83 protein-coding genes, 1 tRNA gene and 1 pseudogene (1 of these 85 running past the window's edge) are annotated in these 88,759 nt (G+C 66.5%); 38 read left to right on the forward strand and 47 right to left on the reverse strand.

Annotated elements, in window-relative coordinates; translation table 11 throughout:
- On the forward strand, window positions 1–1,105 hold the 3' portion of the coding sequence (gene ilvD, locus AB1I47_RS02110) for a dihydroxy-acid dehydratase (RefSeq protein ID WP_354682128.1). It extends 569 nt beyond the left edge of the window; 1,105 of the gene's 1,674 nt are visible here — the last part of the coding sequence; its start codon lies beyond the left edge, outside the window; it ends in the stop codon at window positions 1,103–1,105.
- A gap of 156 nt (window positions 1,106–1,261) precedes the next feature.
- Here the strand turns inward: ilvD and AB1I47_RS02115 are convergent, their stop codons facing one another.
- From AB1I47_RS02115 to AB1I47_RS02125, 3 genes are read right to left on the reverse strand one after another with little or no spacing between them, the layout of a single operon-like run.
- A complete protein-coding gene (locus AB1I47_RS02115; RefSeq protein WP_354682129.1) occupies window positions 1,262–1,744 on the reverse strand; it encodes a hypothetical protein in 483 nt (160 codons plus the stop codon).
- Window positions 1,741–2,175 carry a DNA polymerase III subunit chi gene (locus AB1I47_RS02120; RefSeq protein WP_354682130.1) on the reverse strand — a complete coding sequence of 145 codons (435 nt, stop codon included), beginning with the start codon at window positions 2,173–2,175 and terminating at the stop codon, window positions 1,741–1,743. Before AB1I47_RS02120 ends, AB1I47_RS02115 begins: the two co-directional genes overlap by 4 nt.
- Window positions 2,176–2,206: 31 nt before the next feature.
- A complete protein-coding gene (locus AB1I47_RS02125) occupies window positions 2,207–3,781 on the reverse strand; it encodes a leucyl aminopeptidase (protein WP_354682131.1) in 1,575 nt (524 codons plus the stop codon).
- Window positions 3,782–3,959: 178 nt separating this feature from the next.
- On the opposite strand from AB1I47_RS02125, the gene lptF reads away from it, so the two are divergent.
- The 3 genes from lptF to AB1I47_RS02140 are packed head-to-tail and all read left to right on the forward strand — an operon-like array spanning window position 3,960 to window position 6,662.
- Window positions 3,960–5,087: an LPS export ABC transporter permease LptF gene (lptF, locus tag AB1I47_RS02130; RefSeq protein WP_354682132.1), complete on the forward strand. Its 1,128-nt coding sequence runs from the start codon at window positions 3,960–3,962 to the stop codon at window positions 5,085–5,087.
- A complete protein-coding gene (lptG, locus tag AB1I47_RS02135; RefSeq protein WP_354682133.1) occupies window positions 5,084–6,250 on the forward strand; it encodes an LPS export ABC transporter permease LptG in 1,167 nt (388 codons plus the stop codon). The genes lptF and lptG overlap by 4 nt, the downstream gene beginning before the upstream one ends.
- A 13-nt stretch (window positions 6,251–6,263) precedes the next feature.
- Complete coding sequence (locus AB1I47_RS02140; protein WP_354682134.1) at window positions 6,264–6,662, forward strand: sirohydrochlorin chelatase; 399 nt, start codon at window positions 6,264–6,266, stop codon at window positions 6,660–6,662.
- A gap of 92 nt (window positions 6,663–6,754) precedes the next feature.
- Here AB1I47_RS02140 and cobA read toward each other — a convergent pair whose 3' ends face one another.
- The 7 genes from cobA to AB1I47_RS02175 are packed head-to-tail and all read right to left on the reverse strand — an operon-like array spanning window position 6,755 to window position 13,789.
- Window positions 6,755–7,558: a uroporphyrinogen-III C-methyltransferase gene (cobA, locus tag AB1I47_RS02145; protein WP_354682206.1), complete on the reverse strand. Its 804-nt coding sequence runs from the start codon at window positions 7,556–7,558 to the stop codon at window positions 6,755–6,757.
- A gap of 27 nt (window positions 7,559–7,585) precedes the next feature.
- On the reverse strand, window positions 7,586–8,890 hold the full coding sequence (locus AB1I47_RS02150; RefSeq protein ID WP_354682135.1) for a sulfate adenylyltransferase subunit 1: 1,305 nt from the start codon (window positions 8,888–8,890) through the stop codon (window positions 7,586–7,588).
- A 25-nt stretch (window positions 8,891–8,915) separates the two neighbouring features.
- Window positions 8,916–9,881 carry a sulfate adenylyltransferase subunit CysD gene (gene cysD, locus AB1I47_RS02155; protein WP_354682136.1) on the reverse strand — a complete coding sequence of 322 codons (966 nt, stop codon included), beginning with the start codon at window positions 9,879–9,881 and terminating at the stop codon, window positions 8,916–8,918.
- A gap of 13 nt (window positions 9,882–9,894) precedes the next feature.
- The gene (locus AB1I47_RS02160) at window positions 9,895–10,707 is read right to left on the reverse strand and encodes a phosphoadenylyl-sulfate reductase (RefSeq protein WP_354682137.1); all 813 of its coding nucleotides are present in this window, start codon (window positions 10,705–10,707) and stop codon (window positions 9,895–9,897) included.
- Window positions 10,704–11,288, reverse strand: coding sequence for a DUF934 domain-containing protein (locus AB1I47_RS02165; protein WP_354682138.1), 585 nt, complete (start codon window positions 11,286–11,288; stop codon window positions 10,704–10,706). Before AB1I47_RS02165 ends, AB1I47_RS02160 begins: the two co-directional genes overlap by 4 nt.
- 16 nt (window positions 11,289–11,304) lie before the next feature.
- The gene (locus tag AB1I47_RS02170; protein WP_354682139.1) at window positions 11,305–12,987 is read right to left on the reverse strand and encodes a nitrite/sulfite reductase; all 1,683 of its coding nucleotides are present in this window, start codon (window positions 12,985–12,987) and stop codon (window positions 11,305–11,307) included.
- Window positions 12,988–13,015: 28 nt separating this feature from the next.
- The gene (locus AB1I47_RS02175) at window positions 13,016–13,789 is read right to left on the reverse strand and encodes a sulfite exporter TauE/SafE family protein (RefSeq protein WP_354682140.1); all 774 of its coding nucleotides are present in this window, start codon (window positions 13,787–13,789) and stop codon (window positions 13,016–13,018) included.
- A gap of 166 nt (window positions 13,790–13,955) precedes the next feature.
- On the opposite strand from AB1I47_RS02175, the gene AB1I47_RS02180 reads away from it, so the two are divergent.
- The 4 genes from AB1I47_RS02180 to AB1I47_RS02195 all read left to right on the forward strand — a co-directional run bounded on the left by AB1I47_RS02180 (window position 13,956) and on the right by AB1I47_RS02195 (window position 18,301).
- Complete coding sequence (locus AB1I47_RS02180; RefSeq protein WP_354682141.1) at window positions 13,956–14,897, forward strand: CysB family HTH-type transcriptional regulator; 942 nt, start codon at window positions 13,956–13,958, stop codon at window positions 14,895–14,897.
- Window positions 14,898–14,989: 92 nt separating this feature from the next.
- A complete protein-coding gene (locus tag AB1I47_RS02185) occupies window positions 14,990–16,150 on the forward strand; it encodes a class I SAM-dependent methyltransferase (RefSeq protein ID WP_354682207.1) in 1,161 nt (386 codons plus the stop codon).
- Between the two features lie 75 nt (window positions 16,151–16,225).
- A complete protein-coding gene (locus tag AB1I47_RS02190; protein WP_354682142.1) occupies window positions 16,226–17,392 on the forward strand; it encodes an ABC transporter substrate-binding protein in 1,167 nt (388 codons plus the stop codon).
- Window positions 17,393–17,425: 33 nt separating this feature from the next.
- On the forward strand, window positions 17,426–18,301 hold the full coding sequence (locus AB1I47_RS02195) for an NAD(P)-dependent oxidoreductase (RefSeq protein ID WP_354682143.1): 876 nt from the start codon (window positions 17,426–17,428) through the stop codon (window positions 18,299–18,301).
- 9 nt (window positions 18,302–18,310) lie between these two features.
- On the opposite strand, the gene AB1I47_RS02200 is transcribed toward AB1I47_RS02195, so the two are convergent.
- Window positions 18,311–19,231, reverse strand: coding sequence for an alpha/beta hydrolase (locus AB1I47_RS02200; protein ID WP_354682144.1), 921 nt, complete (start codon window positions 19,229–19,231; stop codon window positions 18,311–18,313).
- Between the two features lie 117 nt (window positions 19,232–19,348).
- Here AB1I47_RS02200 and AB1I47_RS02205 point away from each other — a divergent pair, with 117 nt between their 5' ends.
- From AB1I47_RS02205 to AB1I47_RS02235, 7 genes are all read left to right on the forward strand, one after another.
- Window positions 19,349–19,714 carry an HNH endonuclease family protein gene (locus AB1I47_RS02205; protein ID WP_354682145.1) on the forward strand — a complete coding sequence of 122 codons (366 nt, stop codon included), beginning with the start codon at window positions 19,349–19,351 and terminating at the stop codon, window positions 19,712–19,714.
- 85 nt (window positions 19,715–19,799) lie between these two features.
- A tRNA-Leu gene (locus AB1I47_RS02210) sits at window positions 19,800–19,884 on the forward strand.
- Window positions 19,885–20,090: 206 nt separating this feature from the next.
- Window positions 20,091–20,834, forward strand: coding sequence for a metalloprotease LoiP (gene loiP / locus AB1I47_RS02215; protein ID WP_354682146.1), 744 nt, complete (start codon window positions 20,091–20,093; stop codon window positions 20,832–20,834).
- 638 nt (window positions 20,835–21,472) lie between these two features.
- Window positions 21,473–22,399 (forward strand): YncE family protein, encoded by a 927-nt coding sequence (locus AB1I47_RS02220; RefSeq protein WP_354682147.1) that lies wholly within the window; start codon window positions 21,473–21,475, stop codon window positions 22,397–22,399.
- Between the two features lie 38 nt (window positions 22,400–22,437).
- On the forward strand, window positions 22,438–23,292 hold the full coding sequence (locus tag AB1I47_RS02225) for a cytochrome b561 domain-containing protein (RefSeq protein ID WP_354682148.1): 855 nt from the start codon (window positions 22,438–22,440) through the stop codon (window positions 23,290–23,292).
- Window positions 23,293–23,294: 2 nt separating this feature from the next.
- On the forward strand, window positions 23,295–24,668 hold the full coding sequence (locus tag AB1I47_RS02230; RefSeq protein ID WP_354682149.1) for a GntT/GntP/DsdX family permease: 1,374 nt from the start codon (window positions 23,295–23,297) through the stop codon (window positions 24,666–24,668).
- Between the two features lie 40 nt (window positions 24,669–24,708).
- On the forward strand, window positions 24,709–25,617 hold the full coding sequence (locus AB1I47_RS02235) for an SMP-30/gluconolactonase/LRE family protein (RefSeq protein WP_354682150.1): 909 nt from the start codon (window positions 24,709–24,711) through the stop codon (window positions 25,615–25,617).
- A 23-nt stretch (window positions 25,618–25,640) separates the two neighbouring features.
- On the opposite strand, the gene hutG is transcribed toward AB1I47_RS02235, so the two are convergent.
- From hutG to AB1I47_RS02290, 11 genes are all read right to left on the reverse strand, one after another.
- Window positions 25,641–26,456, reverse strand: coding sequence for an N-formylglutamate deformylase (hutG, locus tag AB1I47_RS02240; RefSeq protein ID WP_354682151.1), 816 nt, complete (start codon window positions 26,454–26,456; stop codon window positions 25,641–25,643).
- 33 nt (window positions 26,457–26,489) lie between these two features.
- A complete protein-coding gene (locus AB1I47_RS02245; RefSeq protein WP_354682152.1) occupies window positions 26,490–27,896 on the reverse strand; it encodes a formimidoylglutamate deiminase in 1,407 nt (468 codons plus the stop codon).
- A complete protein-coding gene (gene hutI, locus AB1I47_RS02250) occupies window positions 27,893–29,149 on the reverse strand; it encodes an imidazolonepropionase (RefSeq protein ID WP_354682153.1) in 1,257 nt (418 codons plus the stop codon). Before hutI ends, AB1I47_RS02245 begins: the two co-directional genes overlap by 4 nt.
- Window positions 29,146–29,751, reverse strand: a complete 606-nt coding sequence (locus AB1I47_RS02255; RefSeq protein WP_354682154.1) for a HutD/Ves family protein — start codon at window positions 29,749–29,751, stop codon at window positions 29,146–29,148. The genes hutI and AB1I47_RS02255 overlap by 4 nt, the downstream gene beginning before the upstream one ends.
- The gene (gene hutU / locus AB1I47_RS02260) at window positions 29,748–31,448 is read right to left on the reverse strand and encodes a urocanate hydratase (protein ID WP_354682155.1); all 1,701 of its coding nucleotides are present in this window, start codon (window positions 31,446–31,448) and stop codon (window positions 29,748–29,750) included. The genes AB1I47_RS02255 and hutU overlap by 4 nt, the downstream gene beginning before the upstream one ends.
- A 143-nt stretch (window positions 31,449–31,591) precedes the next feature.
- Entirely contained in the window at window positions 31,592–33,175 is a 1,584-nt protein-coding gene (gene hutH, locus AB1I47_RS02265) for a histidine ammonia-lyase (protein ID WP_354682156.1), read from the reverse strand.
- A gap of 63 nt (window positions 33,176–33,238) precedes the next feature.
- Complete coding sequence (gene hutC, locus AB1I47_RS02270) at window positions 33,239–34,003, reverse strand: histidine utilization repressor (RefSeq protein WP_354682157.1); 765 nt, start codon at window positions 34,001–34,003, stop codon at window positions 33,239–33,241.
- A 6-nt stretch (window positions 34,004–34,009) separates the two neighbouring features.
- Window positions 34,010–34,789, reverse strand: coding sequence for an ABC transporter ATP-binding protein (locus tag AB1I47_RS02275; protein ID WP_354682158.1), 780 nt, complete (start codon window positions 34,787–34,789; stop codon window positions 34,010–34,012).
- Complete coding sequence (locus tag AB1I47_RS02280; protein WP_354682159.1) at window positions 34,786–35,649, reverse strand: ABC transporter permease; 864 nt, start codon at window positions 35,647–35,649, stop codon at window positions 34,786–34,788. The genes AB1I47_RS02275 and AB1I47_RS02280 overlap by 4 nt, the downstream gene beginning before the upstream one ends.
- Before the next feature lie 27 nt (window positions 35,650–35,676).
- Window positions 35,677–36,618: an ABC transporter substrate-binding protein gene (locus AB1I47_RS02285; RefSeq protein WP_354682208.1), complete on the reverse strand. Its 942-nt coding sequence runs from the start codon at window positions 36,616–36,618 to the stop codon at window positions 35,677–35,679.
- 360 nt (window positions 36,619–36,978) lie between these two features.
- On the reverse strand, window positions 36,979–37,977 hold the full coding sequence (locus AB1I47_RS02290; protein ID WP_354682160.1) for an NAD-dependent epimerase/dehydratase family protein: 999 nt from the start codon (window positions 37,975–37,977) through the stop codon (window positions 36,979–36,981).
- A gap of 9 nt (window positions 37,978–37,986) precedes the next feature.
- Here AB1I47_RS02290 and AB1I47_RS02295 point away from each other — a divergent pair, with 9 nt between their 5' ends.
- Window positions 37,987–39,051, forward strand: a complete 1,065-nt coding sequence (locus AB1I47_RS02295; RefSeq protein WP_354682161.1) for a CDP-6-deoxy-delta-3,4-glucoseen reductase — start codon at window positions 37,987–37,989, stop codon at window positions 39,049–39,051.
- Window positions 39,052–39,349: 298 nt separating this feature from the next.
- Window positions 39,350–40,537, forward strand: a complete 1,188-nt coding sequence (locus tag AB1I47_RS02300; protein WP_354682162.1) for an acetylornithine transaminase — start codon at window positions 39,350–39,352, stop codon at window positions 40,535–40,537.
- Window positions 40,538–40,805: 268 nt separating this feature from the next.
- On the opposite strand, the gene AB1I47_RS02305 is transcribed toward AB1I47_RS02300, so the two are convergent.
- The 7 genes from AB1I47_RS02305 to AB1I47_RS02335 form a co-directional block, all read right to left on the reverse strand.
- Window positions 40,806–41,522: an ABC transporter ATP-binding protein gene (locus AB1I47_RS02305; RefSeq protein WP_354682163.1), complete on the reverse strand. Its 717-nt coding sequence runs from the start codon at window positions 41,520–41,522 to the stop codon at window positions 40,806–40,808.
- 17 nt (window positions 41,523–41,539) lie between these two features.
- Window positions 41,540–42,316 (reverse strand): ABC transporter ATP-binding protein, encoded by a 777-nt coding sequence (locus AB1I47_RS02310; RefSeq protein ID WP_354682164.1) that lies wholly within the window; start codon window positions 42,314–42,316, stop codon window positions 41,540–41,542.
- 13 nt (window positions 42,317–42,329) lie between these two features.
- Complete coding sequence (locus tag AB1I47_RS02315; protein WP_354682165.1) at window positions 42,330–43,487, reverse strand: ABC transporter permease subunit; 1,158 nt, start codon at window positions 43,485–43,487, stop codon at window positions 42,330–42,332.
- Between the two features lie 13 nt (window positions 43,488–43,500).
- Window positions 43,501–44,436, reverse strand: a complete 936-nt coding sequence (locus AB1I47_RS02320; RefSeq protein WP_354682166.1) for a branched-chain amino acid ABC transporter permease — start codon at window positions 44,434–44,436, stop codon at window positions 43,501–43,503.
- 214 nt (window positions 44,437–44,650) lie between these two features.
- A complete protein-coding gene (locus AB1I47_RS02325; protein WP_354682167.1) occupies window positions 44,651–45,847 on the reverse strand; it encodes a branched-chain amino acid ABC transporter substrate-binding protein in 1,197 nt (398 codons plus the stop codon).
- A 598-nt stretch (window positions 45,848–46,445) separates the two neighbouring features.
- Complete coding sequence (gene ispH / locus AB1I47_RS02330) at window positions 46,446–47,411, reverse strand: 4-hydroxy-3-methylbut-2-enyl diphosphate reductase (protein WP_354682168.1); 966 nt, start codon at window positions 47,409–47,411, stop codon at window positions 46,446–46,448.
- Window positions 47,412–47,421: 10 nt separating this feature from the next.
- Window positions 47,422–47,910: an FKBP-type peptidyl-prolyl cis-trans isomerase gene (locus AB1I47_RS02335; RefSeq protein ID WP_354682169.1), complete on the reverse strand. Its 489-nt coding sequence runs from the start codon at window positions 47,908–47,910 to the stop codon at window positions 47,422–47,424.
- 103 nt (window positions 47,911–48,013) lie between these two features.
- Here AB1I47_RS02335 and radC point away from each other — a divergent pair.
- From radC to nadB, 4 genes and pseudogenes are all read left to right on the forward strand, one after another.
- Window positions 48,014–48,698: pseudogene (gene radC / locus AB1I47_RS02340) on the forward strand (RadC family protein).
- A gap of 179 nt (window positions 48,699–48,877) precedes the next feature.
- A complete protein-coding gene (gene rpmB, locus AB1I47_RS02345) occupies window positions 48,878–49,111 on the forward strand; it encodes a 50S ribosomal protein L28 (protein ID WP_006575661.1) in 234 nt (77 codons plus the stop codon).
- Between the two features lie 13 nt (window positions 49,112–49,124).
- Window positions 49,125–49,295: a 50S ribosomal protein L33 gene (gene rpmG, locus AB1I47_RS02350; RefSeq protein WP_010814980.1), complete on the forward strand. Its 171-nt coding sequence runs from the start codon at window positions 49,125–49,127 to the stop codon at window positions 49,293–49,295.
- A 212-nt stretch (window positions 49,296–49,507) separates the two neighbouring features.
- On the forward strand, window positions 49,508–51,100 hold the full coding sequence (gene nadB / locus AB1I47_RS02355; protein ID WP_354682170.1) for an L-aspartate oxidase: 1,593 nt from the start codon (window positions 49,508–49,510) through the stop codon (window positions 51,098–51,100).
- Between the two features lie 78 nt (window positions 51,101–51,178).
- Here nadB and nadC read toward each other — a convergent pair whose 3' ends face one another.
- From nadC to purN, 6 genes are all read right to left on the reverse strand, one after another.
- Window positions 51,179–52,042: a carboxylating nicotinate-nucleotide diphosphorylase gene (gene nadC, locus AB1I47_RS02360; RefSeq protein WP_354682171.1), complete on the reverse strand. Its 864-nt coding sequence runs from the start codon at window positions 52,040–52,042 to the stop codon at window positions 51,179–51,181.
- A complete protein-coding gene (gene nadA, locus AB1I47_RS02365) occupies window positions 52,039–53,193 on the reverse strand; it encodes a quinolinate synthase NadA (protein ID WP_354682172.1) in 1,155 nt (384 codons plus the stop codon). The genes nadC and nadA overlap by 4 nt, the downstream gene beginning before the upstream one ends.
- Window positions 53,194–53,318: 125 nt before the next feature.
- A complete protein-coding gene (locus AB1I47_RS02370; protein WP_354682173.1) occupies window positions 53,319–54,509 on the reverse strand; it encodes a DesA family fatty acid desaturase in 1,191 nt (396 codons plus the stop codon).
- Between the two features lie 398 nt (window positions 54,510–54,907).
- A complete protein-coding gene (locus tag AB1I47_RS02375; RefSeq protein WP_354682174.1) occupies window positions 54,908–56,311 on the reverse strand; it encodes a mechanosensitive ion channel family protein in 1,404 nt (467 codons plus the stop codon).
- A gap of 62 nt (window positions 56,312–56,373) precedes the next feature.
- Entirely contained in the window at window positions 56,374–57,780 is a 1,407-nt protein-coding gene (locus AB1I47_RS02380; RefSeq protein ID WP_354682175.1) for an RsmB/NOP family class I SAM-dependent RNA methyltransferase, read from the reverse strand.
- Entirely contained in the window at window positions 57,777–58,445 is a 669-nt protein-coding gene (purN, locus tag AB1I47_RS02385; protein WP_354682176.1) for a phosphoribosylglycinamide formyltransferase, read from the reverse strand. Before purN ends, AB1I47_RS02380 begins: the two co-directional genes overlap by 4 nt.
- Window positions 58,446–58,702: 257 nt before the next feature.
- Here purN and AB1I47_RS02390 point away from each other — a divergent pair, with 257 nt between their 5' ends.
- Window positions 58,703–59,362 carry a response regulator transcription factor gene (locus AB1I47_RS02390; RefSeq protein ID WP_354682177.1) on the forward strand — a complete coding sequence of 220 codons (660 nt, stop codon included), beginning with the start codon at window positions 58,703–58,705 and terminating at the stop codon, window positions 59,360–59,362.
- Between the two features lie 67 nt (window positions 59,363–59,429).
- On the opposite strand, the gene AB1I47_RS02395 is transcribed toward AB1I47_RS02390, so the two are convergent.
- Window positions 59,430–61,244, reverse strand: a complete 1,815-nt coding sequence (locus AB1I47_RS02395; protein WP_354682178.1) for an ATP-binding response regulator — start codon at window positions 61,242–61,244, stop codon at window positions 59,430–59,432.
- Window positions 61,245–61,521: 277 nt separating this feature from the next.
- On the opposite strand from AB1I47_RS02395, the gene AB1I47_RS02400 reads away from it, so the two are divergent.
- The 5 genes from AB1I47_RS02400 to dut all read left to right on the forward strand — a co-directional run bounded on the left by AB1I47_RS02400 (window position 61,522) and on the right by dut (window position 67,891).
- The gene (locus tag AB1I47_RS02400) at window positions 61,522–62,517 is read left to right on the forward strand and encodes a bifunctional riboflavin kinase/FAD synthetase (protein ID WP_354682179.1); all 996 of its coding nucleotides are present in this window, start codon (window positions 61,522–61,524) and stop codon (window positions 62,515–62,517) included.
- 127 nt (window positions 62,518–62,644) lie between these two features.
- Entirely contained in the window at window positions 62,645–65,524 is a 2,880-nt protein-coding gene (ileS, locus tag AB1I47_RS02405; protein ID WP_354682180.1) for an isoleucine--tRNA ligase, read from the forward strand.
- Window positions 65,524–66,054, forward strand: coding sequence for a signal peptidase II (gene lspA / locus AB1I47_RS02410; protein ID WP_354682181.1), 531 nt, complete (start codon window positions 65,524–65,526; stop codon window positions 66,052–66,054). Before ileS ends, lspA begins: the two co-directional genes overlap by 1 nt.
- Before the next feature lie 104 nt (window positions 66,055–66,158).
- Entirely contained in the window at window positions 66,159–67,361 is a 1,203-nt protein-coding gene (coaBC, locus tag AB1I47_RS02415) for a bifunctional phosphopantothenoylcysteine decarboxylase/phosphopantothenate--cysteine ligase CoaBC (protein ID WP_354682182.1), read from the forward strand.
- Window positions 67,362–67,390: 29 nt separating this feature from the next.
- Window positions 67,391–67,891: a dUTP diphosphatase gene (dut, locus tag AB1I47_RS02420; RefSeq protein WP_354682183.1), complete on the forward strand. Its 501-nt coding sequence runs from the start codon at window positions 67,391–67,393 to the stop codon at window positions 67,889–67,891.
- 80 nt (window positions 67,892–67,971) lie between these two features.
- On the opposite strand, the gene AB1I47_RS02425 is transcribed toward dut, so the two are convergent.
- The 4 genes from AB1I47_RS02425 to clpS form a co-directional block, all read right to left on the reverse strand.
- Entirely contained in the window at window positions 67,972–68,820 is an 849-nt protein-coding gene (locus AB1I47_RS02425) for a VOC family protein (RefSeq protein ID WP_354682184.1), read from the reverse strand.
- A gap of 46 nt (window positions 68,821–68,866) precedes the next feature.
- Window positions 68,867–69,874 carry a tripartite tricarboxylate transporter substrate binding protein gene (locus AB1I47_RS02430; RefSeq protein WP_354682185.1) on the reverse strand — a complete coding sequence of 336 codons (1,008 nt, stop codon included), beginning with the start codon at window positions 69,872–69,874 and terminating at the stop codon, window positions 68,867–68,869.
- A gap of 152 nt (window positions 69,875–70,026) precedes the next feature.
- Entirely contained in the window at window positions 70,027–72,321 is a 2,295-nt protein-coding gene (clpA, locus tag AB1I47_RS02435) for an ATP-dependent Clp protease ATP-binding subunit ClpA (RefSeq protein WP_012353756.1), read from the reverse strand.
- Window positions 72,318–72,644 (reverse strand): ATP-dependent Clp protease adapter ClpS, encoded by a 327-nt coding sequence (gene clpS, locus AB1I47_RS02440; RefSeq protein WP_010814998.1) that lies wholly within the window; start codon window positions 72,642–72,644, stop codon window positions 72,318–72,320. The genes clpA and clpS overlap by 4 nt, the downstream gene beginning before the upstream one ends.
- 515 nt (window positions 72,645–73,159) lie before the next feature.
- On the opposite strand from clpS, the gene AB1I47_RS02445 reads away from it, so the two are divergent.
- Window positions 73,160–73,366 (forward strand): cold-shock protein, encoded by a 207-nt coding sequence (locus AB1I47_RS02445; RefSeq protein ID WP_010814999.1) that lies wholly within the window; start codon window positions 73,160–73,162, stop codon window positions 73,364–73,366.
- 214 nt (window positions 73,367–73,580) lie between these two features.
- On the opposite strand, the gene AB1I47_RS02450 is transcribed toward AB1I47_RS02445, so the two are convergent.
- Together AB1I47_RS02450 and icd are read right to left on the reverse strand one after the other, a co-directional pair.
- Window positions 73,581–74,042, reverse strand: a complete 462-nt coding sequence (locus AB1I47_RS02450) for a VOC family protein (protein ID WP_354682186.1) — start codon at window positions 74,040–74,042, stop codon at window positions 73,581–73,583.
- Window positions 74,043–74,189: 147 nt separating this feature from the next.
- Complete coding sequence (gene icd / locus AB1I47_RS02455; RefSeq protein WP_354682187.1) at window positions 74,190–75,440, reverse strand: NADP-dependent isocitrate dehydrogenase; 1,251 nt, start codon at window positions 75,438–75,440, stop codon at window positions 74,190–74,192.
- A gap of 268 nt (window positions 75,441–75,708) precedes the next feature.
- Between icd and AB1I47_RS02460 the strand changes: the two genes are divergently transcribed.
- The 3 genes from AB1I47_RS02460 (at window position 75,709) to AB1I47_RS02470 (ending at window position 77,326) form a co-directional block, all read left to right on the forward strand.
- Entirely contained in the window at window positions 75,709–76,383 is a 675-nt protein-coding gene (locus AB1I47_RS02460; protein ID WP_354682188.1) for a pseudouridine synthase, read from the forward strand.
- 105 nt (window positions 76,384–76,488) lie between these two features.
- Window positions 76,489–76,680, forward strand: coding sequence for a hypothetical protein (locus tag AB1I47_RS02465; RefSeq protein WP_354682189.1), 192 nt, complete (start codon window positions 76,489–76,491; stop codon window positions 76,678–76,680).
- Between the two features lie 181 nt (window positions 76,681–76,861).
- Window positions 76,862–77,326 carry a DUF192 domain-containing protein gene (locus AB1I47_RS02470; protein WP_354682190.1) on the forward strand — a complete coding sequence of 155 codons (465 nt, stop codon included), beginning with the start codon at window positions 76,862–76,864 and terminating at the stop codon, window positions 77,324–77,326.
- A 39-nt stretch (window positions 77,327–77,365) separates the two neighbouring features.
- On the opposite strand, the gene AB1I47_RS02475 is transcribed toward AB1I47_RS02470, so the two are convergent.
- Window positions 77,366–77,851 (reverse strand): YajQ family cyclic di-GMP-binding protein, encoded by a 486-nt coding sequence (locus tag AB1I47_RS02475; protein ID WP_354682191.1) that lies wholly within the window; start codon window positions 77,849–77,851, stop codon window positions 77,366–77,368.
- Between the two features lie 138 nt (window positions 77,852–77,989).
- On the opposite strand from AB1I47_RS02475, the gene murB reads away from it, so the two are divergent.
- On the forward strand, window positions 77,990–79,000 hold the full coding sequence (gene murB / locus AB1I47_RS02480) for a UDP-N-acetylmuramate dehydrogenase (RefSeq protein WP_354682192.1): 1,011 nt from the start codon (window positions 77,990–77,992) through the stop codon (window positions 78,998–79,000).
- A 39-nt stretch (window positions 79,001–79,039) separates the two neighbouring features.
- Here murB and ppnP read toward each other — a convergent pair whose 3' ends face one another.
- Window positions 79,040–79,351 (reverse strand): pyrimidine/purine nucleoside phosphorylase, encoded by a 312-nt coding sequence (ppnP, locus tag AB1I47_RS02485; RefSeq protein ID WP_354682193.1) that lies wholly within the window; start codon window positions 79,349–79,351, stop codon window positions 79,040–79,042.
- A 79-nt stretch (window positions 79,352–79,430) separates the two neighbouring features.
- On the reverse strand, window positions 79,431–80,354 hold the full coding sequence (gene argF / locus AB1I47_RS02490; protein ID WP_354682194.1) for an ornithine carbamoyltransferase: 924 nt from the start codon (window positions 80,352–80,354) through the stop codon (window positions 79,431–79,433).
- Window positions 80,355–80,784: 430 nt separating this feature from the next.
- Here argF and AB1I47_RS02495 point away from each other — a divergent pair, with 430 nt between their 5' ends.
- Window positions 80,785–81,084, forward strand: coding sequence for a DUF3579 domain-containing protein (locus AB1I47_RS02495; RefSeq protein ID WP_354682195.1), 300 nt, complete (start codon window positions 80,785–80,787; stop codon window positions 81,082–81,084).
- A 114-nt stretch (window positions 81,085–81,198) separates the two neighbouring features.
- Here the strand turns inward: AB1I47_RS02495 and rpsT are convergent, their stop codons facing one another.
- Entirely contained in the window at window positions 81,199–81,465 is a 267-nt protein-coding gene (gene rpsT / locus AB1I47_RS02500) for a 30S ribosomal protein S20 (RefSeq protein ID WP_006579059.1), read from the reverse strand.
- Window positions 81,466–81,856: 391 nt separating this feature from the next.
- Between rpsT and murJ the strand changes: the two genes are divergently transcribed.
- Both murJ and AB1I47_RS02510 read left to right on the forward strand, forming a co-directional pair.
- Entirely contained in the window at window positions 81,857–83,407 is a 1,551-nt protein-coding gene (gene murJ / locus AB1I47_RS02505) for a murein biosynthesis integral membrane protein MurJ (RefSeq protein ID WP_354682196.1), read from the forward strand.
- Between the two features lie 67 nt (window positions 83,408–83,474).
- Complete coding sequence (locus AB1I47_RS02510; RefSeq protein WP_354682197.1) at window positions 83,475–84,323, forward strand: SirB1 family protein; 849 nt, start codon at window positions 83,475–83,477, stop codon at window positions 84,321–84,323.
- Between the two features lie 27 nt (window positions 84,324–84,350).
- Here the strand turns inward: AB1I47_RS02510 and AB1I47_RS02515 are convergent, their stop codons facing one another.
- A complete protein-coding gene (locus tag AB1I47_RS02515; RefSeq protein ID WP_354682209.1) occupies window positions 84,351–85,004 on the reverse strand; it encodes a VTT domain-containing protein in 654 nt (217 codons plus the stop codon).
- A 161-nt stretch (window positions 85,005–85,165) separates the two neighbouring features.
- Between AB1I47_RS02515 and mutL the strand changes: the two genes are divergently transcribed.
- The 3 genes from mutL (at window position 85,166) to AB1I47_RS02530 (ending at window position 88,699) form a co-directional block, all read left to right on the forward strand.
- Complete coding sequence (mutL, locus tag AB1I47_RS02520; protein WP_354682198.1) at window positions 85,166–87,142, forward strand: DNA mismatch repair endonuclease MutL; 1,977 nt, start codon at window positions 85,166–85,168, stop codon at window positions 87,140–87,142.
- Between the two features lie 23 nt (window positions 87,143–87,165).
- Window positions 87,166–88,131, forward strand: coding sequence for a tRNA (adenosine(37)-N6)-dimethylallyltransferase MiaA (gene miaA, locus AB1I47_RS02525; protein WP_354682199.1), 966 nt, complete (start codon window positions 87,166–87,168; stop codon window positions 88,129–88,131).
- Between the two features lie 67 nt (window positions 88,132–88,198).
- Complete coding sequence (locus AB1I47_RS02530; protein ID WP_354682200.1) at window positions 88,199–88,699, forward strand: GNAT family N-acetyltransferase; 501 nt, start codon at window positions 88,199–88,201, stop codon at window positions 88,697–88,699.
- Window positions 88,700–88,759: the final 60 nt, after the last annotated feature.

Genomic DNA, 88,759 nt, shown 5'->3' on the forward strand with positions numbered 1-88,759 from the left:
GTCGACCGGCTCGTGCGGCGGCATGTACACCGCCAACACCATGAGCTCGTCGTTCGAGGCGCTGGGCATGTCGCTGCTGTACTCGTCGACCATGGCCAACCCGGACCAGGAAAAGGTCGACAGCGCCGCCGAATCGGCACGCGTGCTGGTCGAGGCGATCAAGAAGGACATCAAGCCGCGCGACATCATCACGCGCAAGTCGATCGAGAACGCCGTGGCGCTGATCATGGCCACCGGCGGCTCGACCAACGCCGTGCTGCACTACCTGGCCATCGCCCATGCCGCCGAAGTGGAATGGACCATTGATGACTTCGAGCGCATCCGCCGCAAGGTGCCGGTGATCTGCAACCTGAAGCCGTCGGGCCAGTACGTGGCGACCGACCTGCACAAGGCCGGCGGCATCCCGCAGGTCATGAAGATCCTGCTCAAGGCCGGCATGCTGCACGGCGACTGCCTGACCATCACCGGCCGCACGCTGGCTGAAGAGCTGGAAAACGTGCCCGACACCCCGCGTGCCGACCAGGACGTGATCCTGCCGATCGAGAAGGCGCTCTACGCCGAAGGGCACCTGGCCATCCTGAAGGGCAACCTGGCCGAAGAGGGCGCGGTCGCCAAGATCACCGGCCTGAAGAACCCGGTCATCACCGGTCCGGCACGCGTGTTCGAAGACGAGCAGAGCGCGATGGAAGCGATCCTGGCCGACAAGATCAACGCCGGCGACATCCTGGTGCTGCGCTACCTCGGCCCCAAGGGCGGCCCCGGCATGCCGGAAATGCTGGCCCCGACCTCGGCCATCATCGGCAAGGGACTGGGCGAGTCGGTCGGCTTTATCACCGACGGGCGCTTCTCGGGCGGTACCTGGGGCATGGTGGTCGGCCACGTGGCGCCGGAAGCGTATGTGGGCGGCACGATCGCGCTGGTGCAGGAAGGCGATTCGATCACCATCGATGCGCACAAGCTGCTGCTGCAGTTGAATGTTTCCGACGAAGAGCTGGCCAAGCGCCGCGCCGAGTGGAAGCAGCCGGCGCCGCGTTATACGCGTGGCGTGCTGGCCAAGTTCTCGAAGCTGGCGTCGACGGCGAGCAAGGGTGCGGTGACGGACTGAGTCTGGTTCGCTTGATGTGAAAAAGCCTGCGATCTCTCGCAGGCTTTTTTATTTGCTGAGTGCGCATGCAGTACCGACACCCCTGGCAAACGCTCCCCTCTCCCGCAAGCGGGAGAGGGGAGCAAACCGGTGGTGAGAGAATTTCATCAGCAAGCCTCAATCCTTCCCCGGCGTCCTCTCAATCTCCTCCAGCGTCGCATCCAGCCATTCCACCAACCGTGCCTCCAGCGACTGCGTCAGCTCGCTGGCAAGCTGCGCCGTCAGCGGCGCCAGCCGCGACTGCAGCGTGGCTTCGGTGTGGGCTGCCACCACCTGCGGCCATTCGGTGCGGAAGCGCATCATCACGCGGCTCAGCAACTCCGTGCGCACCGCGCGCAGGTCGTCCTCGCCCGGCTCGTCTGGCTGTTGTTCCGGCACCAGCGCTTCGTCCAGCGCGGCATCGCCGGTATCGCCGACCTGCATCACAAGCCCGGAATCGCCCATGCCAAACGTATCGATCACGCCATCGTCAACGGCGGCGCCTGCGTGAGCTGGGGCCGCGGCGTCGGCATCCGGCAGCTCCACAACCTCTGTCAGCAGCGGAATGCTGTCATTGGGCCCTGGCCGCGGGATCACCCGCGAAGTGGTGCGTTCGCTCATGCGGCATCTCCCTTGGGCTGGCCGATATCGTGGTGCGTCAGCGGATAGCCGCGTTCGCGGTAGAAGCGGTAGCGCTGGCGGCCGGCCTCGCGCGCGGCATCGCCGGCGCCCACCACCTCGATCAGGCGTTCGAAGCTGGCAAACTGCGCCGGGGGCTCATCCGCCAGGTTGATCAGCAACTGGTGGTGCGGCACGCCTTCGGTGGTGGCCGCCAGCAGGATCGGCGTGACCGCCGCATTGGGGCTCTCGAGCCCGCAATGCGGCAGGAAGTCCAGCGCCGAGAACGTCCACAGGCGCGCGTCCAGGTCCGCGAGCTGCGCCGGCGCACCGTGGATCACCACCTTCTGCCCGGCGCCGTGGGCCTTGCGGACCAGCCGGCAGACATAGCCGAGCACATCCGGCACGTTGCTGTGGAAGTCGATGCGCGTCATGGACTGTTCAATGCTCGTTTGCCCGCCGCGATCAGGCCGCGCGGTCCATCAGGAACTGCGTCAGCATCGGCACCGGACGGCCGGTGGCGCCCTTGGCCGAGCCGCTCTTCCACGCGGTGCCGGCGATGTCCAGGTGCGCCCAGTCGTACTTCTCGGTAAAGCGCGACAGGAAGCAGGCCGCGGTGACGCTGCCCGCCGGGCGGCCGCCGATATTGCCCATGTCGGCGAAGTTGGACTTGAGCTGGTCCTGGTACTCGTCGTCCAGCGGCATGCGCCAGGCGGTGTCCATGGCGCGGCGGCCAGCCTGCAGCAGGTCGTCGGCAAGCGTGTCGGAGCGCGAGTAGAGGCCGCTGTTGACATGGCCGAGCGCGATGATGCAGGCGCCGGTCAGCGTGGCGACATCGATCACCGCCGCGGGCTTGAAGCGCTCGACATAGGTCAGCGCGTCGCACAGGATCAGGCGGCCTTCGGCATCGGTGTTCAGGATCTCGATGGTCTGTCCGGACATGCTGGTGACGACATCGCCCGGCTTGGTGGCGATGCCGCTGGGCATGTTTTCGCAGGTCGGCACCACGGCAATCACGTTGAGCTTCAGCCCCATCTCGGCCACGGCCTGGATGGTGCCCAGCACCGACGCGGCGCCGCACATGTCGTACTTCATCTCGTCCATGCCCTCGCCCGGCTTCAGCGAGATGCCGCCGGTATCGAAGGTGATGCCCTTGCCCACCAGCACCACAGGCGCCTGCTTGGCAGCGGCGCCGTCATAGCGCACCACGATGAACTGCGGCGGCTCTTCGCTGCCCTTGGTCACGGCCAGGAAGGCGCCCATGTTCAGCGCCTCGATCTGCTTGCGGCCCAGCACTTCCACCTTGAGCTTGTGGCGTTTGGCGATGCTGCGCGCGGTGTTGGCCAGGTAGGTCGGGGTGCAGATATTGGACGGCAGGTTGCCCAGGTCGCGCGTCAGCTCCATGCCGTTGGCGATGGCGGTGCCGCGCACCGCGGCCTGCGTGGCGGCACGGGCATCGTTGCTGTCGACGGCGATCACAACCTTGCGCAGCGAGGACTTCTCGGTGCCGTTGGGCTTGCCGTTGGCACCACCGGCGGCATTGCTGGCCGCATGGGCATGGGCATTGGCGCGCTTCAGGCCGGGGTGGCGCTCCAGCAGGCGGTAGCCCGCCTCGCGTACCAGCATGATGGTGGTGATCACCGCCCAGGCGGCGTCACGCGGCTGCGGCGCCTGCTGCGTCAGGCACCACAGCGCCGAGGCGGCACGCGTCGACGACAAGGCACGCACGGCGGTGCGCACCGCATCGGCAAACGCCTTGTCGCTGAACTCGGCTTCCTTGCCGAGTCCCACAAGCAGCACACGGGCTGCGCCCACGCCAGAGACCTCGTGCAGCATCAGGTGCGTGCCGCGCTTGCCTTCGAAGTCGCCCTGCTTGATCAACCGCTGCACCAAACCCTTCGTCGCCACATCCAGCGCCTTGGCTACGCCGGCAAGGTTCTGGCCTTCGAACAGGCCGACCACGAGGCAGTCGGTTTTCGTCGCCAGGAAACCATTTTGGCCGGCTTTGCTCCAATCCAGGGCTTTTGTGCTAAATTCCATCGCGCTTCCTTCCAGGGGCTCGTTAGACACGAAAGCCTCCATTATCCGCGATTTTCACCCGCGACCTGCCGCCGCTGATCCGCCCCGCTGACAGCCCGCTGTCTTGTCAGCTGTTCTTCCAGGCACATCTTGCACGGCACATCGCCCGCGCCGGCCGGCAGCCCGGAACCGAACCCGCATGATCCTTCAACAAGCCCTGCGACGAGAGCTCGCCTACACCGCCGGGGCGGTGTTCCTGGTGATGCTGACCTTCATGCTCACGTCGCTCGTGATCCGCATCCTGGGAATGGCCGCCAGCGGCAAGGCCAGCCCCAACGACGTGCTGATGCTGATCGGCCTGGCCACCATCGGCTATCTGTCGATCCTGCTGTCGGCCACGCTCTTCATCTCCACCCTGATCGTGCTCACGCGCTGGTACAAGGATTCGGAGATGGTGGTGTGGTTCTCGGCCGGCATCTCGCTGCGCGACCTGGTCAAGCCGGTGCTGCAATTTGCGGCGCCCTTCATCGTGCTGGCGCTGCTGCTGGGCATGTTCGCCTGGCCGTGGGCCAACCAGCAGAGCGCGCTGTTCCGCGACCGCTTCGAGCAGCGCGGCGTGATCTCGATGATCGCCGCCGGGCGCTTTATCGAGCCCGCCAAGGCCAACTACGTGCTGTTCATCGAGGGCATCGACGCCGACATGAAGCATGCGCGCAATGTCTTCGTCGCCAATTCCGAGGCCAGCAAGATCGGCGTGGCGCTGGCCCATCAGGGCAAGTTCGAGACCATGCCCAATGGCGACCGGCTGGTGGTGATGGAGAACGGCCGCCGCTATTCCGGCACGCCCGGCCAGATCGACTACCGCATCGTCGAGTTCGAGCGCTACGCGGTCAAGGTGGACAACAAGCCGCCCGAGTCCGAAGCCAAGCTGCCGCCCAAGAGCCGCGACACCATCGAGCTGATACGCAACCCCACGCGCGAGAACCTGGGAGAGCTGATCTGGCGCATCTCGCTGCCGATCCTCGCCTTCAACTTCGTGATGATCGCCATCCCGCTGGCCTACGTTAACCCGCGCCTGGGCCGCTACACGCCGCTGGTGTTCGCGGTGCTGATCTACCTGACCTACAGCAACCTGGTCAACCTGACGCAGTCGTGGGTCCGTAATGGCTCGATCCCGTTCTGGCTGGCGTGGTGGCCGATCCACCTGGTGGTGCTCCTGGGGGCACTGCTGCTGTTCCGCTACCGCCAGAACCGCAGCCTGGGCGGGTGGCGCGCCGTGTTCGGCCTGAAGCGGCGCAACGGCGTGAGCGCGGGAGGCGAGGCATGAGGATCCTGCGCGTCTACGAACGCTACTTTGGCCGGCTGGTCTATAGCGTGTTCGCCTTCATCCTGTTCGCGGTGCTGTCGCTGTTCGTGTTCTTCGACATGCTCAACGAGCTGGAGAACGTCAACAGCCAGTACACCTCGCTGATCGCGCTGTTCCACGTGCTGCTGCAGGCGCCCACGCGGGTGTACGAGGTGCTGCCGATCGCGGTGCTGATCAGCGCGATCTACGTGTTCTCGCAGCTGGCCAGCCAGTCCGAGTACACGATCTTCCGCGTCGCCGGCCTGAACACGCGCCAGGCGCTGTTCTCGCTGTTCAAGCTGGCGGTGCCGCTGGCGCTGGTGACCTTTATCTTCGGCGAGTTCATCGGCCCGCGCGCCGAGCAGTACGCGCAGAAGGTCAAGCTGGAAGCGATCGGCGCGACGGTGTCGTCGGGCTTCCGCTCGGGCGTCTGGGTCAAGGACCGCGACAAGGATGCCACCGATGGCGGCGAGATCACCCGCTTCGTCAATGTGGCGGGGCTGCGTCCGGACCAGACCATCACCGGCGTCACGATCTATGAGTTCGATCCCCAGTACCGGCTGCGCGTGATCCGCGTGGCGCAGGAAGGACGCTACCAGGGCGGCCAGTCGTGGGAGCTGCAGGGTGTCAGCGAAACGCGCTTCACCGAGCTGGCCAGGCCCGCGCCAGCCGCCACGGGCCCCGCGCGCGACGCGCTGGCGCCGGACTTCCGCGCCGAGCAGGTGAAGTTTCCGCGCGTGACCATGCATTCCGAACTGACGCCGCAGATCCTGTCCGTGCTGCTGGTGACGCCGGAGCGGATGTCGACGCTGGACCTGTTCCGCTATATCCGCCACCTGCGCGACAACAAGCAGGACACGCAGCGCTATGAGATCGCGTTCTGGAAGAAGGTCATCTACCCGCTGACGCTGTTCGTGATGGTGGCGCTGGCGCTGCCCTTCGCCTACCTGCACGCGCGTGCCGGCGCGGTCGGTGTCAAGGTGTTCGGCGGCATTATGCTGGGCCTGTCGTTCCACTTGTCGAACACGCTGTTCTCGCACGTCGGCCTGTTGCATACATGGCCGCCGATCATCTCGGCGCTGTTGCCCGGAACGCTCTACCTGATGGTGGCGCTGACGGCGCTGCGCTGGGTCGATCGTCACTGACGGGCGTGTTGCCATGACAACGACCGCCCAGGCCCTGGTACTGTTCGCGCACGGCGCGCGCGATGCGCGGTGGCGCGAGCCGTTCGACCGGTTGCAGCAGAAGCTGGCAAGCGCCCTGCCCCGCTGCGACGTGCGGCTGGCCTTCCTGGAGCTGATGTCGCCCGACCTGCCGGCAACGCTGGCAGACCTCGCCACGCGCGGCGTGGCCGAGGTCACCGTGGTGCCGGTGTTCTTCGGCCAGGGCGGCCACCTGCGGCGCGACCTGCCGGCGCTGCTCGACCAATGCCGGCAAACCCATCGCGGACTGCGCATCCACTGCGCCACGGCGGTGGGGGAAGCCGATGCGGTGCTGGACGCGATCGCGGCCTATTGCATCGCCTCGCTGCAAGGTGCCGCTGCCGGCCCGGCTTGATCCAGCCCCGTCCGGCCACGCTCCAATGACAAAGGCCCTGTCACGGCGAGATGCCGTCACAGGGCCTTTTTGTTTCTGGCGCCGGAGCCGAATCAGGCAGCGCGCGGCGTGCGGACCGTGGTGGTCTCCCCAGCCTCGTCGCGCGGCGTTTCCGTCGCGCGTGCGGCCAGTGCCGCGCCGATCATCAGCAGGCTCGGCTGCACCGGATCGATCCAGGCGGCAGCCTCGCCCGCCGCCATCTGGCCGAGGGTGAATTCACGGCTGCGCTGCCGCGGCGTGGTGGCGGCTTCGACCACCCATGCCGGCGTCGACGCGGGCTTGCCGTGCGCGATCAGTTGCGCGGCGATCGAGGCGGCTTGGTCGCGGCCCATGTAGTAGACCAGCGTATCGGCCTTGACCGCGGCCTCGATATCGGCCGAGCCTTCACCGTCAGCGGCCTTGGCCTGCGTGGCAAACGCCACGCTGCGCGACACGCCGCGCTTGGTCAGCGGCTTGCCGATCGCCGAGGCAGCCGCCAGCGCGGCGGTGATGCCCGGCACCACTTCATACTCGATGCCGGCGGCTTCCAGCGCCTGCAGTTCCTCGTCGGCGCGGCCAAACAGCATCGGGTCGCCGCCCTTGAGGCGCACCACGCGCTCGTACTTGCTGGCCAGGTCGACGATCTGCCGGTTGATGAACAACTGTGCGGTGGAGCGCTGGCCGCAGCGCTTGCCGACTTCGACCAGTTCCGCCTGCGGACACCAGGCCAGCATCTCCGGCGACACCAGTGCATCGTGCAGCACCACCTGGGCTTCGCCCAAAAGCCGTGCACCACGCACCGTAATGAGGTCTGCCGCACCGGGGCCTGCCCCGATCAGGTACACCTTGCCGTAAGTCTTCTGCGCCTGCTTGTCCATCTCTTGCCCCATCCTGTTCGTTACCGATCAGGAGAACGCACGGATCATGCCTGCGGCCACCGTGTGGTTGGTCGCTTCGTCGATCAGCACGAAAGCCCCCGTTGCCGGGTTGTCGCCGTAGGCATCGCACATGATCGGCTTCTGCAGCGAGATCTGCACCGAACCGATATCGTTCAGGCGGATGTCGTGGCGGCCGGTCTCTTGCGACAGCGTATGCACGTCCAGCACGCGGTCCACCGCCGACACGCGCGCGAACACGCTGGCCGTGGTGTGCTTGAGCACGTACTTGCGCGCCGGGTTCAGCGACTCGTCGTCGAACCAGCACAGGTCGGCCTGCAGCTTCTTGGCCGGCGCGGTGGCGGCATCGGCGGCGACGAACATATCACCGCGTGATACATCGACGTCCTCGGCCAGGCGCACGGTAACGGTGTCGCCGACGTTGGCCGATTCGGCAGCGCCGTTGGGCGTCAGCACCTCAGCCACTACCGCGTCGCGGTTGGCGGGCAGCACGCGCAGCTTCTGGCCCACGCGCACGGTGCCGGCTTCGATGCGGCCGGCATAGCCGCGGAAGTCGTCCGACTGCGAACCGTCCTGGCGGATCACCAGCTGCACCGGGAAGCGCAGCGCGGCGTCATCCTCGGGCGCGGCTTCTTCCACCGGCAGTTCTTCCAGCAGCGGCAGCAGCGGCTCGCCCTGGTACCACGGCATGGCATCGCTTTCATGCACGATGTTGTCGCCGCGCAGCGCGGAGACCGGCACGTAGCGCACGTCCTTCAGGCCCAGTTGCGCGGCCAGTTCGGTGTAGGCGGTGCGGATCTCGTTGAAGCGCTGCTCGCTGTAGTCGACCAGGTCCATCTTGTTGACGGCGACGATCACGTGCTGGATCTCCAGCAGCTTCAGGATCGCCGAATGGCGCTTGGTCTGCGCCAGCAGCTCGGCACGGCCGTTGGTAACGGTGACGCGCGTGGCATCGACCAGCACGATGGCCGCGTGCGCCGTCGACGCGCCGGTGACCATGTTGCGGGTGTACTGCTCGTGGCCCGGCGTATCCGCGATGATGAACTTGCGGCGCGCGGTCGAGAAGTAGCGGTAGGCCACGTCGATGGTGATGCCCTGCTCGCGCTCGGCTTCCAGGCCGTCGGTCAGCAGCGAGAAGTCGATCTGCTCGCCGGCGGTGCGCTTGTTCTTGGCGTTGGCCAGCGCGGTCAGTTGGTCGGACAGCACGGCCTTGCTGTCGTACAGCAGGCGGCCGATCAGCGTGCTCTTGCCGTCGTCGACGGAGCCGGCGGTGATGAAGCGCAGCAGGCCTTGATGGTTAGATTCGTGAGTCATGTTGAATTCCTTTGCTGCGTCCGGATCAGAAGTAGCCTTCTTTCTTCCGACGTTCCATCGAGGCTTCGCTGGTCTGGTCGTCCATGCGGGTCGCGCCGCGCTCGGTGATCTCGGTCACCGCGGTCTCGGCGATGATCGCTTCCGGCGAATCGGCGGTGCTGGCCACCGGGCAGGTGCAGCTGATATCGCCCACGGTACGGAAGCGCACCGACAGCACTTCGCTGACGTCGCCGTCCTGCTTGGGCGTGATCGGCGTGACCGGCACCAGCAGGCCGTTCTTGCGCACGACCTCGCGCTGGTGCGAATAGTAGATCGGCGGCAGCGCCAGCTTCTCGCGGGCGATGTACTGCCACACGTCCAGCTCGGTCCAGTTGGAGATCGGGAACACGCGCATCTGCTCGCCCTGCGCCATGCGGGCGTTGTACAGGCTCCACAGCTCGGGGCGCTGGGCCTTCGGATCCCACTGGCCGAACTCGTCGCGGAACGAGAAGATGCGCTCCTTGGCGCGGGCCTTCTCTTCGTCGCGGCGGGCGCCGCCCATCAGCGCGTCGAACTGGTGCGCCTCGATGGTTTCCAGCAGCGTCACGGCCTGCGCCGCGTTGCGCGAATCGGTTTCCTTGCGCAGGCGCACGGTGCCGCGCTTGATCGAGTCTTCCACATGGCCCACCACCAGGCGCGCGCCCAGTTCCGCCACGCGCTGGTCGCGGAATTCGATCACTTCCGGATAGTTGTGGCCGGTGTCGATATGCACCAGCGGGAACGGCAGCTCGATCTTGCGGTCGCCCAGGCGGAAAGCCTTCAGCGCCAGGTGCAGCATCACGATCGAGTCCTTGCCGCCGGAGAACAGCAGCGCCGGGTTGCGGCACTCGGCCACTACCTCGCGGATGATGTAGATCGACTCGGCTTCGAGCCGGTCGAGATGGTCGTTCTGCACCTGCAACAGGTGCGCCACGCTGCTGGTGGCTTCTGCGATGTCGTTCATGATGCCCATTTCTGTACCGGCCTCAATGCTTGATGTTCTGTTCGTGGAGCCCGCACTCTTTCGAGTCCTTGCTCTCCCACCACCAACGTCCCGCGCGGACATCCTCGCCCGCGCGCACGGCACGCGTACACGGCTCGCAGCCGATGCTGGGATAGCCCTTGGCGTGCAGGTCGTTGACCGGCACGTTGTGGCGTTTCAGGTAGGCCCACACCTCCGGCTCGCTCCAGTCCGCCAGCGGGTTGAACTTGGGGATGCCGCGGGCTTCGTCCAGTTCCTCGAACGGCAGCTCGGCGCGCGTCACGGCCTGCTCGCGGCGCTGGCCGGTCAGCCAGGCGTCGGCGTGCGACAGCGCGCGGTTGAGCGGCTCGACCTTGCGGATGCCGCAGCATTCCTTGCGCAGGTCGACGCTGTCGTAGAAGGCGTTCAGGCCGTGCTTCTTCAGGTAGTTGTCGACCGCGTCGGCGTCCGGCGTGTACTGCTCGATGCTGTAGCCGTAGTGCGACTGCACCTTGTCCAGCACTGCCAGCGTCTCGGCGTGCAGGCGCCCGGTCTGCAGCGTGAAGACACGGATGCCAGCGCGCACGGCGGGGGTACCGCGCAGGATGGCATCGGTCAGCACCATGTCCTCGGCCGCCAGGCTCGAGGCAAAACGCGCGCGAAAGAAGCGCGAGGCGATGCCGGCCAGGCGCTCGGCCAGCTCGCGTTCCTTCAGCGCCAGCGCCTCGATGCTGCCGGTGTATTCGGGCGCCACCCACAGCGCGGGCGGACGCAGTCCCGACACCGCGCCGGCGCCGGTGTCTGCCACCACCGCGATATCGCTCAGCACCGTGCTCATGCCGTTGCCTTCGACTGCACGGGAGCGCCTTCGGTGCGCGCGCGGCGGAACAGCGGCAGCGGCTCGTCGACCGAAGCCTGGTAGGTCACGGTGAATTCGGTGAAGCCCTTGATGGCGTCATCGATGTTCTTGTCGGCGCGCACCGCGAAGGCGTCGAAGCCGCAGCGCTTCATGAAGTTGAGCTGGTCGCGCAGCACGTCGCCGATGGCGCGCAGCTGGCCGTTCCAGTTGTAGCGGGTGCGCAGCAGGTACGCGGTCGAGAAGCCGCGGCCGTCGCGGAACACCGGGAAGTCCACCGCCACCAGCGAGACGCGGTCGAAGTACTGGGCCACGTCGCCCGGCTCGTCTTCCGGAGCCAGCCACACGCCGGTGCGGGCCACGTCGCGGCCGGCCAGCAGCGCTTCGTTGGCCAGCCACACCGACAGCGGGAACAGCACGGCGTCCTGGCTCTGCGCGGCGGCAGCGATCTGGTCGTCGGTCAGCGGTTGTTCGGCGGTGCCGCGCAGCACGGTCCAGTTATCTTCGACGATGACCGGGACGACATTGGCGCCGTCGCGTTGCAGTTGAATAATCTTTGCCATGTTCAGTCTCCGGTCCTCAGGCTTCAGCGCGCTCGCGCGGCTGCTTGTCGGCATAAACGCGCTCCTTGAACGGGGCGATGCCGATGCGGGACAGGGTTTCGATAAAGCGTTCGTCCTCGATGCGGTTGGCAACGAAGGTGTCGATGATGCGGGTCACCACCTCGGGCATTTCCTCGGCGCTGAACGACGGACCAATCACCTTGCCCAGCGCGGTCTTGTTGCCCTGGGCGCCGCCCAGCGTGACCTGGTACCACTCCGAACCGTCCTTGTCGACGCCCAGCACGCCGATGTTGCCGACGTGGTGGTGGCCGCAGGCGTTGATGCAGCCCGAGATGTTCAGCGAGATCTCGCCCAGGTCATAGACGTAGTCCAGGTCGTCGAAGCGCTCCTGGATCGCCTGCGCGATGGGGATCGACTTGGCGTTGGCCAGCGAGCAGAAGTCGCCGCCCGGGCAGGCGATGATGTCGGTCAGCAGGCCGATGTTCGGCGTGGCCAGGCCGGCCTTCTTGGCCAGTTGCCACAGCTCGTACAGGTCCTGCTTCTTCACGTCCGGCAGCACCAGGTTCTGCTCGTGCGCCACGCGCAGCTCGCCGAAGCCGAAACGGTCGGCCAGGTCGGCCACGGTTTCGATCTGCGCGTCGGTCGCGTCGCCCGGGGGCGAGGCCACGCCCGGCTTGGTCGACAGCGTCACCGCGGCGTAGCCGGGCACCTTGTGGCCGTGCACGCTGCGGCTGACCCAGCGCGCGAAGGCCTTGTCTTCCAGCAGGTGCTTCTCGTACGAGGCGTCGGTATCGGCCAGCTTTTCATAGGCCGGCGGCGCGAAGTACTGCGCCACGCGGTCGAATTCTTCCTGCGTCAGCGTGGCCGGGCCGTCCTTGCTGTGCTGCCATTCTTCCTCGACTTCCTGCGCGAACTTCTCCACGCCGATCGCCTTCACCAGGATCTTGATGCGGGCCTTGTACTTGTTGTCGCGGCGGCCATAGCGGTTGTACACGCGGATCGCCGACTCGACGTAGGTCAGCATGTGCTGCCACGGCAGGTCTTCCTTGATCACCGAGCCCAGGATCGGGGTGCGGCCCAGGCCACCGCCGGCCAGCACGCGCAGGCGCACTTCGCCGTCGGCGTTCTTGTAGGCGTAGATGCCGATATCGTGCATCTGCACCACGGCGCGGTCGTCGGCGGAAGCCGAGATGGCGATCTTGAGCTTGCGCGGCAGGAACGCGAATTCCGGCTGGAACGTGCTCCACTGGCGCAGCAGCTCGGCCAGCACGCGCGGGTCCACCGACTCGTCCGGCGCGACGCCGGCGAAGTGGTCGGTGGTGATGTTGCGCACGCAGTTGCCCGAGGTCTGGATGGCGTGCATCTCGACGCTGGCCAGCTCGGCCAGCACGTCGGGCACGCGCTCCAGCTCCATCCAGTTGTACTGGATGTTCTGGCGCGTGGAGAAGTGGCCATAGCCGCGGTCGTACTCGCGCGCGATATGGCCCAGCTTGCGCATCTGCTTCGACGACAGCAGGCCGTACGGGATCGCCACGCGCAGCATGTAGGCATGGCGCTGCATGTACAGGCCGTTCTGCAGCCGCAGCGGCAGGAACTCTTCCTCGGTCAGCTCGCCGGACAGGCGGCGGCGCACCTGGTCACGGAACTGGGCGACGCGCTCGGCAACGATGCGCTGGTCATATTGGTCGTACTGATACATGGCGGGGTCCGTTCAGTATTCGTTGAATTCAGGAGACGAGCTTGATGGCGACGAGCGTCAGCGTGGTCGCCAGCGCGGCGCGCACCAGCCGTTCGGGCAGCGCCCGCGACAGTTGCGCGCCCAGCCAGATGCCGGGGATCGAGCCCACCAGCAGCGCCAGCAGCAAATTCCAGTCGACCGTGCCGAGCCACACATGGCCCAGCCCGGCAATTGCTGTCAGCGGGACGGCGTAGGCGATATCGGTGCCGGCGACTTCGGCCGGCTTCATATGGGGATACAGCAGCAGGATCAGCGTGGCGCCCACGGCGCCGGCGCCGATCGAGGAAACGGTTACCAGCACGCCGATCACGGCGCCCACAACGATGGTGGCCACCACCTGGTTGCGGCCATGGAGCTGGAAGCGCGGATTGCGTTCCAGCCATGCCAGCATCTGCTTGCGGAACAGCAGCGACAATACGGTCAGCAGCACCGATACGCCGATGGTCATGCGGATCGCGTGCAGCCACTGGGCGTTGAGCTCGCCTGCGCTCTTGAGCACCAGGATCGAGGCCACCGCCGCCGGCAGGCTGCCGATGCACAGGCGCCGCACCACCTGCCACTGCACATGGCCATGGGCGCGGTGCGCGATGGTGCCGAAACCCTTGGTGATGGCCGCGAAGGCCAGGTCGGTGCCGACCGCGGTCGCTGGCGAGAAGCCGAACAGCAGTGTCAGCAGCGGCGTCATCAACGAGCCTCCACCCACCCCGGTCAGACCGACGAGGACGCCTACGAACAGACCGGAAACGGTATAGGCAACAGACATGGGGGACTCGGTGGGGCCAGGCCCTGGAGGTCTCGCGTCACAAAGTGGCGGCTGCGCGAGGACGCACTGAGGGCTGGCCATTCATTAACAAAGTTCGAGAATCGTAATAAACTGGCCTCATACCTCAAACTAATAAGAAGTTGTTTGTTTATACGAACCTAGATATATGAACCTGCACCAGTTCCGCTTCGTGCGCGAAGCCGTCCGGCAGAACTACAACCTGACCGAGGCTGCCAAGGCGCTCTATACGTCACAGCCTGGCGTATCCAAGGCCATCATCGAGCTGGAGGAAGAGCTGGGTGTCGACATCTTCACGCGGCATGGCAAGCGCATCCGCAGCCTGACCGAGCCGGGGCGGCGCATCCTCAACTCGGTTGAGAAGATCCTGCAGGAGGTGGAAAGCCTGAAGCGCGTCGGCATGGACTATGCTGCACAGGACCAGGGCAACTTCACCATCGCCACGACGCATACCCAGGCCCGTTACGCCCTGCCCCGGGTCATCGGCGAGTTCACCAAGCGTTACCCCAAGGTGCGGCTGTCGATCCAGCAGGGCAATCCGGCGCAGATCTCCGACATGCTGCTGCATGACCAGGCCGATATCGGAATCGCCACGGAAGGCATCACCAACGACAAGAACCTGGTGTCATTGCCCGGCTACCAATGGACGCATATGGTGATTACGCCACCCGAGCATCCGCTGCTGGACAAGAAGCACCTGGCGCTGGAAGACCTGATGGGCTACCCGCTGATCACCTACGATCCGAACTTTGCCGGGCGGCCCAAGATCGACAAGGCCTTCGAGCTGCGCCACCTGAAGCCGGATATCGTGCTGGAGGCCATCGACGCGGACGTGATCAAGACGTATGTGGAGATCGGGCTGGGCGTGGGCATTGTTGCCGGCGTGGCCTATGATGCCGAGCGCGACCGCAACCTGCGCGGGATTCCGGCCGGACACCTGTTCGGCAGCAATGTGACGCACCTGGCGGTCAAGCAGGGCGCCTACCTGCGCAGCTTTGTCTACACCTTCATCGAGCTGTTCTCGCCGACGCTGAACCGCAAGCTGGTCGAGCAGGCCATGTCCGGCGAGCACGAAGCCTACGAACTCTGAGCGCGGCAACCCGCCGCCCTCTCCTCTCTATATAAGAAGCAGACCACCATGCATTCCCTGTCCCTCACCCCCTGCCGGCCGGAGTCCCTGTGATCACCGCGAGCGAACTGCCCCGCCTCCACTGGACCGAAGACGGCGTCGAGCACAGCGCCGCATGGCGCTCCGAAGCCGGCAACCCGCCGCCCCGACGCGTGGTGATCGCCGACGACACCACCAGCGCCGACACCGCCTACCGGCTGGCCTGCGAAGGCACCGCGCTGCTGTGGCGCGGCGACTTCCAGAACGCGCGCCAGTTGCTGCAGGCAATGGCCCGCCGCACCGAGCGCAAGCCCAAGAAGGCCAGCCGCCCGGGCCAGAAGGCCAAGGCGGCGGCCCCGCACTCCCCGACCGAGGCCTTCCACCTGCACCGGCTGGCGCAGTCGCAGCGCGCCCGTACGCTGGGCATGCTGCTGCTGCCCTTCGAGGCCGACCACAGCGTGCCGCTGCGCCGCGCGCCTGACGTGCGCGAGGCTTGCGAACAGGTCTACGGCCCGGCCAACGAGCCCTATGTGGCGTCGATGCGCGAGCTGCTCGGCATGATCGGCGCCTATGAATGGCGCAGGAAGGGGGTGGAGATCCCGGCACTGGAAGACCGCATCCACCCCTGGTATGGCGTGTTCTCGCCGGTGCGCGGCGAGTATGTCGACCTGGTCGCGGCCGAGCCGCTGCCCGCGAAGACGCTGGCCTTCGATATCGGCACCGGTACCGGCGTGCTGGCCGCGGTGCTGGCCCGGCGCGGCGTCAAGCGCGTCGTTGCGACCGACCAGGACCCGCGTGCGCTGGCCTGCGCGCGCGAGAACATCGACCGGCTCGGCTATGCCGGGCAGGTCGAGATCGTGCAGGCCGACCTGTTCCCCGAAGGCCGCGCGCCGCTGGTGGTGTGCAACCCGCCGTGGGTGCCGGCCCGGCCCAGCTCGCCGGTCGAACGCGCCGTCTACGACCCGGAGAGCGCCATGCTGCGCGGTTTCCTGCAAGGGCTGGCGGCCCACCTGGAGCCGGGCGGTGAGGGCTGGCTGCTGCTGTCGGACCTGGCCGAGCACCTGGGCCTGCGCCCGCGCGAAGAGCTGATGGGCTGGATCGAGGCGGCCGGGCTGAAGGTGCTGGGCCACTCCGATATCCGGCCGCGCCACCCGCGCGCGAGCGACGCCATCGACCCGCTGCATGCGGCGCGTTCGGCCGAGGTGACCACGCTCTGGCGCTTAGGCGCGCGCTGACCCGCCCCGGGGGCGTGCCCCTCGGGCAGAGTTCGGCTATCCTTTCCCGTCACATATAAGAACGGAGGAGACAAGATGCCGAGACTGCCCCTGCGCCGCCTGCTGCTGGCCACCGCCCTGCTCTTCACCAGCGCCGCCGCGCTGGCCGACATCCGCGTCGGCATCGACGTGTCCACCACCGGCCCGGCGGCGTCGATCGGCATCCCTTCCAAGAACACCGTGCTGATGTGGCCGCAGACGCTGGGCGGCCAGAAGGCGCATTACGTGATCCTGGACGACGGGTCCGATCCCGCCGCCGCGGTGCGCAACGTGCGCAAGCTGATCTCCGAAGAGAAGGTCGACGTGATCGTCGGCCCCAATATCACGCCCACCGCCATCGCCGCGCTCGACGCCGTGGCCGAGGGCGAGACGCCGATGGTGGCGCTGGCCGCCTCGGCCTCCATCGTCGAGCCGCAAAGCGACACGAAACGCCGCTGGGCGTTCAAGATGCCGCAGAACGACTCGCACATGGCGACCGTGCTGACCGAGTACATGAGCAATCATGGCGTCAAGACTGTCGGCTTTATCGGCTTTGCCGATGCCTATGGCGAAAGCTGGTGGCGCGAGTTCTCGAAGCTGGCCGAGGTGCGCAAGATCAGGGTCGTCGCCAGCGAACGCTTCTCGCGCAACGACACCTCGGTGACCGGCCAGGTGCTCAAGCTGATGGCCGCCAACCCCGACGCCATCCTGATCGCCGGCGCCGGCACGCCGTCGGTGCTGCCGCAGAAGACGCTGGGCGAGCGCGGCTACAAGGGCAAGGTCTACCAGACCCACGGCATCGCCACCTGGGACTTCCTGCGCATGGGCGGCAAGGACGTGGAAGGCACGCTGTTCCCGACCGGCCCGGTGGTGGTCGCGCGCCAGCTGCCCGAGAGCCACCCGGTGCGCAAGGTGGCGCTCGACTTCGTCAACCGCTATGAAGCCAAGTATGGCGCTAACAGCGTGACGCAGTTCGCCGGCGACGCCTGGGGCGCGTGGATGCTGCTCGACGATGCCGCGCGCCGCGCGCTGAAGAGCGGCGCCCGGCCCGGCACGCGCGAATTCCGCGCCGCCATGCGCGATGCGCTGGAAACCACCACCAATCTCACCATCCCCAACGGCGTGATGAACATGAACCCGAAGGACCACCAGGGCTTCGACCAGCGTTCGCGCGTAATGGGGGTGATCCGCAACGGCAAGTTCGCCTATGCGGGTGACAAGTAGCCCTGTGCATCAAGCCTGAAAGGAAGCATTCGCATGACCACCACCCCTACCACCGTAGCCTTTATCGGCCTGGGCGCCATGGGCTCGCACATGGTCCGCCACCTGCTGGCCGCCGGCCATACCGTGCGCGCCTTCGTACGCCGCCCGGAGGCGGCCGAGGCCGCGCGCGCCATGGGTGCGGAACCGTTCTTCACGCCCGCCGAAGCCGCGCGCGGCGCCAGCGTCGTCTTCACCAACGTGACCTCTTCCGAAGATGTGCGGGAAGTGCTGCTCGGCGAGCAGGGCGTGATCCACGGCGCCGCCCCCGGCACCATCTGCGTCGACCACAGCACCATCTCGCCGATCGTCACGCGCGAGATCGCCGCGGCGCTGGCCGCGCGCGGCATCGAGGCGCTGGACTGCCCGGTTTCCGGCGGCACCATGGGCGCCGAGGCAGCCACGCTGACCATCATGGTCGGCGGCAAGCCCGAGATGCTGGAACGCGTGCGTCCGCTACTGCAACGGCTGGGCAAGACCATCACGCATATCGGCGACAACGGCGCCGGCCAGGTCGCCAAGCTGTGCAACCAGATCGCCCAGGTGGTCAATATCGAAGGCATCGCCGAGGCCATGCGCTTTGCCGCCGCGCAGAACGTCGATACCGGCCGCGTGTTCGAGGCCATGGCGACCGGCATGGCGGGCAGCCGCATGCTCGACCTGATGGGCCCCAAGATGGTGGCGCACGACTTCGCCGCCGGCATCGAGGCGCGGCTGCACGACAAGGACTTCGGGCTGGCGCGCGAGATCGCCGAGGAAATCGGCCTGCAGCTACCCGCGATGCAGGCCACCTCGGCGCAGCTGCGCACGCTGATGGCCAGAGGCTGGGGCAAGGACGATACGTCGTCGCTGCTGCGGGTGCTCGAGGACTGATCCTCTGCGCTAGCGGCCCATCAGGCGCAGCACCGCGCGCGTGAGCGGGCTGTCCGCCTCGCTGAAGCCATCCAGCACATTGAAGTGGTGGCACCCCCGCAGCACGATATCGCTCGCCGCCGGGTGCGCCACGTTGGCCGGCCATGCCGCGCGCATCAGCGCATGCTGGCGATGGTACTCGGCGGCTTCCAGCTCGCCCACCGCCAGCGCCAGCGGCGCACCGCCGGCCGGCGGCATGAAGGCCGGCGACAGCCGTGCGACATCCTCTTCCGACAGTTGCAGGTCGCACTGCAGGAAGGCCGCGCGCCGCAGCGGCTCCATGTCGTACAGCCCGCTGACCGAGAGCCCGCCCTTGACCAGGTCGACGGGCAAGTCATCGCCAAGCTGCGGCCAGCGCGCCGCCATCAGCATCGCCACCAGGTGGCCGCCAACGGAATGGCCCGCGGCAAAAATCCGTTCGGGATCATGCCCGAGCTGGTCGGCCTCGCGGTACAGCCAGGCGATGCTGTCCAGCACCTGGCGCACGATCTCCGGCACCGTCACCTTGGGCACCAGCGAATAGTTCACCACCGCCACCGACACGCCCAGCGCCGGCAGCACGCTGGCGACAAAGCTGTGGTCGCGCTTGTCCAGCGCCCGGAAATAGCCGCCATGGACAAACACCAGCAGCGGCGGCAACGCGCCGTTGGATCGCTGCGCCGGAAAGTAGTCCAGCGTCTCGTCCTGCGGATACCGCGCGTCCGCGCCGGCATAGCTCAGGTCGGCGAGAAAGCTGCCACGTTCTCGCACCTCGGCGGACCACTGCGCCCAGCGCGCCATATGCGCCGGGTTGTCCGGCACGTTGGCGCGGTTGTTATATTCTCGGTCGTAGAATGCAGGATCCTGCGAGGGAAGGCTGGCAAGGCTCGCCAGCGAAGCTTGGTCGGTCATGGCGTTGGGTGCGTTGCGGTAGCGGAAAGGCCGGCGCCGATCGCATGACGTGCGCCGTGCCGGCGATGCTAACCGGATTTGCGCGCCGCCGGCCATCCGTGCCACTACCGTTTTTTTATGGTCGTCAAACGCAACCTGCGCTCCGGCCGGGCCAGCCAGCTCGGCCCGCCGCCGCCCTCCCCGGACAGTCCGGCCGCCACGCGCTGCCCTTTATGCGGCCGTGAACTGGTGCCGGGCCCCAGCACCGACCTGCACCACCCCGTCCCGCGCAGCCACGGCGGCCGCGAGGTCGTGCCGATGCACCGCGTCTGCCACCAGAAGATCCACTCCGTCTTCACCGAGGCGGAGCTTGCCACCACCTTCCATGACTGGCACGCGTTGCGCCACCACCCCGCCATGGCCGAATTCATCCGCTGGATCGCCCGCAAGCCGCCCGAGTACTACGACCGCAACCGTTCCACCCGCGCCCGGCGCGGGCGCTGAATCAACCGGACGCCGGTTGTGGGGCGGGTGGATTTGCGGCATAATCCCCGGCTCAGCACGGCATCGGTTCCGATGCCGGACACCTGCCCGGGTGGTGAAACAGGTAGACGCAGGGGACTCAAAATCCCCCGCCGCAAGGCGTGTCGGTTCGAGTCCGACCCCGGGCACCAAGTACCCTTCCAAAGCATTCCGCCAATCCCCGCAACGCAAGGTCTGCGGGGCTTCACTGCGTCGCATCCGGAATTACCGGCGATTTGCGCAGCGCATCAAATGCGTTGCCCGGCACTTCCATGCGCTTCTGTCGGACGGCGTCCACTGGCACACCCTCCCCCCGCTTCCTATCCTATGGCATTGCCCATTCTCCCCGGAGCGAACCATGAAGCGACTTACCCTCTCCGCCCTCGCCTGCGCCACCCTGCTCGCCGGTTGCGCCGGCGCCAACGTGGAAAACCTGACCCAGGCCGGCGGCAGCCTCTTTACCGCCGCGACCTTGTCCGACTCCAACGTCAAGACACTGTCCGACCAGTCGTGCGCGGAAATGGACAAGAAGAACACCATCGCCCCGCCAGACAGCCCCTACGCCAGGCGCCTCACCACCGTGATGAGCGGGCTCGGCAATACCGGATTGCCGCTCGATGCCAAGGTCTACGTGACCAAGGACATCAATGCCTGGGCGATGGCCAATGGTTGCGTGCGGGTCTACAGCGGACTGATGGATTTCCTGAGCGACGATGAAGTGCGCGGCGTGGTCGGTCACGAGATCGGCCACGTGGCGCTGGGGCATACCAAGGCGGCGATGCAGGTGGCCTACTCCGCGGCGGCGGCGCGTGGGCTGTTGGGGTCGACGGGCATTGCTTCGCTGACGGCACTGTCGTCGTCGCAGATCGGCGATCTGGCCGAAAAGTTCGTCAATGCGCAGTTCTCGCAGCGCCAGGAGACCGCGGCAGACGACTATTCGTTTGACCTGCTGACGAAGAACGGGGCCAACCGGCAGGCGCTGGCGACGGCGTTCCGCAAGATGTCGACGCTCGATGGCGGACAGTCGAGCATGCTGAGTTCGCACCCCGGTTCGCAGGAGCGCGCCAAACATATCGAGGACCGCCTCGCCAGGCAGCGCTGAGCTGCGGGCTGCCGCTCGCGTCTCACCGTCCATCTCCTTAGGCATGCCGCATCGGGCCTGTGCGCCGATGCGGCAATCGCCTGCCAGCACACCTTCCCTTCTGGCTCATACGCCGAAAATTGGAAAAATCCTATTGGCACGTCAGCACAATCCAAAATCGTACTCACTCACGACTGGATAAATGCTGGAGCGATAACCAGAGGTAAATCCGATATTCAATCAATTGATTAGAATTACTTCTTTTCGATTGTTATAGTTCCTTCCGCTTGCTGCTCCACGGCCTTAGCCTTGCAGCGAACACAAGCCGCAGTCATATCCCGAGGCGCCGTCAATACCGCGCCCGCTAAGATCACCGCTCAGCGGATGGAGACTTTCGACAATGCATCACGTCGTCCTGCAATTCTCAGCCGTTTCCGCATCAGGTTTTCTGCTGCCAGCCGCGACCGGCGGCCAGCGGCTCCCTTCTCGCTGACACCGTAACGGCCGTCCCGCCATTCGCACCGGAACGGCCTGTCCTATCCGCTTCGCTCGCTGTTCCCTTGAGTAAGCCGCTGCGCTACCCAAAACGCGGCCTGACTGGGAATGGAGTGAAGCCGCCCCCCGCTTCATCCATCCGTCCGTCAAACAGGAATATCCGCGTGAGCCAGGAAATCCTCTTGCTGGTGCAGAAATGCGCCCACACGTTCAGCTTTTATGACATCGATACCGGCGAAGCATTAAGCCATATCCGATTGCCGGAATTTCCCCATGAATTCGTCGTCGATTCCCGCCAGCGCTATGCCTATGTCGGCCACTATGGGGTCGAGTCGTCATCGCACAAGGGCGAAGGCGGCTGCTCGGTGTGCGTGATCGACCTGCAGAAGCGCGAGCACGTGCGGACCCTGGATATCTGGCCGTACTACCGCCCGCACGGCCTGGCCATCGACGCGCTGGACCGCCTCTACGTACTCAGCGAGGCAGGTTCCACACTGCTGATGTTCGATGAGCCTGACCGGAAGGACGTGCCGGACCGGGCGATTCCCTCCGGCGGATACAAGAGCCATCTGCTCGCGCTGAGCCGCGACGGTTCCACAGCCTTTGTGCTCAATCTGCTGAGCAATACGGTCACCCGCCTGCAGCCGCATGACCCCACCATCGCCGCCGTGCCGATACAGCCGGGCCGCCGGCCGGAGGGCAACTGCCTGAGCCGCGATGAGCGCACCCTCTATGTCACCACCCGGGGAGACGACGCCGTCGTCGCCATCGACACCACCACGCTGCGGGTAACGGCGCGCGCGCGCACCGGCTGCGATCCGACGCGCGTCTACCGCGATCGCCAGGATCGCCTGTACGTGACCAACTATGGCGAGCAGTCGTTGTCGATATTCGACCCGGCACTGCGGGAGATTGGCCAGATCGCGCTGGACAGCACGCCCATCGCCATGAGCCTGCACCCGACACGCGACCTCGCCTTCGTCTCTCTGACGGACCAGCGCATGGGCGTGCTCAACCTGCAGACCCGGCGCTTCGAGCGGTATTTCGACACCTTGCTCGAGCCAGATGTTTCCCAGGTGTTGGTGGTGTGAGTGCGCCGCACGTCAGTAAAAACACAAGGAGATACGACATGCCGCCTGCGCTTCCCGCAGCCATCCGCTGGATATTGCCGGGCGGGCTGTCGCTCTGCCTGGGCATTCTGGCGGCGCTCATTCTGCCAGGCCGGCCCGGCGAATGGCTGAGCCTTCCCTTGTCCGGCACCGTAGGGCACCAACTCGTGCCCTGGATTGCCTGGCATGGCCGTTTGATGGTGCTCAGTTGGGGGCTGTTGCTGCCGCTCGGCATTGTGATTGCCCGCTTCTTCAAGGTGCTGCCCGGGCAAGCGTGGCCTGCGGTTCTCGATCGCAAGACCTGGTGGCGTGCGCATTTGTGGCTGCAAGGCGGCGGCGTGGCGGTCATGTCGGCAGGCGTGCTGCTGATCCTTGGCCACAGTGGCATGCCGGGCCAGCTTGCGCGCTGGCACCACCTCGCCGGCTGGACACTGGTGAGCGGCGCTGCGCTGCAAGTGCTAGGCGGACTGTTGCGCGGCAGCAAGGGCGGACCCACCGGCGTCTGCATGCGAGGCGACCACTATGACATGAGCGCACGCCGCGTCGTCTTCGAGTGGCTGCACAAGTGCATCGGCTGGACCTCGCTGCCGGTCGCCGTGGCAACCATCGGCGCTGGCCTTGTGCTGGCCGATGCGCCGCGCTGGATGCCGCTGCTGCTGGGCGCCTGGTGGCTGATGCTCGCGGCGCTGGCGCTGGCATTGCAGCGCGCAGGCTTGTGCATCGACACCTACCAGGCGATCTGGGGCCCCGATTCCAGGCATCCGGGCAATCAACGGCGACCCATCGGCTGGGGCATCACCCGCCCTCTCTCGCCGCCTGCTTCCCCACCGGGCGTGCACCGTCCGCTGGCATGGCCGACTGAAAACAAGGAATAGACGTGGCAATACTGATAATCGGCGGCGCGGCAGCGATCCTGCTGTTGCTCGCCTTGATCCTGATGGGAAAGCTGCATCCCTTCCTGGCACTGATCCTGGTTGCCACGGGCGTCGCCGTCGTGGCCGGCGTTCCGGTGAGCCAGCTTGCCGATGCGGTGGAGGGCGGCCTGGGCAAGACGCTGGGCCATGTCGCGGTGATCATCGCCTTCGGCGCGATGATCGGACGCATGATTGAACTGTCCGGCGGCGCGCAGGTGCTCGCCAACCGGCTGATCGAACGCTTCGGCGACAAGCGGGTGCCGCTGGCGATGGCTTGCACGGCGTTCGGCGTGGGCATTCCGGTGTTCTTTGAAGTCGGCGTAATGATGCTGATGCCGCTGGCCTACAGCCTGACGCGCACCCGCGGCATCCCGCTCGTGGTGATCGGCCTGCCGGTGTGCGCGGTGCTGCTGGTGGTGCATGCGCTGCTGCCGCCTCATCCCGGCATGGTGGCAGTGGCCGGCGAACTTGGGATCGAGATCGGCCGCCTGTTGCTGATCGGCCTGCCGGTGGCGCTGATTACCGGCCTGGTGACTTTCCTGGCGGCCAGGCGCCTGACCACGCGCTCCTATCACATGGCCGCCGATATCGCCGCCGAAATCGGCCACGGCACAGCCACCACCGGGCACGGCCATGCGGCACCGGCCAGCCTCGGCAGCGGCGCGCCGCCAAGCGCCCGTCTGGTGGCCTGCCTGATCGCGCTGCCCATCGCGCTGATCCTGGCAGGTACGCTGGCGCAGCTGCTGCTGCCGGCCGGCTTCTTTGGGCGATCGACGCTGATGTTTCTCGGCATCCCCTATGTCGCGCTTCTGCTCGGCCTGCTGCTATGTGCGTATCTGCTCGGCATCCGCCGCGGCGCGCCGCTGGCTACGGTGTCGGAGGTGGCAGGCGCGGCGATTCCGGGCGTATCGGTGGTGATCCTCATCACCGGCGCCGGCGGAGCCTTCGCCAAGATCCTGGTGTCGACCGGAATCGGCCCTGCGCTGGCGACGTCGCTGCAGTCTTCCGGACTGCCGCTTGCCGTCCTCGCCTTCCTGCTGGCAATGATGCTGCGCGCGGCACAGGGCCCCACCACGGTGGCGCTGATGACCACTGCCGGCATCATTTCCCCGCTGGTCACGCAAGCCTCGCTCAGCCCCAACCATCTGGCGCTGCTCGGGCTGGCGATGGGAGCCGGTGGCATGGCGCTCTCGCACGTCAACGATGCGGGTTTCTGGATCGTGACACGGATGCTCGGCCTGAGCGTCGGCGACGGACTAAGGAGCTGGACGGTGCTGACAACGTTGGCTGGTATCACGGCCCTTGGCCTGGTCCTGTCGTTGTGGCAGTTCGTGTGAAAGCCGATGGCGTGACATTGCGACAGGACGGGAAATGACCATGGCAGCAATCCAGATATTCGACGAGCGCGCACGCGACCTGCCGTTGGCGGGTGCGCGGCTCGAGCGGCTGGCAAACGGAGCGGTGTGGAGCGAGGGGCCGGTCTGGCTGCCGGACGAAGGCGCGCTGCTGTGGAGCGACATCCCCAACGACCGCATCCTGCGCTGGAGCCCGGCGGATGGCATGTCGGTCTGGCGCACGGGCGTGGAATTCACCAACGGCCACACGCTGGAGGCGGATGGCTCGCTGCTGCATTGCTCGCACGGACACCGGGCAATCGTGCGCACACGCCGCAGCGGTGCCCGCCAGGGGGAAGACGAACTGGTCGTCAGCCACTATCAGGGGCGGCGCCTGAATTCGCCGAACGATATCGTCGTCAAGCGCGATGGCACGTTGTGGTTCACCGATCCGCCGTATGGCATCCTCTCGGACCGCGAAGGCCACCAGGCCGATCCCGAACTGCGGCACAACTATGTGTTCCGCTACGATCCCGCCGCCGGTACGCTGGAGATCGCCAGCGACTTTATCGACGAGCCGAACGGCCTGGCCTTCTCCCCCGACGAGAGCCTCCTCTACGTATCCGATACGTCAGCGGCGTTGCGCGACGATGGCCATCACCATATCGTCGCGTTCGACGTCGTGGCCGGGCGGGTGCTGGCCAATCCCCGCATCTTCGCCGTGATCGAGCCCGGACTGCCGGACGGGTTCCGCGTGGACCGGCGCGGCTGGCTCTTTACCAGCAGCGCCAGTGGCGTGCAGGTGTTTCATCCGGATGGGACCAGGCTGGCGTTCATTCCGGTGCCGGAGAAAGTGGGCAACCTCACCTTCGGCGGCGCCGGCGGCAACGAACTGTTCATCGCCGCCAGCACGTCGCTCTACCGACTGCGGCTGGGCCAGCGTGTCGCCTGAGCTTCAGCGACGAGCACGTGGGCTCAGCGCGACTCGACAAACTCCAGCACCGTCGCCAGCATGCCGCGCAGCGCCGGCTGCACTGCCGAAGCACGCGCCTCGTCATAGGCGAACGGATACACCTCGCTCATATACGCGCACTGCGACAGTTCGAGCTGCACCGCATGCACGCCGTCCTGCGGGCGGCCGTACTGGCGCGTGATATAGCCGCCCTTGAAGCGGCCGTTCAGCACCGCGGTATGGCCGGGCACCGCGCTGGCCTGCTCCAGCAGCTGGTTGGCCAGCGTGGCATCGCAACTCTCGCCGTTGGCGGTGCCGAGGTTGAAGTCGGGCAGCCTGCCTTCGAAGAAGCGCGGCAGCACCGAGCGGATCGAATGCGCGTCCCACAGCGCGATGGTGCCGTGCTCGGCTTTCAGCCGGGCCAGTTCCGCCGCCAGCGCTTCATGGTACGGGCGCCAGATCGCGTCGCGGCGCGCGGCGATTTCCGCGTCGTCGGGGCCGTTGCCGCCGTCGGCGTACACCGGCGTCTTGTCGAAGGTATCGACCGGGCACAGGCCGGTGGTGTCCTGGCCGGGATACAGGTTGGCGTTGTCGGGCGGGCGGTTCAGGTCGACCACATAGCGCGAGTGCGTGGCCGCCAGCACCGACGCGCCGATCTCGCGCGCAAAGTCGTACAGGCGTTCCAGGTGCCAGTCGGTGTCGGGCACGGTGCGGGCCTCGGCGGTCAGCCGTTGCGAGACGCAGGCCGGCAGGTGCGTGCCGACGTGCGGCATCGACACCAGCAGCGGGCGCGTGCCGCGATGCAGGGTGAAAGCGGGGGTATCGGTGGAGAAGGACATTGTCTTTGCGATGCGATGGGCGTGAGCCCGGTTTCAGTCGGCCATCAGGCTGGCGCGGGCCGCAATGAAAAGCCGGCCGGCATCGGCCTGCAGCGGATGCGTGCCATGCTGCACGCGGCTGCAGCCGGCGGTGCGGACATCCGCCAGTGTCTCATGACCGTGGTTGGCGAATACATGGTTGGCAAGCGCCTGCGCGCCATCGAGCCCCGCCAGTGCGGGATGCGCGCCGTCGAGCACGACGAAGTCCGCCTGCTGTCCCGCTGTTATTCCGCCGATGGCACGGCCGCTGGCGCGGGCGCCGCCTGCAACGGCTTCCAGGTACAGGCGGTCTGCCACCTGCGCATGGGTGTCGGAGGCCAGCACGTTGCGCCGCTGCAGCCCCAGCCGCTGGCCATACTCGAACAGGCGCAGTTCCTCGGCCACGCTGACGCTGGCATGGCTGTCGGAGCCGATGCCCCACACGCCGTGCTGCGCCAGGTAAGGCGCGGCCTCGAACACGCCGTCGCCCAGGTTGGCTTCAGTCGTCGGGCAGATGCCGGCGACCGCCCCGCTGTGCGCCAGGCGCCGGCGCTCGTCCCAGTCCATATGGGTGGCGTGCACCAGGCACCAGCGTGCGTCGACGTCGACATGGTCGAACAACCACGTGACCGGGCGCGTGCCGGACCAGGCGATGCAGTCGTCGACCTCGCGCTGCTGTTCGGCGATATGGATATGGATGGGCGCCTGCGGGTCGAGCGCGTTCAGTCCCGCCAGCGCATGCGCGAGGCTGTCTTCCGGCACCGCGCGCAGCGAATGCGGGGCAAGGCCCAGCCGTGCACCGGCATGCGCGCACGCCGGTCCCAGCCGCTCCAGCAAGTGCAGCATTGCGTCGGTGTCGTGCAGGAAGCGGCGCTGCTCGGCGAGCGGCGGCGTGCCGCCGAAGCCGGCGGTCTGGTACAGCACCGGCAGCAGCGTGATGCCGATGCCGGTGCGCTGCGCGGCGCGCAGCAGCCGCAGCGACATCTCGGCGGCATCGGCATAGGGCTTGCCGTCGGCATCGTGGTGCACGTAGTGGAACTCGCACACGCTGGTGTAGCCGGCGCGCAGCATCTCGATATAGAGCTGCGTGGCGATGGCCTCGAGCGTGTCGGGCGACAGCCGCTGCGCGAAGCGGTACATCAGCGTGCGCCAGCTCCAGAAGGAGTCGGCGCCGGCGGGATCGTCGCCCTGCGGACGGCTGCGGTATTCGGTGAGGCCGGCAAAGCCGCGCTGGAAGGCGTGCGAGTGCAGGTTGGGCATGCCGGGCAGCACCGGGCCCACTGCGCGTGGCACGCCGGCAGCTGGCGTGGCGTCAGGCTGTACGGTGGTGAAGCGGCCCTGTTCGTCCCATGCGAGCAGGACTTCGCGCGACCAGCCAGACGGCAGCAGTGCGAAAGGTGCGAGGAGTTGTGTACCGCTCATGCCGATGCGCCTCCGTGCGGGTGATAAACGCGGCCCTGCCGCACTACCGTCGCCACGGGGTTGCGCCCGAACCAGTAGGCGAGTTCAGCCGGCGAATCGATGCGCCACAGCGCGAAGTCGGCAACGCGTCCGGCCGCGAGCCTGCCGTGCCGGTCGGCGGCGCCCAGTGCGCGTGCCGCGTGCATGGTCACGCCGGCCAGTGCTTCAGGCACTGTCAGCCGGAACAGCGTGCAGGCCATATTCATCATCAGCAGCAGCGAAGTCACCGGCGAGGTGCCCGGATTGTGGTCGGTCGAGATCGCCATCGGCACGCCGTACCGGCGCAACAGCGCTAGCGGCGGCAGGTTGGTGTCGCGCAGGAAATAGTAGGCGCCCGGCAGCAGCACGGCCACGGTGCCGGCCTCGGCCATCGCCGCGACGCCGGCTTCATCGAGATGTTCGAGATGGTCGGCGGACAACGCGCGATGGCGCGCGGCCAGCGCGGCGCCGCCGAGGTTGCTCAGTTGCTCCGCATGCAGCTTGACGCGCAGCCCATGCCGTGCGGCGGCCTCGAAGACGCGTTCGGTCTGGGCAATCGAGAAGCCGATCGACTCGCAGAAGGCATCGACGGCATCGACCAGCCCTTCTTCGGCCAGCGCGGGCAGCATGGTGTTGCAGACCAGGTCGATGTAGTCGTCGGCACGGCCCGCGTATTCCGGCGGCAACGCATGCGCGCCGAGGAAGGTGGTGTGGACCGAGACGCCGAACTGCTCGCCCAGCCGCCGCGCCACGCGCAACTGCTTGCGTTCGGCTTCAAGGCTGAGGCCGTAGCCCGACTTGATCTCGATCGCGGTCACGCCCTCGGCCAGCAGCGGCTGCAGCCGCGCGGCGGCCTGCGCGAACAGCGTGTCTTCGTCGGCGGCGCGGGTGGCGCGCACGGTAGAGACGATGCCGCCGCCGGCACGTGCGATCTCTTCATAGCCGGCGCCGGCCAGCCGCATCGCGAATTCGTCGGCGCGCTGGCCGCCGTAGACCAGGTGCGTGTGGCAGTCGACCAGGCCCGGGGTGATCCATGCACCGTTGGCGTCGTGACGCGGCAAGCCGCGGTACGCCTGCGGCATGTCGGCGGCGGCGCCGAGCCAGGCGATACGTCCCTGCTCGACGACAAGCGCGGCATCGCGGATTGCCTGCGCCGGATCGGCATCGGGCAGCAGGTGGCAGTTGTGCCAGACGCCGTCCGCGCCGGCGGCGGACGATACAGATGGCAGCGTCATTGGCCTGGCTCCGTTTCAAGGGTGACGTAAAGACAGAGCGCGCCGTCGCCCACAACAGGTTCAAACCATTGCGTCGATGCGGTCGGCGCGGCGCCATACAGCGCGCCCTCGCCTGCCTGCAGCGACATGGCCGCGTCCTGCGCCTGCCATGCGCCACTGACGGCGAACACGCAGACGGTATGGTCGCCGGTGCTGACGGCAAACCGCTGCCGGAACGCATCGACACGCGCGCGGCACTGGCCACGGCGCGTCATTACATTGAAGTCGCGCGTGGCGCCATCGAGCAGCGCGGCCTGCAGGCCTGTGTCGCCAGAGAAGGCGAACGGCTCGCCGGGCTGCGCGAGCCGGTGGCTGAAGCTGCCGTCATCGGCGGCCAGCGTCACGCCGGCGCCCTCCAGCAGCACGATCTGGCGATCGATGCCGGGGAACGGCGAGAACGGCCCGTCCGCCTCGATATCGGCCACGCTCAGCCGCCACACAAAGTCATCCATGCCGGCGCCGAGCGGCCACACCGCGATCTCGCGCGTGTTGCCGCCGCCGTTCTTCCAGCGTGTCGGGGCGATCTCATCCAGCGCGAAGCGCTGCGGCAGGTTGGCACTCATACGCTCTTTACCATTGGCAGGTTCAGGCCCTTCTCGTGCGCGCATTCGATGGCGAGTGCATAGCCCGCATCCGCATGGCGCATCACGCCGGTGGCCGGGTCGTTCCATAGCACGCGCTCGATACGCTTGGCGGCGGCGTCAGTGCCATCGCACACGATCACCACGCCCGCGTGTTGCGAGAAACCCATGCCCACGCCGCCGCCGTGATGCAGGCTGACCCAGGTGGCACCGCCCGCCGTGTTCAGCAGCGCGTTGAGCAGCGGCCAGTCGGACACCGCATCCGAGCCGTCGCGCATGGCCTCGGTTTCGCGATTGGGTGAAGCCACCGAACCGCAGTCCAGGTGGTCGCGGCCGATCACCACCGGCGCCTTCAGTTCGCCGGACCTGACCATCTCGTTGAACGCCAGCCCTGCACGGTGGCGCTCGTCCAGCCCCACCCAGCAGATGCGCGCCGGCAGGCCCTGGAAGGCGATGCGGTCATGCGCCATGTCGAGCCAGCGGTGCAGGGGCTTGTCCTCGGGGAACAGCTCCTTCATCTTGGCGTCGGTCTTGTAGATGTCCTCCGGATCGCCCGACAGCGCCACCCAGCGGAACGGGCCCTTGCCGCGGCAGAACAGCGGACGGATATAGGCCGGCACGAAACCCGGGAAATCGAAGGCATTTTTGACGCCCTCGTCGAACGCAACCTGGCGGATATTGTTGCCATAGTCGACCGTCGGCACGCCCATCTTCTGGAAGTCGAGCATGGCCTGCACGTGCCTGACGATCGACGGACGCGCGGCGGCTTCGACCGACTTGGGATCTTGCGTGCGCGCCTGCTCCCATTGCCCGACGGTCCATCCCAGCGGCAGGTAGCCGTTGACCAGGTCGTGCGCCGAGGTCTGGTCGGTGACGATGTCCGGGCGCATGCCGCCGGCCTGCGCGCGCCGCGCCAGTTCCGGCACGATCTCGGCGGCATTGCCGAGCAGGCCGACCGAGATCGCCTGCTTCTTCTGCGTGGCTTCCGCGATCATCGCCAGCGCTTCGTCGAGCGTGGTGGCCTTCTTGTCGAGGTAGCGCGTACGCAGGCGGAAGTCGATGCGCGACTCCTGGCATTCGATCGCCAGCACACACGCGCCGGCCAGCACGCCCGCCAGCGGCTGCGCGCCGCCCATGCCGCCGAGGCCCGCGGTCAGGATCCACTTGCCGGACAGGTCGCCGTTGTAGTGCTGGCGGCCGGCCTCGACAAAGGTCTCGTAGGTGCCCTGCACGATGCCCTGCGTGCCGATATAGATCCACGAGCCCGCGGTCATCTGGCCGTACATCATCAGGCCGGCGCGGTCGAGCTCGTTGAACTTGTCCCAGTTGGCCCAGTGCGGCACCAGGTTGGAGTTGGCGATCAGCACGCGCGGCGCGTCGGCATGGGTGCGGAACACGCCGACCGGCTTGCCCGACTGCACCAGCAGCGATTCGTCCTCGCCCAGGCGGCGCAGGCTGTCCAGGATCGCGTCGAAGCATTCCCAGTTGCGCGCGGCCTTGCCAATGCCGCCATACACCACCAGGTCCTGCGGGCGCTCGGCCACGTCGGGATCGAGGTTGTTCTGGATCATGCGGTAGGCGGCTTCGATCAGCCAGTTCTTGCAGTGCAGCTCGGTGCCGCGCGGCGCGCGGATCTCGCGCTGGCCGCGCTGGATGAATCGGGATTCGTTGGCGTTCATGTGTTGTTCTCCTTCGATGGCGCTTTTGGCGCGATCAAATCGGGGTGGTGGGGCTTCAAATGCTGTCGCCTTCGGATACACCCGCCCTCTCCCCCACCCCTCTCCCGCAGGCAGGAGAGGGGTGGGGGGAGAGGGCAAGCGCATCAATTCGCGCCTGTCCGATTGGTCGGCAGAATCGCCCGCACGGCCTCGGGCCACCCAGCCCCCGCATCACCCTGCACCACCCACTGCTTCATCGCTTCAATATCCGGCGCCAGATAACGGTCGCCTTCCACAAAATCCACCCGCGCACGGATGCGGGCCAGTTCAGTTTCCACCAGCGGCGACGACTTCAGCGGCCGGTGGAACTCGATGCCCTGCGCCGCCGCCATCGCCTCGATGCCGACCACCACCGCGGTGTTGGCCGCCATCTCGCCCAACCGGCGCGCGCCGTAGGTGGCCATCGACACATGGTCCTCCTGGTTGGCCGAGGTGGGCAAGCTGTCGACGCTGGACGGATGCGCCAGCGACTTGTTCTCCGACGCGAGCGCCGCCGCGGTCACCTGCGCGATCATGAAGCCGGAGTTCAGCCCGCCCTCGCGCACCAGGAACGGCGGCAGTCCCGACAGCCCGGTATCGAGCAGCAGCGCCAGCCGGCGCTCGGAAATCGCGCCGATCTCGGCGATCGCCAGTGCGATGATGTCAGCGGCAAAGGCCACCGGCTCCGCGTGGAAGTTGCCGCCGGAGACCACGTCGCCCTGCGCGGAGAACACCAGCGGGTTGTCGGAGGCGGCATTGGCCTCGATCTGCAGGATGCGCGCGGCGTGCTGCAGGTTGTCCAGGCATGCGCCCATCACCTGCGGCTGGCAGCGGATCGAGTACGGGTCCTGCACGCGGCCGCAGGTCTTGTGCGAATCGACGATCTCGCTGCCGTCGAGCAGTGCGCGCACCGCGCCGGCCACGGCGATCTGGCCGGCCTGGCCGCGTGCTTCGTGGATGCGGGCGTCGAACGGCTTGACCGAACCCTTGATCGCTTCCAGCGACAGCGCGCCCGCCACCAGGCCGGCGGCGAAGGCGTCTTCGGCGGCGAACAGGCCGGCCAGCGCCAGCGCGGTCGACACCTGGGTGCCGTTGAGCAGCGCCAGGCCTTCCTTGGGGCCGAGCTCGAAAGCGGACAGGCCGGCATGCGCCAGGCCTTCGGCGGCCGGCACGCGCTTGCCATCGACCAGCACCTCGCCGACGCCGATCAGCGTGCACGACATATGCGCCAGCGGCGCCAGGTCGCCGGAGGCGCCCACCGAACCCTTGGCCGGGATGCACGGCGTCACGCCGTGGTTCACCAGCGCCAGCAGCGCCTCGATCAGTTCCGGACGCACGCCCGAATGGCCGCGCGCCAGGCTGACCGCCTTGGTCGCCAGGATCAGCCGCACGGTGTCCTCGGCCAGGTCGGGGCCGGTGCCCACGCTGTGCGACAACACCAGGTTGCGCTGCAGTTGCGCCAGCTTGTCGTGCGGGATGCGGCTCTGCGCGAGCTTGCCGAAGCCGGTGTTGATGCCGTAGACCACGGCGTCGGCGTCGATGATGTCCTGCACGGTGGCCTGTGCGGCATGCACACCGGGCCACGCCGATTCGGCCATCGCCAGGCGCACCTCGCCGCGATAGATGCGGCGCAGGTCGGCCAGGGTCACTTGGCCCGGCTGCAGGGTCAGCACGGGGCGGGAAGCTCGGTCTTGTTGGCTGGCGCTCATTTGTATGTTCCTGTCTATACAGCTTAAGGTAAAAATTGAACCGTTGGGCTGGTTCTTGTGGAATCAGCCGAAAGCGGGATTGCCGTCGGCGCGGAAGCGGCTGCCGAGGCGGTAGCGGTTGCCCGGATGCAGGCACCGCACAAAGGTCACCGGCACGCCGTTGGTCCAGGTTCGGCGCGTCAGCATCAGGCAAGGTTGCGTGGGCGGCATTTCAAGCTGCGCCGCCTGTTCCGGCGTGGCGGCCATTGCGTCGACCACGTGCTCTACCTGATCGTAGGGCACATGGCGCAACAGGTATTCACCCGGCTGGGTCTGGCTGAAGTCCTGGCCGATAAAGTCAGGCGCCACGCGCGGGTTGACGTAGCGGTCTTCAAGCTGCACCGGCACGCCATCCTCGCGATGCACGCAGACGGAGTGGTACACCGACTCGCCGGTGCGCAGCTCCAGTGCCGCCGCGACCTCGATCGACGCCGCCACGCGCTCCACCAGGATCACGTCGCAGGCATAGTCATGCCCGCGCATGCGGATCTCGTCCTGCAGGTTGACCACGGAGAGCAGCGTGGATTGCGGCTTGTGCTCGGCGACAAACGTGCCCACTCCGGCCACGCGCACCACCCGGCCCTGCTCCGACAGCTCGCGCAACGCCCGGTTGACGGTCATGCGCGAGACGCCGAAGCGGTTCACCAGTTCCTGCTCCGACGGCACCCGGTCGCCCGGCTTCCACGCGCCGCTCTGGATCTGGCGGGCGATGTACTCCTTGACCTGCTGGTAGAGCGCGGTCGGAGACGACGCAGAGGAAGAGGCGGAAGCGCCGGCGGCGTAGTTCATAAGGTGTCAGTGCTCGGCCGCGGCCATGGCCTCGGCGCGGATCTCCTCCGTCAGGCGCGCCTTGAGCGCGGAAAACTCGGGAGAGGTCTTGATCGTGTAATGGCGCGGATGCGGGAAATCCACCGCGATCTCGCTCTTGATCCGACCCGGCCTGGCGGAAAACACCGCCACCCGGTTGGCCATGAAGATGGCCTCGTCGATATCGTGGGTCACGAATAATACCGTCTTGCGCGACGCTTCCCAGATGCCGAGCAGCAACTCCTGCATCAGCACGCGGGTCTGGTTGTCGAGCGCGCCGAAGGGCTCGTCGAGCAGCAGGATCTTGGGATCGTTGGCCAGCGCCCGCGCGATCGCGGTGCGCTGCTGCATGCCGCCCGAGAGCTGCTTCGGGTAGTGCTGCTCGAAGCCGCGCAGCCCCACGCGCTGGATAAAGAAGTCGCTGCGCTCCTTCTGCTCGGCCGCGCTCATGCCGCGCTCGCGCAGGCCGAAGCGCACGTTCTGCTCGATCGTGAGCCAGGGGAACAGCGTGTACGACTGGAACACCATGCCGCGGTCGGCGCCGGGCGCCGATACCGGCTGGCCATCAAGCACCACGCGGCCGCTGGTGGGCGTATCGAGCCCGGCCACGATGCGCAGCAGCGTGGACTTGCCGCAGCCCGAGGGCCCGAGAATGGTGACGAAGTCGTTGTCGCGCACCTCGAAGTCGACCGGCTGCAGCGCCAGGGTCTGGCCGCCGCGCGGGTTGGCGAAGGTGCGCGAGACCTGCTGGATGGACAGTGTGCTCATTGGATCGAACTCCACGGGAACAGGCGCTGGTTGGCGCGCTTGAAAACAAGGTCGGAGACCAGCCCGATGCAGCCGATCACGATGATGCCGAAGATGATCTGCCCGGTATTGAGCAGCGCCTGGCTGTCGGTGATCATATGGCCGATGCCGGACGACGAGCCGATCAGCTCGGCCACGATCACGTAGGTCCAGGCCCAGCCCAGCACCAGCCGCAGGATCTCGGCGATCTCGGGCGCCGCGCCCGGGATCAGCACGCGCCGCACGATGCCGGCGCTGTTGGCGCCGAGCGTGTAGGCGGCTTCGACCAGGTCCTTGCGGGCGCCACCGACGGCCACCGCCACCATCAGCACGATCTGGAAGAACGAGCCGATAAAAATCACCAGCAGCTTCTGGGTCTCGCCGATGCCGGCCCACAGGATCAGCAGCGGGATAAAGGCCGACGCGGGCAGGTAGCGGCAGAACGACACGAAGGGCTCGAAGAACGCCTCGGCCGCCTTGTACGCGCCCATGAAGATGCCCAGCGGCACCGCCAGCACCGCGGCCAGCACGAAGCCGCCGACCACGCGCCAGACGGTCATGCCGATATCGCCGATGAAGTTGTGCTCCGTGAACAGGATGAAGCCTTCCTTGGCCATCGTCATCGGATCGGCCAGGAACGTGCGCGGCACGAAGCCGCCCAGCGTCACCACGGCCCAGATGCCGAAGAACAGCACAAAGAAGGACAGGCCCAGCATCCAGCGCGCGTTGGGCGACACCGTGACCAGCGGGGCCAGCCACGGGTGGCGCCGGCGCGCTGGTGGCGGCGCGGCGGCGGCTACCGGCGCGGCCGGTGCGTGAGAACCGATTCGGGCTTGCGTCATGACGTCACGCCTCCTGAAAACTGCTGGTTACTTGAGGAAACGCGCGTCGTACAGCGTCGTCACGTCGGGCACCTGGCGGATCACGCCGATGTCCATCAGCACGCCTGCCGCTTCCTTGCTGAAGCTGGCGAGTTCGCCGGCAAAGAACTTCTTGTTCGCCTCGCGATCCTGCCAGCGCAGGTAGGCCGCCGACTTGGCGAACTGCTCGCCGGTCTGCTTGACCGCAGCGCCCATGATCTCGTTGGACTTCTGCGGCTCCTTGCGGATCATCTCCAGCGCTTCGAAGTAGCTGTCGACCAGCGCCTGGGCGGCCTTGGGGTTCTCCTTGAGCCACTTGGGCGCGCAGCCCAGCGTGTCGGTCACCATCGGGTAGTCGAGCGTGGTAGCCAGGATCTTGCCCTTGTCCGGGTTCTGGCGCACGGTCGACAGGTACGGCTCGTAGGTCATGGCGCCGTCGTTCTGGCCGGCGACGAAGGCCTGCGCGGCCGCCTGCGGCGACAGCGTGGTGGTCTTGATGTCCTTCAGCGACATGCCGTTCTTCTTCAGCATCCAGGCCAGGCCGAAGTACGGCGCGGTGCCCGGTGCATCGACGCCGATGGTCTTGCCCTTCAGGTCGGCAAAGCTCTTCACATCGCTGCGCACGGCCAGGCCGTCGGCACCGTACGACTTGTCGAGCTGCACAATCTGGGTGATCGGCACGCCGTTGGCGTTCCAGGCCACATGGGTCTCGACCGTGGTGGCCGCGCACTGGATCGCGCCCGAGGCCAGCGCCAGGTGGCGGTCCTTCTGCGGGATCATCTTGATGTCGACTTCCACGCCGTTCTTCTTGAAGATGCCGGCCTTGTCGGCCAGCGTCAGCGGCGCGAAGCCGGTCCAGCCGCTCATCCCGAGCGTGACCTTGGTGGTCTCGGCGTGCGCGGTGCCGCCCGTTGCCACCACCGCGAACAGCATCGCGGCCCCAACTGCCATCCGACCGCGGATGCTGCTTTGAATGCGGCTCTGAATCCTCATCTGTACGCTCCTTTGGTGTGTCCGTCGACGGCGGGCCATGCATGCGGCCGCGCTCGTTTTCGGGCATTAAACAATGCCTGTATATACAAGTCAACGTAGTACTTCCCCGAGGCGGGCCGGAGAAAACTGCCTTGAAAAGCGCTTTATTTCCGGGATTCGTCCACGGTGGCGGCACCACGCCGGTTCACTCGCACCTTTGCCGGCACCACGCCAGGGCGTTCGATGTGTTGCTGTATAGACAGGAACAAGGTGACGTAGGGTACAGCAAGCCGCGTGCCAAAGGCGCGCGGCTTCAGGCGGGGGCAACCGCTGGTGCGGTCAGGCGTCGAAGAAGGAGCTAACCGTGGGATAGCGCAGCCGCAGGCGCAGTTCGCGCTTCAGCCGGGCGTTGTCGAGCCGGCGCGACTCGCTCATAAAGCTGAGCAGCGTCGGTTCGATCACTTCACGCGCCTGGCCGCGCGTGATCCGTGGCGGTCGCGGCAGGCCGCGGCGATCGGCGACGAGGTCGAAGTAGTCGGCCATGCGCAGCTCGGTGTCGTCGCTGGCGTGCACCACACGCTGCGGACGGCCGCGGAACAGCGCGGCGATCATCGCACGCGCGAGGTCGTCGGCGTGGATATGGCTGGTGTAGACGTCGTCCTGCGGCACCAGCGCGGGCGTGCCGCGGTTCAGGCGCGCCAGCGGCAGGCGATCCTCGGCATAGATGCCCGGAATGCGGACGATGCTGGCGCGCCAGCCGGCGTCGCGGCCAAAGGCGCGCACCGCCTGCTCGGCGGCGACGCGGCGGCGCGCGCGGGGGGTCTGGGGCCGCACCGCATGGAATTCGGACACCCGGGCGCCCTGGCGGTCGCCGTAGACGCCCGAGGTGCTGGCGTAGACAAACGCAGCGCGGGGCCCGGCACGGTCGGGTAGAATGGCGGGCTCGCCGGCAAGCGCGCCGGCAGGCTTGCGCGCCCGGCGCCAGGCCTTGCGGCGCAAGGCGGCGAGCAGCGCACGCGTACGTGGATCGCCCTCGCCCCGGCCGGGCGGCGGCGCCAGGTCAAGTACCTGCGTGGCCAGGCTCCGCAGCCGTGCCAGCGTGGCAGGCCGGTCCAGGTCCGCCACCAGCGGCACCGCGCCGGCGGCGCGCAGCTCGGCGCGGCGTGCCGGCTGCGAGGTCACGGCAAACACGCGCATGCGCGACGACAGGATTCGCAGGCAGCGCGTCCCCACATCCCCGCACCCGACGATCAACAGGCGCGGACGTCCCAGCCGGCGGCTGGGGACCGGCAAAACCGGGGGGCGCGAGGGCTGCAGCATCGACTGAATTTGGCTCATAGACCGATTATGGCTTATCAAGTAACCGTCATGCCCAGTGGCCACAAGTTCGAAGTGGCCTCGGACGAAACCATCCTCGGCGCGGCCCTGCGCCACAGCATCGGGCTGCCGTACGGCTGCAAGAACGGCGCCTGCGGCTCATGCAAGGGCCGCGTGCTCGAAGGCACCATCGTCCAGGGCGACCATGCCCCGGCCGCGCTGACCGCGCAGGAAAAGACCGAGGGCCGCGCCCTCTTCTGCTGCGCCAACGCGGCCTCGGACATTACCATCGAATGCCGCGAAGTCCACGGCGCCGGCGACATCCCGATCAAGAAGGTGCCGTGCCGCGTGACCACGCTGGAGCGCCTGGCCGATGACGTCATCGCCATCAAGCTGCAGCTGCCGGCGACCGAGCGCCTGCAGTACCTCGCCGGCCAGTACGTGGAATTCCTGCTGCGCGACGGCAAGCGCCGCAGCTATTCGATCGCCACGCCGCCGCACGAGGACGGCCCGATCGAACTGCATATCCGCCATATGCCGGGCGGCGCCTTCACCGACTACGTGTTCGGTGCCAAAGAGGGCCAGCCGGCGATGAAGGAGCGCGACATCCTGCGCTTCGAGGGCCCGCTGGGCAGCTTCTTCCTGCGCGAGGAATCGAGCGCGCCGATCATCCTGCTGGCTTCCGGCACCGGCTTCGCGCCGATCAAGGCGATCGTCGAACACGCCGCCTACACCGGCATCGAACGCCCGATGACGCTGTACTTGGGCGGCCGCCGGCCCAAGGACCTGTACATGCACGCGCTGTGCGAACAGTGGGCGCGCGACCTGCCCAACTTCAAGTACGTGCCGGTGGTGTCCGACGCGCTGCCGGAAGACAGCTGGCAGGGCCGCACCGGCTTTGTCCACCAGGCCGTGATCGCGGACTACCCGGACCTGTCGGGCCACGAGGTCTATGCCTGCGGCGCACCGGTGATGATCAACGCGGCGCGCACCGACTTCACCCGCCAGTGCAAGCTGCACGAGGACGCGTTCTTCGCCGACTCGTTCACGTCCGAGGCCGATATGCACCCGGCCGGCTCGGCACCGGCGGCCTGAACGGCGCGCCGGCCCTGCCGTCCCCTCAGCGCAACAATGCCCGGGTCCGCCAAAATTGGTTTTGACACCCGGGCGCATGCGCCTTATATTTGGCCGCATGAACACGACCTTCAACCGACGCCGCAGCTTCCGTACGTCGCTCCCCAACGGGGTGCCACGCGGCTGACCGTCGACTGCGTCTGTTCAGGTCAACGAGCCACGGGCAACCCCCGTGGCTTTTTGTTTTTGTTTCCCCGTTTTTTGTTTCGTCTTTCCCGCCCTCCCGTCCAACGTTTAAAGCCGACCCCTGGAGTCCGCCATGGCATTTGCTGAGTATCCCGTCCAATCCCTGATGTACATCACCAACCGGCCCGAGCTCGTCTTCACCGAGGGCAAGGGCTCCTGGCTGACGGATCACAACGGCAAGCGATATCTGGACTTCGTGCAGGGCTGGGCGGTGAACTGCCTGGGGCATTCCAACCAGGGCATGATCGACGCGCTGGTGGCGCAATCGCAGAAGATCATCAACCCCAGCCCGGCCTTCTACAACGAGCCGATGCTGCGGTTGGCCAGGCAACTCACCGACAACAGCTGCTTCGACAAGGTCTTCTTCGCCAACAGCGGCGCCGAGGCCAACGAAGGTGCGATCAAGCTGGCGCGCAAATGGGGCCGCAAGCACAAGGACGGCGCCTACGAGATCATCACCATGGACCACAGCTTCCATGGCCGCACGCTCGCCACCATGAGCGCGTCGGGCAAGGCCGGCTGGGACACCATCTTCGCGCCGCAGGTGCCGGGCTTCCCCAAGGCCGAGCTGAACGACCTGGCCTCGGTGGAGAAGCTGATCACCGACAAGACCGTCGGCATCATGCTCGAGCCGGTGCAGGGCGAAGGCGGCGTGATTCCCGCCACGCGCGAATTCATGCAGGGGCTGCGCGCGCTGGCCGACAAGCACAAGCTGCTGTTTATCGTCGATGAAGTGCAGGCCGGCTGCGGCCGCTGCGGCACGCTGTTCGCCTACGAGCTGTCGGGCGTGGAGCCGGACATCATGACGCTGGGCAAGGGCATCGGCGGCGGCGTGCCGCTGTCGGCGCTGCTGTGCAAGGCCGAGGTGGCGAGCTTCGAGGCCGGCGACCAGGGCGGCACCTACAACGGCAACCCGCTGATGACCGCCGTGGGCAGCGCCGTGATGGAGCAACTGACCGCGCCGGGCTTCCTCGACGACGTCAGGGCCAAGGGCGAGTACCTGAAGGAACAGCTGCTGGCGCTGTCGGCTGAGTTCGGCCTGGGCGGCGAACGCGGCGAAGGCCTGCTGCGCGCACTGCTGCTGGACAGGGACATCGGCCCGCAACTGGTGGAAGAAGCCCGCGACATGGCGCCGCACGGCCTGCTGCTGAATGCACCGCGCGCCAACCTGCTGCGCTTCATGCCGGCGCTGAACGTGACCCGCGAAGAGATCGACCAGATGATCGGGATGCTGCGTACGTTGCTGAAGAAGCTGGCCTGATAAAAAAAGCCTCGCGCAAAGCGAGGCTTCAGGGCTGCTGTTGAGCCTGCTGGCCGATGCGTCGATGACGATGACGCTTGCAGCAGGCTCCCCTCTCCCGCGCGCGGGAGAGGGGTGGGGGTGAGGGCAGGCGCGTCAAAGGCTGATGCCCGTGGGTTACCACCCCTCACCCCAACCCTCTCCCCTGAGGGGAGAGGGAGAACACCTTGCTTAGGCTAGTTCGGACGGCTTGGGAGCACCCAAAACCGCTCGCTCTTGCTGAGGGCCTTTACTCACCCAGATACGCCGCGCGCACCTTGGGATCATCCAGCATCTGCTTGGCGTCGCCGCTCATCGTAATGAGGCCCGACTCCATCACATAGCCGCGGTGCGCGGCCTGCAGCGCCAGGCGCGCGTTCTGCTCAACCAGCAGCACGGTCACGCCCTGCGCCGAGATGTCGCGCACGACCTCGAAGATCTTCTCGACCATGATCGGCGACAGGCCCATCGACGGCTCGTCCAGCAGCAGCACCTTGGGCTGGCTCATCAGCGCACGCGCCATTGCCAGCATCTGCTGCTCGCCGCCCGACATGGTGCCGGCCAGCTGGTTGGCTCGCTCCTTGAGCCGCGGGAAGATGCCGAACATGCGGTCGACGTCGGCCTTGATGCCGGCCTCGTCGTCGCGCGTGTAGGCGCCCATCTGCAGGTTCTCGGTGATGGTCATGCGCGCGAACACGCCGCGCCCTTCCGGCACCATCGCCAGCCCCTGCTTGAGCAGCGCGTAGCTGGGCACGCCCTTGATCGACTTGCCCATGTACTCCACATCGCCGCCGACCCAGCCCTGCAGGCCGGTGATGGCCTTCATGGTGGTGGTCTTGCCGGCGCCGTTGGCGCCGATCAGCGTCACCAGCTCGCCGTCCTTGATGTCGAGGTCGATGCCCTTGACGGCCTGGATGCCGCCGTAGGCCACCTTCAGGCCCGAGATCTTCAATACTGTCTGTGTCATGGATTGTCCTCCGGCCATCAATGCGCCGATGCGCCGAGGTAGGCCTCGATCACCGCGGGGTTGTTCTGCACTTCTTGCGGCAGGCCCTGGGCAATCACCTTGCCGTAGTCCAGCACCGTCATGCGGTTGCACAGCCCCATCACCAGCTTCACGTCGTGCTCGATCAGCAGAATGGTCTTGCCGTCGTTCTTGATCTTCTCGAGCAGCCCGCGCAGCTCCACCTTCTCGGTCGCGTTCATGCCCGCGGCCGGTTCGTCCAGCGCCAGCAGCTTGGGCTCGGTCGCCAGCGCGCGGGCGATCTCCAGCCGGCGCTGGTGGCCGTACGACAGATTGCGCGCGGTGAAGTTGGCGTACTTGCCGATGCCGACGTACTCCAGCAGGTCATGCGCCATGTCCTCGATGCCCTCTTCCTCGCGCCGCACCGCGGGCGGGCGGAAGATCGCGCCGAACACGCCGGCCTTGGAACGCACGTGGCGCCCCACCATCACGTTCTCCAGCGCGGTCATCTCGCCGAACAGCCGGATGTTCTGGAACGTGCGCGCGATCCCTGCCCTGGCCACCTCATGCACCGCGGTCGGCTGGTAGGGCGTGCCGCCCAGCACGAACTCGCCCGAATCCGGCGTGTACAGGCCGGTGATCACGTTGAAGAAGGTGGTCTTGCCGGCGCCGTTGGGGCCGATCAGGCCGTAGATCTCGCCCTGCTTGATCTGCAGGCCCACTTCGGACAGTGCCTGCAGGCCGCCGAAACGCTTGTTGACCCCCTGTACCGACAGGAGGATATCGTTGTTGCTCATGTCTTCCTCCGGTTTACAGACGGCCGATATTGCCCGCGCGGCGCACCACCGGGCGGTCTTCCTTGCGCGGCGACGGCCAGATGCCTGCCGGGCGATACAGCATCACGCCAACCAGGGCCAGGCCGAACAGCAGCTGGCGCAGCACTTCGGCGTCGACGACGACTTGGCCGAACAGGCCGGTCTGCATCGGCTCGGCCACCACGCGCAGCAGCTCCTGGAAACCCACCAGCAGGACGCCGCCCAGGATCACGCCCGGGATATGGCCCATGCCGCCGAGCACCACGATCGCCAGCACGTAGATCGATTCCCACAGCGTGAACGATTCCGGCGACACGAAGCCCTGGAAAGCACCGAACGCCGCGCCCGAGGCGCCGCCGAACGACGCGCCCATGGCAAAGGCCAGCAGCTTGATATTGCGGGTGTTGATGCCCATCGCCTTGGCGGCGATCTCGTCCTCACGGATGGCAACCCAGGCGCGGCCGATGCGCGAGGTCTGCAGCCGCAGGCACACGAACACGATCACGATGACCAGGAATACCAGCAGGTAGTAGTACATGAACACCGGCGTGAACTTGAGCCCGAAGATCTCGTGCGATTTCGAGAAATCGAAGCCGAAGATATGGACCGGGTCCACCGCGGTAATGCCCTTGGGCCCGTTGGTGATGTTCAGCGGGCGGTCCAGGTTGTTCATGAAGATACGGATGATCTCGCCGAAGCCCAGCGTCACGATGGCGAGGTAGTCGCCGCGCAGCTTGAGCGTTGGGGCACCCAGCAGCACGCCGAAAGTGGCGGCCACCAGGATTGCGATCGGTAACACGAACCACATCGACACGTGCAGGCCGTTGGGGAACAGCTGCTGGATCCACTCGAACTGGTTCGCCAGGTGCGGCGAGCCGAGCAGTGCCATCAGGTACGCGCCCACCGCGTAGAACGCGATATAGCCCAGGTCAAGCAGGCCGGCAAAGCCCACCACGATGTTCAGGCCCAGCGCCAGCATGATGTACAGCAGCGCGAAGTCCAGCACGCGGACCCAGTAGTTGCCGCCAAAGGTCTGGACGACGAACGGTGCGCACAGGGCGAGCACCAGGAAGCCAATCAGTGCGGCCAGCGTCTTGGCCGGCACGCGGGTCGGCGCCGCGACGGCGGCCGTGGATGGAATCGGAGCAGTCATGGATTCGCTCTCCTCAGGCGCGGTCCGCCACGCGTTCGCCCATGATGCCGGACGGACGGAAGACGAGCACGGTGATCAGTACGATAAAGGCAAAGACATCCTGGTAGTTCGAACCGAAGACGCCGTTGGTCAGGTCGCCGATATAGCCGGCGCCCAGCGCTTCGATCAGTCCCAGCAGCATGCCGCCGACCATGGCGCCGGCAAGGTTGCCGATGCCGCCCAGCACCGCGGCGGTAAACGCCTTCAGCCCGGGAATGAAGCCCATGTAGAAGTGGGCATTGCCGTAGTTGGTGGCCATCATCACGCCGGCCAGCGCGGCGAGCGTGGCGCCGATCATGAAGGTGGCGGAGATGACGAAGTTGGGGTTCACGCCCATCAGGCCGGCGACCTTCTGGTTCTCGGCGGTGGCGCGCATGGCGCGGCCGAGCTTGGTGCGGTTGACCAGCGCGAGCAGCCCGGCCATGACCATCACGGCCAGGCCGATGATGACCATTTCCTTGCCGGTGATGGTGGCGCCGGTTGCGCCGATGTCGATCGGTTCCGACGGCAGCAGTTGCGGGAACGTCAGCGGGTTGCGCGACCAGATCAGCATGCCCACCGTCTGGAGGATGATGGAGACACCGATCGCGGTGATCAGCGGGGCCAGCCGTGGCGCATTGCGCAAGGGCCGGTAGGCGATCCGCTCAATCGAATAGGACAGTATTGCGCAGACCGGCATGGCGATCAGCGTGGCGATCACCAGCGTCAGCCATTCGGGCAAGCCGGGGGCAAACTTCTGCAGGCCAAGAATCGCTGACAGGGCGGTCAGCGCGCCGATCATCAGGACATCGCCGTGGGCGAAGTTGATGATCCCCAGAATGCCGTAGACCATGGTGTAGCCCAGTGCGATCAGCGCATAGATGCTGCCGAGCACCAGACCGTTCACGATCTGCTGGATAAAGATATCCATGAAAACTCCTGCTTCAAGTCCCGGACCTTACGGCATGGTGTGGATGCCGGGGGGACCATGGTGTGTGATGGGTAACGTAGCTGAGGTTGGATTGCTGGTAAGCGGCTCCGCCATGTTCCATCCATGGTAAGGATGCTTCTACATTAGGCGAGGCTAAAAAGAACGGCACCGCAACATACTCACGGTGCCGTTCGTATGGGCCGGTAAGCCCAGATTACATCTTCACGACGTCGAGGACGGACTTCTTCTTGTCCTTGTACTCATACAGCGTGATGGTGCCTTCCTTCATGTCGCCCTTCTCGTCGAAGGCGATGGTGCCGATCAGGCCCTTGTAGTTGGTCTTGGGCATCTCGGCGAGGATGGCGGCAGGCTCTGCCGAGTTGGCGCGCTTCATGGCGTCGACGATGACCATCACCGCGTCATACGTGAACGGGGCATAGATCTGCACCGGCGCATTGAAGCGAGCCTGATACTTCTTCTCGAAGTCGGCGCCCTGCTCCATCTTCGACAGCGCCAGGCCTGCCTCAGAGCAGATGATGTTGCTCACCGCATCGCCAGCGAGCTGGGCCACCTTGTCGGTACAGACGCCGTCGCCGCCGACGATCTTGGCGCCAATGCCAAGCTCCTTGGCCTGCTTGGCGAACGGGCCGCCGGTGGCGTCCATGCCGCCGTACATGATCACGTCAGGCTTCTTGCCCTTGATCTTGGTCAGAATCGCCTTGAAGTCGGTGGCCTTGTCGTTGGTGGCTTCACGCGCCACCACGTTCACGCCGGACGCCTTGGCGGTCTTCTCGAATTCGTCGGCCAGGCCCTTGCCGTAGGCAGTGGCGTCGTCGACGATGGCCACGCTCTTGGCGTTCAGGGTCTTGGCGGCGTAGTTGGCCAGCGCCGGGCCCTGCTGGGCATCGGTGGCCACGACGCGGTACGTGGTCTTGAAGCCCTGCTTGGTGTAGTCCGGGTTGGTCGCGGACGGCGAGATCTGGACGATGCCGGCGTCGCTGTAGATTTTCGAGGCCGGGATCGAGGTGCCCGAGTTCAGGTGACCCACCACTGCCACCACCTTGGCGTCAACCAGCTTCTGTGCAACCGAGGTGCCAGTCTTCGGATCCGCGGCGTCGTCTTCGCCGACCAGTTCCAGCTTGACCTTCTTGCCGCCGATCTCCAGGCCCTTTTGATTGACTTCTTCCACGGCCAGGCGGGCGCCGTTTTCGTTGTCCTTGCCAAGGTGCGCGATGCCGCCGGTCAGCGGGGCCACGTGGCCGATCTTGACGACGGTCTCGCCCGCTGCGGGGGCAGCCGCCGCCGGCGCCGTGGATGCTGCGTCAGCCGGCTTCTCTTCTTTCTTGCCGCAAGCTGCAACGAGCGCCACTGCTGCCGCGATCGGCAGAATCTTGGCAAACGTGATTTGCATGAGTGATCTCCTAGGATTCACAAAAACAGGGATTTGCAACGCCTCCCGGACGTTTCCCTGGACCGCCTTTGTTTAGTTTCAATTTGAAACGCGCGCATTGTATCCCCTTTCTTTGCAGATGCAATACGCGACGCAACAAGTTGAACGATTTACCCGCCAAATGAGCTAGGGAATTTCCCCAATGCACAAATTGGGGCAATTCCCGCTCACATGACTGGCCCGTCTCACATACTTACAAGAATCGTGCCTGCGCCGCACGAAGGCGGGAATAAGCACTGCGGCCGCCACCCATAATGACGCCTAATTAATTAGGTGTTTCATTTCAAATGCGCTGCACCGATCTCTAATGTGCAGAATGTAGCGCCGCACCATAATAGGGAAAACCCCAGATACGGGGATTACCCTGATTTGTCGCGGCAAGCGGACACGCAGGTATTAGTTGCACCATTCGCGTGCATTATCGGTGGCGTCGCCGCGAGTTGGAGTCAGATCGGGCCGAATAGCGTGCGCGGAGCCGAAATTTGCGCGCGCAAAAGCAAAGGGCGCCGCATCGGCGGCGCCCTTCCGTTCAGGGATGAAAAGCGGGGATGATTGCCGCTCAGGCGGCGGCGCTCGCCGGCTGCAATCCGCGCGGCAGCGGGAAGGCCATGTTTTCCTCGATGCCCGCCAACGGGCGCACCTGGCGCGCACCGAGTTCGCGCAGGCGGTCGACGATCGACTGCGCCAGTGCCTCTGGCGCCGAGGCACCGGCGGTCAGGCCGATGCGGCGCTTGCCGGCAATCCATTCCGGGCGTACCTGCTCGGGGGCATCGACCATATAGGCCGGCACGCCCAGGCGCTCGGCCAGTTCGCGCAGGCGGTTCGAGTTGGAGCTGTTGGGGCTGCCCACCACGATCACCACCTCCACCTGCGGCGCCATGAACTTCACCGCGTCCTGGCGGTTCTGCGTGGCGTAGCAGATGTCCTGCTTCTTGGGTTCGCGGATCTGCGGGTAGCGCGCCTTCAGCGCAGCCACGATCTCGCGCGTCTCGTCCACCGACAGCGTGGTCTGGGTCACGTAGGCCAGCCGCGCCGGGTCGGCAATCCGCAGCGTGGCGACATCGTCGACCGACTCCACCAGCACCATGCCGGCCTTGGCCTGGCCCATGGTGCCTTCCACTTCGGGGTGGCCGCGGTGGCCGATCATCACGATCTCGCAGCCTTCGGCGCGCATCTTGCTGACCTCGACATGCACCTTGGTCACCAGCGGGCAGGTGGCATCGAACACATGCAGGCCGCGCGCGGCGGCGTCCTCGCGCACTTCGCGCGACACGCCATGGGCGCTGAAGATGACGGTGGCGCCGGCCGGCACCTCGTCGAGCTCGCGCACGAACACCGCGCCCTTGCGGCGCAGGTCGGCGACCACATAGGCGTTGTGGACGATCTCGTGGCGCACATAGATCGGCGCGCCGAAGCGCTCGAGCGCCCGTTCCACGATCTCGATGGCGCGGTCGACGCCGGCGCAGAAGCCGCGCGGCTGGGCCATCAGGATTTCCGCGTCGGGGGCGGTGGTCAGGTCAGGCATGCGGCAAGGCTCAGAGAATGCCGATCAGCTGCACATCGAACAGGATGGTCTGCCCGGCCAGCGGATGGTTGAAGTCGAACAGCGCCGCGGTGTCGCCGAATTCCTTCAGCACGCCGGCATACTTGCCGCCGCCGGGCGCGTTGAATTCCACCAGATCGCCGGCGTTGTAGTCCTCTTCGAAGGAGCTGTTCTCGCGCAGCGTGGCCAGCGATACCCATTGCAGCAGGTCGGGGTTGCGCGGGCCGAACGCCTGTTCCGGCGCCAGCCGGTAGGTCATGCGCTCGCCCTCGGGCATGCCCAGCAGCGCCTGCTCCAGCGTGGGCGCGAACTGGCCCTGGCCGAGCAGCAGCGTGGCGGGCTTCTCTTCGAACGTGCTGACGATCTCGGTGCCGTTCTCGAGCGCGATGCAGTAGTGCAGGGTCAGGAAAGAGTCGGCCTGGACAGTCTTGCGGCCAGCCGTGCCGCCGTCGGCTTCCGACGCGAAAGTTTGCAAATTCATGGGTGATCAACCGGTCAACAACCCGTATTGTATTCGACTGGCCCATCCACCGCCGACTTGAGCCCATCGCACCCAACGACGGCGGGAATCAACCGGACTGCCCATGACCATTGCCAACTGGCCCGCCTGCGAGCGGCCCCGCGAGAAATTGCTTGAATGTGGCGCCGGCGCCCTCTCCGACGCCGAGTTGCTGGCCGTCTTCCTGCGCGTGGGCACGGCCGGCAAGAGTGCCGTAGACCTCGCGCGCGAACTGTTGCACCGCTTTGGCTCTCTGACCGCCCTGTTCGCGGCCGAGGCCGGCACGCTGACCGCCATCCGGGGCATGGGCGGGGCCAAATATGCCCAGATGCAAGCGATCCCGGAGCTGGCCAGGCGCGCGCTGGCCGAGTCGCTGCGCCTTCCCACCGGATTCGATTCCCAGGCAGCGGTGCGCAACTACCTGCGCCTGACGCTGGCCTCGCTGCCGCATGAGGTGTTCCTGTGCCTGTTCCTGGATCCCGGCAACCGCATGATCGCCAGCGAGGAACTGTTTCGCGGCACGCTGATGCGCACCGCCGTCTACCCGCGCGAGGTGGCACGCCAGGCGGGTGCATAATGCGGCCGGCGTGATCGTGGCCCATAACCACCCGGCCGGCACCAGCGCGCCCAGCCGCAGTGACATTCACCTGACGCGTGAACTGGCCCGCACGCTCGAACTGATCGAGGTAAAGCTGATCGACCATTTCATCGTGGCGGGGCAAGACGTCAGGTCGCTGGCCGAACGCTGTGAATGCCTGCCCGGGCTGTGACGCGCACGACACGGCGCAACAGATGACAAGGCGAAAGCACAGAAGGCATTGATTCGGCGGGGGAATCCGGTCTATAATGCCCGTTTTGCTGAAGTCTCAACCGCTGCAGTCCGGGCCCGCGCGCCTTTTGTTGATCTGTTGCGAACATTGTCCACGAATAGAAGATTTAGGAGTGCTTCATGGCACGCGTCTGTCAAGTGACCGGGAAAGCGCCGATGGTCGGCAACAACGTTTCCCACGCAAACAACAAGACCAAGCGCCGTTTTCTGCCCAACCTGCAGAATCGTCGTTTCTTCGTTGAATCCGAAAACCGCTGGGTGAGCCTGCGCGTCTCGAACGCCGGCCTGCGCCTGATCGACAAGAAAGGCATCGACTCCGTGCTCGCCGACCTGCGCGCACGCGGCGAAGTCTAATTAGGAGCACATCATGGCAAGCAAGGGCGGCCGCGACAAGATCAAGCTGGAATCGACCGCAGGTACGGGTCATTTCTACACGACCACCAAGAACAAGCGCACCATGCCGGAAAAGATGGAGATCATGAAGTTCGATCCCGTCGCCCGCAAGCACGTCGCTTACAAGGAAACCAAGATCAAGTAATTGATCACGGAATCCCGCCGGAAAGCCCCGCCCTGTTGCGGGGCTTTTTGTTTGTCTGCGATGCCTGCGGGACTGCCGCAACGCCGCCTGGCGGCGCGGACGGTGCGATTGGCGCCCACCATCGGGGGACGCTGATGCGTTGAGGGGCGCTTCAGGTGTAGACTTTGCCGTTTCCCCCTTTTCGCCTGGCGCCCCCCAGCGCACTCCGCATCATGAATTTCGACGTCGCCATCGTTGGCAGCGGCCTGGCCGGCCTGACGGTCGCGCTGCAACTGGCCGACACCCACCGGGTGGTCATCCTCAGCAAGCGCGCCATGACTCAGGGCGCCAGCAACTGGGCGCAGGGCGGCATCGCCGCCGTGCTGGATTCCGGCGACAGCCATGACGAGCATACGCAGGACACGCTCGTTGCCGGTGCGGGGCTGTGCGATGAAGAGGCAACGCGCTTTATCGTAGAGCACGGCCGTGAGGCCATCCAATGGCTGATCGACCGCGGTGTGCCCTTCACCCGCGACGCACAGGCCGAACTGGGCTTTCACCTGACGCGCGAAGGCGGCCACAGCCGCCGGCGCATCATCCACGCCGCCGACGCCACCGGCCATGCGGTGGTCAGCACGCTGCTGGAACAGGCGACGCAACACCCCAACATCACCATCCTGGAAGACCACTTCGCGATCGACCTGATCACCTCGCGCAAGATGGGACTGCCGGGCAACCGCTGCTACGGGCTGTACGTGCTCGATGACCGCACCGGCGCCGTGCACACGGTCACCGCCACGCATACCGTGCTGGCCGCTGGCGGCGCGGGCAAGGTCTACCTGTACACCACCAATCCCGACACCGCGACCGGCGACGGCATTGCCATGGCGTGGCGCGCGGGCTGCCGGGTATCGAACATGGAGTTCATCCAGTTCCACCCGACCTGCCTGTACCACCCCTACGCCAAGTCGTTCCTGATCTCCGAAGCGGTGCGCGGCGAAGGCGGCCTGCTCAAGCTGCCCGACGGCACGCGCTTCATGCCGGAGCACGATTCCCGCGCCGAACTGGCGCCGCGCGACGTGGTCGCGCGCGCAATCGACTTCGAGATGAAGAAGCGCGGCCTGGACTGCGTCTACCTCGATATCACGCACCAGCCTGAAGCCTTCCTGAAGGAACACTTCCCCACCATCTACGCGCGCTGCCTGGAGCTGGGGATCGACATCACGCGCCAGCCGATTCCGGTGGTGCCAGCCGCGCACTACACCTGTGGCGGCGTGGTCACCGACACCGCGGGCCGCACCGATATCGGCAACCTTTACGCCGTCGGCGAGACCGCCTGCACCGGCCTGCATGGCGCCAACCGGCTCGCCTCCAACTCGCTGCTCGAATGCATGGTGATCGGCCGCGCCGCGGCGGAAGATATCGCGTCGATGGACAAGCTCGGCCGGCCGGACATCTCGCTGCCCGCGTGGGACGAGAGCCGCGTCTCGGATGCCGATGAGGAAGTGGTGGTGTCGCACAACTGGGATGAGTTGCGCCGGATGATGTGGAACTACGTCGGCATCGTGCGCACCAGCAAGCGGCTGGAGCGGGCGCAGCACCGCATCGGGCTGCTGCGCGAGGAGATCACCGAGTACTACGCCAATTTCCGCGTCACCAGCGACCTGCTGGAGCTGCGCAATCTGGTCGAAGTGGCGTCACTGATCGTGGACAGCGCCTATTCGCGCCATGAAAGCCGTGGCCTGCATTTCAGTCGCGACTATCCGGAGTCGCTCCCCAAGGCGCTGCCGACGGTGATGCAACCGCCGGCCGTACGCAAGCGATAACGCCCGGCAGACAGCAAGAAAAAACGGGGTGGTGCCTGATGGCCCCACCCCGTTTTTCTTTGCCGCGTAACTGACAGTTCAACCGATAATCCGCAACGAATAATCCGTCGCCCGCACGTCCTTGGTCAGCGCGCCCACCGAGATCCGATCCACACCAGTCTCGGCAAAGGTACGGATGGTGTCCGCATTGACGCCGCCCGATACCTCCAGCAACGCCCTGCCCTGGTTGATCTTTACCGCGTCCTGCATCATCGGCACGGTGAAGTTGTCGATCAGCACCGACTTCGCGCCCGCGGCCAGCGCCTCTTCCAGCTCGGGCAGCGATTCCACCTCGATCTGTACCGGCGCATCGGTATCGAGCGCCAGCGCCGCCTGCATCGCGGCGGTAATGCTGCCAGCCGCGGCGATATGGTTTTCCTTGATCAGGATGCCGTCGTAGAGCGCCAGGCGCTGGTTCTCGCCGCCGCCGATACGCACCGCGTACTTCTGCGCCAGGCGCAGGCCGGGCAGCGTCTTGCGCGTGTCCAGCACGCGCGCGCGGGTGCCGGCGATGAGGTCGGCGTAGCGGCGCGTGGCAGTGGCCACGCCGGACAGCAGTTGCAGGAAATTGAGCGACGGGCGTTCAGCCGTCAGCAGCGAGCGCGCCGGGCCGTTGATCTCGCACACCACCGAATCCCGTGCCATGCGCGCGCCCTCTTGCTGCAGCCAGCGCACCTCCAGCGCCGGATCGACCGCGCGCATGCAGGCGTCGAACCACGGCTGGCCGCACAGCACTGCCGACTCACGCACGATCACGCGTGCACGGGCGGCCTTGCCGGCCGGCACCAGCAGGCCGGTCAGGTCGCCGGTACCGACATCCTCATCGATCGCGGCGCGAACATTGGCTTGCAGCGCGTCATGAAGCGCCGGACCGTAGCTGTCGAAAATCTGATTCACGCTCATGCCGGGCCGATCCCCTGGAACAGCGCCTGCTCCCTGGCCAGGTCGGACGACGGGCGCACGTTGCGCTTCTGCGCGGCGGCAAAGTCGAGCATGCGGTTGATGCAGGTCACCGCCTTGCGCCCGATCTCCGGATCGACATGGACCTCGTTGCGGCCCGTTTCGAGCACCTCGGCCAGGTTGGTCAGCGCATTCATCGCCATCCACGGGCAGTGCGCGCAGCTCTTGCAGGTAGCGCTGTTGCCGGCCGTGGGCGCTTCGATGAAGTGCTTGCCGGGCGCGGCCATGCGCATCTTGTGCAGGATGCCGTTATCGGTAGCGACGATGAATTCGGTCGCCTCCAGCTTCTGCGCGGCCTCAATCAGCTGCGAGGTCGAGCCGACCACGTCGGCCTGCGCCACCACGTTTTCCGGCGATTCCGGGTGGACCAGGATCTTGGCGTTGGGGAATTCGCGGCGCAGCAAGTCCAGCTCGATGCCCTTGAACTCGTCGTGCACCAGGCACGAGCCCTGCCACAACAGCATGTCGGCGCCGGTCTGCTTCTGGATATAGCTGCCCAGGTGCTTGTCCGGGGCCCACAGGATCTTCTTGCCCTGCGCGTGCAGGTGCTCGACGATCTTCAGGCCGATGCTGGAGGTCACCATCCAGTCAGCGCGCGCCTTCACCGCGGCGCTGGTGTTGGCGTAGACCACCACGGTGCGGTCCGGTTGCGCATCGCAGAAGGCGGCAAACTCGTCGGCCGGGCAGCCCAGGTCGAGCGAGCAGGTCGCGTCCAGGTCCGGCATCAGCACGGTCTTCTCGGGGCTGAGGATCTTGGCGGTCTCGCCCATGAAGCGCACACCGGCCACCACCAGGGTCTTGGCCTCGTGGTCGCGCCCGAAGCGGGCCATTTCGAGGGAGTCGGAGACACAGCCGCCGGTCTCTTCGGCCAGGTCCTGCAGGTCGGCGTCGACGTAATAGTGCGCCACCAGCACCGCGTTGCGTTCCTTCAGCAAGCGGCGAATACGCGCCTTCAGCGCCTGGCGCTCATCGGGCGACAGCACCGGCGGCACCTTGGCCCAGGCATGGGCCACGCAGCTCATGCCAGTGGCGTTGTCGGCATCCGCCAGGTTCGGCTTCTCGAACTCGACGGTCTTGATCGATTGTGGGGTCATCTCCGGTACTCCTCTAGACCTCCGCCGCGAGTATGCGGCCGGCCAGAACATGGGGGAGTTTATCTAAAACAAAAGCCCCGCCATGGGCGGGGCTTTGTCAAACCGTACGGCGCGGCCGAATTGTATCAGGCGTAGCGGCGCAGGCGCAGCGAGAAATCGTGCAGCGCCTGGATTCCGCTGGCCTCGGCCCGGTGGCACCAGGCCTGCAGTTGCTGCAGCAACTGCTCGCGCGTCAGGTTGGACCGGCCCCAGATGGCGGCCAGTTCACGTCGCATTTCCACAAAGGTCTGCAGCGCCTTGTTTTGCTCGACGATGCTGGCCAGCTGCTCGCGCTGCGTGGCGGCCAGCTTGGTTTCCTCGCGGTGGAACCACTTGCGCGCCGGCTTGTAGCTGCGGTACTCGGCCACGCGGCCTTCCTTGAGCTTTTCCAGTTCCTGGCGGAACGCACCCTTGACGGCCTTGGCGTAACGCGCCATCACGTCATAGCGGTTGGCGATGATGGCTTCCAGCGTGTTGTGGTCGACCGGACGGGCTTCCACCAGGCGCGCCTTGGGCGGGGTCTTCTTGACCTTGGCCAGGCCCACCGCCTGCATCGCGCGGATATAGCCCCAGCCCACGTCGAACTCATACCACTTGATCGAGAACTTGGCCGAGGTCGGGTAGGTGTGGTGGTTGTTGTGCAGCTCTTCGCCGCCGATGATCAGGCCCCACGGCGACACGTTGGTCGAGGCGTCTTCGCAATCGTAGTTGCGATAACCCCACCAGTGGCCGAGGCCATTGATGATGCCGGCGGCATGGATCGGGATCCACAGCATCTGCACGGCCCACACCGACATGCCGATCACGCCGAACAGCGCCAGGTCGATGATCAGCATCAGGCCCACGCCCTGCCAGGTGAAGCGCGAGTACAGGTTGCGCTCGATCCAGTCGTTGGGGCAGCCATGGCTGAACTTGGCGATGGTTTCCTTGTTCTTGGCTTCGGCGCGATACAGCTCGGCGCCTTCCAGCAGCACCTTGCGGATGCCGCGGGTCTGCGGGCTGTGGGGATCGTCTTCCGTTTCGCACTTGGCGTGGTGCTTGCGGTGGATGGCGGTCCACTCGCGCGTGACCATGCCGGTGGTCAGCCACAGCCAGAAGCGGAAGAAGTGTTGAGCGATGGGGTGCAGATCCAGCGACCGGTGCGCCATGCAGCGGTGCAGGAAGATGGTGACGCCGGCGATCGTGATATGCGTCATCACGAGCGTGTAGATGACGATCTCCCACCAGGTCCAGTTGGCAAGGCCGTTGGCGGCCCAGTCAAGAATAATGTCGAACAAACTGTTCTCCGTCGGTTAAACAGGGACTTTCCCGTGCAGGCCGGCGGATGGCCGGTGCACACAACGCGCAGAAAAAAATAGCTGCGAATCTATTGATTGCGATAGCTGTCTGGCGAGTGCCGCGGGACCCGAAGTCGCTCCGGGGCTCCCTGGCACACGAGTCTGGCGCCGGCCGTGGCTGGCGGCCCAGCGAAAGACACGGGAACGAGCCGCTGCAATCTGGCGGCTGTGTCTGATGTGGGGAGCGGGATGCGTGCAACCCGCGACAACCCTGTATTCTACCGGATCGTCACAGGCGCAGGCATACGCTGTTACCCGGATTTGGACGGAGTGCAACGCTTTTCGTTCCAGGGGTGGCGCATGCGACGCCTGCCCCGGACAGGGCGTCCTCGTGTCGCCTATGGCGCATTCGCCGCTTCGGGCAGCTGTTCCGGATGTGCCGCAGCCGCCATGCCGGGCAACGGCGTATCGCCCAGCACGCGCACCTCGCGCTGCGGATACGGGATCGAAATGCCGTGGTCGCGCAGCATGCGCCAGATCGCGCGGTTCATCGCCGATTGCACCCCGAGCTTGCCGTTCTGAGGATCGGCGACAAACACCGCGACCTCGTACTCGATGCCGCTGTCCGCAAACATCACCAGGAACGCGGCCGGCTCCGGGTCGGGCAACACGCGCGGCAGGTCGCGCACGCAGGCGGTCAGCAGCGCGATCACGGTCTCGGGATCGGCGTTGTAGTCGGCCTGCACGCGTGTCGCTACGCGCACATTGGTGTTGGAGAAGGAATGGTTCTGCACCGCCTGCGCCACCAGTTGCTCGTTCGGCACCAGCGTTTCGCCGTCGCCGTTACGCACCACGGTGTAGCGGGTGCGGATCTGCGACACGATGCCGGTGTACTTGTCCACCGTGATCTGGTCGCCCAGCTTGACCGAGCGGTCCAGCAGGATGATGAAGCCGGAGATGTAGTTGCTGGCGATCTTCTGCAAACCCAGGCCGAGGCCCACGCCCAGCGCGCCGCCGAACACCGACAGCACCGTCAGGTCGATCCCCACCAGCGACAGGCTCAGCAGCAGCGACACCAACAGCAGCAGCGCCTTGGAGATGCGCGTGAGCACCACCTTCAGGTTGACGTCGAGGCTGTTCGAGCGCATCAGCCGCTCTTCCAGCCATGAGCCAAACCACATCGCCACCAGCACCGTCAGCAGGATCCACACCACCGCCAACAGCGTATCGGCCAGGCTGATCTTCTGCTTGCCGCCGATCGAGAAGCGCACCGCCTGCATCCATTCGACCACGTCCGACAGCACGCCCAGCACGTAAAGCGCCATACTCACCCACACCAGCGTGGTCAGCACTTTCTCCACCAGCAGCAGCATGCCGTGGAGCTGGCCGCTGCCGGACATCACGCGGCGCAGGATATAGAAGGTGACGTTGAGCGCGGTGATGCCGAACAGCGGCACCAGCGCCAGGCGCAGCACGCTGATCGGTATCAGCGGCTCCAGCGCGAAGCGGGCGATCATCACCAGCGCCCAGCCGGCCAGCGGGAACATGGCCCGCTCCAGGCTGGCGGCGGCAAAGCGCACCGAGAAGCTGGAGCTTTCGTAGCGGGCTTCGAGCCGGCGCACGACATAGCGCGCCAGCGGCCAGGCCACCGCCAGGCAGCCGGCCAGCACCAGCAATTGCCAGAAAAAGCCGGGACCGCCTGCGTCGCGGATCAGGTCGTCCAGCATCTTGCCGAACATCGAATGCGAGGCCTTCAGGTCTTTCAGGCCGCCGCCCAGGTCGGACAGGGTTTCGCCGTTCATGGAGACTCAGGGGTTCGCGCAGTCCGCCCGCCCGCAAACTGCCGGGCGGGCGGCGGCGCGCATCAGCTCGTGCGTTCCAGCACCGCGGCGAAGAAGCCGTCGGTCTGGTGCAGGTGGGGAAAGAGCGCGAACATGCCGCTATCCGCGGGCAAGTTCGGCACGTCGATTTTCTGCTCGGCCAGCACTTCGCTGGCGGGCACCAGGCGGAAGTTGGGGTGCGCGGCGAGGAAATCGCGCACGATCGCCTCGTTTTCGGCCTCGAGCACACTGCAGGTGGCGTAGACCACGCGGCCGCCGCCCTTCACCAGCCGGGCGGCCGAATCCAGGATCGCGCTCTGCTTGGCGGTCAGTTCCAGCACCGATTCCGGCGTCTGGCGCCACTTCAGGTCCGGATTGCGCCGCAGCGTGCCCAGGCCGCTGCAGGGCGCGTCCACCAGCACCCGGTCGATCTTGCCGGCCAGGCGCTTGATCTTGGCGTCGCGCTCGGAGTCGATCAGCACCGGATGGACGTTCGAGAGCCCGCTGCGCGCCAGCCGCGGCTTCAGGTTGGCCAGGCGCTTTTCCGATACGTCGAAGGCGTACAGCCGGCCGGTCGAGCGCATCGCCACGCCCAGCGCCAGCGTCTTGCCGCCGGCGCCAGCGCAGAAGTCGACCACCATCTCGCCGCGCTTCGGTGCCACCAGGTTGCACAGCAGCTGGCTGCCCTCGTCCTGCACCTCGACCAGGCCGTTGACGTAGGCCGGGAGCTGGTTCAGCGCGGGCTTGCCGGTCAGGCGGATGCCGGCCGGCGCCATTGGCGTGGGCTCGGCGCCCAGGCCGGCGGCCTGCAGTTCGGCCAGCGCGGCTTCGCGGCTGCCCTTGGCCAGGTTGACGCGCAGGTCCAGCGGGGCCGGCCGCAGCCAGGCATCGCCCAGTGCCGCGGTGAAGGCCTCGCCGTGCTGGCGCACCAGTTCGTCGTACAGCCATTCCGGCAGGTTGGTGCGCACGCGCGGCGCCAGGCTGGAGCGCTCGATCGTGGTGAGCCGGTCCAGCCAGGCACCCTCTTCCGGATACAGGAACGGCGTCAGGACGTCACGGCCCAGCGTGGCGGCCAGGCCCAGCAGCGCCAGGCGGCGCGAAGTCGGGCCGGTGCCGCTTTCGGCAAACTGCGCGAACTCCACGCGCCGGCGCAGCACCGCGTAGATGGCCTCGGCGATGATGCCGCGCTCGCGGTGGCCAAGCTTGCTGTTCTCGCGGAAGTAGTAGCTCAGCACGGCATCGGCGGGGCGTGCGAACAGCATCACCTTGCCGAGCAGGCGGTCGATATGCTGGATATGGGTGGCGTGCAGCCCGCCGTGCATGCGTGGCGCACCATCGCGGCCGGGGCCGGCATGGGGCGACTTGCGGATGGGGCTGGCCTTGCCCTTGCCGCGGGCGGGGGCGCGGCCCTCGCCGCGGTTCGTTCGGGTTCCTGCCTCGTTGCGACTCATGCCTGGACTCCTTCCGCCTGGGATCGGGCGGAGATGGCCATCAGCAATTGCGGCTCGGCCGGGTTGATAACGTTGACCACGCCGTCCTGCAGTTGCAGGCGGTCCTCGACGAACCATTGCACGGCGCGGGGATAGATCACGTGCTCGCATTCGAGCAGCCGTGCGGCCAGGGTCTCGGGCGTATCGGCGGGCCGCACGTCCAGCGCGGCCTGGATCACGATCGGGCCGTGGTCCAGCTCGGGGGTAACGAAGTGAACGGTGGCGCCGTGCAGCTTGACGCCCGCGTCCAGCGCCTGCTTGTGGGTGTTCAGGCCCGGGAAACAAGGCAGCAGCGAAGGATGGATATTCAGCAGCCGGCCCGCGTAGCGGTCGACAAAGCCGGGCGTCAGGATTCGCATGAAGCCCGCCAGCACCACCAGGTCGGGCGCGTGGGCGTCGATCGCTTCGGCCAGCGCCACGTCGAAGGCGGCACGGTCAGGGTACTGGCGATGATCGACCACGCCGGTTTCAATGCCTTGCTGCTGCGCGAACCGCAGCCCGGCGGCATCGGGCCGGTTGGACACTACCGCCGCCACGCGGGCGGGCCAGCCGCCTCCCGCGCAGGCTCGGACGATGGCTTCCATGTTGGAGCCCCGCCCGGAAATCAAGATGACAATTTTTTTCATCGCGCAATTCTACCAAGGCGAGGCGCTAAACTCCGGTAAAGCCAAGCCATTACGTACTTAATTCACCAAATCCGGACTTGCCGCGATGCCTCTAACATGTGGTGACGACGCCGTATACCCCCGATTGATGGATTGTGACGCTTCGCCCCCTCTGATAGAGTGGGCCCTACGTCCACGCGCCAAAACTGTGCATCGCCCCGAGCGCGGCAAGAGCTGGTGACAACAAGGACGAAACGGGAAATTAGACGGGAATTCGCATGTCGAACGCTGCACCGACGTTGTTGGTGGTCGATGATCATCCTATGGCTTTGTCAGGCACTACGGCTTTCCTGGCCGAAGTGATGCCGGATGTGGCAGTCCACGCCGCCGGCAGTGCCCGCGAAGCCCTGGCTAGCTTGCAACAAGGGCTTCGGCCTGACATCGTGCTGCTGGATATCTGGCTGAACGACGGCACTGGCTTCGATGCCATGCAGACGTTCAAAACCGTGATCCCCGGCGCACGCTTTATCTTCATGTCCGCCGAGGCCACGCCCGAGATCGTCGGCCGCGCCCGCGCGCTGTCGGCGTGCGGCTTCGTCGGCAAGCACCTCGACGCCAATGCCTTTACCGCGGCAGTGCGCAAGGTGCTCGCCGGCGACACCTCCTTCCCTACCGATGAAGCGCTGAGCGGGCGCGCCCAGTCATTCGGACCCGCGCACGGCATCCCCGTAACGCCGGCCGAGCTGGGCCTGACGCCGCGCCAGGGTTCGGTGCTGGCACTGGTGCTCGAAGGTTTGCCGAACAAGGTGATCGCGCGCCGGCTCGGGTTGACCGAAAACACGGTCAAGGAACACGTATCGGCCATCCTGCAGCGCCTGGGCGTGCGTACGCGCATGCAGGTGATGTCGCGGATGGAACGCTTCCGGCTGCGGCAGTAAGCCAGCTGGCGACAGCGCGGCGCCGGCTCAGCCAGCGCCCCACGGTCCCTCCCTTTCCCGATTACCCCTACGCGGGCCGCAGCCAGCGCCGCAGCAGCGTGCGCAGCGATGCCGGGTCCACCGGCTTGGGCAGCACGAAATATCCCGCCTCTTCCGCCGCCGCCAGCGCGGCTGACTTCAGGTCCCCGGTCAGCAGCGCGCTGCGCGCCTGCGGCTGCGTGTTCTGCCACCGCTCGAGCAGGTCCAGCCCGTTCTCGCTGCCCGGCAGGCGCAGGTCGCAGAAGATGATGTCCGGGCGCAGGCCACGGGCAAACAGCTTGTCGGCCTCGGCGCCATGGGCGGCGCAGGCTACGCGGATGCCCCAGGCTTCCATCAGCGCGATCCAGGCCTTGCGGATCTGGTTGTCGTCGTCCACCACCAGCACCGTGCCCTGCAGGCGATCGGGCTTGGCCACCTCCGCCTGCGCCACGGCGCGCATCTCGCGCACGCTGGCCACGGTCTCGGCCGGCACCGGCGCCAGCGCGAACCAGAACACGGAGCCCTTGCCCGGCACGGAACGCACCCCATAGGTGCCGCGCATCAGCCGCACGCACTCCTTGAAGATTGCCAGCCCCAGTCCCAGGCCCTGCGACGGATCGCGTTGCGGGTTGTTGACCTGGTAGTACGGCGAGAAGATTTCCGGCAGGTGTTCGGGCGTGACGCCCGCGCCGGTGTCCCACACCTCCAGCCGCACATGCTTGCGGCGCTGTCGCGCGGTCACCAGCACGCCGCCGCGCTGGGTGTAGCGCAGCGCGTTCTGCACGAGGTTGAACAGCGCGCGGCGCAGCAGCACCGGCTCGGCCATCGCGTACAACTCGTCGGGCACGCGCGGCGTCAGCGTGAGGCCGCTTTCGCGCGCGTCGGCGGCGAACTGGCTCATCACGTCGCGGATCAGTGCGCCGAGCTCGCACGGTTCCAGTGTCGGCAACACCTTGCGCCCTTCCAGCTTGGACAGGTCCAGCAGCGAGCGGAACAGCAGATCGATGGTCTGGGTGCCGGCCGCCACCTGCTCGACCAGCGGATGCAGCGCCGTCGACTGGTTGCGCGCGCGCAGCGCCTCCACCAGCATCACCAGCGCATGCACCGGCTGGCGCAGGTCATGGCTGGCGGCGGCAAGAAAGCGCGATTTCTCCTCGCTGGCATGCAGCGCGCGCTCTTTCTCTTCCTGGAACTGCTTGGCGAGTCGCCGGCTGTCGCCTTCGAGCTGGATCGCGCGCACCAGCGTGACCTGCAGGTTGAACGCATGGCGCGACAGCATCAGCCCGTAGATCACCAGCAGTACCTGCACATAGGCGCCATGGCCGGGGAAGGCGAATTCCGCCATCAGCAGGTTGGGCACCAGGATCGGCACGCCGGCGTAGACCAGGTTGGACGGCACCGGCGCCTGCGACACCGCGCCGCCCGCAATCACCCCCAGCGTCAGCAGGTACAGCACGCTCGAGAACACCGCCGAGTCCGTATACAAATGCAGCAGCGCCGAACTGCCCCATGTCACCCCGGTCAGGAAGGCCACCCCGCGCATGTTGTTCCACCACTTGCGCGTATGCGCGGAGCGGCTCATCGATGCGGCATCGCGCTGGTAGCCGTGGTAGAACCACAGCGCGCCCGCGGTCAGCAGCAGCATCCCCGCGCACCAGCCCAGCAATGCCCCATGGCTTGCGTCACCCCAGAACCCCAGCGTGGTCAGCGCCGGCAGCAGCACCGAGGCCACGATCGCCGTGGGCGAGTTCTTGTGCACGATGGCCATCAGCTTGGCGCGTGTCTCGACGTCAAGCTCCGCGGTCGATTGGGGCAGCAGTCGGGGCAGGAGCCGGGAGAAGAACCGGTTGGGCAGCGCGTTCAAGTGAGGCTGGCGTGGAATGGGCTGGAATCAGGATCCGATCAGGGGGCTCACCGGAGGCGAAATGGAACGGGGAGCCTCGGTCTAATGCCCGAAGTGATGCCCGGGTGACGCCGAGGTGACCGCTATCATGCCGCCTTTTGCGGCAACGCGCCATGCCGGGAGGGCCGGTTGAGGCACAAAAACAGCAGCCCCGCGCCGGCTGCGGGCGCCGGGGGCGGCAAGCCGACCCATTCGCCTTATAATGCTCGCTTTACCTGAAACAGTTCCCGCCGTCCCTGTGAAAGTCTTCCGCGGCCTGCCCAACGCCGAGAGCCGGGCGCCCTGCGCGCTCACCATCGGCAATTTCGACGGTGTGCATCGCGGCCACCAGTCGCTGCTCGCGCGTGCGCGCGCGGCTGCCGACGCGCGCGGCCTGCCGCTGTGCGTGATGACCTTCGAGCCGCATCCGCGCGAATTCTTCACCCCGGACAAGGCTCCCACCCGCATCGCGCTGCTGCGCGACAAGCTGGAAAGCCTGCGGCGCAACGGCGTCGACCGCGTGGTGGTGGAACACTTCAACGCCCACTTTGCCGCGCAATCGCCGCAGCAGTTCGTCGAGAACGTGCTGTGGCACGGGCTGCATGCGCGCTGGGTGCTGGTCGGCGACGATTTCCGCTTCGGCGCGAAGCGAGCCGGCGACTTCGCCTACCTGCAGGAAGCCGGGCGCCGCTACGGCTTCGATGTCGAGCAGATGGGCTCGGTTTCCGAAGGCGGCATCCGCATCTCCAGCTCGGCAGTGCGCCAGGCGCTGGCCGAAGGCGACCTGGAGCACGCGCGGCGCCTGCTGGGCCACGGCTATGCCATCAGCGGCCACGTGATCCATGGCCGCAAGCTGGGCCGCGACCTGGGCTTCCCGACGCTGAACCTGCGTATCTCGCACAAGCGCCCGGCGGTCAGCGGCATCTTCGTGGTGCAGGTGCACGGCATTGCCGAGCATCCGCTGCCCGGCGTGGCCAGCATCGGCGTGCGCCCGACCATCGAGGACGCCGGCCGCGTGCTGCTGGAAGTCCACCTGTTCGACTTCAACGACAGCCTGTACGGCAAGCTGGTGCGGGTCGAGTTCATGAAGAAGCTGCGCGACGAAGCGCGCTTCGACAGCCTGGAAGAACTGACCGCCGCGATCGCCAAGGACAGCGCCGACGCGCGCGCCTTCTTCGGCCTGACCGCGCCGGGCGCGGCCGAAGGCGCGGGCGGCCGCGACTTCGCTACCTCCGCCACCGACCGAATTAGCTAGCGGCCGGCGCCCGCCCACGCGACGCTGCCGCGCGGGCCCCGGTTCGCACGCCGCCTGCCCCAGTCTTCACGCGCGCCGCCGGCCTGCCCGCCGGCCGCGCGCCAACCGAATTGCTCCGAGAATCGAAATGTCCGACGACAAACGCGCCAAGCCCGAGAAGAACAAATACCCCGTCAACCTGCTCGACACGCCCTTCCCGATGCGTGGCGACCTGCCCAGGCGCGAGCCGCAGTGGGTCAAGCAGTGGCAGGACAAGCAGATCTACAAGAAGATCCGCGCGGCGCGCCAGGGGGCGAAGAAGTTCGTGCTGCATGACGGCCCGCCGTACGCCAACGGCGACATCCATATCGGCCACGCCGTCAACAAGGTGCTCAAGGACATGATCATCAAGGCGCGCGGCCTGAACGGGCTCGACGCCGTCTACGTGCCGGGCTGGGACTGCCACGGCATGCCGATCGAGATCCAGATCGAGAAGCAGTTCGGCAAGGGCCTGCCGGTGCAGGAAGTCCAGGCCAAGGCGCGCGCGTACGCAACCGAGCAGATCAAGCGGCAGATGGCGGACTTCGAGCGCCTGGGCGTGCTGGGCGACTGGGACCACCCCTACCTGACCATGAACTACCGCAACGAGGCGGACGAACTGCGCGCGCTCGGCAAGATCATGGAGAAGGGCTATGTGTTCCGCGGCCTGAAGCCGGTGAACTGGTGCTTCGACTGCGGCTCGGCGCTGGCCGAGGCTGAGGTCGAGTACAAGGACAAGGTCGACTTGTCGATCGACGTGGGCTTCCCGTTCGCCGAAGCCGACAAGCTGGCGCACGCCTTCAAGGTGCCGTTCGACCAGCTCGACGGCAAGCCGGGCTGGATCGTGATCTGGACCACCACGCCGTGGACGATTCCGAGCAACCAGGCGCTGAACGTGCACCCCGAGGTCGAGTACGCGCTGGTCGAGACCTCGCGCGGCTACCTGATCCTGGCGACCGAGCAGGTGGAGGAGCAACTGAAGGTCTACGGCCTGGAAGGCAAGGTCGTCGCCACCACCACCGGCGCGGCGCTGTCGGAAATCCGCTTCCACCATCCGCTGGCCAGGATGGACGCCGGCTTTGACCGCCTGTCGCCGGTCTACCTGGGGGACTACGTCACCACCGACACGGGCTCGGGCATCGTGCACTCGGCGCCCGCCTACGGCGTGGAAGACTTCCAGTCGTGCAAGGCGCACGGCATGCCCGACTCGGACATCATCAGCCCGGTCATGGGCAACGGCGTCTACGCCGGCACGCTGCCGCTGTTCGGCGGGCTGTCGATCTGGGATGCCAACCCCAAGATCGTCGAGGTGCTGGAGGCTTCGGGCAACCTGTTCAACTCGCACAAGTACACCCACAGCTACATGCACTGCTGGCGCCACAAGTCGCCGATCATCTACCGCGCCACCTCGCAGTGGTTCGCGGGCATGGATGTGGACCCGGCCGACAACGGCGGCACCCTGCGCGAGACCGCGCTGGCCGGCATCGACGCGACCGAGTTCTACCCGGCGTGGGGCAAGCAGCGCCTGCACAACATGATCGCCCACCGGCCGGACTGGACGCTGTCGCGCCAGCGCCAGTGGGGCGTGCCGATGGCGTTCTTCGTGCACAAGGAAACCGGCGCGCTGCATCCGCGCACGCCCGAGCTGCTGGAAGCCATCGCGAAACGCGTCGAGCAGCAAGGCATCGAGGCCTGGCAGACGCTGGACCCGGCCGAGCTGCTGGGCGACGAGGCCAGCCAGTACGAGAAGAACCGCGACACGCTGGACGTGTGGTTCGACTCCGGCACCACGCACTGGACCGTGATCCGCGGCTCGCACCGCGACGACCTGTATGAGCCGGCGGCCGATGAAGCCGACGGCCGTCTGGCCGACCTGTACCTGGAAGGCTCGGACCAGCACCGCGGCTGGTTCCATTCGTCGCTGCTGACCGCGTCGATGCTGTACGGCAAGCCGCCCTACAAGGCGCTGCTGACGCACGGCTTCACCGTCGACGGCGAAGGGCGCAAGATGTCGAAGTCGGTCGGCAACACGGTGTCGCCGCAGGACATCTCGAACAAGATGGGCGCCGAGATCATCCGCCTGTGGGTGGCCTCGACCGACTACTCGGGCGAGCTGTCGATCTCCGACGAGATCCTCAAGCGCGTGGTGGAAAGCTATCGCCGCATCCGCAATACGCTGCGCTTCCTGCTGTCGAACCTGTCCGACTACGACCACGCGAAACACGCGCTGCCGGCTTCGGAATGGCTGGAGATCGACCGCTACGCGGTGGCGCTGACCGAACGGCTGCAGAAGGAAGTGCTGTCGCACTACGAGGCCTATGAATTCCACCCGGTGGTGGCCAAGCTGCAGACCTTCTGCTCGGAAGACCTGGGCGGCTTCTACCTGGACGTGCTGAAGGACCGGCTGTACACCACGGCGGCGGACTCCAAGGCCCGCCGTGCCGCGCAGAACGCGCTGTACCACATCACCCAGGCAATGCTGCACTGGATGGCGCCGTTCCTGTCGTTCACCGCCGAAGAGGCGTGGCAGGTGTTTGCCCACGGCACCGAGCATGCCGACACCATCTTCACCAGCACCTACTACGCGGTGCCGGCAGTGGACGACGCCGACGACCTGCTGCAGAAGTGGCACACGCTGCGCGAAGTGCGCGCCGAAGTCACCAGGCAGCTCGAAGCGGTGCGCGTCGAGGGCGAGATCGGTTCGTCGCTGCAGGCCGAGCTGACGATCCAGGCCGGCGGCCCGGTGCTGGAAGCGCTGCAAAGCCTGGGCGACGACCTGCGCTTCGTGCTGCTGACCTCGTCGGCCAAGGTCACGCCCGCGCCCGAAGCCGGCGACCTGCTGGTGACGGTGACGCCGTCGGCGCACGCCAAGTGCGAGCGCTGCTGGCACTACCGCGCCGATGTCGGCCACAACCCGGACCACCCCACCCTTTGCGGGCGCTGCGACAGCAATCTGTTCGGCGCCGGTGAACACAGGAGCCATGCCTGATGGCATCGACTACGTCCCGTTCCGCACGCCCGGCACGCCGTAACGGCAAGGCCGCCAGCAACACCACCCCGCTGCTGTGGCTGGCCTTCGCGCTGCTGGTGGTGGTGCTCGACCAGTTCTTCAAGATCGTCATCGTGCGCAGCTTCACCTATGGTGAATCGCGCCCGGTCACGAGCTTCTTCAACCTGGTGCTGGTCTACAACAAGGGCGCGGCGTTCAGCTTCCTGGCCGATGCCGGTGGCTGGCAGCGCTGGTTCTTCACCGGGCTGGGCATTGTGGTGGGCGCGTTTATCGTGTGGCTGCTGTACCGCCACACCGGGCAGCGGCTGTTCTGCTTCGCGGTGTCGCTGATCCTGGGCGGCGCGGTCGGCAACGTGATCGACCGCGTGATCTATGGCCACGTCGTCGACTTCCTGGACTTCTACGTGCGCAACTACCACTGGCCGGCGTTCAACGTGGCCGACTGCGCAATCACGGTTGGGGCGGTGCTGCTGATCGTGGATGAATTGCGGCGGGTGCGGCGGAACTGAACGCCCCGATTGTGTTCCCCTCTGCGGCATGCGTGAGAGGGGAGCAAACCCGCAGCCGGCCTAGCCGTTATCATTTCCTATCTCCCTCAGCCAGGTTCCCCACCATGGATTTGCGCGGCAAGCACATCGTTCTCGGCCTGACCGGCGGCATCGCCTGCTACAAGTCGGCCGAACTGGTCCGGCTGCTGACCAAGGCCGGCGCCACGGTGCAGGTGGCGATGACCGAGGCGGCAGCGCATTTCATCACGCCGGTGACGATGCAGGCGCTGTCCGGCCGCCCGGTGTTCCTGTCGCAGTGGGACGCCCGCATCGACAACAACATGGCGCATATCGACCTCTCGCGCGAGGCCGACGCCATCGTCATTGCCCCTGCCTCGACCGATTTCATGGCGCGACTGGCCAACGGCCTGTGCGATGACCTGCTGAGCACGCTGTGTATCGCGCGCGACTGCCCGCTGCTGGTGGCGCCGGCGATGAACCGCCAGATGTGGGCCGCGCCGGCTACCCAGCGCAATGCCGCGCAACTGCGCGCCGATGGCGTGACCATCCTCGGCCCCGGCAGCGGCGACCAGGCCTGCGGCGAGGTCGGCGACGGCCGCATGCTGGAGCCGGAAGAGCTGCTCGACGACATCATCGCCTTCTTCCAGCCCAAGCCGCTGCAAGGCAAGCGTGTGCTGATCACCGCCGGCCCGACCTTCGAGGCGATCGACCCGGTGCGCGGCATCACCAACCTGTCGTCGGGCAAGATGGGCTTCTCGATCGCGCGCGCGGCGCGCGAGGCCGGCGCCGAGGTGCTGCTGGTGGCCGGTCCCACCGGCCTGCCGACGCCGCGTGGCGTGGTGCGCACCGATGTGCGCAGCGCGCAGCAGATGCATGACGCGGTGCTGGCGCAGCTGCCGGGCGTGGATGTCTTTGTCGCCGTGGCCGCGGTGGCCGACTGGCGCCCGGCAGAGGTCTCTCAGCAGAAGCTGAAAAAGGCCAACGACACCGACACACCGACGCTGCAGTTCGTGCAGAACCCCGACATCCTCGCCACCGTCGCGGCCCGTGCCGATGCGCCCTACTGCGTGGGCTTCGCCGCCGAGAGCGAGAACCTTGAGCAGTACGGCGAGCAGAAGCGCCAGCGCAAGGGCGTGCCGTTGCTGGTGGGCAATATCGGCCACCATACCTTCGGCCTCGATGACAACGAGATCGTGCTGTTCGACGCCGCCGGCATGACGCGCTTGCCGCGCGCCGACAAGCTGTCGCTGGCACGCCAGCTCGTTGCCGCCATCGGCCAGCGCCTGCCCGGACGCGCGCGTCCCTGATTGTTGAAACGAATTCCCCGAGATTGTTTATGACCCAGCCACTGAACCCGACCGTCGAAATCAAGGTGCTCGATGCGCGCCTGAACGAATGGGGCCTGCCCGCCTACCAGAGCGAGATGGCCGCCGCCATCGACCTGCACGCCTGCGTCGACGCACCCGTGTCGATCGCGCCGGGTACCGCCGCGCAACTGGTGCCGGCCGGCATCGCCGTGCATATGGGCAACCCGTACATGGCCGCGACCATCGTGCCGCGCTCGGGGCTGGGCCACAAGAAGGGCCTGGTGCTGGGCAACTCGATCGGCGTGATCGATGCCGACTACCAGGGCCAGATCATGGTCAGCGTGTGGAACCGCAATGCGCCGGGCACCGAACCCATCGTGATCCAGCCGGGCGAGCGCATCGCGCAGATGATGTTCGTGCCGGTGCTGCGGCCGGTGTTTACGACGGTGGACGAGTTCAGTGAGGACAGTGTGCGTGGGGCTGGTGGTTTTGGCTCGACGGGGGTGCATCACGCCAAGGTTAGCGCCTGAGCTGGTTTGCTCCCCTCTCCCGCTTGCGGGAGAGGGAGCACCCAATTGGTCACTCAAGACCAATAAGCCGCAGCCCGCCCTCAGCCCTGCTGCTCAAACAACAACGCCACACCACCAGCCGCCTCAGCCAGCACCAACGTCTCGCGCGGCCCCAGGTCATGTGTCGGCACACCTTCAGCACGCCAGCCAGCCCGCGCAGCGGCCAGGTCCGTGGTGCGCAAGCGGATCGCCGCATAGCCCGGCCCGCCGCGCCGCACATGGGCCGTCCCGGTCGCTGACGCCAACGCCTGCGGCGTGCTGATGACCAGCGTGGCATCGTCCAGCGCCAGGCTGCAGACATGCTCGCTCAACTGCGTCAGCTCGCCACCGGTCAGTTCCGCATAGGCATGCGCGGCGGCATCGACCAGGGCCGGCGCCACCACCAGAAACATGGTGGCGATGCTTTGCGCGCCGTTGGCATGGCCGGTCCACTCGGGCCGCCACAGCAGCTCAGGTGTGCGATGTTCGCAGACGAAAAAGCGCGCGCCCGGCGCATCGTCCAGCGCCGTCACCCGAAACGTTGCGGTGTGCTCGCTGCCATCGTCGAGCCGTACCGGGCGTGAAAACTCGATGGGGTCCGACGTGTGCCAGCCCGACCCACGCAGCTGCGCGGCGGTACCGAAGGCATCATCGCTCTTGCACGACATCGCCGCGCAACCGCCGCCGCGCGCCTGCGCGTCCCAGTAGTACTGCCGGCTCGGGCTGGGCCCACTGACGTGCAGCAGCTCGATGTAGTCGCGCCGCAGCATGATGCAGTGGTTCTGCGAGCCGAGCGTGTGGTAGCCCCGCGGCGTCAGCGTAAAGCCGAGCCGGCGCCAGGCCTGCGCCCCGGCATCGAGGTCGGGGCACACCACCACGGCGTGGTCGAACATTTCCGGTTGAGTCGCCATCGACGTCCTTGGTTGGTTTCGGCAGGCGCCGGTGCGCCCGCCGCCGTCATTCGAACTGGATATTCGCCTTGCGCGCCACCGCCTGCCATTTGTCGTGCTGGTGGCGCACCAGATTGCCAAGCTCGGCGGGGCTGCCGCCCACGATCTCGAACCCCTGCGCGGCCAGCGCCTCGACCACGCGCGGCTGGCGCAGCGACTCGACCAGCGCGTCGTGGATGCGCGCCACCGTCGCCGGTGGCAAGCCCGCCGGGCCAAAAACGCCGATCCACGAGTAAGCCTCGAAGCCCTTGATGCCCTGCTCCGCCACCGTCGGCACCTGCGGCAACTGGCGCAAACGGCTGGTGCCGGTCACGCCCAGCACCTTGATGGTGCGCGCGGCCACGTGCGCCTGCACTGCAGCATAGCTGCTGAAGAAGAGATCGACCTCATTGGACAGCACCGCCTGCACCGCCGGGCCGCCGCCCTTGTACGGTACGTGCAGCATATGCACACCGGTTTCGGTCGCCAGCGCCTCGGCGGCGAGCTGGTTCAGGCTGCCGATGCCGGACGAGGCATAGCGCACCCCGTCGGGCTTCGCCCTGGCCAGCGCCACCAGTTCGCGCACATTGGACGCGGGCAGCGACGGATGCGCGGCGATCACCAGCGGGAAGCGCACCAGCTGCGAGATCGGCGCGAAATCGCGGAAGGTGTCGTAGGGAAGCTGCTTGTAGGCGAAGGGATTGATCGCGTGGGTGTCGAAGGCCATCAGCAGCGTGCTGCCGTCGGGCTTCGCGCGCGCCACCGTGCTGGAGGCGATGAGCCCGCCGGCGCCCGGCTTGTTGTCGACCACCACGGTCTGCCTCAACGCCGCCTTCAGGCCCGGCTGCAATTGCCGCGCGACGATGTCGACACTGCCGCCCGGCGGAAACGGCAACACCAGCGCTAGCGGGTGATGGCCCGCCGGCCCTTCGGCCGCGCGGGCCGCAGTGGCGTGCATCATCGGGACGGGCATGGCGCCCAGCGGCAGGAACTTGAGCAGCAGGCGGCGGCGCCGCGTGCGTTCGGCAGAGGACATCGGGTATTTCGGGCAGGAGCCGCCGCAAACCCGGGTCCCGACGGACGCGGCCGGCGGCGGCCGGAGCAAAAGAAAGGGGGCGGCATGTTGCCGCCCCGTATTTTGCCCGATGATCAGCCACGTTGCAGGCAACGCGACCAATCGACCGGCGCTCAGGCTTCGGCGCGCTGCTCTTCCGGCGCCTCGGGCGGTTCCGGCTCGATCTCGGAGAAATCGAGCTTGATCTGGTCTTGCTCGTCCAGATCGACCACCACCTTGCCGCCCGATACCAGCCTCCCGAACAGCAGCTCGTCGGCCAGCGCCTTGCGGATCATGTCCTGGATCAGGCGCTGCATCGGTCGCGCACCCATCAGCGGGTCGAAGCCCTTGTGCGCGAGGAACTTGCGCAGCTTCTCGCTGAAGCTGGCTTCCACCTTCTTCTCGTGCAGCTGCTCTTCGAGCTGCATCAGGAACTTGTCGACCACGCGCAGGATGATCTCCTCGTCCAGCGAGCGGAAGCTGATGGTGGCATCCAGCCGGTTGCGGAACTCCGGCGTGAACATACGCTTGATATCCGCCATCTCGTCGCCCTGCTCGCGCGAGCTGGTGAAGCCGATGGTGGCGCGGTTCATGGTTTCCGCCCCCGCATTGGTGGTCATGATGATGATCACGTTGCGGAAGTCGGCGCGCCGGCCGTTGTTGTCGGTCAGCGAACCATGGTCCATCACCTGCAGCAGGATATTGAAGATATCCGGGTGCGCCTTCTCGATTTCATCCAGCAGCAGCACGCAGTGCGGCTTCTTGGTGACGGCCTCGGTCAGCAGGCCGCCCTGGTCAAAGCCGACATAACCCGGCGGCGCGCCGATCAGGCGGCTCACCGCGTGGCGCTCCATATACTCGGACATGTCGAAGCGCAGCAGCTCGATGCCCATGATGAAGGCCAGCTGCTTGGCGACCTCGGTCTTGCCCACGCCCGTGGGGCCCGAGAACAGGAACGAGCCGATCGGCTTGTCGGTCTTGCCCAGGCCGGCACGCGACATCTTGATCGCCGAGGCCAGCGCCTCGATGGCCGGGTCCTGGCCGAACACCACCGACTTCAGGTCGCGTTCCAGCGTCTGCAGCTTGCTGCGGTCGTCCTGGTTCACGCTCTGCGGCGGGATGCGCGCGATGCGCGAGACGATGTCCTCGATCTCGCCCTTGCCGATGGTCTTCTTCTGCTTGGACTTCGGCAGGATGCGCTGCGCCGCGCCGGCTTCATCGATCACGTCGATCGCCTTGTCCGGCAGGTGGCGGTCGGTGATGAAGCGGGCCGACAGCTCGGCCGCCGCGGTCAGCGCCGACGACGCATACTTGACGCCGTGGTGTTCCTCGAAGCGCGACTTCAGGCCACGCAGAATCTGCACGGTCTGGTCGACCGACGGCTCCACCACATCGATCTTCTGGAAGCGCCGCGACAGCGCCGCGTCCTTCTCGAAGATGCCGCGGTATTCGGTAAAGGTGGTCGCGCCGATGCACTTGAGCTGGCCCGACGACAGCGCCGGCTTGAGCAGGTTGCTGGCGTCCAGCGTCCCGCCCGAGGCGGCACCCGCGCCGATCAGCGTGTGGATCTCGTCGATAAACAGGATCGCGTTCGGATTGTCCTTGAGCGACTTCAGCACGCCCTTCAGGCGCTGCTCGAAGTCACCGCGGTACTTGGTGCCGGCCAGCAGCGCGCCCATGTCGAGCGAGTAGACAGTCGCCTTTTCCAGGATGTCCGGCACCTCGTTCTTGGTGATGCGCCACGCCAGGCCCTCGGCGATCGCGGTCTTGCCGACGCCGGCCTCGCCCACCAGCAGCGGGTTGTTCTTGCGCCGGCGGCACAGCACCTGCACCACGCGTTCGACTTCGCTCTCGCGGCCGATTAGCGGGTCGATCTTGCCGGCCTTGGCCAGCGCGTTCAGGTTCTGGGTGTATTGCTCGAGCGGGCTTTCCTTGCCATCGCCGCCCTCGCCCTCGCCCGCGGCATCGCCATGCTTGGCGGGCTCGGACTGGTCCTTGCGGATACCGTGGCTGATGAAATTGACCACGTCCAGCCGCGTCACGCCCTGCTGCTGCAGGTAGTAGACCGCGTGCGAATCCTTCTCGCCGAAGATGGCGACCAGCACGTTGGCACCCGTCACTTCCTTCTTGCCGTTGGAAGTCGACTGGACGTGCATGATCGCGCGCTGGATCACGCGCTGGAACCCGAGCGTGGGCTGGGTATCGACTTCGTCGGTACCCGGGACCACGGGTGTGTTGTCCGCAATGAAGTTCTTAAGGCTGGTGCGCAGGTCCTCGATATTGGCCGCGCAGGCGCGCAAGACTTCAGCTGCCGTGGGATTGTCGAGCAATGCCAGCAGCAGGTGCTCCACGGTTATGAACTCGTGGCGTGCCTGCCTGGCTTCGACAAATGCCATATGCAGGCTCACTTCCAATTCTTGCGCAATCATGCTTCCTCCATCACGCACTGCAGGGGATGCCCCGCCTGCCGCGCGTGCGTTGACACCAGCTCGACCTTTGTCGCCGCAATATCCCTGGTGTAGATACCGCAGACGCCCTTTCCTTCCCGGTGCACGGTGAGCATGATCTGCGTCGCCGTTTCCCGGTCCCTGCTGAAATACTGCTGCAGGATCATCACTACAAACTCCATCGGAGTGTAGTCGTCATTAAGCAGCACCACCTTGAACATGGCAGGCGGTTTGAGCGCCTGCTCTTTACGCTCCAGGATGGTGCCCGCTTCGCGTTGTGGGACATTCGCAAGCCGTGTAGCCATGGCTTTATTCTAACCCTTACTCGCAACTCTGCAATTTGGGGAAAAGGCGCCGGATTCAAGAGGCCGGGTCACCAGTTTCCGATGGTTGAATGACGCGGGTATTCCCGCCGGAGGCAGGGAAAAGCACGTCACGGATACGGGCGGGACAGCCCGGGCGGCTTGCGTGGCGCCAGTCGCCAAGGTACCACCAGCCGCCGTCCTGTTCCCGCCACACCCTGCACGCAGTGGGGATTCCGCCAGCTTGACAGTATTCTGCTTTGCCAGAAGAATCGATCACACACCTGCCGGCGGCCAGCGAGCCAAAGCAATAACCAAAGGCGGGTGATCCGTGAGCAGGGAGGCCCACGGCCCCGCGGCGGCGAGTCAGCACAGAGACTGGCCGTCACGCGATTTCACCCCGCCGCGCGTCATCGCCGGCCGCACTTCAGCACGCGGACGGCCATGGCGCCGCAGTCCGTGTCATCTGGCTGTCGTGCTTCCCCGCTTTGAAATCTGCTATTTCGTTGGGGGAGTATATGGCAAGCGGTATTGTCAAATGGTTCAATGACGCCAAGGGCTTCGGGTTCATCAAGCCGGACGAAGGCGAAGAAGAACTGTTTGCGCACTTTTCGGCTATCCAGATGTCCGGCTTCAAGACGCTGAAGGAAGGCCAACGCGTCTCGTTCGAGGTGGTCCAGGGCCCCAAGGGCAAGCAAGCCACCAACATCCAGGACGCCAGCTAAAGCGCGCCGCGACCGCATCCCGGCCGGCAGAGCCTGAGCGGTCAACGAGGGTGCGGGGGGGAGCTCCCCCGGGACGGGATCGCCGCCGGCGCCCGCCGAGCCGCCTCAGGCGGCGTGGCGGGCGCCGGCGCGCATCAGCTGCACGCACCGCATCCAACGGAAAGCCCGGCCTTGTGCCGGGCTTTCCGGTTTCTGCGCTTGCGGTTTCGGTCTGTCAGGCCCAGCCGTCGATCTTCAGCCCGCTGGCCTGCTCGGCCTCTTCCTTGCTGACCTTGCGCACCGTCTGGCCGAAGGTCCAGACATGGCCCTCCGGGTCTTTGGCCGTGTACGACCGGTCGCCATAGAACTCGTCCTGCGGCTCGCGCACGATCGCCGCACCGGCGGCGCGGGCGCGCTCGCAATGCTCGTCCAGGCCGTCCTTCAGGTGCACGTGCACGGTCTGGGTGTTCTTGCCCCCTACCGAGGCCGGGCTGGCGGTAAAGTCCGCCCACTCGCTACCCACCATCAGGTAGCTGTCGCCGAACCGCATTTCCGAATGCACCAGCTGCTCCTGCTGGTCGCGGATCACCATGACCCGCTCGAAGCCGAAGGCGCGTTCCAGCCAGTCCAGCGCCGCCAGCGGGTCCTTGTAGAAGAGGGCCGCGCCGAAGGCGGTGCGGCGGAAGGGATCGTCCATGCCAGTCTCCTCGGGCCGCCGGCCCGTCAGTCCAATCCCTGACGTTCTAGGCAAGCGCGGCGCCCGGCGCAAGAAAAAACCCCGCTGCCGGCCAGCAGGCAACGGGGCGTTCCGTGGCAGGATGCCCGCCGCAGCGGGAGTCCGTGCTTACATATTGTCGATCATCACCTGGCCGAAGCCCGAGCACGAGACCTGCGTCGCGCCTTCCAGCAGGCGGGCGAAATCATAGGTGACCTTTTTGGACAGGATCGACTTTTCCATCGAAGCGATGATCAGGTCGGCCGCCTCGGTCCAGCCCATGTGGCGCAGCATCATTTCGGCCGACAGGATTTCCGAGCCGGGGTTGACGTAGTCCTTGCCGGCGTACTTGGGCGCGGTGCCGTGGGTGGCTTCGAACATCGCCACCGAGTCGGACATGTTCGCTCCCGGCGCGATGCCGATGCCGCCAACCTGCGCGGCGAGCGCGTCGGAAACGTAGTCGCCGTTCAGGTTCAGCGTCGCGATTACCGAATACTCCGCCGGACGCAGCAGGATCTGCTGCAGGAACGCGTCGGCAATGGCGTCCTTGACCACGATGTCCTTGCCGGTCTTCGGGTTCTTGAACTTGCACCACGGGCCGCCATCGACCAGCTCGGCACCGAATTCCTTTTGCGCCAGCTCGTAGCCCCAGTCACGGAAGCCACCTTCGGTGAACTTCATGATGTTGCCCTTGTGCACCAGCGTCACCGACGGCTTGTCGTTGTCGATGGCGTACTGGATCGCCTTGCGCACCAGGCGCTCGGTGCCTTCGCGCGAGACGGGCTTGACGCCGATGCCCGAAGTCGCCGGGAAGCGGATCTTCTTCACGCCCATCTCGTCCTGCAGGAACTTGATGAGCTTCTTCGCCTGTTCGCTTTCCGCCGCCCATTCGATGCCGGCGTAGATGTCTTCCGAGTTCTCGCGGAAGATCACCATATCGGTCTTTTCCGGCTCACGCACCGGCGAGGGCACACCCTTGAAGTAGCGCACCGGGCGCAGGCAGACGTACAGGTCGAGCTGCTGGCGCAGCGCCACGTTCAGGGAACGGATGCCGCCGCCCACCGGCGTGGTCAGCGGGCCCTTGATCGAGACCACATATTCCTTGAGCACGTCCAGGGTTTCGTCCGGCAGCCATACATCCGGGCCGTAGACCTTGGTCGACTTCTCGCCGGCGTAGATCTCCATCCAGGCGATCTTGCGCTTGCCGGCGTAGGCCTTGGCCACGGCCGCGTCGACCACCTTGATCATCACCGGGGTGATATCGACACCGGTACCGTCGCCTTCGATGTAGGGAATGATCGGATTGTCCGGGACATTCAGCGAAAAGTCCTGGTTGACCGTGATCTTTTCGCCGGCCGGAACCTTGATGTGTTGGTACATGACGTCTCCAGTACGGAACGGTTGTGACTGCCGCCGGTGCGTGGCCGGGCGGCGAGATTCGGGGAGATGGCGCTTGGCATTGTAGCGGGCATCGCCGCGCCGACGTGCTGCATTGCGTCACCTGCCAGCGCCATTTCAATCTGACTTCAGTCTTATATAAGACACAAGACTAATTTCGTATTATGCAGCAATTTTTCATCATCCGCCAATCCGGGGCGGCCCGAAGGCGGGCTGTCCAGGCGCGGCGGCTGCGGCATACTTGCGCCCCATGACCCTGATCGCCCTGAACAAGCCGTTCGGCACCATGAGCCAGTTTTCCGAACACCCGACGCGCCCGACGCTGGCCGCGTGCGTGACCGTGCCGGGCGTCTACCCGGCCGGGCGGCTCGACGCCGACAGCGAAGGCCTGTTGCTGCTGACCGACGACGGCGCGCTGCAGGCCCGCATTGCCGACCCGCGGCACAAGCTGGAGAAGACCTACCTGGCGCAGGTAGAAGGCATACCGGACGCGGCCGCCCTCGCCCGGCTGCGCGCCGGCGTGGATCTTGGCGATTTCGTGACGCAGCCGGCCAGGGTGCGGGCCATCGAGACGCCGGACTGGCTGTGGCCGCGCCATCCGCCGGTGCGTTTTCGCGCGGCGATCCCGACCTCGTGGCTGGAGCTGAAGATCCGCGAGGGCAAGAACCGGCAGGTGCGCCGCATGACCGCGGCGGTGGGCTTCCCCACGCTGCGGCTGGTGCGGGTCGGCATCGGCCCGCTCGATCTGCGCGAACTCGCACTGGCGCCGGGCGCCACCTGCGAAATTTCGCCGGATCAGCTGGGGCTGGTGGCTGCGCCCGCGGCGCCGGTTTCCCGTTCCCGGCCAGAGCCTGCGCGGCGCAGCCATGTATCCAACCCCAGACAGGCGAACGGCGCCAAGCGGCGTCCACGTTACAAAAACTAACAAATGGCGGGTCAACGATGCCCGCTGCGGCCTCGTTCTTGTGGGGGACACGTCCAATCACGCGTCACACCTTCCGACTGTTCTTATCCTTCGAGGTAATTCGCCATGAAAAAACTGATCGCTGCCCTGGTTGTTGGCCTGTTCGCCACCGGCGCTTTCGCCCAGGCTTCGGCTCCTGCTGCTGCCGACGCAGCGCCCGCGGCCACCAAGGAAGCGCCGAAGGCCGCCAAGAAGAAGACCTCCCACAAGAAGCACACCAAGAAGAAGGCCGCCGCTTCGGCCCCGGCCGCGCAGTAAGCTGCGCCCCGCCCTGCCCGGTATTGCGCGCGGCAGGAGAAGAAAAGGCAGGCCACCACCGTGCGCCTGCCTTTTTTGTTGCCTGAGTTTGTGGGCCCCGGCTGGCGTAACGCCCCCGCACAACGGCGCGCCCCGCCTGCGCTATGCTTGCGGCTGCCCGCGCTCTTTCAGACCGAACACCATGTCCTTCCTGTCCAACACGCTGTTGTCACGCTGCTTACCTGTTGCCGGCATGATCGCCGCGCTGACCGCGGGCATCGCCCACGCGCAGGCCGCGCTGCCGGTGGTGCCGCTCACCGCCGGCATGTATGCGATCCAGGCCGAGGTTGCCGCCACGCCGGCTGCGCGCGAGCAGGGGCTGATGTACCGCAAGAGCATGGCGCCCAACGCCGGCATGCTGTTCGTATTCGAACAGAAGGCGGGCCACTGCTTCTGGATGCGCAATACCGAGCTGCCGCTGTCGATCGCCTTCCTGGCCGACGACGGCACCATTGTCAATATCGAGGACATGGCACCGCGCAGCGAGAACAACCACTGCCCGAAGGCGGCGATCCGCTATGCGCTGGAGATGAACAAGGGATGGTTTGCGCAGAAGGGCCTCAAGGCCGGCGCGAAGATCAGCGGGCTGCCGCAGCCACGCCAGTGAGCGATGCCGGCGCGGGTGCCGGCATCAGCGTCACGCGACTCAGTCGCGGAAATTATTGAAGTCCAGCGGCGCTTCGGACACGTCCTTGCGCAGCATCGCGATCACGTTCTGCAGGTCGTCGCGCTTGGTGCCCGACACGCGCACCGCGTCGCCCTGGATGCTGGCCTGCACCTTGATCTTGCTGTCCTTGATCATGCGCACGATCTTCTTGGCCAGGTCGCCGGTCACGCCCTTCTTGATCGTGATGACCTGCTTGACCTTGTCGCCACTGATCTTGTCGGTCTTGCCATAGTCCAGGAAGCGCACATCCACATTGCGCTTGGCCATCTTGCTGATCAGCACATCCTTGACCTGGTCCAGCTTGAAATCGTCGTCGGCAAAGGCAGTCAGTTCATTTTCCTTGTGCTCGACCCGGGCGTCGGAGCCCTTGAAATCGAAGCGCGTCGAGATTTCCTTGTTGGCCTGCTCGACGGCGTTCTTCACCTCGACCATGTTCGCTTCGCACACTACGTCAAACGACGGCATTGCATTCTCCTTGTGATCCGTATGCCCGGAAGCCTGGCGCCGCCACTGGCGGCACTGCGCACTTCCGTATAATCCAGCCTACCTCGCAGTTCCGGGTCGCTTGCCAACCAGCGGCGGCCGCGTCACCTTTCCTCTTGCATGGCAGATTTCCACGAATTCTATCCCCTGCGTCGTCACAATACATTCGGATTCGACGCGCGCGCACGCTTTGCGGTGTATGTGCGCAGCGAGGCCGACCTGACGGAGGCACTGGCCGATCCGCGCGCCGCCGGCCTGCCGCTGGTGGTGCTGGGCGGTGGCAGCAACGTGGTGCTGACGCGCGATCTCGAGGCGCTGGTGCTGCTGATGGAAATCCCCGGCTACCAGCAGGAAGACGCCGACGACGCCTGGCTGGTCACCGCCGGCGCGGGCGAGAACTGGAACGCGCTGGTCAACCGCACTATCGCCGACGGCATGCCCGGCCTGGAAAACCTGGCGCTGATTCCCGGCACCGCGGGCGCCGCGCCGATCCAGAACATCGGCGCCTACGGGGTCGAGCTGCGCGAGCGCTTCGAAGGCGTGCGCGCCTATGACCGCCACACCGGCGCATTCGTGTGGCTGGACCTGCGGGCGTGCGGTTTCGGCTACCGCGACAGCCTGTTCAAGCGTGCCGGCGCCGGCCGCTACATCATCACGGCGGTGACGCTGCGCCTGCCCAGGGCGTGGCAGCCGGTGTTGTCGTACGGAGAACTGGCGCGCGAACTCGACGCCCAGGCCGCCCCCGCTGCGGCGGCGATCCGCGACGCCGTGGTCGCCATCCGCTCGCGCAAGCTGCCCGACCCGGCGCACGTCGGCAACGCCGGCAGCTTCTTCAAGAATCCGCTGGTCAGCGCGGCACAGCGCGACGCGCTGCTGCAGGCCCATCCGGACCTGGTCAGCTATGCGCAGCTGGACGGCTCGTACAAGCTCGCCGCCGGCTGGCTGATCGACCGTTGCGGCTTCAAGGGCGTCAGTGACGGCCCGGTAGGCGTCTATGGCAAGCAGGCGCTGGTGCTGGTGCACCATGGCGGCGGCACCGGCGCGATGCTGCTGGCGCTGGCCAACCGCATTGCCGATACCGTCGAATCGCGCTTCGGCGTGCGCATCGAGCCCGAGCCGGTGGTGCTCTGAGCGCTGCCGCTTTGGTAACCAGCCGCGCTCAGCCGTGTTTCAGCCAAAGTGGCAGACGTAGTCCAGCGTGTCCTGCACCTCGATATCGAAGCTGCTGTCGCCCGGCACGCTGAACTGCTCGCCGGCGCCGTAGGTCTGCCACGCTTCCGAACCGGCCAGGCGCACGCGGCAGGTACCGGCGTTGATTTCCATGATTTCCGGCGCGCCGGTATTGAAGGTCAGCGTGGCCGGGAAGATCACGCCCAGGGTCTTGCGGGTGCCGTCCGGGAACAGCACGGTGTGGCTCACGCACTTGCCGTCGAAATACAGGTTGGCTTTCTTGACGACCGACACGTTGTCGAACTGGCTCACTTCCATCTCCTTGATTGTCTTGCGAAAGACGTAAAAAGAGGGGCCATCGCGGCCCCTCCCCTGTTCACTCCGCGCGCGCTCAGTAGCGGCCGCAGAGAAGATATTCCATCAGCGCCTTCTGCACGTGCAGGCGGTTTTCCGCCTCGTCCCAGACCACGCTCTTGGCACCGTCGATCACGGCCGCCTCGACTTCCTCGCCGCGGTGCGCCGGCAGGCAGTGCATGAACAGCGCATCCGGCTCGGCGCGGTCCATCATCGCGGTGGTGACCATCCAGTCCTGGAAGGCACGCTTGCGGGTCTCGTTCTCGGCCTCGAAGCCCATGCTGGTCCAGACATCGGTGGTGACCAGGGTCGCGCCCTGGCAGGCGGCGAGCGGGTCGTCGAAGACCTTGACCATGCCGGCGGCGGACGCCGGCACCATGGCCGCATCGAGCTGGTAGCCCGGCGGCGCCGAGAAATGGAAGGTGAAGCCCAGCCGCTCGGCCGCCTGGATCCAGGTGTAGGCCATGTTGTTGGCATCGCCGATCCACGCCACGGTCTTGCCGCGGATGCTGCCGCGCTGCTCGATGTACGTGAAGATGTCGGCCAGCACCTGGCACGGGTGGTATTCGTTGGTCAGCCCGTTGATCACCGGCACGCGCGAATGTGCGGCAAAGCGGTCGATGATGTCCTGGCCGAAGGTGCGGATCATGATGATGTCGACCATGCGCGAGATCACCTGCGCCGCATCCTCGATCGGCTCGCCGCGGCCCAGCTGCGAATCGCGGGTATTCAGGAACACCGCGTGGCCGCCGAGCTGGTGGATGCCGGCTTCGAACGACAGGCGCGTACGCGTCGAATTCTTCTCGAAGATCATGGCCAGCGTGCGGTCGTGCAGCGGGTGCCAGGTCTCGTAGTTCTTGAACTTGGCCTTCAGGATCCGTGCGCGGTCCAGCAGGTACTCGTACTCGTCGGGAGTGAAGTCGCTGAACTGGAGGTAATGCTTGATCGGGGTTGAGCTCATAAAACAAAGAAGGCGGCTCGGTGGGGACGCGCCGTCATGAAGTGTTCATGACCCAAGCGCGCCGCGGAGCCGCCTTTTCGCGTCGCATACGCAATTTAACTGCAAGAATCATAAGGGATTATTCCTGCTTTGGCGAGCCCGGAACAACCCGGCCCCGGCGCGCGCGCCGCTGCCTTGACAGCTTCCTGACAGGATTTCGCCCTTATGCGCAAGTCTTATATAAGATATAATACCCGCTGATTCACGCGGGGCCCGGCATACCGTTGCCGCTGCCCGCCGCCGGCATCAAAAGTGCCCCCGCCAGACACCGACGCCCCGCCTTCCCGGCCGGAAAATGCGCGAACCAAACGCGCGCCGGCCGCGTCAAACGGGCGCCCGTGCAGCGGGTTTACCGTCGAGTCATCCAGCCCCACCCGCAGTGTCCAGCCTCATGAACCCCAACGTTCGCGAATACTTTATCCAAGGCATCACCAAGGAAGGCAAGACCTTCCGCCCGAGCGACTGGGCTGAACGACTGTGCGGCGTGATGGCGCAGTTCCGCCCCGAGGGCGACAGCGGCGATCCGCGCCTGACCTACTCGCCTTACGTGCGCCCGATCTTCGCGGGCAACGTCAAATGCGTGGTGGTGGACGCGCGGCTGCGCGACATCGAGCCCAAGGCACTGGACTTCGTGCTGAACTTCGCGCGCGACAACAACCTGCAGATGGTCGAGGCCTGCTCGCTGGAATAAGTCAGCAGCGCAACGACAGGACGAAAAAAAAGCTCGTCGGATGACGAGCTTTTTTTATTGACGGATGCCTGGGCATCCGCCGGTGCCGGACCGCCGTGGCGGCCCGAAGCACGATCAGGCAGCCATGGCCTTGATGGCAGCCGACAGGCGCGACTTGTGACGTGCGGCCTTGTTCTTGTGCACGATCTTCTTGTCGGCGATGCTGTCGATCACGGCTTGCGAGTTCTTGAAGATCTCGGCTGCGGCAGCCTTGTCGCCGGCGTCGATGGCCTTGCGGACGGCCTTGACGGCGGTGCGCAGACGCGAGCGCAGGCTGGAGTTGTGAGCGTTCTGGGCAACGGCCTGGCGGGCGCGCTTGCGAGCTTGTGCGGAATTTGCCATTTCGAAAATATCCTGAATTCAGATGCGTGCCGCGGGGGACACAACAATTAAGTCATATCGAGCGACCCGGGATGCACTGACACACGAATCCGGAACGCAACTGTCCTTGTGAATCGGCAATTATACACAGATGCCGACGCGCGGCGCAACACCGCAGGGACTTCGCCGCCTCAGTTGCCCCCTCAGGCCGGGCGGGGGCCGGCCCGGTCCGTATAATATGCGCCACATTGCGCCGGTGCGCGTGGCGCGCCGGCAACTTTGCCGTCCGGCCCGCGTCTGAGAGGCGTGCCGGTCGCCCGGCATGCGGCGTGCCGCCGCCCTGCCCCACGCGCTGCCTCAAGGGCGCCTCGGGGCCATCGCACCGATCCACCGCCCCGCACCGACCCTCACCTTGAACCTGCTCAAAGCGCTCGCCACCATCAGCAGCCTGACGATGCTCTCGCGCATCACCGGCCTCGTGCGCGAGATCCTGATCGCCCGCGCCTTCGGCGCGTCGGAGATGACCGACGCGTTCAACGTAGCCTTCCGCATCCCCAACCTGCTGCGCCGCATCTTCGGCGAAGGCGCGTTCTCGCAGGCCTTCGTGCCGATCCTGGGCGAATACCACGCCAAGCGCGGCGAGGCGCCGACCAAGGCGCTGATCGACGCCGTCGCCACGGTGATGACCTGGGTGCTGATGGCCGTGTCGCTGCTGGGCGTGATCGGCGCGCCGCTGGTGATGACGGTGGTGGCCACGGGCTTTCGCGGGCAGAGCGAGACCTATACCGCCGCGGTCTTCATGACGCGGGTGATGTTCCCCTATATCGGCCTGATCTCGCTGGTGGCGCTGGCCTCGGGCATTCTCAATACCTGGCGCAAGTTCGCCGTGCCGGCCTTCACGCCGGTGCTGCTGAACCTGTGCCTGATCGTCGCCGCGCTGTTCGTCGGCCCGCATATGGACCAGCCGATCTATGCGCAGGCGTGGGGCGTGCTGATCGGCGGCGTGCTGCAGCTTGCGATCCAGGTGCCCGCGCTGCGGCGCCTGGGCGTGATGCCGCGCATCCGCTTCAACCTGCGCGCGGCGTGGTCCGATGCCGGCGTGCGCCGCATCCTGCGGCAGATGGGGCCCGCGCTGCTGGCGGTGTCGGTGGCGCAGATCAGCCAGATCATCAATACCAATATCGCGTCGCGGCTCGCTGCGGGCAGCGTTTCGTACCTGACCTATGCCGACCGCCTGATGGAGTTTCCGACCGCGCTGCTGGGCGTGGCGCTCGGCACGATCCTGCTGCCAAGCCTGTCCAAGGCCAACAGCAGCGGCGACCATGCCGAGTACTCCGGCCTGCTCGACTGGGGCCTGCGGCTGACGTTCCTGCTGGCGGTGCCCTGCGCGGTCGGGCTGTTCGTGTTCGGCGCGCCCGTGACAGCGGTGCTGTTCAACTACGGCAAGTTCGACGCGCACGCGGTCGAGATGACGCGCCAGGCGCTGGTGTCGTATGGCGCCGGGCTGGTCGGGCTGATCGCCATCAAGATCCTCGCGCCGGGCTTCTATGCGCGCCAGGACATCCGCACGCCGGTCAAGATCGCACTGGTGGTGCTGGTGATCACGCAGGCCTGCAACGTGGTGTTCGTGCCGTGGATCAGCCATGCCGGGCTGGCGCTGTCGATCAGCGCGGGCGCTACCATCAATGCGCTGCTGCTGTTCCTCGGCCTGCGCCGGCGTGGCCTGTACAAGCCGGCACCGGGCTGGTGGCTGTTCCTGGCGCAACTGACCACTTCGGTGCTGCTGCTGTCGGGCATGCTGCTCTGGCTGGCGCGCAACTTCGACTGGATCGGGCTGGGCAGCACGCCGCTGCTGCGCATCGCGCTGCTCGCTTCGTGCCTGGTACTTGCAGCGGTGGTCTACTTCGGTACACTGTGGCTCATGGGACTACGCTTCTCAGCCTTCAAGCGGCGCGCCAGTTAGTGCAGGCAACCGAGGATAGTCACCCCCTCGCTGTCCGCGGCGCCCCCGGCTGCACCGGGAAACCGATATGACTTCCACCAAAGTCCTGGATTACTTCGCCAGCCTCGTGGCCGACGAAAACGGTATCCCGCTGACTGAAACCGCGCTCTCCATCGCGCAGGACGCCTACCCCGACCTGGACCTGCAGGCCGAGCTGGCGGCGCTGGACGTGCTGGCACTGCGCCTGAAACGCCGGATCGCCGAAGGCACGCCCGCGATCCAGCGGCTGCGGCTGCTCAATCATTTCTTCTATCGCGACCTGGGCTTCGGCCCCAACGCGAACGACTATTACGATCCCGACAACTCTTACCTGAACGTGGTGCTGCGCCAGCGGCGCGGCATCCCGATCTCGCTCGCGGTGTTGTACATGGAGCTCGGCCAGCAGATCGGGCTGCCGCTCAAGGGCGTGTCCTTCCCCAACCATTTCCTGCTGCGCATGACGATCCCGGCCGGCGAAGTGGTGCTGGACCCGCTCACCGGCGAAACGCTGTCGAAGGAACAACTGCAGGAAATGCTGGATCCGTACCTGGAGCGCGAAGGCATCAGCGATGCCAGCCAGGTGCCGCTGGGATTGTTCCTGCGCGCGGCCAGCCATCGCGAGATCATCGCGCGCATGCTGCGCAACCTGAAGGCGATCTACCTGCAGGAGTCGCGCTGGCAGCGGCTGCTGGCGGTGCAGAACCGGCTGGTGATCCTGCTGCCCGGATCGATCGAGGAAGTGCGCGACCGCGGGCTGGCGTATGCCAACCTGGAGTGCTTCCGGCCTGCGCTGGCCGACCTGGAAGCCTATGTCCAGGCGCGGCCCGATGCCGCCGATATCGTGCAGATCCGCGAACGCATGCCGGCGCTGCGGATGATGAGCCGCAGCCTCAACTGAAGAGGCTGCCAGCGAACGCGAGAAGCTTCAGCGCTCCACGCGCGTGGGCCGGCGGCGGTTGCCGCGCACCAGCTTCCACAGCCCGCCCAGCACCAGCGGCACCACCGCCGCGCCGATGCCGGCCAGCACGATCAGGTTCAGGTACTGCTTGATGAACGGCAGGTTGCCGAAGAAGTAGCCGGCAAAGACCAGGCCGACCACCCAGGCCACGGCGCCGACCACATTGAACATCTGGAAACGCGCGAAGGTCATCTGCGACACGCCCGCCACGAACGGCGCAAACGTGCGCACGATCGGCACGAAGCGCGCCATCACCAGCGTCTTGCCGCCGTGCCGCTCATAGAAGTCGTGGGTACGGCGCAGCGCGTCCTGGTCCAGGAAGCGCCACTGGTGATCGAATACCTTGGGCCCGATCCAGCTCCCCACCATGTAGTTGACGGTATTGCCCGAGATCGCGGCCGTCAGCAGCAGGCCGATCAGCACCCATTCGTTCATCGCCCCGGTGGCGCAGAACGCACCCGCGATAAACAGCAGCGAATCGCCGGGCAGGAACGGCACGACCACCAACCCGGTTTCGGCAAACACGATCAGGAACAGGATGGCGTAGACCCAGTGGCCATACTGGTCGATAAACGTGCCGAGGTATTTGTCGACATGCACCAGCATGTCGATGAGCTGCAAAGCGAGATCCAAGTCGTTCCCCGTTATGTGTTCGTGATTCGGCCCGAGCCGGCTGTGCCTGAATCATACAAGAGCTGCCGTGACAATCTGCCACACTGCGCGCCACCTGCGGCCGTCCAGGGCCGCCGTCTCTGCGCGGGCGGCCACGTATAATTCGCCGCATGCCAGACGCCGCCGCCCGTACCCCGCTCCAAGCCACTTCACGCACCACCCAGCAGCCCCGTCCGATCCGGCCGCTGCCGGACCAGCTTATCAGCCAGATCGCCGCCGGCGAAGTGGTGGAGCGGCCGGCCTCGGTGGTCAAGGAGTTGCTGGAGAACGCGCTGGACGCCGGCGCCACGCAGCTCGGCATCCGGCTGGAGGAAGGCGGCGTGCGGCGCATCGTCATCACGGACAACGGCTGCGGCATCCCTGCCGCCGAGTTGCCGGTGGCACTGATGCGCCACGCCACCAGCAAGATTGCCTCGCTCGACGAACTGGAATCGGTGCTGACGCTAGGCTTCCGCGGCGAGGCCCTGGCCTCGATCGCGTCGGTGTCGCAGCTTGCGCTGACCAGCCGGACCGCGGCCGATGCCCATGCCACCCAGGTGAGCGCCGATACCGGCACCGTGCAGCCCGCTTCCGGCGGGGTCGGCACCACGGTCGACGTGCAGCACCTCTACTTCAACACGCCAGCGCGGCGAAAGTTCCTCAAATCGGAACAAACCGAGCTGGGACATTGCCTGGAGATGGTCCGGCGCGTGGCGCTGGCGCGGCCTGACGTGACGGTTTCGGTCCACCACAACGGCAAGCCGCTCGAGCACTGGAATGCCGGCGATGTCGCGAACCGTACCGCCCAGGTGCTGGGCAGCGACTTCGCCCGCGCCCGGCTGCCGCTGGACGAAGAGGCCGACACGCTGCACCTGTACGGCTTTGCCGGGCTGCCCACCGCGTCGCGCGGGCGGCCGGACCAGCAGTATTTCTTCGTCAACGGCCGCTTCGTGCGCGACAAGCTGCTCAACCATGCGGTGCGCAGCGCCTACCAGGACGTGCTGCACGGCGACCGCTTCCCGTCGTACGTGCTGTGCCTGGACCTGCCACCGGAGATGGTCGACGTCAACGTGCACCCGTCCAAGATCGAAGTGCGCTTCCGCGAATCGCGCGCGGTGCACCAGTTTGTCTACCATGCAGTGCAGCGCTGCCTGGCCCGGCAGGCCGGCGAGAACGGCGACAGCCTGCATACCGCCGATGGCGATGGCGATGGTGGCGGGCTCAGCGTGCCGCCCGCCGGCTCACCACGCCCAGCCGGTGGCGGCCCCCAATGGATCAACTATTCGGCGGCGCGCCAGACCGAGCTCGGCATCGCCCAGCCGCGCCAGGCCTACCTCGGCATGGTGCGCGACGCCACCGCGCCGGCCCCGCGGCCCTATGGCGGGTTCGCCGGCGCTTCGGCACAACCGCCGGCGTGGCTGGCCGATGCGCAGGCCGCGCGTGCCGACGATCCGCCGGGCCTGCTGGACCGGCTGCCGGCGGCCACGCGCCCTGCCCTGGACAATGCCGCCGACACCCCCGACGACCACCCGCTCGGCTACGCCATCGCCCAGCTCCACGGCATCTACGTGCTGGCGCAGAATGCGCGCGGGCTGGTGCTGGTGGACATGCACGCCGCGCACGAACGCATCCTGTACGAGCGGATCAAGGCCGGCCTCGACGCGCGCGACCTGGCGGTGCAGCCGCTGCTGATCCCGGTCACGCTGCCGGCCAACCCGGTGGAGATTGGCGTCGCCGAGGAGCACCAGGAGACGCTGACGCTGCTCGGCTTCGATATCGCGCCGGTGTCGCCTACCACGCTGGCGGTGCGCGCGGTGCCGGCGCTGCTGCAGCAGGCCGATGCCGAGGCGCTGGCGCGCGACGTGCTGCGCGACCTGCATGCCTACGGCGGCTCGCGCGTGCTGGCCGAGCGCCGCAACGAGCTGCTGGCGACGCTCGCGTGCCACAGCGCGGTGCGCGCCAACCGCAAGCTGACCGTCGAGGAAATGAACGCGCTGCTGCGCCAGATGGAGCAGACCGAGCGCGCCGACCAGTGCAACCACGGCCGCCCGACCTGGGTGCAACTGACCGTGACCGAGCTGGACCGGTTGTTCCTGCGCGGGCAATAAGCCAGTCAACACAAGATTTTCTGATGTCCGCCGCACCCCACGATTCCGCCACGCATCCGCCCGTGGTCTGCCTGCTCGGCCCCACCGCCTCCGGCAAGACCGCGGCCGCGCTGGCGCTGGCCGCCGACGCGCCGGTAGAGATCATCAGCCTGGACTCGGCGCTGGTGTACCGCGAGATGGATATCGGCACCGCCAAGCCCACGCGCGAAGAGCTGGACAGCGCGCCGCACCACCTGATCGACATCATCGACCCCGCCGACAGCTATTCCGCGGCGCAGTTCGTCACCGATGCCGAGCGACTGATCGGCGAGATCCGCGGGCGCGGTCATGTGCCGCTGATCGTGGGCGGCACCATGCTGTACTACAAGGCGCTGACGCAGGGTCTGAACGACCTGCCGCAGGCCGATGCCCCGCTGCGCGCCGAGCTGGACCAGCTTGCCGCCGAGCGCGGCTGGCCGGCGCTGCATGCGATGCTGGCCGAGGTCGATCCGGTCACCGCGGCACGGCTCGCGCCCAACGACGCGCAACGGATCCAGCGCGCGCTGGAGATTCACCGCCTGTCCGGGCAGCCGATGTCGGCGCTGCTGGCACGCCAGGCCGAGGGCCGCACCTTTGCCGGCACTGCCGACCAGCGCTATCGCGTGATCGCGCTGGAGCCGTCGGACCGGCTGGTGCTGCATGCGCGTATCGCCCAGCGCTACGACGCGATGCTGGCCAACGGCTTGATCGAAGAAGTCGAGCGCCTGCGCGCCCGCGGCGACCTGCATCCGGGGTTGCCGTCGATCCGCTGCGTCGGTTACCGGCAGGTGTGGGAATACCTCGAGGGCGAAACGGATCTTGCGACGATGCGCGAGCGCGGCATCGCCGCCACGCGCCAGCTATGCAAGCGGCAACTGACGTGGCTGCGCAGCACGCCCGAGCGGCTGGTGGTGGATTGCCTGGCACCGGGCTATGTCGACCAGGTGCGCAGGCTGGCGGACTTCCATTGACGGGGATGCAAGGCAAGTGATGCTCAGGCGATAATCGCGGTCTGTTCACTGCCTCGCAAACCCGAACATGTCCAAGCCCGCCTTCACCATCCGCCCCGCCACCGCCGCCGACAGCGAAACGCTGTTCAACCTGATCCTGGCGCTGGCCGAGTACGAGAAGCTGACCCATATCGTCGAAGCCACGCCGCAGAAGATCCAGGACGCGCTGTTCGGCGCCACGCCGCATGCCGAGGCCGTGCTGGTGGAAGTCGATGCCGATGGCGGGCGCCAGGCGGTGGGCTTTGCCCTCTTTTTCCATAATTTCTCGACCTTCCTGGCCAAGCCCGGGCTGTATCTGGAAGACCTGTATGTCGATCCGGCCTGGCGCGGCCATGGGCTGGGCAAGGCGTTGCTCAAGCATCTGGCGGCGCTGGCGGTGGAGCGCGGCTGCGGGCGGTTCGAATGGTCGGTGCTGGACTGGAACCAGCCGTCGATTGAGTTCTATCAGGCGATGGGGGCGGATGTGTTGCCGGATTGGCGCATTTGTCGGGTGACTGGGGACGCGCTGGCGAAGCTTGGGGCGAACTGATGCTGCTGGTGAATGCTGGCATACCAACGGTTTCGCTTCGTTGAGACTCCGGCCCTCACC

The organism is Cupriavidus necator (assembly GCF_040578825.1).
Taxonomy (GTDB): domain Bacteria; phylum Pseudomonadota; class Gammaproteobacteria; order Burkholderiales; family Burkholderiaceae; genus Cupriavidus; species Cupriavidus necator_E.

What these genes read in the sequence shown, in the direction of transcription:
- AB1I47_RS02115 (WP_354682129.1), bottom strand. Translation starts at nt 1,744, where the DNA reads ATGAGCGAACGCACCACTTCGCGGGTGATCCCGCGGCCAGGGCCCAAT.
- AB1I47_RS02120 (WP_354682130.1), bottom strand. Translation starts at nt 2,175, where the DNA reads ATGACGCGCATCGACTTCCACAGCAACGTGCCGGATGTGCTCGGCTAT.
- AB1I47_RS02125 (WP_354682131.1), bottom strand. Translation starts at nt 3,781, where the DNA reads ATGGAATTTAGCACAAAAGCCCTGGATTGGAGCAAAGCCGGCCAAAAT.
- lptF (WP_354682132.1), top strand. Translation starts at nt 3,960, where the DNA reads ATGATCCTTCAACAAGCCCTGCGACGAGAGCTCGCCTACACCGCCGGG.
- lptG (WP_354682133.1), top strand. Translation starts at nt 5,084, where the DNA reads ATGAGGATCCTGCGCGTCTACGAACGCTACTTTGGCCGGCTGGTCTAT.
- AB1I47_RS02140 (WP_354682134.1), top strand. Translation starts at nt 6,264, where the DNA reads ATGACAACGACCGCCCAGGCCCTGGTACTGTTCGCGCACGGCGCGCGC.
- cobA (WP_354682206.1), bottom strand. Translation starts at nt 7,558, where the DNA reads ATGGACAAGCAGGCGCAGAAGACTTACGGCAAGGTGTACCTGATCGGG.
- AB1I47_RS02150 (WP_354682135.1), bottom strand. Translation starts at nt 8,890, where the DNA reads ATGACTCACGAATCTAACCATCAAGGCCTGCTGCGCTTCATCACCGCC.
- cysD (WP_354682136.1), bottom strand. Translation starts at nt 9,881, where the DNA reads ATGGGCATCATGAACGACATCGCAGAAGCCACCAGCAGCGTGGCGCAC.
- AB1I47_RS02160 (WP_354682137.1), bottom strand. Translation starts at nt 10,707, where the DNA reads ATGAGCACGGTGCTGAGCGATATCGCGGTGGTGGCAGACACCGGCGCC.
- AB1I47_RS02165 (WP_354682138.1), bottom strand. Translation starts at nt 11,288, where the DNA reads ATGGCAAAGATTATTCAACTGCAACGCGACGGCGCCAATGTCGTCCCG.
- AB1I47_RS02170 (WP_354682139.1), bottom strand. Translation starts at nt 12,987, where the DNA reads ATGTATCAGTACGACCAATATGACCAGCGCATCGTTGCCGAGCGCGTC.
- AB1I47_RS02175 (WP_354682140.1), bottom strand. Translation starts at nt 13,789, where the DNA reads ATGTCTGTTGCCTATACCGTTTCCGGTCTGTTCGTAGGCGTCCTCGTC.
- AB1I47_RS02180 (WP_354682141.1), top strand. Translation starts at nt 13,956, where the DNA reads ATGAACCTGCACCAGTTCCGCTTCGTGCGCGAAGCCGTCCGGCAGAAC.
- AB1I47_RS02190 (WP_354682142.1), top strand. Translation starts at nt 16,226, where the DNA reads ATGCCGAGACTGCCCCTGCGCCGCCTGCTGCTGGCCACCGCCCTGCTC.
- AB1I47_RS02195 (WP_354682143.1), top strand. Translation starts at nt 17,426, where the DNA reads ATGACCACCACCCCTACCACCGTAGCCTTTATCGGCCTGGGCGCCATG.
- AB1I47_RS02200 (WP_354682144.1), bottom strand. Translation starts at nt 19,231, where the DNA reads ATGACCGACCAAGCTTCGCTGGCGAGCCTTGCCAGCCTTCCCTCGCAG.
- AB1I47_RS02205 (WP_354682145.1), top strand. Translation starts at nt 19,349, where the DNA reads ATGGTCGTCAAACGCAACCTGCGCTCCGGCCGGGCCAGCCAGCTCGGC.
- loiP (WP_354682146.1), top strand. Translation starts at nt 20,091, where the DNA reads ATGAAGCGACTTACCCTCTCCGCCCTCGCCTGCGCCACCCTGCTCGCC.
- AB1I47_RS02225 (WP_354682148.1), top strand. Translation starts at nt 22,438, where the DNA reads ATGCCGCCTGCGCTTCCCGCAGCCATCCGCTGGATATTGCCGGGCGGG.
- AB1I47_RS02235 (WP_354682150.1), top strand. Translation starts at nt 24,709, where the DNA reads ATGGCAGCAATCCAGATATTCGACGAGCGCGCACGCGACCTGCCGTTG.
- hutG (WP_354682151.1), bottom strand. Translation starts at nt 26,456, where the DNA reads ATGTCCTTCTCCACCGATACCCCCGCTTTCACCCTGCATCGCGGCACG.
- AB1I47_RS02245 (WP_354682152.1), bottom strand. Translation starts at nt 27,896, where the DNA reads ATGAGCGGTACACAACTCCTCGCACCTTTCGCACTGCTGCCGTCTGGC.
- hutI (WP_354682153.1), bottom strand. Translation starts at nt 29,149, where the DNA reads ATGACGCTGCCATCTGTATCGTCCGCCGCCGGCGCGGACGGCGTCTGG.
- AB1I47_RS02255 (WP_354682154.1), bottom strand. Translation starts at nt 29,751, where the DNA reads ATGAGTGCCAACCTGCCGCAGCGCTTCGCGCTGGATGAGATCGCCCCG.
- hutU (WP_354682155.1), bottom strand. Translation starts at nt 31,448, where the DNA reads ATGAACGCCAACGAATCCCGATTCATCCAGCGCGGCCAGCGCGAGATC.
- hutH (WP_354682156.1), bottom strand. Translation starts at nt 33,175, where the DNA reads ATGAGCGCCAGCCAACAAGACCGAGCTTCCCGCCCCGTGCTGACCCTG.
- hutC (WP_354682157.1), bottom strand. Translation starts at nt 34,003, where the DNA reads ATGAACTACGCCGCCGGCGCTTCCGCCTCTTCCTCTGCGTCGTCTCCG.
- AB1I47_RS02275 (WP_354682158.1), bottom strand. Translation starts at nt 34,789, where the DNA reads ATGAGCACACTGTCCATCCAGCAGGTCTCGCGCACCTTCGCCAACCCG.
- AB1I47_RS02280 (WP_354682159.1), bottom strand. Translation starts at nt 35,649, where the DNA reads ATGACGCAAGCCCGAATCGGTTCTCACGCACCGGCCGCGCCGGTAGCC.
- AB1I47_RS02285 (WP_354682208.1), bottom strand. Translation starts at nt 36,618, where the DNA reads ATGGCAGTTGGGGCCGCGATGCTGTTCGCGGTGGTGGCAACGGGCGGC.
- AB1I47_RS02290 (WP_354682160.1), bottom strand. Translation starts at nt 37,977, where the DNA reads ATGAGCCAAATTCAGTCGATGCTGCAGCCCTCGCGCCCCCCGGTTTTG.
- AB1I47_RS02295 (WP_354682161.1), top strand. Translation starts at nt 37,987, where the DNA reads ATGGCTTATCAAGTAACCGTCATGCCCAGTGGCCACAAGTTCGAAGTG.
- AB1I47_RS02300 (WP_354682162.1), top strand. Translation starts at nt 39,350, where the DNA reads ATGGCATTTGCTGAGTATCCCGTCCAATCCCTGATGTACATCACCAAC.
- AB1I47_RS02305 (WP_354682163.1), bottom strand. Translation starts at nt 41,522, where the DNA reads ATGACACAGACAGTATTGAAGATCTCGGGCCTGAAGGTGGCCTACGGC.
- AB1I47_RS02310 (WP_354682164.1), bottom strand. Translation starts at nt 42,316, where the DNA reads ATGAGCAACAACGATATCCTCCTGTCGGTACAGGGGGTCAACAAGCGT.
- AB1I47_RS02315 (WP_354682165.1), bottom strand. Translation starts at nt 43,487, where the DNA reads ATGACTGCTCCGATTCCATCCACGGCCGCCGTCGCGGCGCCGACCCGC.
- AB1I47_RS02320 (WP_354682166.1), bottom strand. Translation starts at nt 44,436, where the DNA reads ATGGATATCTTTATCCAGCAGATCGTGAACGGTCTGGTGCTCGGCAGC.
- AB1I47_RS02325 (WP_354682167.1), bottom strand. Translation starts at nt 45,847, where the DNA reads ATGCAAATCACGTTTGCCAAGATTCTGCCGATCGCGGCAGCAGTGGCG.
- ispH (WP_354682168.1), bottom strand. Translation starts at nt 47,411, where the DNA reads ATGCCTGACCTGACCACCGCCCCCGACGCGGAAATCCTGATGGCCCAG.
- AB1I47_RS02335 (WP_354682169.1), bottom strand. Translation starts at nt 47,910, where the DNA reads ATGAATTTGCAAACTTTCGCGTCGGAAGCCGACGGCGGCACGGCTGGC.
- rpmB (WP_006575661.1), top strand. Translation starts at nt 48,878, where the DNA reads ATGGCACGCGTCTGTCAAGTGACCGGGAAAGCGCCGATGGTCGGCAAC.
- rpmG (WP_010814980.1), top strand. Translation starts at nt 49,125, where the DNA reads ATGGCAAGCAAGGGCGGCCGCGACAAGATCAAGCTGGAATCGACCGCA.
- nadB (WP_354682170.1), top strand. Translation starts at nt 49,508, where the DNA reads ATGAATTTCGACGTCGCCATCGTTGGCAGCGGCCTGGCCGGCCTGACG.
- nadC (WP_354682171.1), bottom strand. Translation starts at nt 52,042, where the DNA reads ATGAGCGTGAATCAGATTTTCGACAGCTACGGTCCGGCGCTTCATGAC.
- nadA (WP_354682172.1), bottom strand. Translation starts at nt 53,193, where the DNA reads ATGACCCCACAATCGATCAAGACCGTCGAGTTCGAGAAGCCGAACCTG.
- AB1I47_RS02375 (WP_354682174.1), bottom strand. Translation starts at nt 56,311, where the DNA reads ATGAACGGCGAAACCCTGTCCGACCTGGGCGGCGGCCTGAAAGACCTG.
- AB1I47_RS02380 (WP_354682175.1), bottom strand. Translation starts at nt 57,780, where the DNA reads ATGAGTCGCAACGAGGCAGGAACCCGAACGAACCGCGGCGAGGGCCGC.
- purN (WP_354682176.1), bottom strand. Translation starts at nt 58,445, where the DNA reads ATGAAAAAAATTGTCATCTTGATTTCCGGGCGGGGCTCCAACATGGAA.
- AB1I47_RS02390 (WP_354682177.1), top strand. Translation starts at nt 58,703, where the DNA reads ATGTCGAACGCTGCACCGACGTTGTTGGTGGTCGATGATCATCCTATG.
- ileS (WP_354682180.1), top strand. Translation starts at nt 62,645, where the DNA reads ATGTCCGACGACAAACGCGCCAAGCCCGAGAAGAACAAATACCCCGTC.
- lspA (WP_354682181.1), top strand. Translation starts at nt 65,524, where the DNA reads ATGGCATCGACTACGTCCCGTTCCGCACGCCCGGCACGCCGTAACGGC.
- coaBC (WP_354682182.1), top strand. Translation starts at nt 66,159, where the DNA reads ATGGATTTGCGCGGCAAGCACATCGTTCTCGGCCTGACCGGCGGCATC.
- dut (WP_354682183.1), top strand. Translation starts at nt 67,391, where the DNA reads ATGACCCAGCCACTGAACCCGACCGTCGAAATCAAGGTGCTCGATGCG.
- AB1I47_RS02425 (WP_354682184.1), bottom strand. Translation starts at nt 68,820, where the DNA reads ATGGCGACTCAACCGGAAATGTTCGACCACGCCGTGGTGGTGTGCCCC.
- AB1I47_RS02430 (WP_354682185.1), bottom strand. Translation starts at nt 69,874, where the DNA reads ATGTCCTCTGCCGAACGCACGCGGCGCCGCCGCCTGCTGCTCAAGTTC.
- clpA (WP_012353756.1), bottom strand. Translation starts at nt 72,321, where the DNA reads ATGATTGCGCAAGAATTGGAAGTGAGCCTGCATATGGCATTTGTCGAA.
- clpS (WP_010814998.1), bottom strand. Translation starts at nt 72,644, where the DNA reads ATGGCTACACGGCTTGCGAATGTCCCACAACGCGAAGCGGGCACCATC.
- AB1I47_RS02445 (WP_010814999.1), top strand. Translation starts at nt 73,160, where the DNA reads ATGGCAAGCGGTATTGTCAAATGGTTCAATGACGCCAAGGGCTTCGGG.
- AB1I47_RS02450 (WP_354682186.1), bottom strand. Translation starts at nt 74,042, where the DNA reads ATGGACGATCCCTTCCGCCGCACCGCCTTCGGCGCGGCCCTCTTCTAC.
- icd (WP_354682187.1), bottom strand. Translation starts at nt 75,440, where the DNA reads ATGTACCAACACATCAAGGTTCCGGCCGGCGAAAAGATCACGGTCAAC.
- AB1I47_RS02460 (WP_354682188.1), top strand. Translation starts at nt 75,709, where the DNA reads ATGACCCTGATCGCCCTGAACAAGCCGTTCGGCACCATGAGCCAGTTT.
- AB1I47_RS02465 (WP_354682189.1), top strand. Translation starts at nt 76,489, where the DNA reads ATGAAAAAACTGATCGCTGCCCTGGTTGTTGGCCTGTTCGCCACCGGC.
- AB1I47_RS02470 (WP_354682190.1), top strand. Translation starts at nt 76,862, where the DNA reads ATGTCCTTCCTGTCCAACACGCTGTTGTCACGCTGCTTACCTGTTGCC.
- AB1I47_RS02475 (WP_354682191.1), bottom strand. Translation starts at nt 77,851, where the DNA reads ATGCCGTCGTTTGACGTAGTGTGCGAAGCGAACATGGTCGAGGTGAAG.
- murB (WP_354682192.1), top strand. Translation starts at nt 77,990, where the DNA reads ATGGCAGATTTCCACGAATTCTATCCCCTGCGTCGTCACAATACATTC.
- argF (WP_354682194.1), bottom strand. Translation starts at nt 80,354, where the DNA reads ATGAGCTCAACCCCGATCAAGCATTACCTCCAGTTCAGCGACTTCACT.
- AB1I47_RS02495 (WP_354682195.1), top strand. Translation starts at nt 80,785, where the DNA reads ATGAACCCCAACGTTCGCGAATACTTTATCCAAGGCATCACCAAGGAA.
- rpsT (WP_006579059.1), bottom strand. Translation starts at nt 81,465, where the DNA reads ATGGCAAATTCCGCACAAGCTCGCAAGCGCGCCCGCCAGGCCGTTGCC.
- AB1I47_RS02510 (WP_354682197.1), top strand. Translation starts at nt 83,475, where the DNA reads ATGACTTCCACCAAAGTCCTGGATTACTTCGCCAGCCTCGTGGCCGAC.
- mutL (WP_354682198.1), top strand. Translation starts at nt 85,166, where the DNA reads ATGCCAGACGCCGCCGCCCGTACCCCGCTCCAAGCCACTTCACGCACC.
- miaA (WP_354682199.1), top strand. Translation starts at nt 87,166, where the DNA reads ATGTCCGCCGCACCCCACGATTCCGCCACGCATCCGCCCGTGGTCTGC.
- AB1I47_RS02530 (WP_354682200.1), top strand. Translation starts at nt 88,199, where the DNA reads ATGTCCAAGCCCGCCTTCACCATCCGCCCCGCCACCGCCGCCGACAGC.